Origin of the sequence: Sphingomonas sp. (genome assembly GCF_036387595.1) — a bacterium.
Classification (GTDB): Bacteria; Pseudomonadota; Alphaproteobacteria; order Sphingomonadales; family Sphingomonadaceae; genus Sphingomonas.
On record NZ_DASVTL010000095.1, the window covers coordinates 1 to 86,577 of the forward strand.

Here is an 86,577-nt window from a genome sequence, read left to right on the forward strand (position 1 = left end):
GTGTCGATATTGCCGCCGCACAGCACGATGCCCACCGTCCGCCCCCGGAAGCGGTCACGGAACGCAAGCAGCGCGGCCAGGCCCGCGGCCCCCGCCCCCTCGACCACTGTCTTCTCGATCTGGAGCAGCAGCGACAGCGCCTCCTCCAATCGACGCTCGTTGACCAGCACCACGTCGTCGACCAGCGCCTCGATCATCCCGCGGGTGATCACGCCGGGCTCCTTCACGGCGATGCCCTCGGCCAGCGTGTCGCCCCCGCACGCGAGCTGGGTGCCCCGCATGACATTGTACATCGACGGGAAGAGCTCGGCCTGCACTCCGACGATGTTGATCTCGCGGTCGCCCGCCCGCGCGACCGTCGCCATGCCCGAGATCAGCCCACCCCCGCCGATCGGCACGACCAGCGTGTCGATCTCCGGCGCGTCTTCGAGCATCTCGAGCGCGACGGTGCCCTGCCCGGCGATGATCCGCGCGTCATCGAACGGGTGGACGAACGTCAGCCCGCGCTCACCCTCGAGCTCGCGGGCGTGCGCGTAGGCCGCGTCGAAGGTCTCGCCGTGGAGGATGACGGTGGCGCCGTGCCCCTGCGTCTGCATCACCTTCACCGTCGGCGTGAAGGTCGGCATGACGATGGTGACGGGGATACCAAGTCGGCTGCCGTGATAGGCCAGCCCCTGCGCATGATTGCCCGCCGACGCCGCGATCACGCCCTTGGCCTGCGCCGCGGGCTCAAGCTGCAGCAGCGTGTTGAGCGCGCCGCGTTCCTTGTAGGCGGCGGTGAACTGCAGGTTCTCGAACTTCAGGTAGACGGTCGCACCGGTCAAGTCACTCAGCGTCCGGCTGATCAGCGTGGGGGTGCGCACCACCGATCCGGCGATCCGCACCGCCGCTGTGCGCACGTCGGCGACGGTTACGGGCAGCGAGACGGGCGGGCGAGCGGGTGCGGTGGCCATATTGCTCGTCGGCGTAGAGCATCTGGCGTGGCGGGGGAATGCCGCTTATCGCGAGACCATGGCAAGCATCGCATTCATCGGGATCGGCGTGATGGGGGCGCCGATGGTCCGGCACCTGACCGCCGCAGGGCATGACGTCACCGTCTACAACCGCACGCGCGGCAAGGCGGAGGCGACGGGGCTGCCGGTCGCCGCGACCCCGGCCGAAGCCGCGCGCGACAGGGACGCGGTCGTCACTTGCGTCGGCAACGACGACGACCTGCGCGCGGTCACGCTCGGGGTCGATGGCGCCTTTGCCGCCATGCGGGAGGATGCGGTGTTCATCGACCACACCACGGTATCGGCCGGGATCGCGCGCGAGCTGGCCGCCTCGCGAGCGCTTGTCATCGACGCCCCGGTCTCGGGCGGCCAGGCAGGCGCGGAGAACGGCACGCTGTCGATCATGTGCGGCGGCACCGACGCGGCGATGGCCGCGGCCCACCCGATCATGGAGGCTTATGCGGCGCGCATCGTCCATGTGGGCGCGCCCGGCGCCGGGCAGCAGACCAAGATGGTCAATCAGATCGCGATCGCTGGCGTCCTTGCCGGACTGTCCGAGGCCCTTCGCTTCGCCCAGCGCAGCGGCCTGAACCTCGACAAGGTATTCGAGGCGGTGTCGGGTGGGGCCGCGCAGAGCTGGCAGATGGTCAATCGCTGGCCGTCGATGAGCGAGGATCGTTTCGACTTCGGCTTCGCGATCGACTGGATGCGCAAGGATTTGGGGCTGGCGCTCGACGAGGCGCGCGCGAACGGCGCGTCGCTCGAGATTACGGCGCTGGTCGACGGCTGGTATGCCGAGGTGCAGGCGATGGGCGGCGCACGGCAGGATACGAGCGCGCTCGTGCGGAGGATCGCGAAGTGAGTGTTTTTCTACGTCCGATGACGGCTGTCCTGGGGGCGCTGATCGCTCTTCTCCCGGCCCCCGCCCTCGCGGACGCGCTCGTCGATAATGTCGAGGGCGTCGCGCTCGACCGTGAGGGCCGCGTCGTTCGCTTCACCGGACTGCTGCTGACGCCTGATGGCAAGGTCGTGCGCCTGCTGCGTCGTGACGAGAAGCGCCCCGACCGCCTCGACTGGCGCGCCGACATGCGCGGGCGGGTGATGATCCCGGGCATGATCGATGCGCACGGGCACGTGATGGACCTCGGCTTTCGTGCGCTCAGCCTCGACCTGTCCGGCACGACTTCGCTCGCTGACGCGGGGGCGCGGATCGCCGCCTATGCCGCGGCCAACGGGGCACGCGCGTGGCTGACCGGCGGCGGCTGGAATCAGGAGGTGTGGAAGCTCGGCCGTTACCCGACCGCCGCCGAGCTCGACACCCTGGTTGCCGGCAAGCCCGTCTGGCTGTCGCGTGCCGACGGCCATGCCGGTTGGGCCAATTCGGCCGCGATGCGCGCGGCCGGGATCACGGCGCGCACTCCGACGCCGGCCGGTGGCCGCATCGAGAAGGACGCCCGCGGCAACCCGACCGGCGTGTTCGTCGACGCGGCGATGGCGCTGATTGAGAAGCACGTCCCGGCGGCGACCCCGCGCGACCGCAACGCCGCGTTCCTGAAGGCGCAGGACCTGCTGCTGTCGTCGGGGATCACCGCCACCGCCGATATGGGGACCACCGGCGAGGATTGGCTGACCTACCGCCGCATGGGCGACGCGGGCGCACTGCGCGTGCGGATCATGGGCTATGCGAGCGGTGTCGAGGTCGCGCTTGCGGTTGGCGGCACGGGCCCGACCCCGTGGCTGTATGGCGACCGGCTGCGGCTGGGCGGGATCAAGCTCTACGCCGACGGCGCGCTCGGCTCGCGAGGGGCATGGCTCAAGGCGCCCTACGCCGACGCGCCGGGCAACACCGGCCTTCCCTTCCTCACCGATGCACAACTCCTCAATCTCATGAGCCGCGGCGCGATGGACGGGTGGCAGCTCGCCGTCCACGCGATCGGTGATCGCGCCAACGCGCAGGTGCTGGGCGCGATAGAGGAACTGGCCCCGACGTACACCGGCGACCGGCGCTGGCGGATCGAGCACGCGCAGATCGTCGATCCCGCCGACATCGCGCGCTTTGGCCGCAACGGTGTCATCGCGTCGATGCAGCCGGTGCACGAGAGTAGCGACTGGCGGATGGCGGAGGCGCGGCTCGGGCCGACGCGGCTCGCCGGCGCCTATGCCTGGACGTCGATGCTGCGAGCGGGATCGCGGCTGGCGTTCGGCAGCGACTATCCGGTCGAGAGCCCGTCGCCGTTCGTGAACTGGGCGGTCGCCTTCACCCGCACCGATGCGCAGGGTCAGCCGATCGGCGGATGGCGGCTGGAGGAAGCGGTGTCGCGCGACATCGCCTGGAAGGCGTTCACCAGCGACGCCGCCTATGCCGGCTTTGCGGAGGAGAAGTTCGGCGGCTTGACACCCGGCCTGCGCGCCGACTTCCTCATCGTCGACCGGGACCCGACGCTCGCCAGCCCGGAGGCGCTGCGCCAGACGAGGGTGCTCGAAACCTGGGTCGGCGGCGAAAAGGTCTGGGAGCAGAGATAGCTGGCCGAAAAGCGCAGGCCGCCGCTTCCCTCGAAGCGGCGGCCCTTCGCACTCGGCGCATCGTCAGGCGAATGCAGCCTGCGGCACTGGCGCCTTCTCTTCCTCCGGATCGCGCAGCACATAGCCGCGGCCCCAGACGGTCTCGATATAATTGTCGCCGTCGGTCGCCATACTCAGCTTCTTGCGCAGCTTGCAGATGAACACGTCAATGATCTTGAGTTCGGGCTCGTCCATGCCGCCGTAGAGGTGGTTGAGGAACATTTCCTTGGTCAGCGTCGTGCCCTTGCGCAGCGACAGCAGTTCCAGCATCGCATATTCCTTGCCCGTCAGGTGGACGCGCGATCCATCGACTTCGACGGTCTTGGCGTCCAGATTGACCGACAGCTTTCCGGTCCGGATGACCGACTGGCTGTGCCCCTTGGACCGGCGGACGACCGCGTGGATGCGTGCGACCAGTTCTTCACGGTGGAACGGCTTGGTAACGTAATCGTCGGCGCCGAAGCCGAAGCTGCGCACCTTGCTGTCCATTTCGTTGATCCCAGACAGGATCAGGACCGGCGTGGCCACCCGTGCGACGCGCAGCTTCTTCAGAACGTCGTAACCGTGCATGTCGGGCAAATTGAGATCGAGCAGGATGATATCGTAATCGTAGAGCTTGCCCAGATCCAACCCCTCTTCACCCAAATCCGTGGTGTAGATATTGAAACCTTCGGTCGTCAGCATGAGCTCGATCGCCTTGGCGGTCGTCGGCTCGTCTTCGATCAACAAAACGCGCATCGGAACTCTATCCCCCGTTTGCGCCTAGCACCCCTGCCTGGCGACCGGACCCATGTCATTAACCAACGCATCTCTGAACGCAAAAGGTTAATTTGAAGTTAAGGACGCGAATCCAGCGAGTCGCAAGGTAGTTCTTGCATCGCTCGCCAAGCGTGGCCCAGATCAAGCAGCAAGGCTGGGAGGGCAGGGATCGCGCAGCCGATCCGCCAGGAAGGCGATGAGTGCCTCGACACGTGCGGGTCGCAAGGGGCTGGGCGGCGTCATCAGGTGCAATCCGACGGGCTGGGGCGTCCAATCGACCAATATGGCGACGAGCGCGCCGGAGGCGAGGTGCGGCCCAACGATGAAGCCGGGCAGACGTGCTATGCCCAGACCCGCGATCAGCGTGGGCAACATCGCATCGCCACTGTTGGCGGACAGCGGGCCGTTCGGGCGAACCGAAACCTCCGATCCGTCCGGACCGTGAAAGCGCCAGGGACCGGGAACATTGGCATAGCCGATGAGCCGATGCTCGCCCAACTGCCCCGGGTGCGTCGGCAAGCCGTAAACCGCCAGATAGGATGGTGCGGCGACGAAATGGGTCGCGATCCCGCATAATCGGCGTGCGCGCAGCGAACTGTCGGGCAGGTCGGCAATGCGTAGCGCGACGTCGAACCCTTCAGCGACGATGTCGGTGCGCGCATCTGTAAGATGCAGGTCAATCTCGATCCCGGGATGCGCAACCAGAAAGTCGGCGACCAGCGGCGCGACGTTGGCGATGCCGAACGCCATCGGCGCTGCCAGCCGAATGCGGCCGGCAGGCGCTGTGGCCGAATCCCGCGCAGCCTCCTCGGCAGCGCGCGCCTCGGCAACGATCCGCGCAGCATGCTCGGACAGCGGACGACCCGCTTCGGTCAGAGCCAGCCGACGCGAGGTGCGATGAAACAGCGACTGCCCCAGATGCGCCTCTAGCCGCCCCACGGCCTTGGAGACGGTCGCCTTCGATAAACCGATCGCGTCCGCCGCGCCGCTGAACGAGCGATGCTCTACCACGGCCGCGAAGATCGCCCACGCCTCCAGATCGGGTAGTCGCATCGCTTCATCCTCACTGTCGACAAAGCACGCTAAGTGATGAAACGATCGGTTTCCACCGTTTCCGTTTACGAGACAGTCGCGCGTCCTATTTTGGCGGCAATAGAGGAGCGCCTTTTCCATGAACACCGACATATTGACCGGTATCGACCGCCGCCACTTCGCCACCTTGGGCCATGCCGATCACGGCTGGCTCGACGCACGGCATCATTTCTCCTTCGCCGGCTATCATGACCCTGCACGGATGGGCTGGGGTGCGATCCGGGTGTGGAACGACGATGCGATCGCGCCCAATTCCGGGTTTCCGCCCCATGCGCACCGCGACATGGAGATCATCACCTATGTCCGGTCGGGCGCGATCACCCACAAGGACTCGCTCGGCAACGAGGGCCGTACCGGCCCCGGCGACGTTCAGGTGATGAGCGCGGGCACCGGCGTGCGACACGCCGAATATAATCTCGAATCCCAGACGACGACGCTGTTCCAGATCTGGATCGAACCGGCGCGTAAGGGCGGCAGCCCGAGTTGGGGCGCAAAGCCTTTTCCCAAAGCCGACCGCTCGGGCCGGTTCACCGTTCTGGCGAGCGGATTTGCCGACGATACCGAAGCACTGCCGATCCGGGCTGACGCTCGCGTGCTGGCGGTGACGCTGGCGGCCGGCGAGACGGTTACGCATGCGGTGGATGAGGGGCGCCACGCGTATCTCGTGCCGGCAACCGGCGCGATAGCGATAGACGGCGAGCCTGTGGCCGCGCGTGACGGCGCCGCGCTTACCGGCGGCCGGACCTATACGATCACCGCAACGGACGAGGCGGAGATCGTCCTCGTCGATGCTGCCTGATCCCATTCCCAAGGAAGTTGTTCATGACCAAGGTTCTCGTTCTCTATTACTCATCCTACGGGCACATCGAACAGATGGCCGAAGCCATGGCCGAAGGCGCGCGTGAAGACGGTGCCGAGGTCCATATCCGACGCGTCGCGGAAACCGCGCCCGATGCGGTCGTGCAGGCGGCACATTTCAAAACCGATAGCCCGCACGCCGTCATCGAAGGGCCGGAAGCGTTGGTCGCTTACGACGCGATCATAATCGGCGCACCCACGCGTTACGGCCGCATGCCAAGCCAAATCGCGGCGTTCCTCGACACCACTGGCGGGCTTTGGGCGCGCGGGGCGCTGAACGGTAAGGTCGGCGGTGCCTTCACCTCGACGGCGTCCCAGCATGGCGGGCAGGAGACCACGCTGTTCTCGATCATCACCAACCTGCTGCATCTCGGCATGACCATCGTCGGCCTTGATTACGGTTTCCAAGCGCAGATGGGGGTGGATGAGGTGCTTGGCGGATCGCCATATGGTGCCACGACGATCTCGGGCGGCGACGGCAGCCGCCAGCCGCATGCCGAGGAGCTGGCCGGCGCGCGCTATCAGGGCAAGCGGATCGCGCAGACCGCGGCGAAGCTACTGGGATAAACGATGACCTACTCGTCCCTGCCCCCAATGCCCTGGCGGCAGATGTCGATTTATCCCGGAAGGGCAAGTGCGGGAGCTATCGCTTACGCTCGATCTTCCTGGTCGACGGCGGGGCGGGCGTGACCGGCACCGGCGGCTGACTGAGCACCCGGATTACCAACGGCTCCGCTACCTTTGGCGCCGCGGGAAAACGCGCTCGCGCTGCCGCAAAGACGAAGCGCGCCCGCGCCGCGCCGGGTGCGTCGGGGGAGGCGCCGACCCAGCGCCAGTGCCACGGCTCCCACTTCACGCCTTGCTTGTTGCCGGCGGGGAACGATTGTTCGAAGCCGAAACGCGTGGCGTTCGCGATGAGCCAGCGCGCGGGTGCCGTCGTCGCCATGCACGCTTCCGCATCGGGGCACTCCCCCGCAGGGCGGACCGCGAAGTCGATCGCGAATCCGGTGGTATGCTCACTATGCCCGGGCGGCGCGACCGAGATCGCACGATCACCGGGATCGCCCTGGCCGCCCCGTGCGAACACGCCGGTCTGACGCGCGATGCTGCGATGGCATGACAGCCCGCGCAACGTGCCGCCGGTCGCCGGATCTGAACGTGCCGCATCGAGCAGGCGTTGGAGATCCGCAATGACCTCGCGCCGCACGCGACACGTTCCAAGCGCGAAGCCGTCTGGCGCGTCGGCCAATTCCTCGGACGGAATATCACCGTAACCGAAATGGCCGAGTACGCGACCATCTCCGGCGGGTGCCTGTACCATAGCCAGCAAGGCAAGGATGATCGGCGCGTGGGGCATCGCGCGAACCTCTGGCATGGCGGCGCGATGGGTGGCAAGGCGGTTGGTATGCACGGTGACCATGTACTATTTCTGGATGGCGAGGCCCTGGTGATCGACAAGCCTGCCGGGCTGCCCGTCGATCCGCCGCGCGATGGATCGCTCAGTCTGGAGAATCACCTCGATTCACTGCGCTTTGGATTTCAGCGCTGGCCGCAGGCGGTGCACCGGCTCGACCGCGACACCAGCGGGTGCCTGCTGCTGTCGCGCAATCCGAAGGCGCATGCGCGGTTGCAGCAGGCGTTCGAAAAGGGCGATGTCGAGAAGCGTTACCTGGCGGTGTTGGACGGCGTACCGCTGGGCGAAAGCGGGATGATCGACCTCGCGCTGTCCAAGACCAGCACCGTGGAGAGCGGCTGGCGGATGATCGCGGACCCGAAGGGCAAGGCGTCGCGTACCGGCTGGGAACTTCTGGCGGTCAAGGACGGTCGCGCGCTCGTGGCCTTCGTGCCGGAAACGGGACGCACGCACCAGATCCGCGTTCATGCCGCCACCGGGCTGGGCGTGGCGGTGGTCGGCGACCCGGTATATGGCAGAGCGGACACGTGCGGCATGATGCTGCATGCCGCCAAACTTATCGTCCGGCGTGGCGCCAAGCCTGCGATCGAAGCCGAGGCGCCGATCCCCGAACGCTTTACCGCGGCAGGCTTCCCGTGATCGCGGTGCCCGATTCCGCGATCGAGGAACGCTTCCTCGCCGCGACGGGACCGGGCGGGCAGAACGTCAACAAGGTCGCAACCGCATGCCAGCTGCGCGTCGACATCTTCGCGCTGGGGCTGCATCCAGAGACGTATCGGCGCCTCAAGCTGCTCGCCGGATCAAAGCTGACTTCGGGCGGCGTATTGGTGCTGACGGCGCGGCGTTACCGTAGTCAGGAGGGCAATCGCGCCGACGCACGCGAGCGGCTGGCCGAATTGCTCGAAAAGGCCGAGGAGCGTGCGGCGCGGCGGGTGAAGACGAAGCCGTCGCGGGCCGCCAAGGCACGGCGGGTGGACGACAAGAAGGGACGCGCGGTGGTGAAGGCCGGACGCGGTCGCATCACACCGGATTGATCGACGCCGGTGGGGCACCGCACATCAGCCGTCCAGCATCTCCTCCACCCATGCCGGAACCAGAACACCGGCCGGCCCGAACCGGCTTTCCGCAAAGAAATCGCTGCCGGCGGACGGCTCCAGGTTGATCTCCAACGTGGCTGCGCCGGCACGCGCCGCCACCTGCACGAACCCAGCCGCCGGGTACACTGCGCCCGATGTGCCGATGGAAACGAACAGATCAGCCTGGGCCAGAGCCGCTTCTATCCTGTCCATGGCGTAGGGCATTTCGCCGAAGAACACGATGTCCGGCCGCAACGACGGCGTGCCGCACGCTCCACACACCGTTCCCGGCGGCAGCGCCCCTGCCCAGGCGGCACTCGCGCCGCACCCCGCGCACAAGGCCGAATTGAGTTCCCCGTGCATATGCAACAGGCGCCGGGCGCCGGCACGCTCGTGCAAGTCATCGACGTTCTGCGTCACGATCAGCAGCTCGCCCGGCCACACCGCATCCAGCCGCGCGAGCGCGACATGCCCCGCATTGGGAATGACCCCCGCCAAGGCCGCCCGCCGCGCATCATAGAAGCGATGCACCAGCACAGGATCATCCGCCAAAGCCTCGGGCGTGCACACATCCTCCACGCGCTGCCCCTCCCATAAACCGCCCGGTCCCCGGAAGGTCGCTATTCCCGATTCCGCGGAAATCCCCGCTCCGGTGAGGATCACGATGTTGCCGATGCCACGCATGCGCGCCAGATAGGATGAACGCGCGGCGATGGCTATGCGCCAAGCGGAGCAACCGTCCTGCCGAGCCTACCCCGCATGCCGGAAGGCAGCGAGCCCGTCGATACTGCCGAGTTCGATAGCTATGCACCGATCATCGGCTGCGCAGTCGTTATCACTTACGCCGCTTATGTGGTGCTGATGCTTGTCCTCACGAACTTGCTGACTATTCCCACATGGCTTGTCCGCCTCTTTGGCATAACATACGTCACACTGCCTCAAGTCGCATTGACGCGATGGGTTTGGAACAAGCGGCATTCCGCTTACCTTCGGGTCACGTGCTTGAACGTCGCCATGCCCGCCGTCTCACAGCCGGGTTATGGTTGCTGAATGTGGCTTACTGGACGTGGCAGTTGTCAGGCTGAACAGCAGGAACGGGGATGTCGGTCGGGATCTCGCCATAGCCGAAGATTTCGTTGAGCCAGGCGTTGCCGGCCAACAGCATCACCACGGCCACGATGAGCGCGGATCGCCAGCTCACTGGGTGACGCCTGCCGATGAGCGGCCCCGCCATCAGCGTGCCTGCAACGCGAAATCCACTCGCACCGTCACCACGCTGGCGTTCGTTCCCGCCAACACCGGTGGCGGGGGCGCCGTTGTCTGGACGACGGGTGCCGGCGCGACCATGCGGGCGTCCATGTCTCCCATCTGCGGCATGTAACCACCTTCGCCGCCATCACGGATCGAGAGTACCCGCGCGACGCGGAGGCCGGCAGCGCCGGCATAGGCTTCCGCCTTGGCGCGCGCCGCCTTGTAGGCGATGCCGTAGGCACCCAGGCTCGCCTTTTCGGGATCGGCGACCGACAGGTTGGGGCCGGACACGATGTTCGCACCGGCGGCCGTGACCGCGGCGACTGCCTGCCCCGCGCGGGCCGTGTTGCGGACCCGCACGGCGACAATGTTCCCGGCCTCATACCGGCCGCGATTGGGGCCGTAGTCGATCCGGTTTACCGACAGGTTGCGCGTCTGGATATCACGCGTTGGTATCCCCAGCCTGGCGAGCGAGGCGGTGATTCGGTTCATAGTTTCCGCGTTGCGCGCGCTTGCCGCTTCCGCGCTCGGCGCGATGCTCGACAGCCCAGCGGTGAACAGCGCTTGGTCGGGAGCAGCTTCCGCGCGACCGGTTCCTGTAACGGTCAGCAGGGTTTCGGCGCGATGGACACCGCGCGGGTCCGGTGCGGCAGGGCTGCAGCCGGCGAGGACAGCCAGGCCCGCGGCGGCGAGAGGCTTGGCGATCATCATGCTGTTTTCCACTCGGGCATGGGCGTGATCGGTAGGGAGCGATCGGCCTTCCAGGTGATGATCTTTGCTCAGGCATGCCCCGCGGAGGGGTACACCCATGCTTTAAGCCCATCGCGCTTGAACGGTGCCCACCCGTCATCGGCCTGCGCAAGCCTGTCCGCGACCGCATACAGGACCGAAGGGTTGACCCCCAGTCCGCAGTGGCTGCCGCGCACTTCGATATTGTCGGTGGTGTCGGATGGCCGCTCCTTGCATGTCTGCCAGGCGACGATGCCGTCTGCACGGCTCCAGATCGCGGTGGAGGGGACGGGAGGCGGCCCTGCATGATCGTTCAGCTGCCGGACGGTGTGGGCGTCGTCTACCTTGTCGCCGGTCAGCCATTCATAGGCACGCCAGACGTTCGTGGTGCGCGGGCTGCCGCCGAATGGCGATCCGAGCGAGATCACCTGTCGCACCGCTTCCGGCGCACGGTGCGACACCAGCCGCGCCATCACCCCGCCGAGGCTCCAGCCCACCAGGCTGACCTTCTGTCCGGTCGCCTCGTGGATCGCGCGGAGCCGGGCAACCAGCTTCTCACCCTCGCGCCCGATCGCCTTGTGGCCCAGGTTGCGGCCGAGATCCCATGTATGCGCGTCATAACCCATCTGCGTCAGGAACCGGCGCAGCACCGCAGTCGATGCATCGCTCGTGGCAAAGCCCGGCAGCACCAGCACCGGATGACCATCGCCGCGCGGCGCGGATGCCAGCAGTGGCGACGCGAACGGCAGCGATGCCATTTCCGCCATGGCGCGCGGAAGTTCCGTCAGTGCGAGAAACTTGGACGGCGGCGATACGGCGTCGCGATGCGCGGTGGCCATGAAACAATTCTCCTGCAAATCCTGCACTAAATGCGTGGCGGCACCGCTTGGTTCATTCCAGTCCGATCGCCTGCCGCCGCGCCGCCGCCGCGCCCGCGTCGTGGCTGAGGATTGCCAGGTCGTGAAGTTGGCCGTTCCCGTCGCGCACCTGGTCCCTGAGCAACGCCTCGGCACGAAAGCCGAGGCTTTCGAACAGCGCGATCGATCCGGTCTGATCGGGGGTCATCCGCGCGGTCAGCTTCGACAATCCACGCTGCCCCGCGATGGCGAAGGTAGCTTCCAACAAGTCGCGCCCCAGACCCGCGCCGCGGCGCTCGGCCGAAACGAGCAGCCGTACCTCGCCGACATGCCCGCTCCACCCCAGCGGATCGCGGACGACCGCGGCGGTGCCGACGATGGCCCCCTCGCACTCCGCCACCACGCTATCGATCCAACCTTCCGCGATCGCCGCCAGCCAGGCCGCCACGACGCGCGGGTGGCGCAGGTCGCGCCCGAGGAACAGCAGGTCGTGTTCCGGCAGCGCGTGCGCGAATGCCAGCATCCCGGCCTCGTCGCTGCCCACGAAGCCGCGGATCGTGTGTTCGGTCATGTCGATCTCGTCCCCAGCCAATGTGCGAGCTTTGGCCAAAGCCGCCGGATCGCATTGCCGCCTGCAACCAGACTGACGTGACCGCCCTTGAGCACCACTTCCTCCTTGTCGGCCGACCCAACCATGCCGATCAGCGGCGCGGAGGCAGCGGACGGCACGATATGGTCGTGCTCCGCCGCGACGTGCAGGAACGGGGCGGTGATCTTGCCCATCTGGACGGCGCGCCCACCCACGGTCATCGTGCCGTGGAGCAGCCGGTTCTCCCACATGAGCGCGCGGGTCGTCTGGCGGAAATACTCACCCGCCAGCGGCAGCACGTCGCTGGCCCAGCGATCGAACATGCGGAACGATTTCACGAACTCATCGTCCCACAGCTTGTCATAAAGCCGTATCTTCCCCGCGACCCGCGCACCTGGTCGCAGCATGTCAAAGGCGGTGTAGAGATACTCGCCCGGACAGTTGCCCAAAGTATCCACCAGCCGATCGACGTCGAAGAAGCGCGGATCGGCCCAGGCCTGGAACATCTCCATCGCGCGAAAATCGACTGGCGTGGTGAAGGTCACCAGATTGGCCAGGCGCTCCCGACCCTCCAACGCCGCCCAGAGCAGCGACAGCACCCCGCCGAAGCAATAGCCGATCACGCTGATGTCCGGCTCGCCCGTCTCCGCAGACACCCGCGCGACTGCCGCGGGGAGGAAATCCAGGATGTAGCTCTCCAGAGTCAGCGATCGCTCGTCGGGACGCGGGGGGTGCCAGTCGAGCATGAACACGTCGAACCCGGCATCGAGCAGATATTCGACCAGGCTCTGGCCCGGCACCATGTCGAAGATATAGCCGCGGTTGGTCGTCGCCATGACCAGCAGCAGCGGCACCCGGTACACTTCGTCGGTGCGCGGGCGATAGCGCGACAGCCGCATGGTGCCACGCTCGATCAGCACGTCCTTGGGCGTGCATCCCAGCGCCGGACCGGGGCTGGCGATATACCCCAGCCCCTTCAGGCTGCGGGTGAAGGCGCGCTGGAATTGCGCCTGCGCCGTGGCGAACAGGTCGGGCGCACTTGCCATCCGGTCAGCCGGATGCCGTTGGCGCTTGGCGGGTGCGCCTGGGTCTCGGCCCGACCCGGCCGGGCGCAGCCCCGCTCGACGACGACAGCATGGCCTCGATCCGCTCGAGCGATGCCTCCATTCTCCCCACGCGTGCCGACAGGTCTGCAAGATCGCTGCGACTGGGCAGGTTGGTCGAAGCCAGCGCCTTGTCCATCGCCGGGGCGATCGCGGCCTGCATCGCCATCGCAGCGGCATTGGCGCCGTGGAGCGAACGCGTGAACGCCTCCGACTTCAGCGTGCCGCCGCCGAAGCTGTTGGCCATCTTCTCCCATTGTCCCAGCATTTCCCGAAAGAATGCCGCTGGATCGTTCGTCATGGCGGCATCCTTCACCGCCGCGAACCGCGCGTCAAGTCGAGGCTATTCGGTACGTGGTGTTCCGTCAGGCGACACCGGCCGCGGCCCGGCCGGCGTCACTTCCAGCGCCGCATCGCCGCCGAGCACGCGGTAGAGCGTCACCCGGTTCTGCGCTCCGACGAGCCGCGTCGTCACCAGCGTCCGTTGCGCCGTGTAGAGCGAGCGCTGTGCATCCAGGCTGGAGAGGAAGGTGTCGATTCCCCCCAGGTATCGTGCCTGGGTCAGCTGGAACGTGTCGAGCGCCGCCGCGCCGAAGCGCTCGGTGGCCGCCAACTGCGCCGCGATCGTGCCCTCGCGCGCCAAGGCGTCGGCGGTCTCCTGGAACGCGATCTGGATCGTGCGTTCGTAGGTGGCGAGCGCCGCATCGCGCTGTGCCTGCGAAAAAGCGACCCCGGCACGCCCGGCGCCGGCGCGGAAGATCGGCAGGCTGACGTTGGGCGCCACCGAATAATTGAACGCGCCGCCCGAAAAGAGCGACGTCAGTGCGGTGCTGGCGAACCCGACCAGGCCGGTCAACGAGACGCGCGGAAACAGCTCGGCGCGTGCGGCGCCGATCTCGGCATTGGCTGCGCGCAACGTATATTCGGCCTCGACTACATCGGGCCGGCGCAGCAGGATGCCCGAATCCAGCCCCGCCGGGAGCGCTGCGACGGTGCCCGTCACGCTTTCCAGCGACATCGGCAGCAAGTTCGCGGTCACCGGAGCGCCGACCAGGGATTGCAGTGCGTTGACGTCCTGCGCCAGCGCGGTCTGCTGCTCGGCGATGTTCGCTTGCGCGGTCGCCAGCACCTGCTCGGCCTGGCGCAGGTCGGTGCGCGGCGCGATCCCTCCCTCCAACCGCAGCCGGGTGAGCCGCACGCTGCGCTCGGCGCTGGTGGCGGTGTCCTGCGCGATCTTCAGCAGGCTGCGATCGGCGGCATAGGTAAACCACGCGTCGGCGATGTCTCCCACCAAGGTGAGCCGGGTCGCGCGCGCTGCCGCCTCGGTCGCGAAATAACGGTCGAGCGCCGCGCCCGTCAGCGACCGCACCCGGCCGAACAGATCCAGTTCGAACGCGGTGGCGCCCAGATCGACCGAAAAGGCGCTGTTCGACGACGACGAAGTGACGATCGTGCCGGTCGTTCCGGTGCCGCCGGTGGTCGTTCCGGTTCCCGTCCCAGTGCTGCCGGTGCCTGTGCCTGTGCCTGTGCCCGTACCCGTTCCGCCAGTCGCGGCTGTGCTGCGCGAGCCACCGCCGCCGCTCGAATAGCTGTAACGCCCGCTCGCATCCAGCTGCGGGAACAGATCGGCGCGCTGGATGCGATATCGCGCGCGCGCCGACGCGATGTTCGCGACCGCGATCCCTAGGTCGCGGTTGTTGACCAGCGCCTGGTCGATGATCGCCTGCAGCCGCGGATCGCGGAACACGTCGCGGTACGTGATCGACGGCAGCGCCGCCTCCGACTGGCGCAAATAGGCATCGCCGGTGGGCCAGGACGTCGGCACCGGCAATTCCGGACGGACGTATTTGGGTGCGAGCGAGCATCCGCCCACCGCGGCGGCGAGCAGGATCGAGGCGCGCATCATGCCGGCTCCGGCCGCCGTGGCGCGATCGTCTCCGGCTCGCCGTCACCGCGCGGACGTTCCTGGTGGCCGGTCGGCCGTCCGCGCAACTTGGCGATCCCGTCGCGCACCCCGCGGCGGACGAGCACGAAGAACAGCGGGATGTAGAAGATCGCCAGCACCGTCGCGGTCAGCATGCCGCCGATCACCGCGGTGCCGATCGCGATCCGGCTGTTGGCACCCGCACCCGTCGAGATCGCGAGCGGCAGAACGCCGAAGATAAACGCGAAGCTGGTCATCAGAATGGGCCGCAGGCGGATGCGCGCCGCCTCCAGCGCGGCGTCGATCACCCGCTTGCCCTGTCGCTCGGCCTGTTCGGCGAATTCGATCATCAGGATCGCATTCTTCGACGCCAGCCCCATCGTCGTCAGCAGTCCGATCTGGAGATAGACGTCGTTGGTAAGCCCGCGCAGCGTCACGAACGCGACGGCGCCGATCAGCCCCAGCGGAATGATGAGCAGCACCGCGACCGGGATCGACCAGCTCTCGTAAAGCGCCGCCAGGCACAGGAACACGACGAGGATCGAAAGGCCGTAGAGGACCGGCGCCTGCCCCGACGACAGCCGCTCCTGATACGACAGGCCCGCCCACGCGACCCCGGTGCCTGGGATCTGCCCGGCCAGTTCGGCCATCCGCGCCATCGCGTCGCCCGAGCTCTTGCCCGCCGCCGCCGCGCCTTGGAATTCGAACGACGGTATGCCGTTGAAGCGCGAGAGCGTCGTCGGTGCCTGTCCCCAGCTGATCGTGGAGAAGGAGGAGAAGGGGACCATCTGGCCGCTCGATCCCCGGACGAACCATTGCTTCAGGTCGTCTGGCTGGGCCCGATATTCGGCATCGCCCTGGACAAAGACCCGCTTGACGCGGCCGCGGTCGATGAAGTCGTTGACATATTGACCGCCGAGCGCGGTGGAGAGCGTCGCGTTGACGTTTGCCTGCGTCAGCCCCAGTGCAGCCAGCTTCTGCTGGTCCATGTTGACCTGCAAGGTCGCGATGTCGGGCAGTTCGCTCAGCCGCACCCCGGCTAGCAGCGGATCGGCGTTGGCAGCGGCGAGCAGCTTGTCGCGCGCGGCGCCGAAATCCGCCTGGCTCATGCCGCTCAGGTTCTGCAACTCCATCGTGAAGCCGTCCGACTGCCCCAATCCCCGAACCGCGGGCGGGATCAGCGCGAAAACCTGGGCATCGCGGATACCGCGGAACGCCCCGGATGCGCGTGCGGTGATCGCGTCGGCGCCATTCTCCTTGCCCTTGCGCTCGGCCCAGTCGACGAAGTTCAGGAACCCCTGGCCGGTGTTCTGCCCGCTAGCCCCGCCGCCGCCACCGCCCGCGACGGTGAAGAGAACGGACGTGTTCTCCCCCTCATTCTGCGCGAAGTAATTCTCCACCTGCCGTTGCACCTCCAGCGTCCGCCCCTGCGTCGCGCCTGCGGGCAGGCGGAACTGGACGATGGCGCTCCCTTGGTCCTCGGTCGGCAGGAACCCGGTCGGCAAACGCAGGAACAATAGCGCGAGCAGCGCGACGGTGCCCAGATAGATGAGCACGAACAGCCACTTGCGCGCCACCACCTTCTTCGTGACGGTGATGTAGCCGCTGGTCGTCTTCTCGAACCCCGAATTGAACTTGTCCTTGGCGGTCTGATAGCCCGAGGCCACTTTGGGGAAGCGCCGCTTCATCCACCCGCCGCCCGTTGGCTCGTCGCTCTTGCGCTTCAGCAGATGCGAGGTCAGCGCCGGCGTCAGGATCAGTGCGACGAGCACCGACAGGACCATTGCCGAGACGATCGTGATCGAGAATTGGCGATAGATGACGCCCGTTGATCCACCGAAGAAAGCCATCGGCAGGAACACCGCCGACAGCACCAGCGCGATCGCGACCAGCGCCACCGAGATCTCGTCCATCGACTTGATAGTCGCATCGCGCGGCGAAAGTTCGGGATCTTCCTCCATCAGCCGCTCGACATTCTCGACGACGACGATCGCGTCATCGACCAGCAATCCGATCGCCAGCACCAACCCGAACAGGGTCAGCGTGTTGATCGTGAACCCGGCAAGGCTGAATACCGCGAACGTGCCGAGCAGCACCACCGGCACCGCGATCGTCGGGATCAGCGTCGCGCGCCAGCTTTGCAGGAACACGAACATCACGATCACGACCAGGATCACCGCCTCGATCAGCGTCTTGACGACCTCTTCGATCGACAGCTTGATGAAGGCGGTCGTGTCGTTGGCGTAGGCGACCTTGAGCCCCGGCGGGAACCCCTTTGAAATCCGGGCCACTTCGGCCTTAACCAGTTCGGCCGTCTTCAGCGCATCGGCGCCGGGTGCCGCAAGCACGGCGATGCCGGCCCCTGGGTGACGGTTGATCCGGCTACGCGCGGCATAGCTCTCGGCACCCAATTCGATCCGCGCGACGTCCGACAGCCGCACGGTGGCGCCGCTGCTGAGCGTCTTGACGATGATCTCGCGGAACTGCTCGGGCGTCTGCAACCGGGACTGGGCGGTCACGGTCGCGTTGAGCATCTGCGTCACCGGCGTCGGCAGGCCGCCGATCTCGCCCGCCGCGACCTCGGCATTCTGCGCCTGGATCGCCGCGATGACGTCGGACGGTATCAGCTGATAGCTGGCCAGGCGCTCGGGATTGAGCCAGATACGCATCGCATATTGCGATCCGAACACGTTGCTGTCGCCGACGCCGGGCACTCGTCCTAGCGGATCCTGGAGGTTGGAGACGAGATAGTCCGACACGTCCATGTTGGTCAGCTTGTCGGTCTCGTCATAGACGCCGACGATCAGGAGATTGTCGGGATTGGACTTGCGGACGGTCAGCCCCTGCTGCTGCACCTGCTGCGGCAGGCGCGCGGTCGCCTGCTGGACCTGGTTCTGCACCTGAACCTGGGCGATGTCGGGATCGGTGCCCTTCTCGAACGTCGCCGTGATCGTCACCTGCCCGCGGCTGGAGGAGGAGGAGGTGAAGTACAGCAGGCCGTCGATCCCGGCCAGCGTCTGCTCGATAACCTGGGTGACCGAATTCTGCAGCGTTTGTGCCGACGCGCCGGGGAAGTTTGCGCGCACCGATACCTGCGGCGGCGCGACATCGGGATATTGCGCGATCGGCAGAGTCATGATGGCGCCGACGCCGCCTAGCATGACGATGATAGCCAGCACCCAGGCGAAGATGGGACGGTCGATGAAGATGCGGCTCATCATGGCGGCTCAGCGCCCGCCCGCTTGCTGCTTGCCCTGGCCCTGCTGCTTCATCTGCTCGGGTGTCGGCGGGACGACGCGCTGCGGCGAACTGGCGGCCACCGGCTTGACAGCCTGACCTGGTTTCACCTGCGCCAGGCCCTGCGTGATGACGCGATCGCCCGCGCTCAGGCCCTCAGTCACCACCCAGAACGCGCCCTGCGTCCGCTCGGCGCGGATCGTTTTCTGCACCGCCTTGTCGCCGGGACCAACGACCATCACGGTCGCATTGCCCTTGGGATCGCGCGACACCGCCTGCTGCGGCACCAGGAAAGCACGCGTGTTGAGCGCCTGCGAGAAGCTGGCGCGCACGAACATGCCCGGCAGCAGTACCCCTTGTGGATTCGGAAAGCGCGCGCGCAGCGTGACGGTGCCCGTCTCCACGTTCACCAGCGCTTCCGAAAACTCCACCGACCCCGTCCGCCCGTAATCGCTACCATCCTCCAGCTTCAGCCGCACGACCGCGCGCGTCGCGACGATGCCGTCCTGGCTTCCCAGCATCCGGCGCAGGCTCAGCATGTCTGCGCTCGATTGCGGAATATCGACGAACATCGGATCGAGCCGCTGGATCTGCGCCAGCGGATCGGCCTGGGTCGCGGAGACCAGCGCACCGACGGTGAACAACGACCGTCCGATCCGCCCGGTGATGGGCGCGGGTACGGTCGTGAACTTCAGCGTGATCCGCGCGGTCTCCAGCGCCGCGCCGGTCTGCGCCACGGAGGCCTGCGCCTGACGGGCAGAGGCGACCGCGTTGGTATAATCCTGGCGGCTGATCGCCTGCTGGTCGGCAAGCGGCTTGTAGCGCTGGGCCAGGATCTGCGTCGCCTCGGCATTGGCGCGCGCGCTTTGCAGATTCGCCTGCGCTTCGTTGGCTGCCGCACGATACAGGCGCGGGTCGATCTCGTAGAGGGGTTGGCCTGCGCGGACGAGTGATCCCTCGACGAACAGCCGCTTGCGGATCAACCCGCTCACCTGCGGGCGCACGTCCGAACGCTCGAACGCGCTGGTGCGTGCTGCCAATTCGGTGGTGATCGCCGCGGTGGTTGGCTGCACGACGACGAAGCCGACGGTCGGTGTGCGTGCCGGGCCTCCCGGCCCGCCCTTGCTCTTTTCCTGGCCGCTGCTGTCGCCGCCGCCGCAAGCCGTTACGCTCAACAGCGCGGGCAGCAACACGGCACCCAGCGCGACCCTACCCGTCTTGACCAAAGGCGTTTACCCGTTTGCGTGAGTTGGGCTCGGGATGCCTGAAAACGCAGTGCGTGAACAGACCTGACCCAAAGGAAATTGTGCGGTTGCGAACGCGGCCTGGCGCGGAAGGGTCCGCATTGTTGACGTATTTCGTGGAACGACACCGCTTCGATCGTCGCAGAGCCAGCGCAATGCTCGTTACGCGACTGGAACGCTCGGCGCTCTCCCGCTAAAGCGCCGCTTATCCGGCAACGGAAATCGCCCGCGGGGCGTTGCGCCCGAAATAGCCAAGAGGTTCCTTGATGTCCGACGTCGCATCCCACGTCCACGCCGACGGCTCGCCCGAACGCCTCGCGATCGACACGATCCGCACCTTGTCGATGGACGCGGTCGCCAAGGCGAAGTCCGGGCATATCGGCACGCCGATGGCGCTGGCCCCGGTCGGCCACACGCTCTGGACGAAGTTCCTGCGCACCGATCCGGCCAAGCCCGATTGGCCCAACCGCGACCGTTTCGTGCTGTCGGTCGGCCATGCGTCGATGCTGCTCTATGCGCTGCTCCACCTGGCGGGCATCCGCGAGATCGACCGCGACGGCAACGCGACCGGCGAACCCGCGATCGGCCTGGAGGATATCCGCCAGTTCCGCCAACTCTCCTCGCGCACCCCCGGCCACCCCGAATTCCGGCATACCACCGGCGTCGAGACGACGACCGGGCCACTCGGCGCGGGCTGCGGCAATTCGGTCGGCATGGCGATCGCCGAGCGCTGGCTGGCGGCGCGCTACAACCGCCCCGGCTTCACGCTGTTCGATCACGACGTCTACGTCCTCGCAGGGGACGGCGACATGATGGAGGGCGTCGCCAGCGAGGCGGCGAGTCTCGCCGGGCATCTGAAATTGTCGAACCTGTGCTGGATTTACGATTCGAACCATGTGTCGATCGAGGGCGGCACCGATCTCGCCTTCGACGAGGACGTCGGCAAGCGCTTCGAGGCTTACGGCTGGAACGTCATCCACGTCGATGACGCCAACGACACCGCCGCGGTCGCCGCCGCGCTGGCGGCGTTCCGCGCAACCGCGGACCGGCCGACCTTCATCGTCGTCCACAGCATCATCGGCTATGGCAGCTCGATCCAGGGCACCGCCAAGGCGCATGGCGAGGCGATGACCGCCGACGACATCCGCGGCACGAAAAAGGCCTATGGCTGGCCCGAGGACGCGCAGTTCCTGGTGCCCGATGGCGTCGCCGAAGCTTTTCACGCCGCCATCGCCGATCGCGGCCGTCCGCTGCGCGAGGAATGGGAGGCGATGCGCGAGCGCTATCGCACCGCCGAGCCTGCGCTCTCCGCCGAACTGGACGCGCTGCTGACGAACACATTGCCCGATGGCTGGGACGCCGCGATCCCGGTGTTCGATGTGGATGCCAAGGGCCTCGCCTCGCGCGATGCGGGCGGCAAGGTGCTGAACGCGATCGCCGGCAAGGTGCCGTGGCTGGTCGGCGGCTCGGCCGATCTGGCGCCGTCGACCAAGACGTCGATCGACGGCGGCGGCTCGTTCCAGGCGGCAAGCTATGACGGGCGCAACCTGCATTTCGGGGTGCGCGAACACGGCATGGGGGCGATCGCCAACGGCATGGCGCTGTCGTATCTGCGCAGCTATTCGGCCACCTTCCTGGTCTTCAGCGACTATATGCGCCCGCCGATCCGGCTCGCGGCGATCATGGAACTGCCCGCGGTCTTCGTCTTCACCCACGATTCGATCGGCGTCGGCGAGGACGGCCCGACCCACCAGCCGATCGAGCATCTGGCGACGCTGCGCGCGATCCCCGGTCTCGACACGATCCGCCCGTGCGACGCGAACGAGGCCGCTTATGCCTGGCGCGCCGCGATGGAGCATCGCGACCGCCCGACCGCGCTCGTCCTGTCGCGCCAGGCGCTGCCGACGCTCGACCGCGGCACCTATGCCTCGGCCGAGGGGCTGATGAGGGGCGGCTATGTGCTCGCCGATAGCGACGACCCCGAATTGATCCTGATCGCGACCGGCAGCGAGGTCTCGCTGGCCGTGGCGGCGCATGAGACATTGAAGCAATCGGGGGTGCGCAGCCGCGTCGTCTCGATGCCGAGCTGGTATCGCTACGAATTGCAGGACGACGAATATAAGGAAAATGTCCTGCCGAAGAAGGTCGCGGCGCGGCTTGCGGTGGAGCAGGGCGGCGAGATCGGCTGGGATCGCTATGTCGGGATGACCGGGCGGACGATCACCATGTCGACGTTCGGCGCCTCCGCCCCCATATCCAAGCTGCAGGACAAATTCGGGTTCACCGTCGACAATGTCGTCAAGGTCGCCCGCGAGATACTGGAGCAGATTTCATGAGCAAGCTGGCCGACCTCAGCGCCGCGGGCACCGCGGTGTGGCTCGATTTCGTCGATCGCAAGTTCCTCGAAGCCGGCGGGCTGAAGACGCTCGTCGAACAGGACGGGCTGACCGGGGTCACCTCCAATCCGTCGATCTTCGAAAAGGCGATGGGCCACGGCGATGCCTATGACGGCACGCTCGCCGAATTCGATTCCAAGCACCCCGATGCGGCGACGATCGACCGCTACGAGCATCTGGCGATCCAGGACATCAAGGCCGCGGCCGAGACGCTGCGCCCGGTCTACGACCGGCTCGATGCCAAGGACGGCTATGTCAGCCTGGAGGTGTCGCCCTATATCGCCGACGATACCGACGCGACGATCGCCGAGGCGCGCAAGCTGTGGGACGCGGTCGACCGGCCCAATCTGATGATTAAGATACCCGGCACGCTGGCCGGCGGCCCGGCGATCTCGGCGACGATCGCGGCGGGGATCAGCGTCAACGTGACGTTGCTGTTCTCGCTCGAAGCCTATCAGCGCGTCGCCGATGCCTATGCCACCGGGCTGGAGGAGCGCGTCCGCCACGGGCAACCGATCGACCGCATCGCCAGCGTCGCCAGCTTCTTCGTCAGCCGCATCGACGCGACGATCGACAAGGAGATCGACCGCCGCGTGAAGGAAGGCGATTCCCAGTCCGACACGCTGAAAAGCGTGCGCGGCAAGGTCGCCATCGCCAATGCCAAGGTCGCCTATGCCTGGTATCAGGACTTCATCGCCAGCGAACGCTGGCAGGCGCTGGCCGCCAAAGGCGCGCAGCCGCAGCGGCTGTTGTGGGCGTCGACGGGGGTCAAGGACACGGCCTATCCCGATACGCTCTATATCGACCAGCTGATCGGCCCCGACACGGTCAACACCATGCCGCCCAAGACGATGGACGCCTTTCGCGAGCGCGGCACGATCGCGCCGACGCTGACCGATGATATCGCGGGCGCCCGCCGGGTGCTCGCCGAGGTCGAGCGGCTGGGGCTCGATCTCGGCACCGTCACCGGCCGCCTGGTCGAGGAGGGCGTGGCATCCTTCGCCACCGCCTTCGACGATCTGCTGGGCGCCATCGCGCGCAAGCAGCCGGCCACCGCCTGACCCCAATTCGAGTTCGAGGGAAGCGCTACGATGAAGATCGGAATGATCGGCCTTGGCCGAATGGGTGCGAACATCGTCCGTCGGCTGATGCGCGGTGGCCATCAGGCGGTGGTGTGGGACCGCGACGAGAAGGCGGTCGCGCTGCTGGCGAGGGAGGGGGCGGAGGGCGCCGCCTCGCTCGACGACATGCGCCACCGGCTCGACACTCCGGCGATCTGGTGGGTGATGCTGCCCGCGGGCGCGCCGACCGAGCAGACGGTGGCCGCGATCGCCGAGAAGGCGAACCCCGGCGACATCGTCATCGACGGCGGCAACAGCTTCTACAAGGACGATATCACCCGCGCCAAGGCGCTGGCGGAAAAGGGCATCCGCTACGTCGATGTCGGCACCTCGGGCGGCGTCTGGGGGCTGGAGCGCGGCTATTGCATGATGATCGGCGGGGAGAAGGAGGCGGTCGACCTGCTCGACCCGATCTTCGACACGCTGGCGCCCGGCCTCGGCACGATCCCGCGCACCCCCGACCGCAATGGCGAGAACGAGGATGCGCGCGCCGAAAAGGGCTATCTCCACGCCGGCCCCGCGGGTTCCGGGCATTTCGTGAAGATGGTCCACAACGGCATCGAATACGGCCTGATGCAGGCCTATGCCGAAGGATTCGACGTGCTGGCGGGCAAGAACAAGGACATGCTGCCCGAGGATCAGCGCTTCGATCTCAACCTCACCGATATCGCCGAAGTCTGGCGGCGCGGCAGCGTGATCTCGTCGTGGCTGCTCGATCTCTCGGCGGCGGCGCTGGCCAAGGATCAGAAGCTCGAACATTTCTCCGGCCATGTCGCCGATTCGGGCGAGGGCAATTGGACGATCGAGGCGGCGATGGAGCAGGCGACGCCGGTCAACGTGCTCAGCACCGCGCTGTTCGCGCGCTACCGCAGCCGCGTCGATCACACCTTCGGCGACAAGATGCTGTCGGCGATGCGCTTCGGCTTCGGCGGGCATGTCGAGATGCCGCAGTGAAGACCCTCGTGGTGTCCGATGTCGACGGTACGTTGGTCGATGGCAAGAAGCAGCTGACGCCCGCGACGATCGCCGCGGTCGCGCGGTTGCGCGATGCCGGCATCGGCTTCACCATCGTCAGCGCGCGGCCGCGATCGGGGATGATGCCGATCGCCGATGCGCTCGCGCTCGACGTGCCGATGGGCGCGTTCAACGGCGGCGTGATCTGGAAGCGCGACGGCACGATCCTGTTCGAACAGCGCCTCGACGCCGATGTGGTGGCGCAGGTGCTGGCGCTTGCCGCGGGCGCCGCGGTCGATATCTGGGTCTTCGCCGGGGACCGCTGGTACGCCACCGACGGCGACGGCCCCCACACCAGGAGCGAGCGGAGCAGTTCCAATCAGGAGCCGATCGTGTGCGCGGACTTCGCCGCTTTCGGCACGCCGATCGACAAGATCACCTTGGTCAGCGACGACGAGGCGCTGCTCCGCGATCTCACCGCCAAAGTGAAGGCCGAGGTCGCCGATGACCGCGCGACGATCGTCCAGAGCCAGGCCTATTACCTCGACGTCACCGCCCCCGCCGCCAACAAGGGCGACGGCATCGCCAGGCTGGCCGATGCGTTCGGCGTGGTGCTGGCCGATACCGTCGCGATCGGCGACCAGGCCAACGATCTGGCGATGTTCGCGCGCGCCGGCCGCTCGATCGCGATGGGGCAGGGGCCGCAGGCGGTGCGCGACGCCGCAGGGGCGGTCACCCGCAGCAACGGCGAGGACGGCGTCGCCTACGCCATCGACCATATGATCCTGGAGCAGAAAGCATGAAGCAGCTCGTCGCCTTCGACCTCGACGGCACGCTGGCCGAGAGCAAGCAGCCGCTCGGCGAACCGATGGGCGAGGCGCTGGCCGACCTGCTCGGCGTGGCGCAGGTCGCGGTGATATCGGGCGGCGACTGGCCGCAGTTCGAAAAGCAGGTCGCCAGCCGCCTGCCCGAGCGCGCCGACCGCACGAAATTGTGGCTGATGCCGACCACCGGCACGAAGCTGTACCGGTTCGAGGGCGGCGCGTGGCACCCGGTCTATGCCGAATTGTTCGACGATGCGACCCGCGCGAAGATCAGGACCGCGTTCGACGAGGCGCTGGCGGCGACCGGCTTCAAGCCCGAGCAGACCTGGGGCGAGCGCGTCGAGGATCGCGGCAGCCAGATCACCTTCTCCGCGCTCGGCCAGCAGGCGCCGCTGGAGGCCAAGGAGAAATGGGATCCCGATTTCGCCAAGCGCAAGGTGATCCAGGCCGATCTGCGCACCCGGCTGCCCGGCCTGTCGATCAACATGGGCGGCGCCACCTCGATCGACATCACCCGCGAGGGCGTCGACAAGGCTTATGGTCTCAAGAAGCTGCGCGACGCCAGCGGCGTCGCGCTTGACGCGATGATGTTCGTCGGCGACGCGATCTTCCCCGGCGGCAACGATTACCCGGCCAAGGAACTTGGGCTCGATACGGTCCGAGTCCGCGACCCGGAAGAGACTCTGTCGGTGATCGCGACCGTGGTGGCATGCCAGCATGGCTGAGCGGCTTGCGCTAGCGGCGTAAAGGGAACACAGATTGATCCGCCGCGCCGGGTGGGACGGCCGCGGGGGATTGGGGAATCGATGCTCAACGCATTGTTTTTGAAAGGACGCGGACGCAGCGCGCTCGACGAGGACGATCGGCGGATATTGGAAGACGGCATCGCCAATGTCCGGGCGATCCCGTCCAGACAATTGCTCGTCCGCCAGGGTCAGCGGGTCCACGTCAGCACATTGCTGCTCGAAGGCTTCATCTGCCGCTACATGGACGACAAGAACGGGCATCGTCAGATCGTCGCGGTCCATGTTCCCGGCGATTTCGTCGATCTTCACGGCTTCCCGATGAAGCGCCTCGATCACGATGTCGCGACGATCGGCCCTGCGCGTATCGCAGAATATCCGCACGAGGTTCTCGAAACGATCGTCGAGCAACGCCCCCGGCTGACGGGCATGCTGTGGTTCAGCACATTGCTCGACGCGGCGATGCACCGCGAATGGATTTTCCGACTCGGCCGCCTCGATGCCGATGGTCGCGTCGCGCACTTCTTCTGCGAATTGAATTGCCGGTTGGAGATGGTCGATCTGGCGAAGGATGGCCGGTTTCAGCTACCCCTGACGCAGGCTGATGTCGCGGAGGCGTGCGGGATCACCGGCGTCCACGTCAATCGCGTGCTGCGGTCGCTGCGCGAACAGGATCTGGTGATCTATCGCCACGGCCACGTCGAAATACGCGACCATAAGCGTCTTGCTGCGTTGGCAGAGTTCGACCCGGGTTATCTTTATCGGACCCGTGACGACTGAAGCGTAGGAACGATCATGAGCGGAACATCGCAAATCCAAGACCAGTCCGGCATGGTTCATGTGGAGGAGGGCAAGGTTCTGCTCGATGGGCCGGCAGGGACAGCGGTGACGATGACGCCAGAGGCCGCGGGCGAAACCGGTCGCCGGCTGAGCGACGCGGCGCGGCATGCCGGCGCATTGGGTGCCGCGGAAGACGGCGATCCGGCGCCGAAGGCGTGACGCACACGGATTGCGGGATCAAGTGCCGCCGCTATGCTGACGCCATCAGATCACTTGGGGAACATCCTTGCGCTATTTGCTTCTCGCCGCCGGCATCGTTGCGGCGTCGCCGATGACCTCCGTCTACGCCCAGACCACGCCTGCCGCGACGAACCCGCTGCTCGCCGACTGGAGCGGGGACTATGGCGGCGTGCCGCCCTGGGACAGGGTTCGCCCGGAGCTGTTCCCGCAGGCCTTCGCCGTCGCGATCGAGGAACGTGCCGCGGAATTCGCGCGCATCACAGCCGATCCTGCCAAGCCGACGTTCGCCAATACGATCGTGCCGATGCAACTCGCGGGCCGGCGCCTGAACCGCGTGAGTACACTTTTCGGAGTCATGACCGGCAACATGAACACGCCGGCCTATCAGGCGCTCGATCGCGAATGGAGCCCCAAACTCTCCGCTGCGCAGGATCGCATCACCTTCGATCCAAAGCTGTTTGCGCGCATTGAGGCGGTGTATGCTGGCCGGGCAAGCAATGGCCTGACGCCCAAGCAAGTCCGCCTCGTCACTCGCATCCGCGACAGCTACGTCCGCCAGGGCGCGCAGCTGAACGCCGCTCAAAAGACGCAGCTTTCCACGATAAATCAGCAACTTGCCACCGCATTCTCGGATTTCTCCGAACGCCTTTTGGCCGATGAGAGCACCGCGATCACCGTGACCGACGAGGCGCGGCTCGCAGGGGTGCCGGACAGTGTGAAGGCGGTGGCCAAAGCTGCGGCGGTCGAGCGCAAGTCTGCCGGCTGGGCGATCGTCAACACGCGCTCCGCAGTCGATCCCGTCCTCACCTTTGCCACCGACCGGGCCTTGCGCGAGCAGGTCTGGCGGGCGTTCGTCAACCGCGGCGACAACGGCGACGCGAACGCCACAAGCGCGACGATAGGGAAGATTGTGAAGTTGCGCGCCGACCGCGCACACCTGCTGGGCTTCAAAACCCATGCGGATTGGCGGATGCAGGACACGATGGCCAAGACGCCGGCGGCCGCGATGGACCTGATGATGCGCGTCTGGCCCGCCGCCAAGGCGCGCGTCGCCGAAGAGGTCCGCGACATGCAGGCGATCGCAGGCACCGGGATTACGATCGAACCCTGGGATTATCGCTTCTACCAGGAAAAGGTCCGCAAGAGCCGCTACGATCTCGATCAGGCGGAACTGAAGCCGTATTTCGAACTCAACAACATCATCCAGGGTTCGCTCTACGCCGCCAACCGCTTGTACGGACTGGAGTTCAAGGAGATCACCGGCACCGTCCCGGTGTTCGAACCCAATATGCGCGTCTGGCATGTTACGCGCGCAGGCAAGGAAGTCGGCCTGTTCTACCGCGACGATTTCGCGCGGACGGGCAAGCGATCGGGCGCCTGGGCGAACACCTATCGCGGCCAGCGCGGGCTGGCCCCCGCGCAGATAGTGTTGTCGTCGAACAACAACAATTTCGCGCGTGCCGCCCAGGGCGAGCCGGTGCTCATCAGCCTGGACGATGCTGAGACGCTGTTCCACGAATTCGGCCATGCGATCCACGCGATGCTGCAGAACGTCGAATATCCTGGGCTGGCGGGCACGCCGCGCGACTTCGTCGAATATCCCAGCCAGGTGAACGAGCATTGGCTGCTGACCCGTGATGTGCTCGACAAATACGCGCGCCATTACAAGACCGGCGCGGCGATGCCGCAGGCGCTGCTCGACAAGATCAAGGCATCGGAGACGTTCAACCAGGGCTTCGCGACCGTCGAATATCTCTCATCGGCGATCGTCGACATGAAGCTCCACACCGTGCCGGACGGCGTGGTCGATCCACAGGCGTTCGAGCGGACGACCTTAGCCGAGATCGGCATGCCCAAGCAGTTGGTCATGCGTCACCGCATACCCCAGTTCCAGCACCTGTTCTCCTCCGACAGCTATTCGGCAGGCTATTATAGCTATCTCTGGTCGGAGACGATGGATGCGGACACGTTCGCTGCCTTCGAGGAAGCCGGCAGTCCGTGGGACGAGCCGACCGCAGACCGGTTCGCGCGCGTGCTGCTGTCGACCGGGAACGAGACCGACCGTGCGGACGCTTATCGGACGTTTCGCGGCCGCGATCCCGATGTGAACGCGCTGCTTCGCCAACGTGGTTTCCCAATCTCAAAATGAGCCAGCCTGGCCGCATCCGTTCGATCCTGGGCGGGTCGGCCGGCAATCTCGTCGAATGGTATGATTGGTACGTCTATTCGGCGTTCACGCTGTATTTCGCGCCGGTCATCTTTCCCAAGGCCAGTCCGACCGCGCAACTGCTGAACGCCGCAGCGATCTTCGCGGTGGGATTCCTGATGCGGCCGATCGGCGCCTGGGCGATGGGGATCTATTCCGACCGCCACGGGCGCAAGGCGGGGCTGACGCTGTCGGTCACCCTGATGTGCGCGGGTTCGTTCCTGATCGCCGTCACGCCCAGTTATGCCACCGTGGGTTGGCTCGCCCCCGCGCTGCTGGTGCTCGCGCGCATGCTCCAAGGGTTGAGCGTCGGCGGAGAGTATGGCGCGAGTGCGGTGTATCTGTCGGAAATGGCGGGCCGTAACCGCCGCGGCTTCTATGCCAGTTTCCAATATGTGACGCTGATCGGCGGCCAGTTGATCGCGCTCGGCGTCCTGCTTCTGCTGCAATCCTTCTTTGATGCCGCGGCGCTCGAGCAATGGGGCTGGCGCGTACCGTTTGCGATCGGTGGCTTGCTGGCGATCGCAGTGTTCCGCATCCGTCGCGGCCTGCTGGAAACCGAGAGCTTCCGCAATGCTGCTGCGGAGGGTGTGCCGAAGTCGAGCGGCCTGGCGTTGTTCCGAGATCATCCCCGCGCCGCATGGACCGTGATGGCGCTGACCGCCGGCGGTACGCTCGCCTTCTACGCCTACACCACGTACATGCAGAAGTTCCTCGTCAACACCGCTGGTTTCGACCGCGAGACCGCGACGCAGGTGATGGCCGCCGCGCTGCTGGTATATGCGCTTGTCCAGCCGATCGCCGGAGCCTTGTCTGACCGCTTCGGGCGCAAACCGTTGATGGTGGGGTTCGGCATCCTCGGCCTGTTCGGCACCGTGCCGCTGTTCCTGACGCTGGAGACAGTCGCCAGCCCGCTCCTCGCCTGGGCGCTGGTCACCGCCGCACTGGTGGCGCTCAGCGGCTATACCGCGATCAGTGGCGTGGTGAAGGCGGAGATGTTCCCTGCCCGCATCCGCACCCTCGGCGTCGCTTTGCCGTATGCGCTGGCCAACACGCTGTTCGGCGGCACCGCCGAATATCTGGCGCTGAGACTGAAGGACGCCAACGCCGAGCGCATCTTTTATTGGTATGTCACCGCAATGATCGCGGTGTCGCTGGTCGTGTACCTGCGCATGCGCGACACGAAGGCGACGAGCCTGATCGCCGAAGACTGAGCGCTCAGCCGATCCGTTCCGCCACCAGCGCGGCGTAAGCCGGAAAGGTCCACTCCGCCGCGCCGTTCACTGCCTCGATGGTGCGCCAATGATCGGCCTGCGCGGGTTGCCAGGCAGTGGCCTCGGCACTCAGGTTGAAGACGCATAACAACGTCTCGCCGCCGGCCCGGCGCTCGAACGCCAGCAACGCGGGGGTCACCGCGATCACGGTCCAGTCTCCCACCGACAGCGCAGGCCGGGCCTTCCGGAGCGCCACGAGGCGCCTGGTGAGGTGGAGGATGGATCGCGGATCACCCTCCTGCACGTCGACCGCCAGTCCGGCATGGTCCCCTCCCAGCGGCAGCCACGGCTTGCCCTCGCCGAAACCACAGTTCGGCGCATCCGCCACCCACGGCATCGGCGTCCGCGCGCCATCGCGCGACAGCGTCATGGGCCAGTTCGCTATCGCTTCGGGATCTTGCAGATCGTTGTAAGGCACATCCACCTGGGTCAGCGCCAGTTCCTCACCGTTGTAGAGGAACACGTTGCCTCTCAGGCACATCAGCAGCAGCATCTTGCAGGCGGCGAATGCGCGCTCGTACCCGTGCGTCCCCCACCGTGACAGCGCGCGTGGCGCATCGTGATTTTCGAACGCCCAACTGGGCCAGCCCACCCCGTTCAGGTCGGGCCATGCCGACACCGCATCCGCCACCGTCTCCGGATCGAGCTTGGGCGCGTAGAGGAAGTCGAACCCGTAGGCGGTGTTGAGCCGTCGTCCACCGGCTGTGAACAGCTTCATCTCACGCGCAGCATCGTCACCGCCGACCTCGGCCACCGTGAAGCGGGCGTCGTAGCCATCGAGGAGCGCGCGGATACGTTCCAGGAACGGCACGATGCCCGAATGGCTCTGATTGAAGCGCTTGATCTGGAAATCGAATGGGCGCGTTCGCGGCGTGTTGCTGAGCGGCGCGGGTGGATTGTCGGTCAGCGCAGGCTCGTGCATCATGAAGTTGATCGCGTCGAGCCGGAACCCATCGACGCCGCGATCAAGCCAGAAGCGCGCGGTCGCCAGCAGTTCATCCTGCACGGCCGGCGCATGGCCGTGGAGCTGCGGCTGTTCCTTCAGGAAATTGTGGAGATAATATTGCTGCCGCCGCGCGTCCCATGTCCATGCCGGGCCGCCGAAGACGGACTGCCAGTTCGATGGCGGCGATCCGTCAGCCTTGGGATCGGCCCAGACATACCAATCGGCCTTTGGATTGGTACGGCTGGACCGGCTCTCGGTAAACCACGGATGTTCGTCGGAGGTGTGGCTATAGACTTGGTCGATGATGACCCTCAAGCCGAGCGCATGCGCCCGGGAAACCAGCGCGTCGAAATCGGCGAGCGTGCCGAATATTGGATCGACATCGCGGTAGTCCGCGACGTCATAGCCGAAGTCTTTCATCGGCGAGGTGAAGAACGGTGACAGCCAGATCGCATCGACCCCAAGCGACGCGACATGATCCAGACGGCTTGTCACGCCCGGCAGATCGCCGATCCCGTCGCCGTTCGAATCCGCAAAACTGCGCGGATAGATCTGATAGATCACCGCGCCCTTCCACCAAGGACGCACCCCGTCGCTCATCGCTTCCCCTCCGCCGCGCAGACCGCATAGCCGAAGGCGGGCAGGGCGACGGTCACGCTGCCCGGTGCAACAGCACGCGCGGCGCAAGTGCCCGCCAGTGTCTGAAAAGATACCGATCCCGTCTCCACCTGCACCGCCTGGGTGACCTGCTTGGCGGAGGTGTTGAACGCGATCAGCACTTCGCTCCCTGTGTCGGGGTCGAAGCGCGAAAGCGCGAACAGCCCCGGCGCGTCACCGCTTGCGCGCATGACCTGGCGCCCGCGGGTCAGCGCCTTGTGCGCTAGGCGCACCTTCGAAAGCGCCGCGATCTGCCGGTAGAGCGGATGGCGCTGATCGAAGTTGGCGCGGGCCGTCGTCGAACCCGTGCCGATAAGGACATTGTCGTTATACGATGTCACCTTGCTGGCGAACATGTCCTCGCGCGCGTCCTGGTCGTTGCCATCCCCTGCAAACCCCTGCTCGTCCCCCGAATAGATCGTCGGAACCCCGCGCAGCGTAAGCAGCATCCCATTGGCGAGCGAAACCCGCGCTAGCACCTCGTCGCCGCTCGCCTTAGGATTGGCCTGGCGGATGAAAAGGCCGAAACGCCCGAAATCGTGGTTGCTCGTGAAGGTCGGCAGGATCATCGCCGTGTCCTCCCCCTTGGCGTACAATATGTCGCCGGCGAACATGCCCGCGAGCACGCTGGTGGGCTGGCCCTTGCCGACGACCTGGAGCACGGCGTCGGCAAAGGCGAAATCCAGAACCGCCGGATAGTCAGCGGTCTTGGTCCAGCTTGCGAGATACCCGGGATCGGGCGAGGTGACTTCCCCGAAGATGTGGAAATTGGGAATACCGTTGGCCGCGGCACGCGCCTGCATTGCGGGTACGAAGCTGCGCCAGAACTCCGGATTGACGTGTTTGGCGGTGTCGATGCGGAAACCGTCGACGCCGAAACGATCGATCCAACCACCGAAAATCTCGATCATTCCCGCGATTACCCGAGGGTTCTCGGTCGCCAGATCGTCCAGCCCCGAGAAGTCACCGGTTTGAGAACTTTCGCCCCGGAACGTCGTATTGCCCCGGTTATGATAATAGATCGGATCGTTCAGCCACGGCGGCGTCTTCACCGCCCGCTCGGCCGCAGGGACGTAGGGCGTATAGGCGAATGCCGGATCGGTCAGCCTCACGAAGTTCGGGATCGTCTGCACTGCATCGCCGGCGAAACCGTCGTTTATCGCCTGGCCTTTTACACCGCCACGCCGGCTGAATGGATAAGCTGCGCGGTCGCGGTAGGGGCAGGGCGATCCCTCGCCACATTCGCGGTACTGGATCACGTCCGCGGTGTGGTTGGCGATGATGTCCATATACACCTTCATGCCCCGCGCGTGCGCGGCATCGACCAGCGCCTTGAAGTCCGCATCGCTGCCCAGATGCGGATCGACCTGCGTGAAGTCGGTGATCCAATAGCCGTGATAGCCGGCGCTTTCCTGCCCCTTTGCGCCCTGCACCGCCTTGTTCTTGAAGATCGGTCCCACCCACAGCGCGGTTGCGCCCAATTCCTGGATATAGTCGAGCCGTCCGGTCAGCCCTTTGAGGTCGCCGCCGTGATAGAAGCCCTTGTGCGCCGGATCGAACCCGGTCTGCAGCGGCCCGCCGGTAAGCCCGCCGCGGTCGTTGACGGGATCACCATTTTCGAACCGGTCGGGCAGTACGAAATAGATGACCTCATCCTGCGGCAGGCGATCTCTGAAATCCTGCCCCAGCGCTGGCGTGGCGACGGCGAGCAGGCTTAGGAACGGCGCGAGCATCTTCATCAGGCGACTTTCTCTGAGAACGAAGGGGCAGCGCAATGCGCAGCAATGAAGGCCTCGTGGGTCGGCATCTTGTCCGCGACGTGCGCGGCGTGCCGCGCCGAAAGCGAAAGGAAGTTGGCCAGTTCGGCGGCAGGCAAGACATCGGCCAGCGCGTGATACCCTGCGGGCGCGATCCCCTGCCCGATCATCACCTGCAACCAGCCGACCCCGGTGAAGAGCGAGTCCGGGTGACTTCCGATCCGGCCATTGGCGCGGAACAGCGCGATGCGCTCGGCCACTGTCTCGGGAATGGCCGCCGCCCGCCGGGCTTGCCAGAACGGTTCCGCCCGCCCGTTCGCGTAATAATGCAGCACCAGGAAGTCGCGGATCGCCAGCCATTCGGCATCGGTGCGGCGGTTGAAGTCTGCGACGTCGGTTTCGTCAATGCGATCACCTGGCCAATAGTCCAGCAGCCTTGCGATGCCGGATTGGATCAGATGGATGCTCGTGGACTCCAGCGGCTCCATGAACCCCGCGGCAAGGCCCAGCGCGACGCAATTGCTGACCCACACGCGCCGCCGCTTGCCGGTGACGAACCGCAGCGGCCGCGGGTCGGCGAGCGGCTTGCCGTCCAGCCCTGCCAGCAGCAGCTCGGCCGCACGATCGTCTGAGAGAAATTCGCTGGAATAGACCAGTCCGTTGCCGGTGCGATGCTGGAGGGGAATGCGCCATTGCCAGCCGGCTTCGCGCGCGGTCGCTCGCGTGAACGGGGTCAGCGGCCGGGTCGTCTCGCATGGCACCGCCAGCGCACGGTCGCACGGCAGATAGGCCGACCAATCGTCATAACCCGCATGCAGCGCCTCTTCGATGAGCAGCCCGCGGAAACCCGAACAATCGACGAAAAAGTCGCCTGCGACGATCCGGCCGTCGTCGAGTGTCACGCTGGCGATGTCTCCATCATCGCCGCGCTCGACCATACAGACTTGCCCTTCGTGGCGCACTACCCCGGCAGCTTCGGCATGGCGGCGAAGAAAGGCGGCATACAGCCCGGCATCGAAGTGGAACGCCCAGGCGGTTCCGCTTGGCAGCTCCGGTCGGCCCGGGTCGCGCGCGAAACGCCCCTTTGCCGCGGCTTGCGCGCTGGCGGAATAGTCCCAGAGCGACGATGTCCCGCCCTCCTGCAAATGTCGCAGCCAATAATGATGAAACGGCACCAGGCCCCATCCGCGCCCGATTGTGCCGAACGCATGGATGTAGCTGCCGCCAGCGCTAGACCAACCGTCGAATTGGATCCCCAGCTTGAACGTGCCCTGCGTGGCCCGGAGGAACGCATCCTCGTCGATGCCGAGCGAGGCGTTGAACAATCTCAGCTGCGGGATCGTCGCTTCACCGACGCCGACCGTCCCGATCGCCTCGGATTCCACGAGCGCGATGTGCGTTCCTCTTGGCAGGAACCGCGCGAATGCGGCGGCCGCCATCCAGCCGGCGGTTCCCCCACCGACGATGACGACCGAGCGGCGATGCGGATCGGTCATACGATTCTCCGTGCCGATCGCGCCGATCACCTCAAGGCGATCGGCGCGGCTGTCGGCGTCAGAACTTGTACGTGAAGCCACCCAGGAAGCGGCGCCCGTATTTCTGATAGTCGATGATCTGGTCGCTACGCTGACCGTTGATCGTCACGAACGGCTCGTCGGTCAGGTTCTGACCCTGGACGAAGACCGAGAGGCCCTGCAGCATACCGCCCGAGAAATCATAGCCGACCTGCGCGTCGACGATCATCTCGCCCAAGGCACGTCGCCGGATCAGATTGGCCCCGAAGCCCGACAGTTCGCCGACGAAGGTCGAGCGATAGCGCACCGATCCGCGCGCTGAGAAGCCCCATTTCTCGAAATATGCCGTGCCGTTGGCCACCCAGCGCGAATAGCCCGGGATGTCCTCCGCATTGCCGCCGGGCGTCGGCAGGATCTTGGTTTTGGTGTAGGATCCGCCGCCGGTCAGGCCAAAGCCGTCGAGCGCCGAGACGATCTCGCCCAGCGGCAGGGTGCCGGCGAGTTCCGCACCGTAGATGGTGCCGCCCTCGCCGTTGATCGGCACCGTGGCGGTTCCGATCGACGGCGTCGATGCCGGTGCGTTGGTCGGCAGGGGATAACCCGAATAATCGAAATTGGGGTCGGCCAAATTGTAGACGAAACTCTTCAGGTCTTTGTAGAATCCCTGCACCGCGAGGTAGCCGCGCGTGCCAAAGTATTTCTCGATCGTCACGTCATAGGAATTCGACCGGATCGGGCGCAGATAGGGATTGCCCCCACTCCCGACGAGCCGCCCCTGCGTCGCGTCGAAGCCATAGGCCAGGGCGACGCGCATGTCGTCCAGCCGCGGGCGCTGCATCTGGCGGGCCGCCGCCGCACGGATGACGAAATCGCTCTCCAGGCGCAGCGCCAAGTTGATGCTGGGCAGGATGTCGATGTAATCGTCGCCGCGGGTGATCGGCACCAGCGCGCCGTTGACGACGACGTTGCCCGACGATTTCTGGTTGGTGAAGACGCCCTGCACGCCGATGTTGCCGGTCAGTTCGGCCGATCCGATCGTCTGCTTGATGTTGGCCTGCAGGTACGACGTCATGATCCGCTCCTGGATGCCGAAGCCCTTGGCGACGACGTCGAGGTTCGCGTTGTTCGAGCGCAGGCTGAGCACGCCGTTCGCCAGCAGGTCTGCCGGATCGTAGCTGAGGATCGGCCCCAGTCCGAGATAGGACAGGTTCGTCGGCGTCAGGCGGAATTGCGTCGGCAGCGGTGCCGACAGCGCGCCATTGGCCAATTGCACCAGCGCCTCGTTGGGGCGCAGCGACTTGTTGCGGTCGGTGTAGTTCGCGCCGAACCGCAGACTGGAGACGGGGCTGTCGAGCTCACGCTCCACCTCGACGCGATATTGCTTCAGGTCGTCGATGACCTGGCGGTCGTTGAAATATCCGGCCTGCACGTTCGATCCGCCCCAGCCGAGCGGATCGGTCAGCACGACGAGGTTGGGATCGGAATAATTGAGTCCCGGCGTGAAGAACGTGCCGGTGCTGCTCGAAGTGAAGCCGATCGTGTCGGCCGCACCGTTCCCGGCGCCATAACCCGTGCCGGCATAGCTCTCGACGATCGTCTCGTTGCGCTCGGTGCGCGACATGCTGATGTCGATCTGGGCATTCCACCCCTCGGGGCCCTCGTACTTGCCGTTGTAGCCGAACGAATACAGCTTGGCGTTGCGCTGAAAGCTGTCGTTGCGGACGACGCCTTCGACGTTTCTGAACGTGCCCGCCGTGACGAGGCCGTTGGTCACCGTGGTCGCCGTGAACGGGTTGGAGAAGCCGAGCGGCAGCTCGATGCCGCGCTTGATCTGGTTGTCCTTGAAGTCCGAATAGAAGCCGTCGATCGTCGCGGTGACTTCCGGGATCGGCTGCCACTCCAGCGTGCCCTGAAGACCCAGGCGCTTGAGCTGGGTGGAGGTCACGTAGGATTTCGATCCGCCGATCACCGCCGGCGAAGCGGCCGTGCCGTCCCCGGCATAGCCCCAGGCGTTGAACTCCTGGATCTGATACGGCTCGTCCAGGTAGGATGCAGACAAGGACACGCCGATCGTGTCGTTGGCGAATTGATCGACATAGGTCGCGGTCGCGCGATAGCCCTTGTCCTTGGAGCCTTCGTTCAGCTTGCCGCTGTCGGCATAGGTGCCGCGCGCGCCGATCGACAGCACGCGCTTGCCGTATTCGATCGGACGGATCGTGCGCAGATCGACGGTGCCGGACAGGCCTTGGCCGATCAGCCCGGCATTGGCGGTCTTGTAGATCAACACTTGGTTGACGACTTCTGCCGGGTATTGATCGTACTCCACCGCGCGATTGTCGCCAGTCGACGTCTGTTCACGCCCGTTGAGCAGGGTGGTCGAGAAATCGGGCGCGAAGCCGCGGATCGAGATCGAGTTCGAACGGCCGCTCACACGCTGCGACGTGACGCCGGGCAGGCGCGCGATCGACTCGGCAATCGACGCATCGGGCAGCTTGCCGATGTCCTCGGCCGAGATGGATTCGACGACCTGATCGCGCGACTTCTTCTCGGCGACGGCATTCTCCAGACTGCGGCGAAAACCGGTGACGACGATGTCGGCCGCATCGACGGTATTCCCCGCCTGCGGCTGCTCCGCGCTGGCGGGTTCGTTGGGATTGGCAGCGGTGCTCGAGCTGGACGCAGGATCTTCGACCTTGGTCGATTGCGCGTGGGCCGTTCCCGCGCCGATCGCCAGTGCAAAGGCGATGGCAGCGCTGCTCGTGCCGATCTTGAGAACGATGCGAGCGGCGTCGACCGACCCACGGTTGGATACCGTCATGAAATCTCTCCCCTATGCCCGTGCGGCATCTTGCGCACCGTGGACCCGCAGCCGTCCTTGCGATTCCGCCGTCCCATTGCCAACCGTTAAACATACGTATTCACTTATCCGATAATATGTGTGGCGGTTTGGCCACACTGGGCTGGCGCGGGAAATTCTTCGTTTGACCCGCCCGGTGATCTGCGGTGATGTCACCGCGGCAGGATCGGATGCATCCGCCGGCAGGAGGGGGTCGGTGAGCCAGCGCAAGGCAACGTCGTTCGACATCGCGCAGGCTGCCGGCGTGTCGCAGCCGACGGTCTCGCGCGCTCTGCGCGGTAGCCCCACCGTCAGCCTGGCGACGCGTCAGCGGATTGAGGCGATCGCCAAGCAGCTGAACTACACCGTCGATCGCGCCGCTTCGAACCTGCGCAGCGGCAACACCAGGACTCTCGCGTTGCTGCTGTTCCAGGATCCCATCCCCGACGATACGCTCATCAATCCGTTCTTCCTGGCGATGCTGGGATCTATGATGCGGACGTGCGCCGATCATGGCCATGATCTGCTCGTATCGTTCCAGCAATTCTCCAGCGACTGGCACACCGATTACGAGGACAGCCACCGCGCGGACGGGCTGATCCTGCTGGGCTATGGCGACTATGCCGATTACCGTGCACGGTTGGATCTGCTGGTCAGGCAGGGGACGCATTTCGTGCGCTGGGGTTCGGTAGAGGCGGACCAGCCGGGCTTGATCGTGGGGTGTGACAATGCCGCCGGGGGTGCGGCGGCGACGCAACATCTGATCGAGCGCGGCTGCACCCGCATAGCGTTCCTCGGCGACGCCACCGACCACTACCCCGAATTTCACGATCGCCACCGCGGCTATGCAGCGACGCTCGCGTCCCACGGCCTTTACGCGGATCCGCGCTTGCAGGTTTCGGCGATCTCGACCGAGGAGGACGGCACCCGCGCCGCCGTGACCTTGCTCGAAGCCGGCGTGCCCTTCGACGGTATCATCGCGGCGAGCGACATGATCGCGCTCGCTGCGATCCAAATTCTGACTGCCGCGGGGCTGCGCGTGCCCGAGGACGTGCGCGTCGTCGGCTTCGACGATATTCCCGCCGCCGGCCTCGCCAATCCACCGCTCAGCACGGTGGTGCAGGATGCGGGGATGGCGGGACGGCGGCTGGTGGAATTGCTGCTCGCGCAAATCCGCGGCGAGCCGGTGGCCAGCATCATGTTGCCGACGCGGCTCGTGGTGCGGGGGTCTTCAGGGAATTAAGATGGCGTCGACGCTTCACGATCCAACCTGCGAAAAGCCGCGCCAGGGCTTCGGCGGCTTGTGGAACATCTCCTTCGGCTTTTTCGGCATCCAGATCGGCTTCGCGCTCCAGAACGCGAACATGAGCCGCATCTTCCAGTCGCTCGGCACCAGCCTGGACGATCTGCCGGCACTCTGGGTGGCGGCCCCGCTCACCGGGCTGCTCGTCCAGCCGATTATCGGCCATATGAGTGACCGTACCTGGCTGGGCCGACTCGGGCGGCGGCGACCGTATTTTCTCGCGGGCGCCTTGCTCGCCGCCTTCGCGCTGCTGGTGATGCCCGAAGCACCCGTGCTGCTGTTCGCCGCGGTGATGCTGTGGGTACTCGATGCCTCGCTCAACATCTCGATGGAGCCGTTCCGCGCCTTCGTCGGCGATATGCTGCGCAAGGACCAGCACGGCGTCGGCTATGCGGTGCAGACCGCTTTCATCGGAGCGGGTGCGGTGATCGGCTCGATCTTTCCCTGGCTGCTGGAGCGCTGGGGCGTATCAAACGACGCGGCCGCAGGTGCGATTCCCGATACCGTGCGCTATGCTTTCTGGTTCGGGGGTGTCGCGCTGTTCGCTGCGGTGCTGTGGACCGTCGTTTCTACCCGCGAATATTCGCCGCGGGAGATGACGGCGTTCGACGGTGTCGCAGCGGATACCGAACACGGCCACACGCTGCGCGTGCTGGCTGCGCGCAGCTTCGTCTCGAGCATCGTCTGGATAGCCGCCGGCGCAATCGTGGTCGCCGCGGTCTGGCAGTTCGTACTCAAGAAGGAGGTGTATCTGCTGGGCGCGCTGCTCGCGGCCTACGGCTTGGCCAGCATCGTCGCGATTGCGATGGCAAGGAGCGGAAAGCCAGCGGGCATGCTCAGCCATATCGTCGGCGACTTCTCTGGCATGCCGGATCTGATGAAGCGGCTGGCGCTGGTGCAATTCTTCAGCTGGTCGGCGCTGTTCATCATGTGGATCAACACCACGCCCGTCGTCGTCCAATATTTTTACGGCGCACCCGCCGCCGGCACGCCCGCCTTTCAGGACGGCGCAAGCTGGGTGGACGTGCTCTTCGCCACCTACAACGGCGTCGCCGCAATCGTCGCTCTGACCCTGTTGCCGCTGGTCGCTGCGCGCATCGGCCGCGCGCGCACGCACACGCTCGCGCTGCTGTGCGGCGCCGCGGGATATGCCAGCTTCTTCGCCTTTCGCGACGCACGCATGCTGCTGGTCAGCGAGATCGGCATCGGCATCGCCTGGGCCTCGATCCTGGCCATGCCCTACGCCATTCTCGCTTCGAGCCTGCCGCAGCGCAAGCTGGGCATCTATATGGGGCTGTTCAACGTCTTCGTCGTCGTACCCCAATTGCTGGTCGCTACCGTAATGGGATCGATCATGCGCGCGTTCTTCCCAAGAGAGCCGATCTGGACGATGGCATTTGCCGCAGGCGTGATGGCGCTGGCGGCACTGGCTATGCTGCGGGTGAAGGAGCCGGCGTAACCTCTCCGAACGCGGGGAGGCGAGAAATCACCGGGGCAGGGTGATCGTCGCCAGCAATCCGCCCTCTGCCCGGTTCTCCAGCGTGACGTCGCCCTTCGCTTCGCGCACGATCGCGCGAGCCAGCGCGAGGCCCAGGCCGATTCCCCCGGTATCCCGGTTGCGCGAGGTTTCCAGCCGGGTGAACGCCTCGAAAACGTCGCCTAGCCGATCTTCTGGGATACCCGGTCCGCAATCGGCGACCTTGATCGCGACCACTCGTGCGCCGGCCTCCACGCTCACCACCGCGCCGTGGCCATATTTGATCGCATTTTCGATCAGGTTGCGCACCGCACGGCGCACCAGCGAAGGCCTAAGCCTGAGCGGGAGCCGCTCCGCCTCGACAAATACCACGTCGTTGCCGAGATCGCGAAAATCCTCGACTACCGCATCCACCAGCGCTGCGACGTCCACTTCGGTGATGGGTTCGCTCGGCCTGCCGAGCCTGGCGAGGGATAGAATGTCGTCCAGGGTACGGTTCATCTCCGCGATCGTGTCCGCCATCTTCGCGCGATCGGCCTCGTCCTCGACAGACTCGATCCGCACCCGCAGGGCGGCCAGAGGCGTGCGCAGATCGTGGCCGATCGCGCCGAGCATGCGATCCTTTTCGTCGAGCATCGCGGTCACGCGCAACCGCAGTGCGTTGAACGCTGCGATCAACCGCGCGACATCGTGCGGTCCGCGTATGGCCAGCGCGGCACCGCTGTCGCCGGGGCCGAAATCCTCGGCCGCACGGGTCAGGTCGCGCAACGGCCGCGCTATGCGTCGTACTGCCCAGAGTACCGGCAGCAGCACCAGCACGAAGAGAATTGCGGTTTGCCCCATCAGTCGCCAGACCAGACCGAAGTCAGCACGCGCCCAAGGCAGCCGCTGCACCAGCCAGCCACCGCCGGGACGCTCGACCGCAATGACCAACTCGTCGGCATCGCGTACTAGCCGCTCGGCCCGGTGGCGCGGCATGCGGCGCAGCATCGGGTCTTGCGGGTCGAGTGGCCCCAGCCCGCTCTCGATTCGGCCGACGCGCACCCCCGCCTCCGCCAGCGCACCGCGCAGGCTGGCCTCCACCGCAGGCTCGCCGAGGCGGGAAGGCGGTATGGGATTGGAGGGGAGAAGGCGTACCCGCGTCCGTTCGCGCGGGCCAGCTGGCCGCGGCTGCAATTGTCCGGGTGGAAGCCGTCGCTCGCGTTCGATCGCGTCGATGAAGCGGGTCGCGGCCGGGCCGGCGATCTGCTCGAGGGCGAACGACCGTCGCTCGCGGAGCAGCAGACCGAAGTTGATCGTCTGCGCCGCGAACAGCGCGCAGGCGATCAGCAGCGTCAACTGCGCGGCCAGGTTGCGTGGCCACAGCTTAGCGATCGGGCCGATCACAGCCGGGTGACTTCGGCCGACAAGGTGTAGCCTCCGCCCCAAACCGTCTTGATGATGTCGGGGTTCTTCGGGTCGCTCTCGATCTTGCGACGCAGGCGGCTGACTTGGTTGTCGATCGCGCGATCGAATGCCGCCGCCCCGCGCCCCTGGGTCAGATCGAGCAACTGGTCCCGGGTCAGCACCTGCCGGGGCCGGGTGACGAGTGCATGGAGCAAATTGTATTCGCCGGTCGACAGCGGCACCGATACGCCCTCGCGATCTACCAGCGTGCGCTCGCCCGATTTCAGCACCCAGCCGGCAAAGGCATAGGAGCCGCTTTCGGGGGCATGCTGGCGCGCGCCTCCCGCCTGGGTTCGCCGCAGCACCACCTTGGCGCGCGTCGCGAGTTCACGCGGAGAGAAAGGCTTTACGACGTAATCGTCGGCGCCCATCTCCAGCCCGACGATCCGGTCGGTCTCCTCGGCCCGCGCCGTCAACAGGATTACCGGCACGTCGCTGGTCGCAGCGATGTGGCGGCAAAGGCTCAATCCGTCCTCGCCCGGCATCATGATGTCGAGGATGACGAGGTCGATCGCATAGGCCGCCAGCCGCGTCCGCGCCGCTTCTGCATCGCCGACCTGGGTGACACGGAATCCCTGCTTGCCGAGATAGACCGCCAGCGGCTCGCGGATCGATCGCTCGTCGTCCACGAGCAGGATGTGCGGCATTTCTCCGACGCCGTCGGACTGGATCATGGTGCGCCGCCTTGCAAGAGGGTGATCCGCGAGGCAGCCGGACGGCCGCCCCGCATGACCGGATCGTTACTGCTGCTGCTGCGGCGGCGGCGGCATGTCGCCGCGCGGGCCGCCTGGTCGGCGCCCGGCGCGCCACTGCTCGCGCATCTGTGCGAGTTCGGCGGCGTCGACGCGTCCGTCGTGGTCCGCATCGAGGCGGTCGAACTCCGCCATCGCTCGCTCGCGCAATGCTTCGCGGGTCATCGGCGGGCGAGGGCCGCGCTTCTCGCCGGCCTTCGGACTGCGGTCGCGATCCGCGGCAAGGCGCGCCCGGTCGCCCGGCGGCGGTGGCATCTTGCCATCCGCGATCGCGCGGTCGCGCATCGCGGCGCGCATCTGCTCGCGACGCTCACGCATCTCCTCGCGCGCGTCGCGCACTTCATCGGGAGTCACGTTGCCGTCTCCGTTCGCGTCGAGCCGGGCGAAGCGCATGTCAGCCGACGCCACGGCCTCCTCGCGGGTGATGACGCCGTCCTTGTCGGCGTCGGCGCGCATCATCATCGCGCCGTGTCCCCCGCGCATCGAGCCGCCGGGCGGCGGAGGCGGCATGTCCGGCGTCTGCGCCATTGCGGGAGCACCGCTGGCCAGCAGCGCCAGCGCCAGGATCGTCCTTCGCATCGGGAAATCTCCATTGCGGCCGGGCCGATCCCGCACCGCATGGGCACCTTTATCGCTTCGTGCGGTCACAAGCATGTGTCAGGAGGTTGAAAACTTGTCGCAAATTGTACGAAGTCTCAGGCGAAGATCGCGACGCTCTGCATTCCCTCGGCCACCAGTTCGCCATCGCTATTCCAAAGCCGCATCGACTGGCTCGAACAGCCGGCTAAGGCATAATCCGACTGCGCCGAGAGCAGCCACCAGCCGTCACGGGTGCGCGGCGTCGCGCTTAGGAGGTTGACCATCCACGTCAGCGAACTGATCGGCGCAAGCTGCTTGCCGAGCAGCCGGAAGGCGGCGGGCGGCAACGCATCCCCTATCGCCATCACCTCGACCATCGGATGAAGCCCGTCACGTGCCCGCAGCCTCGCCCAGCGCAGCCATTCCGCTTCGCCTAACGGGCGGCCGTCTGACGCCTCCTTGACGTCGAGGAAGTCGAAGTTGCCCGTGAAGAATTCCTCCGGCCCGGTGTAGAGCCTGGCGTCGGGCGCGGGGGGAGCAATCCCCGCCGGGGGACGTTGATCCAGCACGACCCGTGATGTCTGGTCGGTCATGAAAACGAACGTCGCACGGTAGCCCAGCCCAGCATCCGACGTGATGTCGGCCTGAATGAAAGCCGCATTGCGCCCGCGTCGCAGCCGGGTCGCGGACACTGCCACGTTCCCCGACAAGGGTCCGATGAAGCTGACCTGCGCAGACCGCAGCGGCGGCAGATCGGTGTCGCAGGCGTGGGCAGCATGCAGCGCCAGCGCGCTCGACAGTCCGCCGTAAGCCGTGCGCCCTTGCAACCAGTCCATCGGAATAGTCGCGCGAAAGCCGCCATCGATCGTCGCTGCATTTGCCAAAATTTCTGCGATGGGCGTCATGTGCCTGTCCTCAGCGTGTGGCGCAATTCGCGTTTCAAGACCTTGCCAATCGCATTGCGTGGTAGTTCCTCGACCGGGTGCAGGGCTGACAGCCGCTGCGTCTTGCCCAGCTTGGCGTTGGTCCACGCCAGGATCGCGGCGTCATCCGCTACTTCCCGATCCATCGGGCGCGTGACGTAGAAGCCGACCGGCGTCTCGCCCCAGGCTTCGCTCGGCACGCCAACGACCGCGCAATCCGTCACATTCGGATGCTGCGCCAGAACCGCCTCCAGATCAGATGGATAGATGTTGAAGCCGCCCGAGATGATGAGATCCTTCTTGCGATCCATCAACACAAGAAAGCCGTCCTCGTCGAAGCGCGCCAAGTCGCCGTGACGAATGTAACGATTGCCGTGGTCGTCGAACCATTCCGCCTCCCGCGTTGCCTCGGTCCGCCCGTGATAGCCGGTCATCATCGTGGGCGAGCGTCCGACGACCTCGCCCGTCTCGCCCGGCGCCACTTCCGCACCGTCGTCGTCGATCAGGCGTATCTCGTGTCCCGGCAGCGGCTGGCCCACGGTGTGGAGTTTGTCAGGATGCGCAGTCGCGTTTAGCGCACACGTGGCGCCGCCCTCCGTCATGCCATAATATTCCACCAGCAATCCCGGCCACCGTGCGACGATATCTGCCTTTAACGCCGCAGAGAACGGCGCGCTGGTGCACGTCTTGAAGCGGAACGACGACAGGTCGAACGCGTCGAAATCGGGCAACGCCATGATCCTTTGATATTGTACCGGCACCAGCATCGTGTGCGTCGCCTGATAGCGTTCCGCCAGTTCGACGTATCGGCGCGCATCGAACTTCGCCATCAGCACCGCGGTCCCGCCCCAGCCGATCGTCGGCAGGAAGCTGACCAATGTCGTATTCGAATATAGCGGCGTCGCGATCATCGTCACCGCGGTGTCGAACCCTGCCGCCGCATTGCGCGACAGATGCTGCCAGCGCATCGCGTGGCTCTGCACGATGCCCTTGGGAATGCCGGTGGTGCCCGAGGAATAGATGATGTTGAACCCGTCCTCGGGCGCGATGGTCATAGGCTGGGGCCTGGCGTCGGGTGCCCATGTGGCGAGCGCTTCCAGCCGGACGACCTTCGCTACTATGCCATCCACGGCGGGGGCGTTGGCGGCGTCAACGAAAACAATCGGTGCCCCGCAGTCTGCAATCATCGACGCGATTGCTGCAGGGGTGGCCGACGGTGCGATCGGTGCCGCGACGCACGCTGCGCGCAACGCACCAAGGAAGACGCTTGCCTGCGCAACGCTGGGATGACTGAGAATTGCGACGGCCTGGCCCTGGGCAAGACCTTCCTGCTGAAGCCCCGCCGCGATCTGGTCCATAACCCGGTCCAGCGTCCCATAGTCGATCGCACCCCGATCGTCGGCAACCGCGATCTTCCTGGGACGCTCCAGCGCATGCGCCGCCACGAGTTCGCTGAGGGTCGCGAACTCGGTCGCGAGCAGGTCTTGAGCGGTGAACATCCGCGGAGAGCTAGGCGAGCCGTCTGGGAAATACCATACGCGTTATTCTAAGAGAGAAATAGAAGAGGAGCGCTATCATGGACTGCACGGCGCCCGCCTGCTGACTCCGGACATCCGCGTCAACACGGTCGCGCCGACTATGCGCCACCGGCTGTTCCGGTAAGCACCTCGGAGCCGCAAAGTTCGTTGGAGTCGGGGAACGTTAAGCCGCGGCGGGCGATGGCTGTCGCGTCAGGGGCAGCCGACATTGTGGCAGCGCGCACATGAATATCGTTCTCCCGCGCCGCTTGCGTGCGAGGTGCAAGAACCGCCGATTAAGCGATCAAACATTTCTGTGAGCGTACCACATCTTCAGACCGCGCTCCTACCGCCCGCCCTGAACGCAGGTCAGGTAGGGGCTTTGTGCCATCACCGATTTAACCCGGCGGCCGATGATTTCGAAGTGATCCGAAACCAAGATGGGCTTCATCTTGCAAAAGCCGGTTTTGATTAGCAACGCGCTGGCCGGCCGCGTCGAACTTCAGAAAATACAAGCGGTGGAGATCTCCTCCGACCTTGACGGGGCATCTAGTTCAGGGTCTAATCGAACATAGGGTACGGAGCCGCGAAGCGTTCTGGCCAAGGGAGAGGAAGTTATGGGCAAGCGGTATTTCCTGTCGGCATGTGCATTGTCGGTGCTTGCGGCAGCCAGTGCACAGGCGCAGGATGCGTCGGGGCAGAGCACGCCGCCGCCCGGCCAGACCAGTGCGAGCGGTCAGGAGCAGACTGCTTCGCCGTCCGGCGCGCTCGACGGTCAACCCGCGGGCGAAATCCAGACGTCGGCTGGCGACATCGTCGTCATGGCGCAGGGCCGTGCACAGGCGCTGGCCGACGTTCCGGTTGCGATCTCGGCGGTCAGCGGGGAGACGCTGGCACTGTCCGGTGCCAATGACATTCGACAGCTTAACCAGCTTGCGCCGTCGCTGCTGGTTTCTTCGACGGGTTCGGAGGCCAATGGTTCTCCCCGTATCCGCGGCATCGGTACGGTCGGCGACAACGCCGGCCTCGAAAGTTCGGTGGTCGTCTTCATCGACGGCGTCTATCGGTCACGATCCGGTATCGGCCTCAACGAATTGGGCGAGATCGAGCGGATCGAGGTATTGCGCGGCCCGCAGGGCACGCTCGGCGGTCGCAATTCGTCGGCCGGCCTGATCAGCATCGTCTCGAAGCGACCAGATTTCAATTTCGGAGTCACCGGAGAGGCGACCTACGGCAATTATGACTTCATCCGCCTGGCTGGCGGGGTGACCGGCCCGATCACCGAGACGCTCGCGGCGCGGATCGACGGCGTCTATGTCGAGCGCGACGGCTTCTACCGCGATCCCGCCAACGGCATCCGCGTCAACGATCGAGATCGCTACTTCGTGCGGGGGCAATTGCTGTTCGAGCCATCTTCCGATCTCAGCGTCCGTCTCATCGGCGATTATACCAAGCGCAAGGAGCAATGCTGCGCGGCGACCTATGTCGATCAGACCGTCAACCCGTCGATCGGCAACCTGAACAATCTCGCAACGCCTTTGACCACCGGTTTGCCGAACGGCAACAACATCATCAACGTGTTGCGTGATCTGGGTCAGAACGTCGGCGCATTCAATCAGGGTTACGATCGCACGCTCTCGGTCACGCCCGGCCGCTTCTTTGGCGGAACGACGACCGATTATGGCTTCTCGGGCCAGGTCGACTGGGATCTCGGTGGCGTCAACGTGACGTCGATCACCGCCTATCGCGATTACAAAAGCACGCAGGGCGCAGACATCGACTACGGCACGGCTGACATCCTGTATAATGCCGATAACGGCAATAACTTCCGTCAATTTCAGACATTTACGCAGGAACTGCGCCTACAGGGCAGTCTGTTCGACGATAAGCTCGATTGGCTCGTCGGTGGCTTCTATGCCGATGAGAAATTCACCGGCCGCAGCAATTTGCGTTTCGGCAATCAATATGGACGATTTGCGACCTGCCGCATCATCTCCGGCGGCGGTCTCGCGGGGCTTTACTCTCCGACCAGCCCGGGTTGCGTTGTCCCGGGCGTAGGTCCGGCGACGCTGACGGCGGCTGGCGGCGTCGACGTGGCCAACGGCTTCGCGTTGCTCGACACGCTGAACGACAAGGGATCGACCGCGGACCGCTACGGGCAGAAGAGCCGCAGCTTCGCGGCGTTCACCCACAACATTTTTCACATCACGAACACCCTCGATCTGACGCTGGGCGTTCGCTACACGAACGAGCGTAAACGCTTCAACGCGACCTTCGGCAACGACAATACCGTTTGCACGGGGCTGCAAAGTTCGCTGACCAGACCCGCGGGCGATCCCACGGCCAGCGCAACGCGCCGGGCATTGGCGCAAGCCCTCATCGGTCTAGGCTGCCAGGGAAATTCCACGGCAGAGCTGAACGGCGTGTCCATCGCCGACGAGCGCAAGGAAGACAAGTTCACTGGCACGGCAGTCTTATCGTGGAAGCCGATCGACGATCTGCTGGTCTATGGCAGCTTCTCGCGCGGGTATAAGGCGGGCGGGTTCAACTTCGACAGGTCCGCGCTCAAGGCGCCGCTTCAGCCGACCGCCGGTGGCTTGACGACGACCTTTGCTGCGCTCGGCGGCGCTCAGGCTTTGGTGCAGAATCTGCAGTTCGACGCCGAGACGGTGGATTCGTTCGAGATCGGCGCGAAATACGCGACCGGCCCGTTCACGCTCACCGTCGCGGCGTTCCGCCAGCAGTTCGAGAATTTTCAGCTCAACACGTTCGACGGCACGGTCTTCATCGTGCAGAATGTCAACGGCTGCTCCAGTTCGCTGAACGGCGCCGACCGCGATCAGAGCAAGTTCGCCGCCGCGCCCAACTTCAGCGCTTCGGCAGCGACGACGGGCAGTTGCGCTTCGGGCGACGTCGGCTACGGCGTCGTGTCGCAGGGCGTCGAACTTGAGGCTCAACTGGTCCCCGCGCGGGACTTCCGCGTCGGTCTCGGCCTTACCTATGCCGATACCAAGTACCGCGACAATCTTGTCGGCAATGCTGCCGGAGCGCCGCTCAACCAGGCGCTGCGCAAGCTGCCCGGCGACAATCTGTCGAACGCCCCCGAACTGGTCACCACCGCATCGGTCGCTTGGACTCCGCCGATCGGCGGGTCGGGTCTGTCGGCCTTGTTCTACGCCGACACCCGCGTGTCCAGCGACTACAACACCGGCTCCGATCTATTCCCGCAGAAGGAGCAGGACGGATTCGCGGTGGTGAATGCCCGCGTCGGGCTTCGCGGACCCAAGGAAGCGTGGTCGATCGAACTCTGGGCGCAGAACTTGTTCGACAAGAACTATGCGCAGGTCGCCTTCAACTCGCCGTTTCAGGAGGGGGCCACGACTGCCGCGTTCCAGGATCCGCAATATCCCGGTGGCCGCCAGATCTTTTCGCAATTCCTGGCTGAACCGCGCACTTACGGCGTGACGCTGCGCGGCAAATTCTGATGGACCGATGCGGCGCTGGTCCGCCGGCGCCGCATAGTTATGCGTAACTTGAGTAATTGATGACCAACGGCTTGGCTCCGACACCTACGACCGGCTTCGTTATCGCGGATACGCTGGCGATGCACAGGCGAGGCCCTACGCTTGCGTTGCTGACGATCGCCTATTTCTTCAGCTATATGGATCGACAGATTCTGGCGATCCTTCAGGAACTGATCCGCGCCGATCTGCACCTGTCGGATACGCAACTCGGGCTTGTCGCAGGCTTCGCCTTTGCCTTGTTCTACGCGACGTTGGGCCTGCCCGTCGCGCGGCTGGCGGATCGCGGCAACAGGGTGAACATCATCGCGATCGCGCTGGCGGTATGGAGCTTGATGACCGCGGTCTGCGGCCTAGCGCAAAATTTCGTCCAGCTTCTCGCCGCCCGCATTGGTGTCGGAGTCGGGGAGGCCGGGTCGGGTCCTCCGAGCCATTCGATCATCGCCGATCTCTACCCGGCGGAGAAGCGTGCTGGGGCAATGGGTATCTACTCGCTCGGGGTCGTGCTCGGTGCCGCGGGCGGCAGTATCATTGGCGGGTGGGTAGGGCACCATTACGGCTGGCGGATCGCGATGATGGCGGTGGGACTGCCGGGCGTCGCGCTGGCGGTGCTCATCAAGATGTTCGTGGTCGAACCCCGTCGCGGGCTGTCCGACGTCAGCCGGGTCGCCGAGCAGCAGGATGCGGGTATCGCGCCGAGCCTGGCCGACGGCTTTCGCGCGATGCTGGCCAATCGTGCGGCCATACATCTGGTCATGGGAGTCACGCTAACGTCGCTGATCGGCTACGGTCAGACTGCCTTCGGACCCAGCTTCCTCCAGCGTTCGCTTGACGTCCGGATGATCGACATCGCCACCTGGGTCGCGCCGATCGCCGCGGTCATGGGCACCGTATCGGCGCTGACCGGCGGCTGGATCGCAAACCTGGTTGCCGCGCGCTACGGCATCCATGCGCAGGCATGGCTGGTGCTGGTGCTCAAGGCGATTGGCCTGCCGCTCAGCTTCGTCTTCTACGCCGCGTCGAGCGCGGACATCGCCATTCCCTTCTACTTCGTATCGCTGCTGTTCACGAACAGCTATCTCGGCCCCACCTTCGCGCTGATCCAGGGTCAGGCGCCGTTGCGCTTGCGCGCGCTCTGGGCCGCGATCACATTGCTGGTCATCAACCTCATTGGCCTTGGCCTCGGTCCGATGCTGATTGGCATCATCAGCGACGCGCTCCGCCCCACGCTAGGTGAGGAATCCCTGCGTTACGCCATGCTGACCTTTGCCGCTGCGACGCCTTGGGCACTGTTCCATTACTGGCGCGCAGGGGTGTGGCTGAAGCGGCAGGAAGCACGCCCCGCCTGACGTGGCGCGAAGCCGAAAAGATCGGAGGTCGCCCGGACGACGATCAGAGGCCGAAATTCGCGGCGCACCATCCGGCAGCGCGCGTGCTTACTGTCGGGTCGCTCACGGAGGCGTCGCAATCGCGACGTCCGCTCATCGGCCGTCACTTAGCGAGCAATACCATCAATCATATCAGTACGGATATTCTCAACTCCGACGTCATGCGCTCGATGACACCGGAGATGGCGACAAGCATCGCCATTCGTGGTCGGGGCTTCACTTACCTCGCCGCGCGATCGTCGAACATTCCGAAGAGCAATGTCGACGCATACATCGCAATCGCGCGCTCCCGCGGCATCGTGCCTGCCCATTTGCGCATGTCGAACGCGGCATTCTGAAGGGCCATCAGCGACTGCGCCGCGATTAGTGCATCGACCGGGCGGCACGATCCTTCCGCGATCCCGTCCATGATCGTACCTGCGTACCGCCTCGCGATCCGGTTCGAACGATCGACCATCGCCGCGCGCACGTTAAGAGGCAGGCCGCTGAGCGCGGTCGTCCGCAACAGCGGCCCGCGTTCGGCGAACTGCACGTCGAGCAGGGTCGCGACCGCGCTCGACAGGCGATGCCAGTGCGTGCCCCCGGCCTCGTCAGCCAGGCGCTGCGCGTCCGCAATCGTGTCGAAACTGCGCTTGTAGCAGGCGATGACCAGATCGTCCTTGGCATCGAGATGATGGTAGAAGCTGCCCTTCGTCACGTTCAGTTCGGATGCGATCCGCTGCACGCTGGCGCCTCGATACCCCAATTGATTGATGAGCCGCGTCGCCGCCAGCAAGAAGGCGGAGCGCCCCGGTTCGGCTTCGGCATGCGCCAGGTCGAGCATCGCCGGCGCCCATGCCGCCCCCGGCGCCGCAATGCCGCGCGCGAAGACGTCCATCAGTCTCGCCTCGACCCGCGCATATTGTTCGGGTTCGTAGCGCGGCAGCCAGGCGGTGAGCCAGAAGCTGTTCTCCAGCAGCACATGCGCGCGCGCGCCGTGCAGATCGGTCTGCGCACGGGAGCGCGGCGTGCCCCAAAGCCCGCGAGTCGTCCGGAACACCTTCTGCCAGCTCGCCATCAGCCGCCCACGGATGGGGTCTTCGGTCGCGCGAAGGTCCGACAGAACTGCGAACGGCCGCTCCTCGCCACATTCGACCCGCGCCAATCGTACCATGTTGAGCGCCAGAAAGCGCGCCACGCGGGCCTGTGGATCGGACTCCTGCATGGCCTCGACCAGCATCGCCAGCAGCCGGTCGAGCGTGTTCTCGAACGCCGCGGCGGCCAGCTCTTCTTTACGTTTGAAATAATAGGTCACGCTGGTCGTATTCAGGCCGACCCGGCGCGCGACATCTGCGAAGGTCATGCCCTTCGCACTTTGTTCGTTTATCGCCTCGGCCGCTGCGGCCAGGATCGCGTCGCGCTTCTGACGAAAGCGCTTGGTTCCCTGCTCGCCACCCTGTTCGCCAGGGTTGGCCGTCCCCTCCGTTACATTCATGATGGGAATGTATCAGCTTCGTTTAGAAGGAACAGTGTTATTTGCATGGCACATTACCCGTGATTTACCCAACGTCCGTGCAGGCATCGCGGGGCTTTACCGAAAAAGCGGTACGGTCTAAGTCGCCTTCCATCCAACGACCAGACACCCCGAGAAACGATCAGGAGCAGATGCGGTGGACTTCACCCTTAACGAACGCGAAACCCATTTCCGGGACCGGGTGAGGGACTTCATCGACCGCGAAATCCGACCGCGCCAGCACGAATACGATCAGCAGAGCCGCGATGGCGAGCGCTGGAAGGTGATCTCGGTGATCGAGGAGGTCAAGGAAAAGGCGAAGGCTGCGGGCCTGTGGAACCTGTTCATGCCGCCGCACTCCGGCCAGACCCATGTCGACGACACGTTCGCTTTCGAGGGCACCCAGCTGACCAACCTCGAATATGCGTTGTGCGCCGAGGAGATGGGCAAGATCGGATGGGCATCGGAATGCTTCAATTGCTCCGCACCCGACACCGGCAACATGGAGGTGTTTCACCGTTACGGTACGCGCGAGCACAAGGAGCGCTGGCTCCGCCCGCTGATGCACGGCGAAATCCGCTCTGCTTTCCTGATGACCGAGCCGGCGGTCGCCTCATCCGACGCAACGAACATCGAGACCCGCATGGAGCGGGACGGCGACGAGTATGTCATCAACGGCACCAAATGGTGGTCGAGCGGGGTCGGCGATCCGCGCTGCAAAATCGCGATCGTCATGGGCAAGACGTCGCTCGAAGGCTCTCGCCACCAGCAGCAGAGCCAGATCCTCGTGCCGATGGACACGCCAGGCGTCACCATCAAGCGGATGCTCAGCGTCTATGGCTACGACCACGCCCCCCACGGTCACGGCGAAGTGGTGCTCGAAAATGTTCGGGTGCCGATCGAGAACGTTCTGCTTGGTGAAGGCCGCGGTTTCGAGATCGCGCAGGGACGGCTCGGGCCGGGCCGTATCCATCACTGTATGCGCACCATCGGAACAGCGGAAACCGCAATCGAAGCGATGGCCAAGCGCCTGCTCAGCCGTGTCGCCTTCGGTAAGCGGATCGCGGATCACTCGGTCTGGGAACAGCGGATCGCCAAGGCACGCATCGACATCGAGATGACGCGTCTGCTGTGCCTCAAGGCCGCCGACATGATGGACAAAGCGGGCAACAAGGCCGCCCAGCTGGAAATCGCGATGATCAAGGTCGCCGCCCCCACTATGGCGCTCCAGATCCTCGACGATGCTATACAGGCGCACGGCGGCGGTGGCGTTTCCGGCGACTTTCACCTGGCGCACGATTGGGCAGGTATCCGCACCTTGCGCTTCGCCGACGGTCCCGACGAAGTTCACAACCGCTCGATCGCACGCAACGAATTCGGCAAATACGGCGACTGGAAGACCGAAGTCGCTGCACGGTAAACGCATCACCCTCACCCTGTCGCCACTGCGTGCCTCCTCCCTCTCCCGCCGGGAGATGGAGGGAGTGGCGAAGCGGCGGAAGGGTGAGGGCGACACCCCTTGAGGTTGATCCCATGAAAGCCGCAATCCTCTTCGAAGCCGGAACGCCCCTCAGCATCGAGGACGTCTCCATCTCCAAACCGCAGGCGCGTGAAGTGCTGATCCGCACCCATGCGGTTGGCGTGTGCCGCAGCGACTTGCATTTTGTCGACGGCGCCTATCCGCATCCGATGCCGACGATCCCCGGCCACGAAGCCGCTGGAATCGTCGAGCAGGTCGGCGACGAGGTCACCTCGGTCAAGGTCGGCGACCATGTCGTCACCTGCCTTTCCGCTTTCTGCGGGCACTGCGAATTCTGCGTCACCGGGCGGCTGTTCCTCTGCATCGACGCCAGCGTGAAGCGCGCGAAGAAAGCGCCGCCGCGGCTGATGCTCGGCGACCGGCCCGTCGCGCAGATGCTCAATCTGAGCGCCTATGCCGAGCAGATGCTGGTCCACGAACATGCCTGCGTCGCGATCGACCGCGACATGCCGCTCGACCGCGCCTGCCTGCTCGGGTGCGCGGTGACGACGGGCGCGGGGGCGGTGTTCAACACCACCGACGTGACGCCGGGCGAGACGGTGTGCGTCGTCGGCTGCGGCGGCATCGGCCTGGCCGCGGTCAACGCCGCGCGGATCGCCGGGGCGGGCAAGATCATCGCGCTCGATCCGGTCGCGGAAAAGCGCAGCCTCGCCGGAAAGCTGGGTGCCACGCACACGATCGACGCCTTGTCCGAAACTGCGGCAGAGGAGGTGATCGCGATCACCAAGGGCGGCGTCCACCACGCGATCGAGGCGGTCGGTCGTCCGCAATCGGCGGCCACCGCGGTGAAAGTGCTCCGCCGCGGCGGCACCGCGACGATCCTCGGCATGATGCCGCTCGCCGAAAAGGTAGGGCTGTCGGCGCTCGACCTGCTCTCGGGCAAGCGGCTGCAGGGCGGCTTCATGGGATCGAACCGGTTCCCCGTGGACCTGCCGAGGCTTGTCGACTTCTACCAGCGTGGGCTGCTCGATCTCGACTCGATCATTGGTGAACGCATGCCGCTGGATCGGATCAACCACGCCTTCGACGAACTGCGCAAGGGCGACGCGACCCGCAGCGTCGTGGTGTTCGCGTGAGCAAAACATTTCATTCCTCCCCGGCACGGGGAGGGGGACCAGCCGCAGGCTGGTGGAGGGGGCGATCCACAAGCGATGCCCCCGCGGAGAACCCCCTCCACCACCGCTTTCGGCGGCGGTCCCCCTCCCCCTGCGGGGGAGGATTGCAGATCGCAAGGTTCAACCAATGAGTGAAGCGTCAGCCGGCATGGAAGGCACTATCGCGGTCGCCGAAAAGGACCGCCTCGACCTCGATCGCCTCGCCGCCTGGATGCACGCGCATGTCGATGGCTTCGCAGGCCCGCTGACCTATGCCAAGTTCGCCGGCGGCCAGTCCAATCCGACGTACCGTCTCGAAACGCCGACCCGCGCCTATGTCCTGCGGCGCAAGCCGTTCGGCCCAATTCTGCCGAGCGCACACGCGGTCGATCGCGAATATCGCGTCATCGCCGGGCTGCACCCGACGGGCTTTCCCGTGCCGCGCCCCTATGGCCTATGCGAAGATCCCGACGTCCTCGGCTCGGCCTTCTACGTCATGGAAATGGTCGATGGCCGGACGATCTGGGACGGCAGCATGCCGGATCACGCGCCAACAGAACGTCGGGCTCATTACGAAGCGATGATCGACACGCTTGCTGCGCTCCATTCGGTCGATCATGTCGCTGCCGGTCTCGGCGAATATGGCAGGCCCGGCAATTACTTCGAGCGGCAGGTCGCGCGCTGGACCAAGCAATATCGTGCGGCCGAGACGGAGACGATGCCCGCCGTCGAGCGCTTGATCGAATGGCTGCCACGGACGCTGCCCGAACAGAACCGCACGTCGATCGTCCACGGCGACTATCGCATCGACAACATGATCTTTGCCCCCGACGAGCCAAACGTCATCGCGGTGCTCGACTGGGAACTCTCGACCCTCGGCGATCCGCTCGCTGATTTCTCCTACCTTCTGATGAGTTGGGTCACCGAACCCGAGGGCCGTTCCGGCGTGAAGGGACTCACGGGGCCGGCTACGGGCATCCCGACGATCGATGAGGTCGTCGCCCGCTATTGCGTTGCTACCGGCCGCGATGGCCTTCCCGATCTCAACTGGTATTTCGCTTACAACCTGTTCCGCCTGACCGGCATCGTCCAGGGGATCAAGAAGCGGATCGAACTCGGTACCGCGTCAAGCGCGCAGGCGGAAAAGTCGGCGGCGGGGGTGTACCGACTAGCGGATGCCGCCTGGGGCTTTGCCGTGAAGGCTGGGGCTTGAGCCTGGCGTTCTACATTTGGCTTCCGCGGAACAGGGGCAGCAGTGGGCTGACATTGGACATTGGCACAGGGCTTTCATTGACCATATCTACTTTTGGGAAGACCGATGAAATTGTTCGACCTGACCGGTAAGGTCGCGATCGTGACCGGTTCCTCGCGCGGCATCGGCCGCGCCAGCGCAGAGGCGCTGGCCGAACATGGTGCGAAGGTCGTCATCTCCAGTCGCAAGCAGGACGCGTGTGACGCCTTCGCCGCAGAATTGAACGGACGTTACGGCCCCGGCACCGCCATCGCGATCGCCGCCAGCATCTCCGACAAGGCAGCGCTTCAGCATCTCGTCGACGAAACGCGCGCAACCTTCGGGCGCATTGACGTCCTCGTCTGCAATGCCGCCTCCAACCCTTATTACGGGCCGATGGAGGGTATCGCCGACGACCAGTTCCGCAAGATCCTCGACAACAACATCGTCTCGAACGTGTGGCTGATCGCCATGGTCGCGCCCGAAATGCGCGAGCGCCGCGAAGGTTCGATCGTTATCGTCTCGTCGATCGGTGGCCTGCGCGGATCGCCGGTGATCGGCGCCTATTGCGTTTCCAAAGCTGCCGACATGCAGCTGGCGCGCAACCTGGCGGTGGAATATGGACCCCACAATGTTCGCGTGAACTGCATCGCGCCCGGCCTCATCAAGACCGACTTCGCCCGCGCTCTGTGGGAAGACCCCGACCGCATCAAGGCCGCCAACGAAAGCGTACCTTTGCGCCGCATCGGCGAACCGCATGAGATCGCAGGTGCGGTCGTCTATCTCGCTTCGCCGGCATCCACCTTCATGACCGGACAGACGATGGTCGTCGATGGCGGCGTCACGATCTGACTTTCAACCATCCGTTCGCCATGAGCGAAGTCGAAGGGCTGGTCCGTTGCCCAAGTGCTTCGACTTCGCTCAGTTCGAACGGCAATCAGGAGAGTGATATGCGCTTCGCAGACAAGTCGATCATCGTCACCGGCGCCGGATCGGGCATCGGCCGCGCCGCCGCGCTGCTGTTCGCCCGCGAAGGCGGCCTCGTCGTCGCCGCCGACAGGAGCGATGCGGTCGAGGAGACCGTCGCCGCGATCGCCGCCGCCGGCGGCACCGCGCGCGCGATCCGCATGGACGCGGGCGTCGAGAATGACGTGATTCGCACCGTCGCGCTCGCCTGCGACGCGCATGCCGGGCTTGACGTGATGTTCGCCAATGCCGGTATCTCGGGCGGCATGGCCAACATCTTCGATACCGACGTCGCGCTCATCACCGAGGTGCTGCGCGTCAACCTCATCGGCCCGTTCCTTGCGATCAAGCATGCGGCTCCGAAGATCGCCGAACGCGGAGGTGGGGCCATCGTGCTGACGGCCAGCGTCGCCGGCATTCGATCGGGCGCCGGATCACCCGCCTATTCGGCATCCAAAGCTGGAGTTATCAATCTTGCCCAGGTTGCCGCCCAGCAGCTTGCCGGATCGAACGTCCGCGTCAATGCAATCTGCCCCGGCCTGACTGAGACCGGCATGACCAAACCGACGTTCGATTACGCCCGCGAAGCCGGCAAGTCCGACCGCATCGGACGCCTCAATCCACTTCGCCGCGGCGCACAGCCCGAGGAACTGGCAGAAGTCGCCGCCTTCCTCGCGTCCGACGCCGCCAGCTACGTCAACGGGCAGGCGATTGCGGTCGACGGTGGCCTGTCGTCGAGCCACCCGGTTACTCGGCAGGATTACGGACGAACGGCCGTCTAGGCAGCGGCTTGGGTTTCGGCAAAACCGGTGAAGTAACCGCGCAGGGTTGGATCGGTGATCGGCGCGACAAGCTCCGCTACGGCCGTCGCCACTTCGCCCCCACCACCGATTAATGCACCGGGCTGGAATCCCATGGTCCATCCCGGGAAACTGCGCTCGCCGATCGCCTGGTCAGCCAGCACGACCGCCGCGAAATGTCTGGTATCGCCACGAATGCGGTCGAACGTTGCACGCACCGCATCTTCCGGGCCTTCAAGCGCCTGCAGAAAGCGTCGGCCGCCGGCAATGAGCAGTCCTGTGATGCCCGCTGCGGCGTTGTTGCGGCGCGAAACGCGCAGGATGCTTTCCAGGTCAGAGGGCGTGATCGGGTTCCGAGCGGTACTTATGTAGAGAAGGCGACGCATGCCTGCGATCCTTTGTGAGGCTGACCGTCCGTGCTTAACGCCCGTCCGCAAACAAGGCGTAAACGGACGTTTAATCCAGATCAGGCGCGCAGTCGGATCAATCCCTCCTGGGCCACGCTTGCCACCAGCGTTCCGTCGCGCGCATAGATGCTGCCGCGATTGAAGCCGCGCGCATGCCCCGCCCAAGGGCTGTCAGTCGCGTAGAGTAGCCAGTCGTCAACGCGAAAGTCTTCGTGGAACCAGATTGCGTGATCGAGGCTCGCGGTTTGGAGGTTGCTCGTCATCCAGTTGACGCCGTGTGGTAGCGTGCAGGTGCCGAGCAACGTCATGTCCGAGGCATAGGCCAGGATGGCGCGGTGCATCGCCGCGTCGCCGCCGATTTGCGAAGATAGCCGAAACCAGCTGGCCTGGCGCGGCTCGCCGGGTTGCGGATGCGCCCATGATCGTTGCTCGACAGGACGGATCTCGATCGGGCGGGCACGCAGCATGTGGCGGCGATACTTTTCGGGAATTTCATCCACAGAGGCTGCGCGCAGGTCGCGATCCGATACGAGCGACTCTGGCGGGGGCACGTCTGGCATCGCGTCCTGATGCGCCAGCCCATCTTCAGGCACCTGGAACGATGCCGCAAGGTTCAGGATCGGTGCGCCGCGCTGCATGGCGATCACCCGTCGCGTCGCGAAACTGCGTCCTTCGAAATCGCGTACCACCCGATAGACAATCGGCAGAGTCTCGTCACCCGCCCGCATGAAATAGGCATGGAGGGAATGTGCGACTTTCGGTTCGTCGACGGATCGCTGAGCTGCCTGCAAGGCTTGCGCAATCACCTGCCCGCCGAAAACGCGCCCCACGCCGCCGGGCTGGCGCGCGCCGCGATAAAGATCGGTGTCGATCTCCTCGACATCCAGCAGATCGACCAGCGCCTTGGTCAATTCTTCCGGAGCGGCATCGTGGGGCGTGTTGAGGTCCATCAATATCCAGCCGCGACTGCCAGCCGATCCGCGTGGAAATTGGCGTCGCCGAACAATTCGGTCAGCACGCGTGCGCGTTTCATGAAGAAGCCGATGTCATATTCGTCGGTCATGCCGATGCCGCCATGCATCTGCACGCCCTCCTGCACCGACAGGGTGGTTGCCAGCGAGGTCATCGCCTTGGCCACGGACACCGCCGCATCCGCCTTGTCCGATCCTGCGTCGAGCAGCTGCTGCGCTTTCAGCACCGCCGCACGCGCGACTTCCATCTCGGCATAGAGGTGCGCGGCGCGGTGCTGGAGCGCCTGGAACGATCCGATCAGCTGGCCGAACTGCTTGCGTTCCTTCAGGTAGTTGACCGTTCGGTCCATCGCCCCGCCGCCCACGCCCAGCATCTCCGCCGACGCACCAGCGCGGCCGGCACGCAGCAGCCGGTCCAGCCCCTCACGTCCGCCATCGATTTCCCCGATGACGGCATCGGCATCGACCTCGACCCCATCGAACGTCATTCGCGCCGCAATACCGGAGTCGGCCAGCCGCTCCGCCGATGCGGACAGACCGGCCGCTTTCCTCTCGACCGCGAACAGCGTCACGCCGTCCTGCTCGTCGTCTGCACCGCCGGTCCGCGCCGCGACGATCAGCAGGTCGGCGACGTGGCCATGCACGACGAAGCGCTTGGCGCCCGACAGCCGGAATCCGTTGCCCGAACGCTCCGCTTTTAACCCGATCGCGCCGCCATGCTTGGCACGCTCATCGATGGCGAGTGCCGCCACGATCTCTCCGGCGACGATGCCGGGGAACCAACGATCGGCCAGGCTGCTGCCCTCAAGTGCCGCGACCGTGACCACCGAGGTCGTCAGGAAAGGCGAGGGCGAAAGATTGCGCCCGATCTCCTCCATAACGATCCCGGCCTCGACATGGCCCAGCCCCAACCCGCCGTGATCCTCGCCGATCATCAGGCCGGTGAAGCCCATTTCCGCGAACTGCTTCCACAGGTCGCGGCTGAAGCCGGCGGGATCGTCCGCATCCCGCAGCGCGCGCATGTGGCTGACGGGGGCGGCATCGGCGACGAAATCGCGGATCGTATCCTGGAGCGCGGTCTGGTCTTCGTTCAGGTAGAGCGGCATCTTCTTCTCCATTTCCTCTCCCTTAGGGAGAGGGGTGCGCGATCAGGCCGGTAGCGCCAGGATGCGCTTGGCGATGATGTTGAGCTGGACCTCGCTTGTCCCGCCTTCGATCGAATTGGCCTTGGTCCTGAGCCACGATCGCGCGGCCGCGCCGCCGTGCGACGCGTCGCTCTCCCACTCGAGCGCCTCGGACCCGCCAGCCGCCATCATCAGCTCGTGCCGCGACTTGTTCAGTTCGGTGCCATAGTATTTCATCATGCTGGGCTGCGCCGGATGCGCGCGCCCAGCCTTCAGTTCGTCGATGAACCGCTCGCTCATCGCGCCGAACGCATTCGCGCGCACCTCGAACATCGCGATGGCGGCACGCAGGAGGGGATCGGCCAATCGGCCGTCATGCCCGACGCCGACGGTTGCCAGGGCGCCTGCGACCAACGGGTTCTTGCCTTGCCCGCCAAGGCCCATGCCCGAGATCATCTCGCGCTCGTGACCCAGCAGGTATTTGGCGACGTCCCAGCCCTTGTTCTCGTCGTGGATGCGATTGGCCTTGGGCACCTTCACGTTATCGAAGAAGGTTTCGCAGAAGGGCGAATTGCCGCTGATGAGCAGGATCGGCCTGGTCGATACGCCCTCGCTGGCCATGTCGAACAGCACGAAGCTGATCCCGCCCTGCTTGGACTCTTTCGAGGTACGGACGAGGCAGAAGATCCAGTCTGCCTGGTCGGCGTAGCTGGTCCAGACCTTCTGTCCGTTGATGACATAATGATCGCCGCCATCCTCCGCCGAAGTGGTGAGGCCTGCCAGGTCGGAACCGGCGTTCGGCTCCGAATATCCTTGGCACCAGCGGATTTCGCCGCGGGCGATTTTGGGCAGGTGATCGAGCTTCTGTTCCTCGGTGCCATATTTCAGCAGTGCTGGCCCGAGCATGGAGATGCCGAAGCTGTTCAGCGGGTTGCGCGCGCGGATCGCCGCCATCTCCTCGCGCAGCACCTTGGTTTCGGCGGGCGACAGTCCGCCGCCGCCATAAGCCTGGGGCCAGTCGGGCACCGTCCAGCCGCGTGCGGCCATACGGTCCAGCCAATCCTTCTGCGCCGGGCTCGAAGGCTGGAAATTGCGTCCACCCCAGCAGACGTCCTTTTCGGACTTCAACGGCTCGCGCATCTCCGGCGGGCAGTTTTCGGCGAGCCATGCGCGGGTTTCGGTGCGGAAGGTGTCGAGGTCGGTCATTCTGGTCTCCTCCATTCCTCACCGGCACGGGGAGGGGGACCGCCGGCGGAGCCGGTGGTGGAGGGGGGTGGGCCACGCGCCGGCCGCTCGCGGCGCTCCCCCTCCACCATGCTTCGCATGGTCCCCCTCCCCGCGATCGGGGAGGATCAATCGGTTACTTGATCGTGCCAGTCTTCAGGCTCTGCGCCACCGTGAAGCCGTGCTTCTCCAGTCCCGCGACGACCTTCTCATACCCCTCGGTCTTCGCCCAGAACATCGGGCCGCCGCGATAAACCGGCCAGCCGTAGCCGTAGATCCACACCACATCGACGTCGGATGCCCGCTGTGCCTTGCCCTCTTCTAGGATCAGCGCGCCTTCATTGACCATGGTGTAGAGCGTCCGTTCGACAATCTCCTCGTCGCTGATGGTGCGTACCGTCGCGCCCGACGTCTTGCGGAAATCCTCGATGATCTCGGCCACCCGCGGCGACGGAGAGGGGTTACGCTTCTCGTCGTAATCGTAGAAGCCGGCCTGCTTCTTCTGCCCCCAGCGGCCCTCGGCGGCGAGCGCGTCGCGGATGTTCTCGATGCGCGTCGGATCGCGGTGCCAGCCGATGTCGACCCCGGCGAGGTCGCTCATCTGGAACGGTCCCATCGGCATGCCGAATTCGACATGGACGCGGTCGATCTGCTCGGGCGTCGCGCCCTCCATCAGCAGCTTGTTCGCCTCGACCTGGCGCGGCATCAGCATGCGGTTGCCGATGAAGCCATAGGTGACGCCCGCGACCACCGCGACCTTCTTGATCTTCTTGGCCAGCGTCATGACGGTGGCCAGCACGTCGCCCGCGGTCTTTGCGCCGCGCACCACTTCGAGCAATTTCATCACGTTGGCGGGCGAGAAGAAGTGCATCCCGACGACGTCCTGCGGGCGCGACGTGACGCTCGCGATCTCGTCTATATCCAGATAGGAGGTGTTCGACGCCAGGATCGCCCCCGGCTTGGCGATCGCGTCCAGCTTCGTGAAGATCTCCTTCTTCACGTCCATCTGCTCATAGACCGCCTCGATGATGAGGTCGCAATCGGCGAGATCGTCGAAGCTGAGCGACGGCTTCAGCGCGCCCATCGCCTGTTCGACCTGTTCGGGCTTCAGCCGCCCCTTGGCCGCCGACGCCTCGTAATTCTTGCGGACGACGCCGGTGCCGCGGTCGAGCGCCTCCTGCTGCATCTCCACGATCGTCACCGGAATGCCTGCCGAGAGGAAGTTCATCGCGATGCCGCCGCCCATCGTGCCCGCACCGATCACGCCGACGCGCCTGATCTCGCGCAGCGGCGTATCGGCCGGCACGTCGTCGATCTTGGCGGCCTGGCGCTCGGCGAAGAAGATGTGGCGCTGGGCGGCGGACTGGACGCCCATCATCAGCCCCATGAACGACTGGCGCTCGAACTGGATACCCTCTTCGAACGACGATCCGTCGGCGGCCTTCTCGACGCAGGCGATGTTCGCGGCGGGGGCGTCGAAGCCGCGGAAGCGGCGCCCGTTCTCCTTCTTGAAGGCGGCGACCGCGTCCGGATCGGCCTGCGCGGTCTTGTGCGACGCGCGCGGGATCGGGCGCACCGCGCTCACCTCCCGCGCGAAGGCGATCGCATCGGCTTCCAGCGACGCTTCGCCCGCCAGCCGGTCGATCAGCCCGGCGTCGAGCGCCTTTTGCGCGGCGATCGGATCGCCCTTGGCGGTCATTTCCAGCGCCAGCTTGACGCCCGCGATGCGCGGAATCCGCTGCGTCCCGCCCGCACCCGGCAGCAGCCCGAGCTTGACCTCCGGCGTGCCGATCTTGGCGGAGGGCACCGCGATCCGGTAATGGCACCCCAGCGCCACTTCGCAGCCGCCGCCGAGCGCGGTCCCGTGGATCGCCGCGACCACCGGCTTATCGCTCGCCTCGATCATGTCGACCAGGGTCGGCAACGCCGGCTCCTGCATCGCCTTGCCGAATTCGGTGATGTCGGCGCCCGCGAAGAAGGTGCGCCCGCCACAACGGATGACCATCGCGGTGACGCCCGCGTCGGCGGCGCCTTCCCAGATCGCGGCTTCCAGCCCCTGGCGCACCGCGGCGCCCAGCGCATTGACCGGCGGATTGTCGGAGATGATGACGAGGACGTCGTCATGGCGTTCGGTGCGGATCGGGGACGTCATGGGAATACTCCTGAAGGATCAGTTGAGGGCCGCGTAGATCATCGTCTTGAGTTCGCGGCGGATGGGATAGAGGTTGCTGGGCGAGACCTGGGTCATGAACACCATCGTCACCCGTTCGGCCGGATCGACGAAGAAGGCGGTAGAGAACATGCCGCCCCAGTAGAATTCACCCTCGCTGCCCGGGATCATCGACTTGGCGACATCGTCGTTGATCGCAAAGCCCAGGCCAAAGCCGGTGCCCGCATTCGCTGCCTCGCTGAACAGCGACTTGGAAAGGCTCGCAAGGTCCGACTTTCCGGGCAGATGGTTGCGCGTCATCAGGTCGATGGTCTTGCGCCCGACGATCCGCACGCCATCGAGTGTGCCGCCGTTCAGCAGCATTGTCGCAAAGCGGTGGTAATCGAGCGTTGTGGACACCAATCCGCCGCCGCCCGAGAGCAGGGTGGGCGGGCGCAACCACGCACTTTTCCCGCCCGTATCCAGCATCACGCGGTCGCCGCCCTCAGAGCCGGTGCGGGGCTTGAACGTATAGCAGTCGGTCAGCCGGTCCGCCTTGTCGGCGGGCACGGTGAAGAACGTGTCGCACATTCCAAGCGGCGCGAAGATGCGCTCCTCGAAGAATTGGTCCAGCGGCATGCCGGATACCCGCTGTACCACCGCGCCGAGCACGTCGGTTGCCACCGAATAATTCCATGAGGTGCCGGGCGAGAATTCCAGCGGCAACTTGCCCAGCGCCGCGACGAAGCCGTCGAGGTCCAGATTGTTGTGCCACGCCTCGATTTTGCCCTCGCGATACGCCGCATCGACGTTGCTGCGATTCTGGAAGCTGTAGGTCAGCCCGGCGGTGTGGCGCAGAAGGTCCACCATCCGCATCGGCTCGTCGCACGGTTTCGTGACGAACGGTACGCCCGCGCCGCCTCCTGCATAGACGCCGATGCCCGCAAATTCGGGCAGGACGTGGTGGACCGGGGTGTCCACCGCGACGCGCCCTTCCTCGACCAGCATCATGAACGCGATCGAAGTGACCGGCTTGGTCATCGAAGCGATGCGGAAGAGCGAACCCTCGTCGATGGTAGCACCGCCTTCGCGTGCGGCGCCCTGATGCGAGAAATGCGCGATTTCGCCGCGGTGTGCGACCAGCAGCTGGGCAAACGGCAACTTGCCCGTGTCGAGATAGCGTGCAGCGACGAATGCGTCGATCGCCGCTAGCCGTCCCGCATCGAAACCCGCCATCCGCACCATACCCCTGTTTCGAACCTCTGCGCCCCTATTGCCTTGAGCGCGGTGTGAATCAACACTAACCTGCACAGGTTCGGGGCCAAACCAAAACCCGAAAACCGAATACGGAGAGCAATACGTGGCCAGCGAACCGATTATCGCCGTCAGCGAATCATGGCCAGCGATGAGCATAGATGCAGCGCGCGATCTGCTCACCGCATCCGGCGCGAAGTTCGAGATGGAGGAGGTCGTCATCCGCGGCGTCACCACCCGCGTGTGGAAGAACGCGCCGCCGTCGCTCCCCTGGCTCTTTACCGCGGCGCGCGCACACGGCGATCGCCTGATGACGATCTACGAGGATGAGCGCGTCAGCTATGACGCTGCGTTCCGGGCAGCGGCGACGCTTGCCGCGCATCTCACGGGCCTTGGTATAGGTAAGGGGGACCGGGTCGCGCTGGCCATGCGCAACCTGCCCGAATGGCCGGTCGCCTTCTTCGCGGCCACCGCGATCGGCGCCATCATGGTGCCACTGAACGCGTGGTGGACCGGCGGCGAGCTGGAATATGGCCTGCGCGATTCGGGCGCGCGGGTGTTGATCCTCGACGACGAGCGCCACCAGCGGATGGGCCTTCATTATGCCGGTCTGCCCGCGCTCGAACGCGTCATCGTATCGCGCGCCTCGGCGCCGCTGCACGGCGTTGCGAGCCGGCTGGAGGATGTGATCGGCACGCCCGCGGACTGGGCGGCGCTGCCCGATCGCGGCTTCCCCGCGGTCGATATCGCGCCGGACGACGATGCGACGATCTTCTACACCAGCGGCACCACCGGCGCGCCCAAGGGTGCGCTCGGCAGCCACCGCAACATGACCTCGAACATCCTGTCGGCCGGCTATGCGGCCGCGCGTACCTATCTGCGCCGGGGCGAGACGCCGCCCGATCCGGTGCCGCGGACGATGCTGACGGTGATCCCGATGTTCCATTGCACCGCGTGTTCGGCCGGGATGATGGGCGCGGTCGCGACGGGAACTACGACGATCTTCATGCGTCGCTGGGATGCGGTGCGCGCGATGGAGATCATCGAGCGGGAGCGGGTGCAGATGACCGGCGGGGTGCCGACCATCGCGTGGCAGCTGCTGGAGCACCCCGATCGTGCGAAATACGATCTCTCCAGCCTGGATACCATCGCTTATGGCGGCGCGCCCTCTGCCCCCGAACTGGTCAAGCGCATCCACGAGGAATTCGGCGCGCTACCGGGCAACGGCTGGGGCATGACCGAGACGATGGCGACGGTGACCACCCACGGCGGCGAGGATTACCTCAACCGCCCGACCAGCGCCGGCCCGCCGGTGGCCACCGCCGATCTGGAGATCCGCGCCGACGACGGCGTCACCGTGCTGCCGACCGGGGAAGTAGGCGAATTGTGGGCGCGCGGTCCGATGATCGTCAAAGGCTATTGGAACAAGCCCGAAGCGACCGCGGCGACGTTCGTCGACGGCTGGGTGCGCACCGGCGATCTGGCGCGACTTGACGACGAAGGCTTCCTCTACGTCGTCGATCGCGCCAAGGACATGGTCATTCGTGGCGGGGAAAACATCTATTCGACCGAGGTCGAGAACGTGCTCTATGCGCATCCCGCAGTCACGGATTGCGCGTTGATCGGCGTGCCCCACCGCAGCCTGGGCGAGGAACCCGCGGCCGTCGTCCATCTGGCCCCCGGCATGTCGGCGACCGAGGAGGAATTGAAGGTCTGGGTGCGCGAGCGGCTCGCGGCGTTCAAGACTCCCGTCGCCATCCGCTTCGTCGCCGACACGCTCCCGCGCAACGCGAACGGCAAGATCCTGAAGAAGGATCTCAAGATATTGTTCGAAGAACCCGCACAGACGAGCGACGCACGGTGAAGATGCGCCAAGCCTGATCCATGCTGGTCTATGGCGATCACGAGAGCATCGAAGACCCGCGCGCGCGGCTCATGGACATTGGGCAGCAGATCACCGCTTTGGAAGGCCGTCGCGGCATCGACTGGCATGCCGGCGCGGTCGCCAGCTTCATCGAGGTCGCAGGTCTGCTGCAGGGTCTGGCCGATGCGGCGTTCCATGCGGCCGGGGCTGACGATCTCTCAGGGGACCAGGACGCCGTCATAGCGGTGCTGGTCGCCTTGGCACGCGCAATCGACGCGTCATGGACCAGCGGGTTCAGCCGCCAGTCGCTCGATCCAGGCACTCTCGCCCCGCTCGGTCGTGTCGCCTGGCCGTCGCGGCTCAAGGTCCGGCGATGCGAAGGCTATGCCTATTACGCGCTGTACCCCGAATTGTACCTGCATGCCGCCCGAATGGTGCCCTCAGGGGCGATCGTCATTGGCCTGCGCAGCATCGGGACCGGGCTGGCCGCGCTTGCGGCGGCGGCGTGCGACGCTCGTGCGATCTTCACCGTCAGGCCGACCGGCGACGCTTTCGCCCACCGCGTGGTCGCTACCGACGCGCTGGAAGCACAGGTCCGTACGGCGGCGTCCGAAACCTTCGTGATCGTCGATGAAGGGCCCGGCCTGTCGGGAAGCTCGTTCGGCGGCGTCGCCGACTGGCTCGAGGGGCTGGGCGTCGAGCCTCAGCGGATCATGTTCCTGCCCGGGCACGGCGGCGATCCGGGACCGGAGGCAAGCCAGGGCCACCGGGATCGCTGGGATCGCGCGCGCCGCCCGGTGGGCGACTTCGATGCGCTGCTGGTGCAGCGCTCGGCCGTGAGTATCGCCGACTGGTTCGCCGACCTCACCGGTCCACCTACAGCGCCTTTGCGCGACGTGTCAGGCGGCGCGTGGCGGTCGGGGTGCGATCGTCCCGCCGATCCGGCGCGAGAAGCGCGGAAGTTCGTGCTGACCACGGCGCGCGGCGACTTCCTCCTGAAGTTTGCTGGGCTGGACCGGGCGGCCCGGGCCAAGTTCGCTCGCGCCAAGGCGCTGTTCGAGGCAGGCTTCGGCCCGGAACCGCTCGGGTTGCGCTATGGCATGTTGTGCGAGCGCTGGGTCGTGCCCGTACAGCGCAACGACGTGCCGCCACTCGCGCGCTATATCGCCTTTCGCGCCGGTGCTTTTCCCGCAAAAGTACAAGGTGCGTGGCTTGCCAGCCTGGTCGACATGGCCCGCTACAACATCGGCAAACTGCTCGGCACCCGGGCGCACCGGCTCTTTGTCGATGCCGATGCGCAAGCCCGATCGCTCCAGAACTATGTCCGGCCAGTCTATGTCGATGCCCGGCTGCATCGCTGGGAATGGGTGCCTACTGCCGGCGGCTGGCTGAAGACCGATGCGGTAGATCATGCCGAGGCCCATGATCTGGTCGGCTGCCAGGACATCGCCTGGGACGTCGCCGGCGCGATCGTCGAATGGGACTTGCCCCAGGGGGGCGCCTCGGCACTTGTGGGCGAGGTCATGCCCGGACGTGCAGAAGCCGCCGATCTGACGCGGTTGATGACGTTGTGCTACCTGGGCTTCCAGATCGGTTGGTGGAGCTATGCGAACGATCCATCGGCGCCCATTCAGCGCGATCGTTATGCTGCCCGTGCCGCATCGCTGGCGGAACTGCTCTAACCTTCCATGCCGGTGACCGCGCGAACTGCCGCCGTCCACCCCTTCAACCGCGCGGCTCGCACATCCTCGCCGATGGCGGGTTCGAAGCATTCCACGTCGCCGCGCATGGCGCTCGCCGCGTCCAGATCGGCGAACACCCCTGCACCAATGCCCGCCAGCATCGCCGCGCCGAGTGCGGTCGTCTCCGCAAAACGAGGACGTTCGACGGTCAGGTCGAGCATGTCTGCCAGATCCTGTGCCATCCAGTCGTTGGCCACCATCCCGCCGTCGATGCGCAGCAGGTGCCAATCCTGCCCGTCCGCCGCAAAGGCCGCTTTCAGGTCGCTCGCCTGGTGGGCCATCGCCTCAAGGGCGGCGCGCACGACATGTGTCTTTCCGGCCGAGAAGCTGAGGCCAGAGATCGCGGCGCGCGCGTCCGGCTCCCACCACGGCGCGCCCAGCCCGCTGAGTGCCGGCACCAGATACACGCCCCCGTTGTTTGCGACGCTGCGCGCTAGCGCGTCGGTCTGCGCCGCATCGTCGATCAAACCAAGGGAGTCGCGCAGCCATTGGATCAGGCTCCCGGCGACGAATACCGACCCCTCGAGCGCATAATGCCGCCGGCCGTCCAACTGCCATGCCACGGTGGAGAGCAGCCGGTGAGAGGAGGTGGGGGCGACCTGGCCCGCCTGGGTAAGCACGAACGCACCCGTCCCGAACGTCGCCTTGGTCTGACCCGGTGCAAGGCACGCCTGACCGATGCTCGCCGCCTGCTGGTCCCCCGCCAGTCCGCAGATAGGGATTGCCGCGCCGAACGCGGTGGTCGTCCCGAACGTGCCGGCGCAATCTACGATCTCGGGCAGCGCCGCCAGCGGCGCCCCGAACATCTCGGCCAGCCCGGCATCCCAGGTGCCGCTCGCCAGGTCCATCATCGCGGTGCGCGACGCGTTGGTGGCGTCGCTCAAATGCGCGCCGCCGGTCAGGTTCCATACGAGCCAGCTTTCGACCGTGCCGACCGCCAGCCGCACCCCTGCTGCGGCGACCTCCGGCCATGCACGCATGGCCCAACCGATCTTGGAGCCCGAGAAATAGGGATCGAGCAGCAAACCGGTCTTGGCCTGGACCGCGTGCTCTTCGCCTGCTTCGCGCCACGCTCGGCATTCGGCAGCGGTACGTCGATCCTGCCACACGATCGCCGGGCTGAGCGGCTCGCCGGTCGTCCGATCCCAGAAGACGATCGTCTCGCGCTGGTTGGTGATGCCGATTGCCGCGATTCGCTCCGCTCCGCCCGCCTGCGCGACCATCGCCGCGGTCACCCGCAGCGTCTTGCGCCAGATCTCCGCGGCGTCATGTTCGACGCGGCCTGGTTCGGGGTAATGCTGGGTCAGCACGGCGGCCTCCGATGCGATGCAGCGCCCGTCGAGCGCGAACAGCATCGCACGGGTCGAAGTCGTGCCCTCGTCAATGACCAGGATGTGATCGCCCATCAGGTTCCTCTCTATCCCCATCTATGCGGGATTACACGCATCGGGAAAGCCGCTACGCTGCGACTTATGGCAGATGGTTCCGACAATACGCCCGCGAGCACCCCCGACAGCCTTCTGGGCGTTCCCGCCGGCGTGGGGGTGGACGATGCGATGCGGATCGCGATGCGCCGCGATCGCCTGCTCGCCGCGCTGACGCTGATCGCGGGCGTCGGGTTGATCCTGGCGCTCCCCTTCGCTTTGAAGGCGGGAGCGGAGTTCTTCCTGCCGCTGACGGTCGCGCTGGTGATCGCGGTGGCGCTGATCCCGCTGCTGGAGTGGCTCGAACGTCGCGGGTTGCCTTCGCCGTTGGCGTCGCTCGTGTGCGTCCTGCTGTTCCTCGTCGCAGCGAACATCGCGATCGCCGCGATCGTCATTCCAGCGACCGATTTCTTCCGGCTGCTGCCGACCCGGATCGACCGCATCCAGATGAACCTGGCGCCGCTGCTCGACCTGTACTCGAGCCTGGAAAAGTACGTGAATAAGACGCTTCGTCAGATTGCGTCGACCCCGGTACGGCCGCAGCCGGCGAACGCGGTCGCGCCGCCCACTTCGATCCTCGAATTCGCGGCCACCTCGGCGCCGACCGTCATCGTGCAATTCTTTTTCTGCGTGCTGGTGGTGTTCTTCTTCCTCTCCGGATGGACGCGCCTCCGCAAGAAGACGATCACTGGCAGGGTCAGTTTCGATGGCGCAATGGCGACGGCGCGCGTTATTCAGGATGTGGTCGACGACGTCTCGGCCTATCTCGGCACGATCACCGCGATCAACATCATGCTCGGGGTCGTCGTCGGCATCGCGTTGTGGGCGGTCGGGATGCCCTATCCCGCGATGTGGGGGGGCATCGTCGCGTTGTTCAACTATATCCCGTACTTCGGCCCGGTCATCGCGGCCTTCCTGCTGGCGCTCGGCGGCCTGATGACTTTTCCCGACATCTGGGTCGCCATGCTTCCGCCTGCCATCATGATCGGATGCCACCTGGTTGAGGCCAACGTCATCACACCGTTCGTGGTCGGCCACCGGCTGACGATCAATCCGGTTCTGATCCTGGTGTCGCTCAGCTTCTGGGGCTGGGTATGGGGCACCGCGGGCGCCTTGCTGGCGGTGCCCCTACTCATCATCCTGCAGACGGTGATGGGGGCCGCGGGCAAGCCCGACATCGCCGGGTTCCTTTTCGAACACGGCACGCTGGTGGATCAGCGGCGGGACCGGCGGCGGCGCCGGTCGGACGATCCAGACGCTTGAGGCCGCGGCGGGCCGGGACGCTGGTGGCGTACGGACAAAGCAGGGGGTTGACGCTTCGGAGAGCCTCGCCTAGTTCGCCGCCCACGCTTTCAGCGGGTGTAGCTCAGTTGGTTAGAGCGCCGGCCTGTCACGCCGGAGGTCGCGGGTTCGAGCCCCGTCACTCGCGCCATGCGCACCTCACATCTACAACTTGTCCGGTGGTTGGCGATAGCTTGCCGATAGGCACCTAATGCTGCGCCGAGTCGCCTCTTTTTGGCATTCTGAATGACCTGGATCAAGCCGGGGAACTCCCGCCGAAGGCACGACGTTGCTCCTCCGTTCATATCAACGAAGGCTGCTAGCGTTGCCAGACGACGCTCGGCGTGCGGCCAAAGATGGAGATTATTATGTGTAAGATGATGCTGCTGGCAGCCGCTTCGGGGCTGATGATGATGGCGCCTGCAACGGCGCAGAATGCCGCGCCGATGGCTGGAACGATGACCGCCGAGCAGGTCGGCGCCGGCCCGATGGTGGGTACGCCGTCCGCCAACTACGTCGCTTGGGCGGCGAACAGCGACATGTACGAGATCCAGTCGAGCAAGCTGGCGCTGAGCAAGGCGAAGAGCGATCAGACCAAGGATTTCGCGCGCGAAATGATCGCGGATCACATGACGACCACCAAGTCGCTGATGGCTGCACTGCCGAACACCGAGCCCAAGATCCCGAAGCCGGGCAAGGCGATGTCCGAGGACAATATCGCCAAGATCGCGGCGCTGAAGGCGGCATCGGCGGACGAGTTCGACGCGATGTACATGCAGCAGCAGATGCAGGCGCATCAGGCCGCCTGGTCGCTGCACAAGGGCTATTCGCTCGATGGCGCCGATCCCGCGCTCAAGCAGGTTGCGACCAGCGCGGTGCCGATCATCGAGAAGCATCTGGCGCACCTCAAGACGGGCGCCGGCGGCATGAGGGCCATGTAATTTGACTCGGGGCGACGTGTTCGTCCCGGACCGTCAGCAGGGCTAGATCAACGGAGTCGCGGTTCGCCGCGGCTCCGTTTCCCAGTTAGCCTGGGCGTCAGCGAAAGCGTCCGGTCTCCATCCAAAGCAGCAGTGGCTTCATTGGCATGATCCAGACGATGCCGGTGAAGAGATAGAAGGCCAGCTGCGCACTCCAGTGCCAGCCACCCACCACGCCGGACAGGCTCGCGACCACGATGCACCAGAATGCGATCAACGCCAGGATCGCGAGCGTGCCAGCGGGTTTGCGCCAGGTCGGCGTCATGATTTTGGAGCCACAGGTTCGATCCATTCCGTTTCGGTAACGATGGCGTGAAGCGGTACGTCCCAGGCCTCGGCTGGCAGCGCGTCCACTTCCTGCACGGACCATGCGACACCGACGCGCCAGGCATGTGGGTGATCGACAAAGGCGCGGTCGTAATGACCAGCGCCCTGGCCCAGCCGGTTACCTGCGCGATCGAAGGCGACGAGCGGGGTCAGGACGATGTCGGGCGCCAGCACCGCGGCTTCGGCATGCGGCTGGCGTAGTCCCAACGGTCCGGGGTGGAGCACCGCGCCGGCGGCCAGGAAGCGCAGCGGCGTCGCCCGGTCGATGACATGAGGCAGCGCTATCCGGCATCCCGCGGCAACCGCCGCCGCGGCCAGCGCAGCGGGGTCGATCTCGCCGCCGGTGGGCGCATAGGACGCGACGACCAATCCGGGCCGCAACCGATCGCGAAAGGCCCGCGGAAGGGCCAATGGCGGCCCGGCGAAGCCGTCGCGGATCGCCCGCATGCGGGCGCGGAGCGCGCGTTTGTCGCTCATCGCGAACGATCGACGCGGAGCCGCCGGGGCGACCCGATCCGGGAGGGGCGGGTGGCGGGACCGCCTTGGCCGTGTGCCGGGTTATCCACTGACGCATGGTACGTCAGGTGGGGACCATATACGTCGGACCAGGATCCGGGCAGGGACAGCCCCCTTTGGATGATGAATAGCCTCAGGGATAATAAAGGCTCGTACCGGGCAGAACCCGCCGCAACCTATTTAGGACGTCGAAGGCGGCTGCTCAAGGGCTGCAGCCAACGATTCGAGACGATCGGCGATGCGGCCTAGTGCGTCCTCGCTCACTGCTGCGCCTTGGGGCGGGCGCCGCTGCGCCTCGTCCAGGTCGTCGGCGAGCATCAGCGCGATCAGCAGCATTGCGCGTTCCGCACTTCCCCCCGCGACGCGCGCCGCGGAAGTCCAGCGCGAATCGAGCATTTCGCCGAGCATGCGAACCCGGGTTTCTTCGCCGTCGCGGCATGCGACCGCATACGCGCGTCCGCCGATCGAAAGTGTCACCTCGGCCATCAGGCGGCACTCTCGCGCGCGATGACGTCGTCGAGTGCGGCGACCGCTTCGGCCATGCGTGCCTTTAACGCGGCATGACGATGGGCGAGCGCATCGCCCGCCGCGGCGCGCGCCGCGATCTGCGTCTCGATCCGCGCGATGGCGGCATCGATACGGTCGACTGCCGATGACGAATTCCTGTCCATCGGCGGTGCGATAGCATCCTGCCCGACCGCGGCAAGCCCGCATTGGGGCAACTGCGCCGACGCGTGTGGTTGACAGGGGGGCATGCGCGCTCGAAAGGCTCGCGCGACTTTTCAAACGGGAGCGCGCAATGACGGTCAAGGTAGCGATCAACGGCTTCGGGCGCATCGGCCGCCTTGTCGCACGCGCGATGCTGGAGCGCGGGGGCGAGCTGGAGCTGGTTGCGATCAACGATCTGGCGGATGCCGAGTCGAACGCCTGGCTCTTCGCGCGCGACAGCATCCATGGCCGTTGGCCGGGCACCGCGGTTGCCGAGGGCAATGACCTGGTTGTCGACGGCAAGCGCATCCGCGTGACGGCGGAGCGCGACCCTGCGAAACTGCCGCATGCCGAATTGGGCGTCGATCTGGTGCTGGAATGCACGGGCTTTTTCACGGATAAGGATGCGTGCCAGAAGCATATCGACGCAGGCGCCAAGAAGGTGCTGATTTCCGCGCCCGGCAAGGGCGTCGATCTGACCGTTGTTTATGGTGTCAATCACGACAAGCTGACTGCCGAGCACGCGATCGTTTCCAACGCATCGTGCACCACGAACTGCCTGGCGCCGGTGGCCAAGGTGCTGAACGACGCGATCGGCATCGAGCGCGGGCTGATGACGACGATCCACGCCTATACCAACGATCAGAAGATCCTCGACCAGATCCACCCCGACCTGCGCCGCGCGCGCGCCGCGGCGATGTCGATGATCCCGACGACGACCGGCGCCGCGCGTGCGGTCGGCGAAGTGCTGCCGGAATTGAAGGGCAAGCTCGACGGCTCGGCGATCCGCGTGCCGGTGCCCGACGGCAGCTTGGTCGATCTCACCTTCACGCCATCGCGCGACACGACGCGCGACGAAGTGAACGCGCTGCTGAAGGCGGCATCGGAGAGCGGGCCGCTGAAAGGTGTCCTTGAATATTCGGACGAGCCGCTGGTTTCGATCGACATCGTCCACACGCCGGCATCATCCACGGTCGACAGCTTGGAGACCGCGGTGATCGACGGCAAATTGGTGCGCGTCGTCAGCTGGTACGACAATGAATGGGGCTTCTCCAACCGCATGGTCGACACCGCGACCGCGATGGCGAAGTTCCTCTGACGCGGTGAGCGGCGCGGGCACGCTGGCCGGTATCGCGCGGCATGCGCGCCCGCGCGGGGGCATGGAGACGCTTGAGCGCGTCACGGTGACGCTCGATGGCGGGCTGGACGGCGATTTGCGCGGGCTGGTGAAGCCGGGCGGGCGTGGCCGGCGGCAGGTGACGCTGATCGAGCGCGGCGATTGGGACGCGGCGACGCGCGAACTCGGCGTCGATACCCCGTGGTTCGCGCGGCGTGCCAACCTGCTGGTCGATGGCCTGGACTTGCCGCAGACGCCCGGCACGCGGCTGAGGATCGGTGCGACCGTGGTGCTGGAAATCACGTGCGAATGCGATCCGTGTAGCCGCATGGATGCCCTTGCGCCCGGGCTGTTCGCCGCGCTGGTGCCCGATTGGCGCGGCGGGGCCTGCGCGCGGGTGAGGGCGGGCGGCGAAATCGCGATCGGCGACCGCATCGAAATCGACGTTTGAAGGACCGCAGAAGATGACCAAGCCGTTCAGGACGCTCGACGACATGGGCGATATCACGGGCAGGCGCGTGCTGGTGCGCGAGGATCTGAACGTGCCGATGGCCGAGGGCGCGGTGACCGACGACACCCGGCTGCGCGCGAGCGTGCCGACCGTCACCGAACTTGCCGACCGTGGCGCGATCGTGCTGGTGCTGGCGCATTTCGGGCGGCCGAAGGCGCCGACCCCCGATCTGTCGCTGGCGCTGGTCACCAAGGCTTATGAACAGGTGCTCGGCCGCCCGGTCCGCTACATCGACTGGGAGGGTGCGGCCGAGGCGGTGGCGACGCTGCGGCCCGGCGATATCGCGCTACTGGAGAATACGCGCTTTTTCGGTGGCGAAGAGAAGAACGATCCCGCCGTGGTCGATCGTTTCGCCGCGCTCGGCGATCTGTACGTCAACGACGCCTTCTCCGCGGCGCACCGCGCGCACGCCTCGACCGAAGGCCTCGCGCACCGGCTCCCCGCCTTTGCGGGCCGCGCGATGGAGGCCGAACTGGAGGCGTTGGCCAAGGCGCTGGGTTCGCCCGAGCACCCGGTCGCGGCGGTCGTCGGCGGCGCCAAGGTGTCGACCAAGCTCGACGTGCTCAAGCATCTCGTCGGCCGGGTCGATCACCTCATCATCGGCGGCGGCATGGCCAATACCTTCCTGGCGGCGCGCGGCGTGAACGTCGGCAAGAGCCTGTGCGAGCATGACCTGGCGAGCGTCGCCGACGAAATCCTGGCGGCGGCGGAGCGCGCGGGCTGCACCGTCCATCTGCCCTATGACGTGGTGGTCGCAAGGGAGTTCAGGCCCCATCCGGCGACCCGCACCGTCAACGTCCACGAGGTCGCCGCCGACGAGATGATCCTCGACGTCGGCCCCGCCGCGGTCGAGGCGCTGGGCGATGTGCTGAAAACCTGCCGCACCCTCGTCTGGAACGGCCCGATGGGCGCGTTCGAGACGCCGCCGTTCGACACCGCGACGGTCGCGCTCGCCAAGACCGCGGCGGCGCTGACCCAGGACGGCAGCCTGGTCTCGGTCGCGGGCGGGGGCGATACGGTCGCGGCGCTCAATCATGCACGCGTGGCGGACGCCTTCACCTTCGTCTCGACCGCGGGGGGCGCGTTTCTGGAGTGGATGGAGGGGCGGGAGTTGCCGGGGGTGGCGGCGTTGATGCGTTGACGCATAACCGGTGCCGGCCTATGTGTTGAACACGTTCAACAGAGGCTCCGATGATTGGTCTCCGACTCGAAGAAGAACTGGAACAGCGGGTCAGGCGGATCGCGCGTGAGCATGGGCGTTCGGCGAGCGATGTCGTGCGAGAGGCGATCCGTCGCTTTCTGGATCAGACGGGTGACGATCTGGAGCGCGACCGGGAACTGCGCCTGATCGCGGCACGGGCCGGGGACGATGATATGGACGATCTCGAAGCATTCGCGGCGGACCTTGCCGACGACGAGGATCAATCTTTGGCGCCGCCACGCGCGGCATGAAGCGTGGTGACGTCGTAATCGCTGCGGCAAAGGGGCAGTTCACGGGCAAACCTCGTCCTTATGTCGTCGTACAGGGTGATTGGACTCTGAACGCCGCGGCCACGGTGACGCTTTGCCCGATCACGACCCAGCCTGTCGGGATCGGTCGCATTCGGGTGCCGGTGCAGGCGGCAGCGGCAACGGGCCTGGATACGGATGGCGAGGTGGAGATTGATCGCATCACCACGGTCCGCCGCACCAGCATCGGCCAGCGGGTCGGTGCCCTGCCGGACGATATCATGCGGCGGGTCGATCGGTCGCTCAAGAATTGGCTCGACTTGTAACTGATGAGGTTCTCATGATTACGACACCGGCCGTAAAGGCCATTCTCGACAAATACGAAGCCACCAGCCCGGCGGTGAAGGCCAATCTGTCGCGCATCCTGATGCACGGGGCGCTGGGCGGCACCGGCAAATTGGTGATCCTGCCGGTCGATCAGGGTTTCGAACACGGCCCCGCGCGCAGCTTCGCGATCAATCCGGCGGCGTATGATCCCCATTATCACTACCGGATGGCGATCGACGCTGGACTCAGCGCCTATGCCGCGCCGCTCGGCATGCTTGAGGCGGGCGCCGACACGTTCGCCGGGCAGATCCCGACGATCCTCAAGGTCAACAGCTCGAACAGCTGGGCGACCAGCGTCGACCAGGCGGTGACGGGCAGCGTGTCGGATGCGTTGCGGCTGGGCTGCGCGGCGATCGGCTTCACCATCTATCCGGGCGGCGAGAACATCTTCGAGCAGATGGAGGAAATCCGCGAACTGTCCGAAGAAGCCAAGTCGGTCGGCATCGCGACCGTCATCTGGAGCTATCCGCGCGGTGGCGAATTGTCGAAGGAGGCCGAACTCTCCCTCGATGTCGGCGCCTATGCGGCACACATGGCCGCGCTGCTCGGCGCGCACATCATCAAGGTGAAGCTGCCGACCGCCTTCATCGCCCAGAAGGACGCGCAGAAATGCTATGAAGGCACCGACTGGTCCAAGCAGTCGGATCGGGTGAAGCATGTCGTCCAGGCCAGCTTTGCAGGACGGCGGATCGTCGTGTTCTCGGGCGGCGCGGCCAAGGGATCGGACGCGGTGTATCAGGAAGCACGCGACATTCGCGACGGCGGCGGCAACGGCTCGATCATCGGCCGCAACACCTTCCAGCGCCCGCGCGACGAGGCGCTGGCCATGCTCGCGAAGCTGGTGGCGATTTATAAGGGCGAGGAATAAGCGGCGCACCGGTGGTCCGCACCTTCACCTACGCCCGCGCGGTCGCGCCGATGCTGTGGGTGATGGTCGGGCTGTCGTCGGTGGAGCTGGTCGTGGTCCACGGATTGCTGGCGTTCTGGCGTCCGTGGATCGCGGCGGCGGCCTCCCTCGTTACCGGCGGCAGCGTCCTATGGCTGATCGCGATGATACGGTCGTTCCCGAACCTGCCGGTGATCGTCGGACCTGATGGAGTCACGATGCGCGTCGGGAGGTTCCGAGCGGCGCAGGTCGCTGCGGCGAACGTGGCGGGTCTGCGCGGCGGCTGGAGCGCCGAAACGCTCAAACAGCGCGACGTGCTGAACATGGCGCTGATCGCCTACCCCAATGTCGTTCTCGAACTGCGCGAGCCGCAGCGGATCGGGCGGAGAACGGTTCGTGCCGTCGCGCATCGCCTCGACGATCCCGCCGGTTTCGCCGAAGCCATAGAGGCGCTAGGGCAGCGGCATGATTGAAGACGATCCCCTCGGCCCGCTCGACCCCGATTTCGCCGAATCGTTCACCCGCAGCGTGCGACGGCCACCGTGTCAGCTCTACCTCGTTTCGCCGCTCGATGTCGGCGGGAACTTTCCGGACAGGCTGGTGCGTGCATTGGCGGCGGGGCCAGTGGCGGCGTTTCAGTTTCGGGTGAAGGAGGTCGACCAGCATGACGCGGCGAAGCTGGCCGAACCGCTGCGACGCATATGCGCGGATGCCGACGTGGCGTTCATCGTCAACGATTCGGTTTCCCTGGCCAAGCGGCTAGGGGCCGACGGCGTGCATCTGGGGCAGGATGACGGCGATCCCCGCGAGGCGCGCGCGGAGCTCGGACCCGAGGCGCAGATCGGCGTGACGTGCCACGACAGCCGTCATCTGGCGATGGAAGCCGGGGAGGGCGGGGCGGATTACGTGGCGTTCGGCAGCTTCTTTCCGACGACGACCAAGATCGTGGCACACCGGGCCGAGCCTGTGCTGCTGTCGTGGTGGGCGACTTTGTTCGAGATCCCCTGTGTCGCGATCGGCGGGGTGACGCCGGAGAATGCAGCGGCGCTGGCCAACGCCGGTGCGGACTTCGTCGCAGCGAGCCATGCGGTCTGGAGCGGGGATGAGGCCGCGGCAGTTCGCGCCTTTGCCACCGCCTTGGCGTGATGGCTCGTTCCGGCAGGGAAACAACGGCAGGCTGATCCGTTTGCCCCTCCAGCGTACCCGTTCTGGAGCCTGCCTTATGCGAATGTCCCTTGTCCTTGCCGCTGCCGTCATGATGCCGGGAGCCGCGATCGCGCAGAAGCCCGCGCAGAAGTCCGCGGCGGTGCCTGACCGCAACGTGCTTCATGTCCAGGTGATCCTCGACATGCTCGGTTTTGGTCCCGGCGTGCTGGACGGCAAGGGCGGCCAGTCTCTCGTCGCAGCGCTGAAGGGTTTTCAGGAGGCCAAAGGGCTGCCGCGGACGGGCAAGCCGGACGCCGCGACGCTCCGCGCGCTCTATCCCTATCGTCAGAAGCGGCCGACCGCCCGCGTGACGCTGGACCAAGCGATGATGGCCGGCCCCTACGTCAACCCGTTGCCCAAGGATTATGGCGAGCAGGCCAAGCTGCCATCGCTCGCCTATCGCCGGCCGCTGGAGAAGCTGGCGGAGATGTTCCACACGACGCCCGCGGTGCTGGTCGCGCTCAATCCGGGCGTCACGCGGATCGCGGTGGGTTCCAAGATCGTGGTGCCGAATGTATTGCCCGCCTCGCGCGAATATGACGGATCGCTGCGCCCCGACTGGCGGCAGACGTTGGCCATGCTCAACGTCGATGCCCGGCAGCCCAAGGCCGATCACGTCGTCGTCGACAAGTCGGACGGCGTGCTGCGGGTGATGGACGCCAACGACAAGCTCGTCGCGCAATTCACCGCGACGATGGGATCGGAGCACGATCCGCTGCCGCTGGGATCGTGGAAGATCTACGGCGCCGACTATAATCCCAAGTTCCATTACAATCCCGACCTGTTCTGGGATGCCAAGAAGGGCGACGACAAGGAACTGCTCCCCGCCGGCCCGAACGGCCCGGTCGGCGTGGTGTGGATCGACCTGTCGAAGGAACATTACGGCATCCACGGCACGCCGAACCCAGAGACGATCGGCCGCGCCGAGAGCCACGGCTGCATCCGCCTGACGAATTGGGACGCCGCGCGGCTGGCGATGATGATAAAGCCTGGCACGAAGGCCGTGTTCAAGGCGTGAACCGGCTGGGCTGGTTCATCCTCGGGATCATCGTCCTTGCCGGGGCGGCGTTCCTGGCGATGACCAGCTTCGGCACCGCGACCGCACCGGTCGAGCGCGCAGCGGCGCGGCCGGCGCCGTCGGTGCCGCTGCCCGGTGAACTTATGATCCCGGTCGCCGGCGTGGGTCGATCGGCGATCAGCGACAGTTGGGGCGATACTCGCAGCGAGGGGCGGGGGCATCACGGCACCGACATCGCGGCGCCCGCGCGCACCCCGGTGGTCGCTGCGGCGGCGGGAACGATCGAGAAACTCTTCCAGAGCGAGCGTGGCGGCACGACGCTCTACGTGCGATCGGCGGACGGACGATGGCGCCATTACTATGCGCATCTGGCCGGGTATGCCGCCGGGGTGCGTGAGGGGCTGCGGGTGCAGGCGGGTGATCGGATCGGCTATGTCGGCGATACCGGCGATGCCGGGGCCGGCAATTACCACCTGCATTTCGGCCTGACCCGGGTCACACCGGGACAGCGCTGGTGGGAGGGGGAGGAGATCAATCCCTACCCGCTGCTTGCGACAGGCCGGATGCCGGAGTAGAGCGCGGCGCTCAAGCTCTTTCCAGCAGGTATCCCATGAAGATCAGCGGCGTGGACATTCGTCCCGGCAACATCATCGAGTATGAGAACGGCATCTGGCGCGCGGTCAAGATCCAGCATACCCAGCCGGGCAAGGGCGGCGCCTATATGCAGGTCGAGTTGAAGAACCTGATCGACGGCCGCAAGAACAACGTCCGTTTCCGCAGTGCCGAAAGCGTCGAGCGGGTCCGGCTCGACACCAAGGATTTCCAGTTCCTGTTCAAGGACGGCGACGCGCTGACCTTCATGGACAAGGACAATTACGAGCAGATCACGCTGGACACGGGTATCCTCGGCGATGCGGCCGCCTTCCTGCAGGACGGCATGGACGTGGTGCTCGAACTCTGGGACGAGCGGCCGATCTCGGTACAGCTGCCCGACACGATCGAGGCGATGATCGTCGAGGCTGACGCGGTGGTGAAGGGGCAGACCGCCTCGTCGAGCTACAAGCCGGCGATCCTGGAGAATGGTGTCCGCGTGATGGTGCCGCCGCATATCGGGGCGGGGACGCGGATCGTGGTGGACGTGTACGAGCAGACGTATGTAAGGCGCGCGGATTGATCTTCATCCCTCTCCCGGCGGGAGAGGGTGGCCGAGCGTAGCGAGGTCGGGTGAGGGCAGGGGCTCTTTACCCGCCCTCACCCTCCCACCCGGCTGCGCCGGGCGGGCCCCTCCCTCTCCCAAAGGGAGAGGGGTTTTGGAAGCATTACTCATGCCCAGCCATTCCGGCCTCTTCACCGTCATCGAACGTGCCGCACGCAAGGCTGCGCCGCGGCTGCGGCGTGATTTCAACGAGGTCCAGCAGCTCCAGGTCAGCCGCAAGGGGCCGGCCGATTTCGTCAGCATGGCGGACCAGCGCGCCGAGCAGACGATCTGGGAGGAACTGTCCAAGGCACGGCCCGATTGGGGTTTCCTGATGGAGGAGCGCGGCGAGATCGCGGGCGATCCTGCGAAACCGCGCTTCATCGTCGATCCGCTCGACGGCACCAGCAACTTCCTGCACGGCCTTCCCCATTTCGCGATCTCGATCGCGGTCGAGGAGCCGATGCCGAACGGCAAGCGCGAGATCACGACCGGGCTGATCTATCAGCCGCTGACCGACGAGAGCTTCTGGGCCGAAAAGGGCCGCGGCGCCTGGGTGCAGTCCGAGCGGCTGCGGGTATCGGCGAGGCGCGACCTGTCGGAGGCGCTGGTCGCCACCGGTATTCCGTTCCTGGGGCACGGCGATTTCAGCCAGTGGAGCCGCATATTCGGTGCGATCGCGCCGCAGGTGGCGGGCATCCGGCGGCTGGGTGCGGCGTCGCTCGACCTGGCGTGGCTGGCGGCGGGGCGATACGACGCGTTCTGGGAATCCGACCTGAAGCCGTGGGACGTGGCGGCGGGGATGCTGTTGATCCGGGAAGCCGGCGGCTTCGTCACCGACTTCCGCGGCGGCGACAAGCCGATCGAGCGCAACGAGTTCCTGGCTGCCAATGACGCACTCCATTCCAAGCTGCACAAGCTGGTCGCAGGCGCGCTGCGCTAGAGGCCGGAAGGTAACGAAGGTAACGCGAATTCCTGCGGGAACGTACCCCGCGGCGACGGAGAAGTTCCGGGCGGATGACGCAGGCAGGCGGCGGCCGGCGCGGTGTTCTGGCAATGGGAAAGAGCGCCAATCCGCATAGGCTCGATGCGATCCTGTAGGACAGCGGGAAAGCCTTTTTGCGAGTGATTCTCACCCCATCGTACCTTGCCCCTCTCCGGGGGCCGGCCTAAAGCGGTCACCATCCGTTCGCACCTGCGAGAAGCCAATTGGTCGATCTGTCGCACTATCTACCGATCCTGTTGTTCCTCGGCGTGGCGCTGCTGCTGTCGAGCGCGTTCGTGTTCCTGCCGATGATCGTCGCGCGGGCTACGGGGGCGCACAAGCCTACCCCTGAGAAGCTGAGCGAATATGAGTGCGGGTTTCCGGCGTTCGAAGATCCGCGCAGTCAGTTCGACGTGCGTTTTTATCTGGTCGCGATCCTGTTCATCATCTTCGATCTCGAAGCGGCGTTCCTATATCCTTGGGCGGTCAGCGTATTTTCGCTGGGCTGGACCGCCTGGATCAGCATGATGATCTTCATCGGCGAACTGGCTTTGGGCCTGGTCTACGCCTGGAAGAAGGGAGCTTTGGATTGGGAGTAGAGGCACATTCCGGCCCGATCGGCCTGGTCAACAATCCCGAAGGCACGGTCATCGCGCCCGATCAGGCGTTCTTCGACGGGCTGAACGGCGAACTGACCGACAAGGGTTTCCTGGTCACCTCGACCGAAGACCTGTTCCAATGGGCGCGAACCGGGTCGCTGTGGTGGATGACGTTCGGGCTGGCGTGCTGCGCGGTCGAGATGATCCACGTCAACATGCCGCGCTACGACCTGGAGCGGTTCGGCGCCGCGCCGCGCGCGTCGCCGCGCCAGTCGGACGTGATGATCGTCGCGGGCACGCTGGTGAACAAGATGGCGCCCGCGCTGCGCCGCGTCTACGATCAGATGTCCGAGCCGAAATACGTGATCTCGATGGGATCGTGCGCCAATGGCGGCGGCTATTATCATTACAGCTATTCGGTGGTGCGCGGCTGCGACCGCGTGGTGCCGGTGGACATCTACGTCCCCGGCTGCCCGCCGACCGCGGAGGCTCTGCTGTACGGCATCATGCAGTTGCAGCGGAAGATCCGGCGTAGCGGGAGCATCGAACGGTGAGGGGGGCATGTCAGTCCTCCCCGCGCGCAGCGGGGGGAGGGGGACCGCTCGGCGATAGCCGAGTGGTGGAGGGGCAGCCACGAGCGCTGCATCTGCGGCGGCCCCTCCACCACGACGCTTCGCGTCGCGGTCCCCCTCCCCAAGCGAGCTTGGGGAGGACTGGGCTGTGAGAGCACCCGCACCCGCCTACGCCGCGGACCTGAACGGCGAGACGATCGACCGGGCGCGCGGCGTGCTCGGCACCTCATTGCTCGATGCGATCGACCGGGTCGGCGAAGTCGCGCTGCACGTCCGGCGCGATGCGCTGGTCGATGCGCTGGCCGCGCTGCGCGATACGCCGGGGCTGGAATATCAGCAGCTGATGGAGATCGCCGGGGTCGATTATCCCGATCGCGGCGTAGAGCGGTTCGAGGTCGTCTATTGCCTGCTGTCGCTGACCCGCAATCACCGCATCCGCGTGCATGTGCAGACCGACGACGTGCAGCCCGTGCCGTCGGTGACCGGGCTGTGGCCGGTGGCGGGGTGGCTGGAGCGCGAGGTCTACGATCTCTATGGCGTGCTGTTTTCGGGCAATGCCGATCTGCGACGCATCCTGACCGATTATGGCTTTCGCGGCCATCCGCTGCGCAAGGACTTCCCGATGACGGGCTATACCGAAGTGCGCTATTCGGAAGAGCATAAGCGCGTGGTGTATCAGCCGGTGAGCCTGACGCAGGATTTCCGCAACTTCGATTTCCAGAGTCCGTGGGAAGGCGCCGCCTATGTGCTGCCCGGTGACGAGAAGGGTGCGTTGCCCGAGGCGAAAGGCGCGCCGACCCCGTTGAAGGCCGACGATCTCCAGAAGGCGGGAGCGGCGCGTTCGCCCACGCAGGCGCCGGGGGCGCCGAGCCAGCCTTATGGCAAGACCGCTGAGAGCACCGCCGAGACCGGGGTGGGCAGGAACGGGCCGCAGAGTGGCCCCAAGCCCGCGGATCCGGACGTGATTCCGGGCTCCAGCGCCGAAAAGACCGGAGGGCAGAACCAGTGAGCGAATATATCGACGAGGTGCTGCACCGCCAGGACGCTGCCGATCCGGAGGCGGGCGACGTCACCATCCAGAATTACACGATCAACTTCGGGCCGCAGCACCCCGCCGCGCACGGCGTGCTGCGGCTGGTGATGGAGCTGGACGGCGAGGTCGTCGAGCGTGTCGATCCGCATATCGGCCTGCTCCACCGCGGCACCGAGAAGCTGATCGAATACAAGACCTATGCGCAGGCGATCCCGTATTTCGACCGGCTCGATTATTGCTCGCCGATGTGCATGGAGCATACGTTCGTGCTCGCGATCGAGAAACTGCTCGATCTGGAGGTGCCGGTCCGGGCGCAATATCTGCGGGTGTTCTTTGCCGAACTGACGCGGATCATGAACCATCTGCTGAATCTGGGCAGCCACGTCATGGACGTAGGCGCGATGACGCCCAACCTGTGGCTGTTCGAACTGCGCGAGGACACGTTCAACTTCTACGAACGCGTGAGCGGCGCGCGGATGCACGCGAACTACTTCCGGCCGGGCGGGGTGCATCAGGACGTGCCGCTGAAGCTGCTGGCCGATATCGGCGACTGGCTCGACACGCGGCTGCCGCAATTGTTCGAGGATGCGATCTCGCTGGTCGCGGACAATCGCATCTTCAAGCAGCGCAACGTCGATATCGGCACGGTCAGCCGCGACGATGCGATCGCCTGGGGCTTTTCGGGACCGATGATCCGCGCGGCGGGCATCCCCTGGGATCTGCGCAAGTCGCAGCCTTATGACGTCTATGCGAAGATGAACTTCGACGTGCCGGTCGGCACGCGCGGCGATTGCTATGACCGGTTCATGGTGCGGGTCGAGGAGGTGCGGCAGTCGGCGCGGATCATGAAGCAATGCCTCGCCGAAATGCCCGAGGGGCCGATCGCATCGCTCGACCGCAAGGTGGTGCCGCCCAAGCGCGCGGAGATGAAGCAGTCGATGGAGGCGCTGATCCATCATTTCAAACTGTATACCGAGGGCTATCACGTCCCCGCGGGTGACGTGTACGTCGCGACCGAAAGCCCCAAGGGGGAGTTCGGGGTGTATCTGGTCGCGGACGGAACCAACAAGCCGTATCGCTGCAAGATCAGGCCGACCGCGTTTTCGCATCTGCAGGCGTTCGACTTCATGGCGAAGGGGCATATGCTGGCGGATACGACGGCTATTCTGGGGGCGATGGATATCGTGTTTGGGGAGTGTGACCGGTGAGCGAGGCTTCCGACACGATTGGAACACTCATTGTTCCGGCTTTGACGGCGGTAGGTACTATCGTCGTTTGGAGCCGTAGATCGGGTCAACCAGTGACTACAGGCTTCCTGGTTGCTACGGCGGTTGCGGGCGTAGTGGCACTAATCGCGGGCTTCTTCGCAACCTTCACGGTGGCGTGGACCATCTCCGCTTCAACGTTTGCAATCTGGGGAACAGCGATCCTCGTTGGGCTAGTGGTGGCACTCGGCGCCTTGGCAGGCCAAGCGGCACCATCGCATGGAAACGGAAATGGCTGACGCAATCCACATCCCCGACGAGGCCGAGACCCGCGCGCGCTGGGGCGACTTCCGCTGGTCCGAAGAGAATCAGCGCAAGGCGAACGAGATCCTCGGCCGCTACCCCAAGGGCCGCGAGCAATCGGCGTCGATCCCGTTCCTCGATCTCGCCCAGCGGCAGGTCGGCGAGGAAACCAGCAC

At 65.7% G+C, this 86,577-nt stretch carries 79 protein-coding genes, 1 tRNA gene and 1 pseudogene; 46 read left to right on the forward strand and 35 right to left on the reverse strand.

Annotated elements, in window-relative coordinates; all coding sequences use genetic code 11:
* On the reverse strand, window positions 1-953 hold a 953-nt coding region (locus VF643_RS10885), incomplete at its 3' end, for a threonine ammonia-lyase (protein WP_331043414.1).
* 58 nt (window positions 954-1,011) lie between these two features.
* Here VF643_RS10885 and VF643_RS10890 point away from each other — a divergent pair.
* Together VF643_RS10890 and VF643_RS10895 are read left to right on the forward strand one after the other, a co-directional pair.
* A complete protein-coding gene (locus VF643_RS10890; protein ID WP_331043484.1) occupies window positions 1,012-1,854 on the forward strand; it encodes an NAD(P)-dependent oxidoreductase in 843 nt (280 codons plus the stop codon).
* A gap of 17 nt (window positions 1,855-1,871) precedes the next feature.
* Window positions 1,872-3,515 (forward strand): amidohydrolase, encoded by a 1,644-nt coding sequence (locus VF643_RS10895; RefSeq protein WP_331043485.1) that lies wholly within the window; start codon window positions 1,872-1,874, stop codon window positions 3,513-3,515.
* Window positions 3,516-3,578: 63 nt separating this feature from the next.
* Here VF643_RS10895 and ctrA read toward each other — a convergent pair whose 3' ends face one another.
* Window positions 3,579-4,292 carry a response regulator transcription factor CtrA gene (gene ctrA, locus VF643_RS10900; protein WP_331043415.1) on the reverse strand — a complete coding sequence of 238 codons (714 nt, stop codon included), beginning with the start codon at window positions 4,290-4,292 and terminating at the stop codon, window positions 3,579-3,581.
* A gap of 162 nt (window positions 4,293-4,454) precedes the next feature.
* On the reverse strand, window positions 4,455-5,366 hold the full coding sequence (locus tag VF643_RS10905; protein WP_331043416.1) for a LysR family transcriptional regulator: 912 nt from the start codon (window positions 5,364-5,366) through the stop codon (window positions 4,455-4,457).
* A 118-nt stretch (window positions 5,367-5,484) separates the two neighbouring features.
* On the opposite strand from VF643_RS10905, the gene VF643_RS10910 reads away from it, so the two are divergent.
* Window positions 5,485-6,204: a pirin family protein gene (locus VF643_RS10910; RefSeq protein WP_331043417.1), complete on the forward strand. Its 720-nt coding sequence runs from the start codon at window positions 5,485-5,487 to the stop codon at window positions 6,202-6,204.
* A 23-nt stretch (window positions 6,205-6,227) separates the two neighbouring features.
* A complete protein-coding gene (gene wrbA, locus VF643_RS10915; protein ID WP_331043418.1) occupies window positions 6,228-6,830 on the forward strand; it encodes an NAD(P)H:quinone oxidoreductase in 603 nt (200 codons plus the stop codon).
* A gap of 76 nt (window positions 6,831-6,906) precedes the next feature.
* On the opposite strand, the gene VF643_RS10920 is transcribed toward wrbA, so the two are convergent.
* On the reverse strand, window positions 6,907-7,638 hold the full coding sequence (locus VF643_RS10920) for a M15 family metallopeptidase (RefSeq protein WP_331043419.1): 732 nt from the start codon (window positions 7,636-7,638) through the stop codon (window positions 6,907-6,909).
* A 30-nt stretch (window positions 7,639-7,668) separates the two neighbouring features.
* Here VF643_RS10920 and VF643_RS10925 point away from each other — a divergent pair, with 30 nt between their 5' ends.
* Window positions 7,669-8,316, forward strand: a complete 648-nt coding sequence (locus tag VF643_RS10925; protein ID WP_331043420.1) for an RNA pseudouridine synthase — start codon at window positions 7,669-7,671, stop codon at window positions 8,314-8,316.
* On the forward strand, window positions 8,316-8,711 hold the full coding sequence (gene arfB / locus VF643_RS10930; protein WP_414713850.1) for an alternative ribosome rescue aminoacyl-tRNA hydrolase ArfB: 396 nt from the start codon (window positions 8,316-8,318) through the stop codon (window positions 8,709-8,711). The genes VF643_RS10925 and arfB overlap by 1 nt, the downstream gene beginning before the upstream one ends.
* Before the next feature lie 24 nt (window positions 8,712-8,735).
* Here arfB and VF643_RS10935 read toward each other — a convergent pair whose 3' ends face one another.
* The 10 genes from VF643_RS10935 to VF643_RS10980 all read right to left on the reverse strand — a co-directional run bounded on the left by VF643_RS10935 (window position 8,736) and on the right by VF643_RS10980 (window position 19,669).
* On the reverse strand, window positions 8,736-9,437 hold the full coding sequence (locus tag VF643_RS10935) for an NAD-dependent deacylase (protein ID WP_331043422.1): 702 nt from the start codon (window positions 9,435-9,437) through the stop codon (window positions 8,736-8,738).
* Window positions 9,438-9,810: 373 nt separating this feature from the next.
* Window positions 9,811-9,954 (reverse strand): hypothetical protein, encoded by a 144-nt coding sequence (locus tag VF643_RS10940; RefSeq protein WP_331043423.1) that lies wholly within the window; start codon window positions 9,952-9,954, stop codon window positions 9,811-9,813.
* A gap of 32 nt (window positions 9,955-9,986) precedes the next feature.
* Window positions 9,987-10,715 (reverse strand): SIMPL domain-containing protein, encoded by a 729-nt coding sequence (locus VF643_RS10945; RefSeq protein WP_331043424.1) that lies wholly within the window; start codon window positions 10,713-10,715, stop codon window positions 9,987-9,989.
* Between the two features lie 68 nt (window positions 10,716-10,783).
* Complete coding sequence (locus VF643_RS10950; RefSeq protein ID WP_331043425.1) at window positions 10,784-11,572, reverse strand: esterase/lipase family protein; 789 nt, start codon at window positions 11,570-11,572, stop codon at window positions 10,784-10,786.
* Window positions 11,573-11,624: 52 nt separating this feature from the next.
* A complete protein-coding gene (locus tag VF643_RS10955; protein ID WP_331043426.1) occupies window positions 11,625-12,161 on the reverse strand; it encodes a GNAT family N-acetyltransferase in 537 nt (178 codons plus the stop codon).
* Window positions 12,158-13,225: an alpha/beta fold hydrolase gene (locus tag VF643_RS10960; RefSeq protein ID WP_331043427.1), complete on the reverse strand. Its 1,068-nt coding sequence runs from the start codon at window positions 13,223-13,225 to the stop codon at window positions 12,158-12,160. The genes VF643_RS10955 and VF643_RS10960 overlap by 4 nt, the downstream gene beginning before the upstream one ends.
* 4 nt (window positions 13,226-13,229) lie before the next feature.
* On the reverse strand, window positions 13,230-13,583 hold the full coding sequence (locus VF643_RS10965; protein WP_331043428.1) for a hypothetical protein: 354 nt from the start codon (window positions 13,581-13,583) through the stop codon (window positions 13,230-13,232).
* A 42-nt stretch (window positions 13,584-13,625) separates the two neighbouring features.
* Complete coding sequence (locus VF643_RS10970; RefSeq protein ID WP_331043429.1) at window positions 13,626-15,188, reverse strand: efflux transporter outer membrane subunit; 1,563 nt, start codon at window positions 15,186-15,188, stop codon at window positions 13,626-13,628.
* Entirely contained in the window at window positions 15,185-18,427 is a 3,243-nt protein-coding gene (locus tag VF643_RS10975; protein ID WP_331043430.1) for a multidrug efflux RND transporter permease subunit, read from the reverse strand. Before VF643_RS10975 ends, VF643_RS10970 begins: the two co-directional genes overlap by 4 nt.
* Window positions 18,428-18,433: 6 nt before the next feature.
* Entirely contained in the window at window positions 18,434-19,669 is a 1,236-nt protein-coding gene (locus VF643_RS10980; protein ID WP_331043431.1) for an efflux RND transporter periplasmic adaptor subunit, read from the reverse strand.
* A gap of 284 nt (window positions 19,670-19,953) precedes the next feature.
* Between VF643_RS10980 and tkt the strand changes: the two genes are divergently transcribed.
* The 9 genes from tkt to VF643_RS11025 all read left to right on the forward strand — a co-directional run bounded on the left by tkt (window position 19,954) and on the right by VF643_RS11025 (window position 30,165).
* On the forward strand, window positions 19,954-22,023 hold the full coding sequence (gene tkt / locus VF643_RS10985) for a transketolase (protein ID WP_331043432.1): 2,070 nt from the start codon (window positions 19,954-19,956) through the stop codon (window positions 22,021-22,023).
* The gene (gene tal / locus VF643_RS10990; protein ID WP_331043433.1) at window positions 22,020-23,144 is read left to right on the forward strand and encodes a transaldolase; all 1,125 of its coding nucleotides are present in this window, start codon (window positions 22,020-22,022) and stop codon (window positions 23,142-23,144) included. Before tkt ends, tal begins: the two co-directional genes overlap by 4 nt.
* Before the next feature lie 30 nt (window positions 23,145-23,174).
* The gene (gene gnd / locus VF643_RS10995) at window positions 23,175-24,158 is read left to right on the forward strand and encodes a phosphogluconate dehydrogenase (NAD(+)-dependent, decarboxylating) (RefSeq protein ID WP_331043434.1); all 984 of its coding nucleotides are present in this window, start codon (window positions 23,175-23,177) and stop codon (window positions 24,156-24,158) included.
* Window positions 24,155-24,961 carry a Cof-type HAD-IIB family hydrolase gene (locus tag VF643_RS11000; protein WP_331043435.1) on the forward strand — a complete coding sequence of 269 codons (807 nt, stop codon included), beginning with the start codon at window positions 24,155-24,157 and terminating at the stop codon, window positions 24,959-24,961. Before gnd ends, VF643_RS11000 begins: the two co-directional genes overlap by 4 nt.
* The gene (locus tag VF643_RS11005) at window positions 24,958-25,707 is read left to right on the forward strand and encodes an HAD-IIB family hydrolase (protein WP_331043436.1); all 750 of its coding nucleotides are present in this window, start codon (window positions 24,958-24,960) and stop codon (window positions 25,705-25,707) included. The genes VF643_RS11000 and VF643_RS11005 overlap by 4 nt, the downstream gene beginning before the upstream one ends.
* Before the next feature lie 81 nt (window positions 25,708-25,788).
* Window positions 25,789-26,505, forward strand: coding sequence for a Crp/Fnr family transcriptional regulator (locus tag VF643_RS11010; protein ID WP_331043437.1), 717 nt, complete (start codon window positions 25,789-25,791; stop codon window positions 26,503-26,505).
* Between the two features lie 15 nt (window positions 26,506-26,520).
* Window positions 26,521-26,724 (forward strand): hypothetical protein, encoded by a 204-nt coding sequence (locus VF643_RS11015; protein WP_331043438.1) that lies wholly within the window; start codon window positions 26,521-26,523, stop codon window positions 26,722-26,724.
* A 67-nt stretch (window positions 26,725-26,791) separates the two neighbouring features.
* Entirely contained in the window at window positions 26,792-28,894 is a 2,103-nt protein-coding gene (locus VF643_RS11020) for a M3 family metallopeptidase (protein ID WP_331043439.1), read from the forward strand.
* Window positions 28,891-30,165, forward strand: coding sequence for an MFS transporter (locus VF643_RS11025; RefSeq protein ID WP_331043440.1), 1,275 nt, complete (start codon window positions 28,891-28,893; stop codon window positions 30,163-30,165). Before VF643_RS11020 ends, VF643_RS11025 begins: the two co-directional genes overlap by 4 nt.
* Window positions 30,166-30,169: 4 nt before the next feature.
* On the opposite strand, the gene VF643_RS11030 is transcribed toward VF643_RS11025, so the two are convergent.
* Genes VF643_RS11030 through VF643_RS11045 form a run of 4 tightly spaced genes read right to left on the reverse strand, consistent with a single transcriptional unit; the run spans window position 30,170 to window position 37,917 of the window.
* On the reverse strand, window positions 30,170-31,771 hold the full coding sequence (locus tag VF643_RS11030; RefSeq protein ID WP_331043441.1) for an alpha-glucosidase: 1,602 nt from the start codon (window positions 31,769-31,771) through the stop codon (window positions 30,170-30,172).
* Window positions 31,768-33,561, reverse strand: a complete 1,794-nt coding sequence (locus VF643_RS11035; protein ID WP_331043486.1) for an alpha-amylase family glycosyl hydrolase — start codon at window positions 33,559-33,561, stop codon at window positions 31,768-31,770. Before VF643_RS11035 ends, VF643_RS11030 begins: the two co-directional genes overlap by 4 nt.
* A gap of 5 nt (window positions 33,562-33,566) precedes the next feature.
* Entirely contained in the window at window positions 33,567-35,081 is a 1,515-nt protein-coding gene (locus VF643_RS11040; RefSeq protein WP_331043442.1) for a tryptophan halogenase family protein, read from the reverse strand.
* A 58-nt stretch (window positions 35,082-35,139) separates the two neighbouring features.
* Complete coding sequence (locus VF643_RS11045) at window positions 35,140-37,917, reverse strand: TonB-dependent receptor (RefSeq protein WP_331043443.1); 2,778 nt, start codon at window positions 37,915-37,917, stop codon at window positions 35,140-35,142.
* Between the two features lie 235 nt (window positions 37,918-38,152).
* Between VF643_RS11045 and VF643_RS11050 the strand changes: the two genes are divergently transcribed.
* Complete coding sequence (locus VF643_RS11050; protein ID WP_331043444.1) at window positions 38,153-39,178, forward strand: LacI family DNA-binding transcriptional regulator; 1,026 nt, start codon at window positions 38,153-38,155, stop codon at window positions 39,176-39,178.
* A 1-nt stretch (window position 39,179) separates the two neighbouring features.
* Window positions 39,180-40,697 carry an MFS transporter gene (locus tag VF643_RS11055; RefSeq protein WP_331043445.1) on the forward strand — a complete coding sequence of 506 codons (1,518 nt, stop codon included), beginning with the start codon at window positions 39,180-39,182 and terminating at the stop codon, window positions 40,695-40,697.
* A gap of 27 nt (window positions 40,698-40,724) precedes the next feature.
* Here the strand turns inward: VF643_RS11055 and VF643_RS11060 are convergent, their stop codons facing one another.
* The 5 genes from VF643_RS11060 to VF643_RS11080 form a co-directional block, all read right to left on the reverse strand.
* Entirely contained in the window at window positions 40,725-42,101 is a 1,377-nt protein-coding gene (locus VF643_RS11060) for a HAMP domain-containing sensor histidine kinase (RefSeq protein ID WP_331043446.1), read from the reverse strand.
* Entirely contained in the window at window positions 42,098-42,835 is a 738-nt protein-coding gene (locus tag VF643_RS11065) for a response regulator (protein ID WP_331043447.1), read from the reverse strand. The genes VF643_RS11060 and VF643_RS11065 overlap by 4 nt, the downstream gene beginning before the upstream one ends.
* A gap of 66 nt (window positions 42,836-42,901) precedes the next feature.
* Window positions 42,902-43,492 (reverse strand): hypothetical protein, encoded by a 591-nt coding sequence (locus VF643_RS11070; RefSeq protein ID WP_331043448.1) that lies wholly within the window; start codon window positions 43,490-43,492, stop codon window positions 42,902-42,904.
* Window positions 43,493-43,608: 116 nt separating this feature from the next.
* On the reverse strand, window positions 43,609-44,397 hold the full coding sequence (locus VF643_RS11075; RefSeq protein ID WP_331043449.1) for a thioesterase family protein: 789 nt from the start codon (window positions 44,395-44,397) through the stop codon (window positions 43,609-43,611).
* On the reverse strand, window positions 44,394-45,914 hold the full coding sequence (locus tag VF643_RS11080; protein ID WP_331043450.1) for a class I adenylate-forming enzyme family protein: 1,521 nt from the start codon (window positions 45,912-45,914) through the stop codon (window positions 44,394-44,396). Before VF643_RS11080 ends, VF643_RS11075 begins: the two co-directional genes overlap by 4 nt.
* A gap of 635 nt (window positions 45,915-46,549) precedes the next feature.
* Between VF643_RS11080 and VF643_RS11085 the strand changes: the two genes are divergently transcribed.
* Together VF643_RS11085 and VF643_RS11090 are read left to right on the forward strand one after the other, a co-directional pair.
* The gene (locus VF643_RS11085) at window positions 46,550-49,417 is read left to right on the forward strand and encodes a TonB-dependent receptor (protein WP_331043451.1); all 2,868 of its coding nucleotides are present in this window, start codon (window positions 46,550-46,552) and stop codon (window positions 49,415-49,417) included.
* A gap of 59 nt (window positions 49,418-49,476) precedes the next feature.
* Window positions 49,477-50,802 carry an MFS transporter gene (locus VF643_RS11090; protein ID WP_331043452.1) on the forward strand — a complete coding sequence of 442 codons (1,326 nt, stop codon included), beginning with the start codon at window positions 49,477-49,479 and terminating at the stop codon, window positions 50,800-50,802.
* Between the two features lie 259 nt (window positions 50,803-51,061).
* Here VF643_RS11090 and VF643_RS11095 read toward each other — a convergent pair whose 3' ends face one another.
* Window positions 51,062-52,315 (reverse strand): TetR/AcrR family transcriptional regulator, encoded by a 1,254-nt coding sequence (locus tag VF643_RS11095; protein ID WP_331043453.1) that lies wholly within the window; start codon window positions 52,313-52,315, stop codon window positions 51,062-51,064.
* 175 nt (window positions 52,316-52,490) lie between these two features.
* Here VF643_RS11095 and VF643_RS11100 point away from each other — a divergent pair, with 175 nt between their 5' ends.
* The 5 genes from VF643_RS11100 to VF643_RS11120 all read left to right on the forward strand — a co-directional run bounded on the left by VF643_RS11100 (window position 52,491) and on the right by VF643_RS11120 (window position 57,946).
* Window positions 52,491-53,753 carry an acyl-CoA dehydrogenase family protein gene (locus VF643_RS11100; protein ID WP_331043454.1) on the forward strand — a complete coding sequence of 421 codons (1,263 nt, stop codon included), beginning with the start codon at window positions 52,491-52,493 and terminating at the stop codon, window positions 53,751-53,753.
* Between the two features lie 113 nt (window positions 53,754-53,866).
* Window positions 53,867-54,949, forward strand: coding sequence for a Zn-dependent alcohol dehydrogenase (locus VF643_RS11105; RefSeq protein ID WP_331043455.1), 1,083 nt, complete (start codon window positions 53,867-53,869; stop codon window positions 54,947-54,949).
* A gap of 166 nt (window positions 54,950-55,115) precedes the next feature.
* Window positions 55,116-56,180, forward strand: a complete 1,065-nt coding sequence (locus tag VF643_RS11110; protein ID WP_414713845.1) for a phosphotransferase family protein — start codon at window positions 55,116-55,118, stop codon at window positions 56,178-56,180.
* Between the two features lie 105 nt (window positions 56,181-56,285).
* Entirely contained in the window at window positions 56,286-57,050 is a 765-nt protein-coding gene (locus tag VF643_RS11115) for an SDR family oxidoreductase (protein ID WP_331043456.1), read from the forward strand.
* Between the two features lie 98 nt (window positions 57,051-57,148).
* Window positions 57,149-57,946 (forward strand): SDR family oxidoreductase, encoded by a 798-nt coding sequence (locus VF643_RS11120; protein ID WP_331043457.1) that lies wholly within the window; start codon window positions 57,149-57,151, stop codon window positions 57,944-57,946.
* On the opposite strand, the gene VF643_RS11125 is transcribed toward VF643_RS11120, so the two are convergent.
* The 6 genes from VF643_RS11125 to VF643_RS11150 all read right to left on the reverse strand — a co-directional run bounded on the left by VF643_RS11125 (window position 57,943) and on the right by VF643_RS11150 (window position 65,084).
* On the reverse strand, window positions 57,943-58,350 hold the full coding sequence (locus tag VF643_RS11125) for a BLUF domain-containing protein (protein WP_331043458.1): 408 nt from the start codon (window positions 58,348-58,350) through the stop codon (window positions 57,943-57,945). The genes VF643_RS11120 and VF643_RS11125 overlap by 4 nt on opposite strands.
* A gap of 80 nt (window positions 58,351-58,430) precedes the next feature.
* A complete protein-coding gene (locus VF643_RS11130; protein WP_331043459.1) occupies window positions 58,431-59,321 on the reverse strand; it encodes an acyl-CoA thioesterase II in 891 nt (296 codons plus the stop codon).
* Complete coding sequence (locus VF643_RS11135) at window positions 59,321-60,448, reverse strand: acyl-CoA dehydrogenase family protein (protein ID WP_331043488.1); 1,128 nt, start codon at window positions 60,446-60,448, stop codon at window positions 59,321-59,323. The genes VF643_RS11130 and VF643_RS11135 overlap by 1 nt, the downstream gene beginning before the upstream one ends.
* A 42-nt stretch (window positions 60,449-60,490) precedes the next feature.
* Window positions 60,491-61,672, reverse strand: coding sequence for an acyl-CoA dehydrogenase family protein (locus tag VF643_RS11140; protein WP_331043460.1), 1,182 nt, complete (start codon window positions 61,670-61,672; stop codon window positions 60,491-60,493).
* A 154-nt stretch (window positions 61,673-61,826) separates the two neighbouring features.
* Entirely contained in the window at window positions 61,827-63,842 is a 2,016-nt protein-coding gene (locus tag VF643_RS11145) for a 3-hydroxyacyl-CoA dehydrogenase NAD-binding domain-containing protein (RefSeq protein WP_331043461.1), read from the reverse strand.
* 18 nt (window positions 63,843-63,860) lie between these two features.
* Window positions 63,861-65,084, reverse strand: coding sequence for a serine hydrolase domain-containing protein (locus VF643_RS11150; RefSeq protein ID WP_414713846.1), 1,224 nt, complete (start codon window positions 65,082-65,084; stop codon window positions 63,861-63,863).
* A 160-nt stretch (window positions 65,085-65,244) separates the two neighbouring features.
* On the opposite strand from VF643_RS11150, the gene VF643_RS11155 reads away from it, so the two are divergent.
* Complete coding sequence (locus VF643_RS11155) at window positions 65,245-66,957, forward strand: class I adenylate-forming enzyme family protein (protein WP_331043463.1); 1,713 nt, start codon at window positions 65,245-65,247, stop codon at window positions 66,955-66,957.
* A 20-nt stretch (window positions 66,958-66,977) separates the two neighbouring features.
* Window positions 66,978-68,639: a hypothetical protein gene (locus VF643_RS11160; RefSeq protein WP_331043464.1), complete on the forward strand. Its 1,662-nt coding sequence runs from the start codon at window positions 66,978-66,980 to the stop codon at window positions 68,637-68,639.
* Here VF643_RS11160 and VF643_RS11165 read toward each other — a convergent pair.
* Window positions 68,636-70,105 (reverse strand): glycerol kinase, encoded by a 1,470-nt coding sequence (locus VF643_RS11165; protein ID WP_331043465.1) that lies wholly within the window; start codon window positions 70,103-70,105, stop codon window positions 68,636-68,638. The two genes, VF643_RS11160 and VF643_RS11165, sit on opposite strands and share 4 nt — an antisense overlap.
* Window positions 70,106-70,171: 66 nt before the next feature.
* On the opposite strand from VF643_RS11165, the gene VF643_RS11170 reads away from it, so the two are divergent.
* From VF643_RS11170 to VF643_RS11180, 3 genes are all read left to right on the forward strand, one after another.
* A complete protein-coding gene (locus VF643_RS11170) occupies window positions 70,172-71,386 on the forward strand; it encodes an AI-2E family transporter (RefSeq protein ID WP_414713847.1) in 1,215 nt (404 codons plus the stop codon).
* A gap of 92 nt (window positions 71,387-71,478) precedes the next feature.
* Window positions 71,479-71,555, forward strand: a tRNA-Asp gene (locus VF643_RS11175).
* Window positions 71,556-71,772: 217 nt separating this feature from the next.
* Window positions 71,773-72,345 carry a DUF4142 domain-containing protein gene (locus VF643_RS11180; protein ID WP_331043466.1) on the forward strand — a complete coding sequence of 191 codons (573 nt, stop codon included), beginning with the start codon at window positions 71,773-71,775 and terminating at the stop codon, window positions 72,343-72,345.
* Between the two features lie 97 nt (window positions 72,346-72,442).
* On the opposite strand, the gene VF643_RS11185 is transcribed toward VF643_RS11180, so the two are convergent.
* The 4 genes from VF643_RS11185 to VF643_RS11200 all read right to left on the reverse strand — a co-directional run bounded on the left by VF643_RS11185 (window position 72,443) and on the right by VF643_RS11200 (window position 73,898).
* Complete coding sequence (locus tag VF643_RS11185; RefSeq protein WP_331043467.1) at window positions 72,443-72,649, reverse strand: DUF2842 domain-containing protein; 207 nt, start codon at window positions 72,647-72,649, stop codon at window positions 72,443-72,445.
* Window positions 72,646-73,188: a 5-formyltetrahydrofolate cyclo-ligase gene (locus VF643_RS11190; protein WP_331043468.1), complete on the reverse strand. Its 543-nt coding sequence runs from the start codon at window positions 73,186-73,188 to the stop codon at window positions 72,646-72,648. The genes VF643_RS11185 and VF643_RS11190 overlap by 4 nt, the downstream gene beginning before the upstream one ends.
* A 219-nt stretch (window positions 73,189-73,407) precedes the next feature.
* Window positions 73,408-73,713 carry a cell division protein ZapA gene (locus VF643_RS11195; protein ID WP_331043469.1) on the reverse strand — a complete coding sequence of 102 codons (306 nt, stop codon included), beginning with the start codon at window positions 73,711-73,713 and terminating at the stop codon, window positions 73,408-73,410.
* Window positions 73,713-73,898 carry a hypothetical protein gene (locus VF643_RS11200; RefSeq protein ID WP_331043470.1) on the reverse strand — a complete coding sequence of 62 codons (186 nt, stop codon included), beginning with the start codon at window positions 73,896-73,898 and terminating at the stop codon, window positions 73,713-73,715. The genes VF643_RS11195 and VF643_RS11200 overlap by 1 nt, the downstream gene beginning before the upstream one ends.
* Before the next feature lie 128 nt (window positions 73,899-74,026).
* Here VF643_RS11200 and gap point away from each other — a divergent pair, with 128 nt between their 5' ends.
* The 17 genes and pseudogenes from gap to VF643_RS11285 form a co-directional block, all read left to right on the forward strand.
* A complete protein-coding gene (gene gap / locus VF643_RS11205; protein WP_331043471.1) occupies window positions 74,027-75,034 on the forward strand; it encodes a type I glyceraldehyde-3-phosphate dehydrogenase in 1,008 nt (335 codons plus the stop codon).
* A 61-nt stretch (window positions 75,035-75,095) separates the two neighbouring features.
* Window positions 75,096-75,503, forward strand: a complete 408-nt coding sequence (locus tag VF643_RS11210; protein WP_331043490.1) for an MOSC domain-containing protein — start codon at window positions 75,096-75,098, stop codon at window positions 75,501-75,503.
* A gap of 13 nt (window positions 75,504-75,516) precedes the next feature.
* Entirely contained in the window at window positions 75,517-76,704 is a 1,188-nt protein-coding gene (locus VF643_RS11215) for a phosphoglycerate kinase (RefSeq protein ID WP_331043472.1), read from the forward strand.
* Between the two features lie 50 nt (window positions 76,705-76,754).
* Window positions 76,755-77,015 (forward strand): ribbon-helix-helix domain-containing protein, encoded by a 261-nt coding sequence (locus VF643_RS11220; RefSeq protein ID WP_331043473.1) that lies wholly within the window; start codon window positions 76,755-76,757, stop codon window positions 77,013-77,015.
* On the forward strand, window positions 77,012-77,338 hold the full coding sequence (locus VF643_RS11225; protein WP_331043474.1) for a type II toxin-antitoxin system PemK/MazF family toxin: 327 nt from the start codon (window positions 77,012-77,014) through the stop codon (window positions 77,336-77,338). Before VF643_RS11220 ends, VF643_RS11225 begins: the two co-directional genes overlap by 4 nt.
* A gap of 14 nt (window positions 77,339-77,352) precedes the next feature.
* Window positions 77,353-78,267: a class I fructose-bisphosphate aldolase gene (locus VF643_RS11230; RefSeq protein ID WP_331043475.1), complete on the forward strand. Its 915-nt coding sequence runs from the start codon at window positions 77,353-77,355 to the stop codon at window positions 78,265-78,267.
* Between the two features lie 11 nt (window positions 78,268-78,278).
* Window positions 78,279-78,758 (forward strand): hypothetical protein, encoded by a 480-nt coding sequence (locus tag VF643_RS11235; RefSeq protein ID WP_331043476.1) that lies wholly within the window; start codon window positions 78,279-78,281, stop codon window positions 78,756-78,758.
* The gene (thiE, locus tag VF643_RS11240) at window positions 78,751-79,431 is read left to right on the forward strand and encodes a thiamine phosphate synthase (RefSeq protein WP_331043477.1); all 681 of its coding nucleotides are present in this window, start codon (window positions 78,751-78,753) and stop codon (window positions 79,429-79,431) included. Before VF643_RS11235 ends, thiE begins: the two co-directional genes overlap by 8 nt.
* Before the next feature lie 76 nt (window positions 79,432-79,507).
* Window positions 79,508-80,509, forward strand: coding sequence for a L,D-transpeptidase family protein (locus VF643_RS11245; RefSeq protein ID WP_414713848.1), 1,002 nt, complete (start codon window positions 79,508-79,510; stop codon window positions 80,507-80,509).
* On the forward strand, window positions 80,506-81,084 hold the full coding sequence (locus VF643_RS11250) for a M23 family metallopeptidase (RefSeq protein WP_331043478.1): 579 nt from the start codon (window positions 80,506-80,508) through the stop codon (window positions 81,082-81,084). Before VF643_RS11245 ends, VF643_RS11250 begins: the two co-directional genes overlap by 4 nt.
* Before the next feature lie 35 nt (window positions 81,085-81,119).
* Entirely contained in the window at window positions 81,120-81,683 is a 564-nt protein-coding gene (gene efp, locus VF643_RS11255; protein WP_331043479.1) for an elongation factor P, read from the forward strand.
* Window positions 81,684-81,834: 151 nt separating this feature from the next.
* On the forward strand, window positions 81,835-82,647 hold the full coding sequence (locus tag VF643_RS11260; protein WP_331043480.1) for an inositol monophosphatase family protein: 813 nt from the start codon (window positions 81,835-81,837) through the stop codon (window positions 82,645-82,647).
* A 266-nt stretch (window positions 82,648-82,913) separates the two neighbouring features.
* Window positions 82,914-83,288: an NADH-quinone oxidoreductase subunit A gene (gene ndhC, locus VF643_RS11265; RefSeq protein WP_331043481.1), complete on the forward strand. Its 375-nt coding sequence runs from the start codon at window positions 82,914-82,916 to the stop codon at window positions 83,286-83,288.
* Window positions 83,279-83,842, forward strand: coding sequence for a NuoB/complex I 20 kDa subunit family protein (locus VF643_RS11270; RefSeq protein WP_414713849.1), 564 nt, complete (start codon window positions 83,279-83,281; stop codon window positions 83,840-83,842). Before ndhC ends, VF643_RS11270 begins: the two co-directional genes overlap by 10 nt.
* A gap of 166 nt (window positions 83,843-84,008) precedes the next feature.
* Window positions 84,009-84,869, forward strand: coding sequence for an NADH-quinone oxidoreductase subunit C (locus VF643_RS11275; RefSeq protein WP_331043482.1), 861 nt, complete (start codon window positions 84,009-84,011; stop codon window positions 84,867-84,869).
* Window positions 84,866-86,101 (forward strand): NADH-quinone oxidoreductase subunit D, encoded by a 1,236-nt coding sequence (locus tag VF643_RS11280; protein WP_331043483.1) that lies wholly within the window; start codon window positions 84,866-84,868, stop codon window positions 86,099-86,101. The genes VF643_RS11275 and VF643_RS11280 overlap by 4 nt, the downstream gene beginning before the upstream one ends.
* Window positions 86,102-86,389: 288 nt before the next feature.
* A pseudogene (locus VF643_RS11285) lies at window positions 86,390-86,577 on the forward strand (NAD(P)H-dependent oxidoreductase subunit E); the annotation flags it as partial.

What these genes read in the sequence shown, in the direction of transcription:
- VF643_RS10890 (WP_331043484.1), top strand. Translation starts at nt 1,012, where the DNA reads ATGGCAAGCATCGCATTCATCGGGATCGGCGTGATGGGGGCGCCGATG.
- VF643_RS10895 (WP_331043485.1), top strand. Translation starts at nt 1,872, where the DNA reads ATGACGGCTGTCCTGGGGGCGCTGATCGCTCTTCTCCCGGCCCCCGCC.
- ctrA (WP_331043415.1), bottom strand. Translation starts at nt 4,292, where the DNA reads ATGCGCGTTTTGTTGATCGAAGACGAGCCGACGACCGCCAAGGCGATC.
- VF643_RS10905 (WP_331043416.1), bottom strand. Translation starts at nt 5,366, where the DNA reads ATGCGACTACCCGATCTGGAGGCGTGGGCGATCTTCGCGGCCGTGGTA.
- VF643_RS10910 (WP_331043417.1), top strand. Translation starts at nt 5,485, where the DNA reads ATGAACACCGACATATTGACCGGTATCGACCGCCGCCACTTCGCCACC.
- wrbA (WP_331043418.1), top strand. Translation starts at nt 6,228, where the DNA reads ATGACCAAGGTTCTCGTTCTCTATTACTCATCCTACGGGCACATCGAA.
- VF643_RS10920 (WP_331043419.1), bottom strand. Translation starts at nt 7,638, where the DNA reads ATGCCAGAGGTTCGCGCGATGCCCCACGCGCCGATCATCCTTGCCTTG.
- VF643_RS10925 (WP_331043420.1), top strand. Translation starts at nt 7,669, where the DNA reads ATGCACGGTGACCATGTACTATTTCTGGATGGCGAGGCCCTGGTGATC.
- VF643_RS10935 (WP_331043422.1), bottom strand. Translation starts at nt 9,437, where the DNA reads ATGCGTGGCATCGGCAACATCGTGATCCTCACCGGAGCGGGGATTTCC.
- VF643_RS10945 (WP_331043424.1), bottom strand. Translation starts at nt 10,715, where the DNA reads ATGATGATCGCCAAGCCTCTCGCCGCCGCGGGCCTGGCTGTCCTCGCC.
- VF643_RS10950 (WP_331043425.1), bottom strand. Translation starts at nt 11,572, where the DNA reads ATGGCCACCGCGCATCGCGACGCCGTATCGCCGCCGTCCAAGTTTCTC.
- VF643_RS10955 (WP_331043426.1), bottom strand. Translation starts at nt 12,161, where the DNA reads ATGACCGAACACACGATCCGCGGCTTCGTGGGCAGCGACGAGGCCGGG.
- VF643_RS10960 (WP_331043427.1), bottom strand. Translation starts at nt 13,225, where the DNA reads ATGGCAAGTGCGCCCGACCTGTTCGCCACGGCGCAGGCGCAATTCCAG.
- VF643_RS10965 (WP_331043428.1), bottom strand. Translation starts at nt 13,583, where the DNA reads ATGACGAACGATCCAGCGGCATTCTTTCGGGAAATGCTGGGACAATGG.
- VF643_RS10970 (WP_331043429.1), bottom strand. Translation starts at nt 15,188, where the DNA reads ATGATGCGCGCCTCGATCCTGCTCGCCGCCGCGGTGGGCGGATGCTCG.
- VF643_RS10975 (WP_331043430.1), bottom strand. Translation starts at nt 18,427, where the DNA reads ATGATGAGCCGCATCTTCATCGACCGTCCCATCTTCGCCTGGGTGCTG.
- tkt (WP_331043432.1), top strand. Translation starts at nt 19,954, where the DNA reads ATGTCCGACGTCGCATCCCACGTCCACGCCGACGGCTCGCCCGAACGC.
- tal (WP_331043433.1), top strand. Translation starts at nt 22,020, where the DNA reads ATGAGCAAGCTGGCCGACCTCAGCGCCGCGGGCACCGCGGTGTGGCTC.
- gnd (WP_331043434.1), top strand. Translation starts at nt 23,175, where the DNA reads ATGAAGATCGGAATGATCGGCCTTGGCCGAATGGGTGCGAACATCGTC.
- VF643_RS11005 (WP_331043436.1), top strand. Translation starts at nt 24,958, where the DNA reads ATGAAGCAGCTCGTCGCCTTCGACCTCGACGGCACGCTGGCCGAGAGC.
- VF643_RS11010 (WP_331043437.1), top strand. Translation starts at nt 25,789, where the DNA reads ATGCTCAACGCATTGTTTTTGAAAGGACGCGGACGCAGCGCGCTCGAC.
- VF643_RS11015 (WP_331043438.1), top strand. Translation starts at nt 26,521, where the DNA reads ATGAGCGGAACATCGCAAATCCAAGACCAGTCCGGCATGGTTCATGTG.
- VF643_RS11025 (WP_331043440.1), top strand. Translation starts at nt 28,891, where the DNA reads ATGAGCCAGCCTGGCCGCATCCGTTCGATCCTGGGCGGGTCGGCCGGC.
- VF643_RS11030 (WP_331043441.1), bottom strand. Translation starts at nt 31,771, where the DNA reads ATGAGCGACGGGGTGCGTCCTTGGTGGAAGGGCGCGGTGATCTATCAG.
- VF643_RS11035 (WP_331043486.1), bottom strand. Translation starts at nt 33,561, where the DNA reads ATGCTCGCGCCGTTCCTAAGCCTGCTCGCCGTCGCCACGCCAGCGCTG.
- VF643_RS11040 (WP_331043442.1), bottom strand. Translation starts at nt 35,081, where the DNA reads ATGACCGATCCGCATCGCCGCTCGGTCGTCATCGTCGGTGGGGGAACC.
- VF643_RS11045 (WP_331043443.1), bottom strand. Translation starts at nt 37,917, where the DNA reads ATGACGGTATCCAACCGTGGGTCGGTCGACGCCGCTCGCATCGTTCTC.
- VF643_RS11055 (WP_331043445.1), top strand. Translation starts at nt 39,180, where the DNA reads ATGGCGTCGACGCTTCACGATCCAACCTGCGAAAAGCCGCGCCAGGGC.
- VF643_RS11065 (WP_331043447.1), bottom strand. Translation starts at nt 42,835, where the DNA reads ATGATCCAGTCCGACGGCGTCGGAGAAATGCCGCACATCCTGCTCGTG.
- VF643_RS11070 (WP_331043448.1), bottom strand. Translation starts at nt 43,492, where the DNA reads ATGCGAAGGACGATCCTGGCGCTGGCGCTGCTGGCCAGCGGTGCTCCC.
- VF643_RS11075 (WP_331043449.1), bottom strand. Translation starts at nt 44,397, where the DNA reads ATGACGCCCATCGCAGAAATTTTGGCAAATGCAGCGACGATCGATGGC.
- VF643_RS11080 (WP_331043450.1), bottom strand. Translation starts at nt 45,914, where the DNA reads ATGTTCACCGCTCAAGACCTGCTCGCGACCGAGTTCGCGACCCTCAGC.
- VF643_RS11085 (WP_331043451.1), top strand. Translation starts at nt 46,550, where the DNA reads ATGGGCAAGCGGTATTTCCTGTCGGCATGTGCATTGTCGGTGCTTGCG.
- VF643_RS11090 (WP_331043452.1), top strand. Translation starts at nt 49,477, where the DNA reads ATGACCAACGGCTTGGCTCCGACACCTACGACCGGCTTCGTTATCGCG.
- VF643_RS11095 (WP_331043453.1), bottom strand. Translation starts at nt 52,315, where the DNA reads ATGAATGTAACGGAGGGGACGGCCAACCCTGGCGAACAGGGTGGCGAG.
- VF643_RS11105 (WP_331043455.1), top strand. Translation starts at nt 53,867, where the DNA reads ATGAAAGCCGCAATCCTCTTCGAAGCCGGAACGCCCCTCAGCATCGAG.
- VF643_RS11110 (WP_414713845.1), top strand. Translation starts at nt 55,116, where the DNA reads ATGAGTGAAGCGTCAGCCGGCATGGAAGGCACTATCGCGGTCGCCGAA.
- VF643_RS11115 (WP_331043456.1), top strand. Translation starts at nt 56,286, where the DNA reads ATGAAATTGTTCGACCTGACCGGTAAGGTCGCGATCGTGACCGGTTCC.
- VF643_RS11120 (WP_331043457.1), top strand. Translation starts at nt 57,149, where the DNA reads ATGCGCTTCGCAGACAAGTCGATCATCGTCACCGGCGCCGGATCGGGC.
- VF643_RS11125 (WP_331043458.1), bottom strand. Translation starts at nt 58,350, where the DNA reads ATGCGTCGCCTTCTCTACATAAGTACCGCTCGGAACCCGATCACGCCC.
- VF643_RS11130 (WP_331043459.1), bottom strand. Translation starts at nt 59,321, where the DNA reads ATGGACCTCAACACGCCCCACGATGCCGCTCCGGAAGAATTGACCAAG.
- VF643_RS11135 (WP_331043488.1), bottom strand. Translation starts at nt 60,448, where the DNA reads ATGCCGCTCTACCTGAACGAAGACCAGACCGCGCTCCAGGATACGATC.
- VF643_RS11140 (WP_331043460.1), bottom strand. Translation starts at nt 61,672, where the DNA reads ATGACCGACCTCGACACCTTCCGCACCGAAACCCGCGCATGGCTCGCC.
- VF643_RS11145 (WP_331043461.1), bottom strand. Translation starts at nt 63,842, where the DNA reads ATGACGTCCCCGATCCGCACCGAACGCCATGACGACGTCCTCGTCATC.
- VF643_RS11150 (WP_414713846.1), bottom strand. Translation starts at nt 65,084, where the DNA reads ATGGTGCGGATGGCGGGTTTCGATGCGGGACGGCTAGCGGCGATCGAC.
- VF643_RS11155 (WP_331043463.1), top strand. Translation starts at nt 65,245, where the DNA reads ATGAGCATAGATGCAGCGCGCGATCTGCTCACCGCATCCGGCGCGAAG.
- VF643_RS11160 (WP_331043464.1), top strand. Translation starts at nt 66,978, where the DNA reads ATGCTGGTCTATGGCGATCACGAGAGCATCGAAGACCCGCGCGCGCGG.
- VF643_RS11165 (WP_331043465.1), bottom strand. Translation starts at nt 70,105, where the DNA reads ATGGGCGATCACATCCTGGTCATTGACGAGGGCACGACTTCGACCCGT.
- VF643_RS11170 (WP_414713847.1), top strand. Translation starts at nt 70,172, where the DNA reads ATGGCAGATGGTTCCGACAATACGCCCGCGAGCACCCCCGACAGCCTT.
- VF643_RS11180 (WP_331043466.1), top strand. Translation starts at nt 71,773, where the DNA reads ATGTGTAAGATGATGCTGCTGGCAGCCGCTTCGGGGCTGATGATGATG.
- VF643_RS11185 (WP_331043467.1), bottom strand. Translation starts at nt 72,649, where the DNA reads ATGACGCCGACCTGGCGCAAACCCGCTGGCACGCTCGCGATCCTGGCG.
- VF643_RS11190 (WP_331043468.1), bottom strand. Translation starts at nt 73,188, where the DNA reads ATGAGCGACAAACGCGCGCTCCGCGCCCGCATGCGGGCGATCCGCGAC.
- VF643_RS11195 (WP_331043469.1), bottom strand. Translation starts at nt 73,713, where the DNA reads ATGGCCGAGGTGACACTTTCGATCGGCGGACGCGCGTATGCGGTCGCA.
- VF643_RS11200 (WP_331043470.1), bottom strand. Translation starts at nt 73,898, where the DNA reads ATGGACAGGAATTCGTCATCGGCAGTCGACCGTATCGATGCCGCCATC.
- gap (WP_331043471.1), top strand. Translation starts at nt 74,027, where the DNA reads ATGACGGTCAAGGTAGCGATCAACGGCTTCGGGCGCATCGGCCGCCTT.
- VF643_RS11210 (WP_331043490.1), top strand. Translation starts at nt 75,096, where the DNA reads ATGGAGACGCTTGAGCGCGTCACGGTGACGCTCGATGGCGGGCTGGAC.
- VF643_RS11215 (WP_331043472.1), top strand. Translation starts at nt 75,517, where the DNA reads ATGACCAAGCCGTTCAGGACGCTCGACGACATGGGCGATATCACGGGC.
- VF643_RS11220 (WP_331043473.1), top strand. Translation starts at nt 76,755, where the DNA reads ATGATTGGTCTCCGACTCGAAGAAGAACTGGAACAGCGGGTCAGGCGG.
- VF643_RS11225 (WP_331043474.1), top strand. Translation starts at nt 77,012, where the DNA reads ATGAAGCGTGGTGACGTCGTAATCGCTGCGGCAAAGGGGCAGTTCACG.
- VF643_RS11230 (WP_331043475.1), top strand. Translation starts at nt 77,353, where the DNA reads ATGATTACGACACCGGCCGTAAAGGCCATTCTCGACAAATACGAAGCC.
- thiE (WP_331043477.1), top strand. Translation starts at nt 78,751, where the DNA reads ATGATTGAAGACGATCCCCTCGGCCCGCTCGACCCCGATTTCGCCGAA.
- VF643_RS11245 (WP_414713848.1), top strand. Translation starts at nt 79,508, where the DNA reads ATGCGAATGTCCCTTGTCCTTGCCGCTGCCGTCATGATGCCGGGAGCC.
- efp (WP_331043479.1), top strand. Translation starts at nt 81,120, where the DNA reads ATGAAGATCAGCGGCGTGGACATTCGTCCCGGCAACATCATCGAGTAT.
- VF643_RS11260 (WP_331043480.1), top strand. Translation starts at nt 81,835, where the DNA reads ATGCCCAGCCATTCCGGCCTCTTCACCGTCATCGAACGTGCCGCACGC.